Annotated in this window: 79 protein-coding genes; 26 read left to right on the top strand and 53 right to left on the bottom strand. The window is 36.5% G+C overall.

All coding sequences use genetic code 11. From position 1 onward, the window contains the following. Positions 1–470 precede the first annotated feature (470 nt). From M2444_RS30280 to M2444_RS30265, 4 genes are all read right to left on the bottom strand, one after another. Entirely contained in the window at positions 471–731 is a 261-nt protein-coding gene (locus tag M2444_RS30280) for a hypothetical protein (protein ID WP_076179599.1), read from the bottom strand. A 518-nt stretch (positions 732–1,249) separates the two neighbouring features. Further along, positions 1,250–5,356 carry an NACHT domain-containing protein gene (locus M2444_RS30275; protein ID WP_280788876.1) on the bottom strand — a complete coding sequence of 1,369 codons (4,107 nt, stop codon included), beginning with the start codon at positions 5,354–5,356 and terminating at the stop codon, positions 1,250–1,252. A 68-nt stretch (positions 5,357–5,424) separates the two neighbouring features. After that, on the bottom strand, positions 5,425–6,570 hold the full coding sequence (locus M2444_RS30270; RefSeq protein WP_280788875.1) for a hypothetical protein: 1,146 nt from the start codon (positions 6,568–6,570) through the stop codon (positions 5,425–5,427). A 106-nt stretch (positions 6,571–6,676) separates the two neighbouring features. Continuing rightward, entirely contained in the window at positions 6,677–7,408 is a 732-nt protein-coding gene (locus M2444_RS30265; RefSeq protein WP_280788874.1) for a hypothetical protein, read from the bottom strand. Between the two features lie 411 nt (positions 7,409–7,819). Between M2444_RS30265 and M2444_RS30260 the strand changes: the two genes are divergently transcribed. Continuing rightward, the gene (locus M2444_RS30260; protein ID WP_280788873.1) at positions 7,820–10,393 is read left to right on the top strand and encodes an AAA family ATPase; all 2,574 of its coding nucleotides are present in this window, start codon (positions 7,820–7,822) and stop codon (positions 10,391–10,393) included. A 280-nt stretch (positions 10,394–10,673) separates the two neighbouring features. Here the strand turns inward: M2444_RS30260 and M2444_RS30255 are convergent, their stop codons facing one another. From M2444_RS30255 to M2444_RS30180, 16 genes are all read right to left on the bottom strand, one after another. Further along, a complete protein-coding gene (locus M2444_RS30255; protein WP_280788872.1) occupies positions 10,674–12,413 on the bottom strand; it encodes a TniQ family protein in 1,740 nt (579 codons plus the stop codon). A gap of 300 nt (positions 12,414–12,713) precedes the next feature. Beyond that, positions 12,714–13,730, bottom strand: a complete 1,017-nt coding sequence (locus M2444_RS30250; RefSeq protein WP_280788871.1) for a TniB family NTP-binding protein — start codon at positions 13,728–13,730, stop codon at positions 12,714–12,716. Positions 13,731–13,747: 17 nt separating this feature from the next. Further along, positions 13,748–15,847 carry a Mu transposase C-terminal domain-containing protein gene (locus M2444_RS30245; protein WP_280788870.1) on the bottom strand — a complete coding sequence of 700 codons (2,100 nt, stop codon included), beginning with the start codon at positions 15,845–15,847 and terminating at the stop codon, positions 13,748–13,750. A 4-nt stretch (positions 15,848–15,851) separates the two neighbouring features. Then, positions 15,852–16,502 (bottom strand): TnsA endonuclease N-terminal domain-containing protein, encoded by a 651-nt coding sequence (locus tag M2444_RS30240; protein ID WP_280788877.1) that lies wholly within the window; start codon positions 16,500–16,502, stop codon positions 15,852–15,854. Between the two features lie 1,057 nt (positions 16,503–17,559). Then, entirely contained in the window at positions 17,560–18,813 is a 1,254-nt protein-coding gene (locus M2444_RS30235; RefSeq protein WP_280788869.1) for a hypothetical protein, read from the bottom strand. Positions 18,814–18,968: 155 nt separating this feature from the next. Further along, positions 18,969–20,804 (bottom strand): TniQ family protein, encoded by a 1,836-nt coding sequence (locus tag M2444_RS30230; protein ID WP_280788868.1) that lies wholly within the window; start codon positions 20,802–20,804, stop codon positions 18,969–18,971. A 177-nt stretch (positions 20,805–20,981) separates the two neighbouring features. Continuing rightward, positions 20,982–21,740 (bottom strand): DNA methyltransferase family protein, encoded by a 759-nt coding sequence (locus M2444_RS30225; RefSeq protein WP_280788867.1) that lies wholly within the window; start codon positions 21,738–21,740, stop codon positions 20,982–20,984. Between the two features lie 370 nt (positions 21,741–22,110). Further along, positions 22,111–22,791: a hypothetical protein gene (locus tag M2444_RS30220; protein WP_280788866.1), complete on the bottom strand. Its 681-nt coding sequence runs from the start codon at positions 22,789–22,791 to the stop codon at positions 22,111–22,113. A gap of 74 nt (positions 22,792–22,865) precedes the next feature. Then, positions 22,866–23,852: a DNA cytosine methyltransferase gene (locus M2444_RS30215; RefSeq protein WP_280788865.1), complete on the bottom strand. Its 987-nt coding sequence runs from the start codon at positions 23,850–23,852 to the stop codon at positions 22,866–22,868. A 205-nt stretch (positions 23,853–24,057) separates the two neighbouring features. Beyond that, a complete protein-coding gene (locus tag M2444_RS30210) occupies positions 24,058–24,546 on the bottom strand; it encodes a hypothetical protein (protein ID WP_280788864.1) in 489 nt (162 codons plus the stop codon). Between the two features lie 436 nt (positions 24,547–24,982). Then, the gene (locus M2444_RS30205; RefSeq protein ID WP_280788863.1) at positions 24,983–25,420 is read right to left on the bottom strand and encodes an Imm26 family immunity protein; all 438 of its coding nucleotides are present in this window, start codon (positions 25,418–25,420) and stop codon (positions 24,983–24,985) included. Next, on the bottom strand, positions 25,417–25,812 hold the full coding sequence (locus M2444_RS30200) for a hypothetical protein (RefSeq protein ID WP_280788862.1): 396 nt from the start codon (positions 25,810–25,812) through the stop codon (positions 25,417–25,419). Before M2444_RS30200 ends, M2444_RS30205 begins: the two co-directional genes overlap by 4 nt. A gap of 65 nt (positions 25,813–25,877) precedes the next feature. Further along, complete coding sequence (locus M2444_RS30195; RefSeq protein WP_280788861.1) at positions 25,878–26,027, bottom strand: hypothetical protein; 150 nt, start codon at positions 26,025–26,027, stop codon at positions 25,878–25,880. 14 nt (positions 26,028–26,041) lie between these two features. Beyond that, positions 26,042–26,470, bottom strand: coding sequence for a hypothetical protein (locus tag M2444_RS30190; protein WP_280788860.1), 429 nt, complete (start codon positions 26,468–26,470; stop codon positions 26,042–26,044). Positions 26,471–26,630: 160 nt separating this feature from the next. Further along, entirely contained in the window at positions 26,631–26,885 is a 255-nt protein-coding gene (locus M2444_RS30185; RefSeq protein WP_280788859.1) for a hypothetical protein, read from the bottom strand. Next, entirely contained in the window at positions 26,878–27,123 is a 246-nt protein-coding gene (locus tag M2444_RS30180; RefSeq protein ID WP_280788858.1) for a hypothetical protein, read from the bottom strand. The genes M2444_RS30185 and M2444_RS30180 overlap by 8 nt, the downstream gene beginning before the upstream one ends. Before the next feature lie 387 nt (positions 27,124–27,510). Here M2444_RS30180 and M2444_RS30175 point away from each other — a divergent pair, with 387 nt between their 5' ends. Then, on the top strand, positions 27,511–27,906 hold the full coding sequence (locus tag M2444_RS30175; protein WP_280788857.1) for a hypothetical protein: 396 nt from the start codon (positions 27,511–27,513) through the stop codon (positions 27,904–27,906). A 111-nt stretch (positions 27,907–28,017) separates the two neighbouring features. On the opposite strand, the gene M2444_RS30170 is transcribed toward M2444_RS30175, so the two are convergent. The 9 genes from M2444_RS30170 to M2444_RS30130 all read right to left on the bottom strand — a co-directional run bounded on the left by M2444_RS30170 (position 28,018) and on the right by M2444_RS30130 (position 33,973). Continuing rightward, on the bottom strand, positions 28,018–28,155 hold the full coding sequence (locus M2444_RS30170) for a hypothetical protein (RefSeq protein WP_280788856.1): 138 nt from the start codon (positions 28,153–28,155) through the stop codon (positions 28,018–28,020). Between the two features lie 112 nt (positions 28,156–28,267). After that, positions 28,268–28,420, bottom strand: coding sequence for a hypothetical protein (locus tag M2444_RS30165; RefSeq protein WP_280788855.1), 153 nt, complete (start codon positions 28,418–28,420; stop codon positions 28,268–28,270). After that, complete coding sequence (locus M2444_RS30160) at positions 28,398–29,528, bottom strand: hypothetical protein (protein WP_280788854.1); 1,131 nt, start codon at positions 29,526–29,528, stop codon at positions 28,398–28,400. Before M2444_RS30160 ends, M2444_RS30165 begins: the two co-directional genes overlap by 23 nt. A gap of 70 nt (positions 29,529–29,598) precedes the next feature. After that, a complete protein-coding gene (locus M2444_RS30155; protein WP_280788853.1) occupies positions 29,599–30,450 on the bottom strand; it encodes a DNA adenine methylase in 852 nt (283 codons plus the stop codon). Positions 30,451–30,686: 236 nt separating this feature from the next. Continuing rightward, complete coding sequence (locus M2444_RS30150) at positions 30,687–31,574, bottom strand: hypothetical protein (protein ID WP_280788852.1); 888 nt, start codon at positions 31,572–31,574, stop codon at positions 30,687–30,689. Positions 31,575–31,635: 61 nt separating this feature from the next. Further along, a complete protein-coding gene (locus M2444_RS30145) occupies positions 31,636–31,884 on the bottom strand; it encodes a hypothetical protein (protein ID WP_280788851.1) in 249 nt (82 codons plus the stop codon). A gap of 1,030 nt (positions 31,885–32,914) precedes the next feature. Continuing rightward, positions 32,915–33,157, bottom strand: coding sequence for a helix-turn-helix domain-containing protein (locus tag M2444_RS30140; RefSeq protein ID WP_280788850.1), 243 nt, complete (start codon positions 33,155–33,157; stop codon positions 32,915–32,917). Further along, a complete protein-coding gene (locus M2444_RS30135; RefSeq protein WP_280788849.1) occupies positions 33,154–33,327 on the bottom strand; it encodes a YvrJ family protein in 174 nt (57 codons plus the stop codon). Before M2444_RS30135 ends, M2444_RS30140 begins: the two co-directional genes overlap by 4 nt. Before the next feature lies 1 nt (position 33,328). Next, complete coding sequence (locus M2444_RS30130) at positions 33,329–33,973, bottom strand: sigma-70 RNA polymerase sigma factor region 4 domain-containing protein (RefSeq protein WP_280788848.1); 645 nt, start codon at positions 33,971–33,973, stop codon at positions 33,329–33,331. A gap of 279 nt (positions 33,974–34,252) precedes the next feature. On the opposite strand from M2444_RS30130, the gene M2444_RS30125 reads away from it, so the two are divergent. Next, the gene (locus tag M2444_RS30125) at positions 34,253–34,663 is read left to right on the top strand and encodes a hypothetical protein (protein WP_280788847.1); all 411 of its coding nucleotides are present in this window, start codon (positions 34,253–34,255) and stop codon (positions 34,661–34,663) included. Between the two features lie 60 nt (positions 34,664–34,723). Here the strand turns inward: M2444_RS30125 and M2444_RS30120 are convergent, their stop codons facing one another. The 22 genes from M2444_RS30120 to M2444_RS30015 form a co-directional block, all read right to left on the bottom strand. After that, the gene (locus M2444_RS30120) at positions 34,724–35,413 is read right to left on the bottom strand and encodes a phosphodiester glycosidase family protein (protein ID WP_280788846.1); all 690 of its coding nucleotides are present in this window, start codon (positions 35,411–35,413) and stop codon (positions 34,724–34,726) included. Positions 35,414–35,804: 391 nt separating this feature from the next. Then, positions 35,805–36,269, bottom strand: coding sequence for a BC1872 family protein (locus tag M2444_RS30115; protein ID WP_280788845.1), 465 nt, complete (start codon positions 36,267–36,269; stop codon positions 35,805–35,807). A gap of 102 nt (positions 36,270–36,371) precedes the next feature. Next, a complete protein-coding gene (locus M2444_RS30110) occupies positions 36,372–37,457 on the bottom strand; it encodes a hypothetical protein (RefSeq protein ID WP_280788844.1) in 1,086 nt (361 codons plus the stop codon). Between the two features lie 2 nt (positions 37,458–37,459). Then, positions 37,460–37,849, bottom strand: a complete 390-nt coding sequence (locus M2444_RS30105; protein WP_280788843.1) for a DUF6573 family protein — start codon at positions 37,847–37,849, stop codon at positions 37,460–37,462. Positions 37,850–37,896: 47 nt separating this feature from the next. Beyond that, positions 37,897–38,421, bottom strand: coding sequence for a hypothetical protein (locus M2444_RS30100; RefSeq protein WP_280788842.1), 525 nt, complete (start codon positions 38,419–38,421; stop codon positions 37,897–37,899). Between the two features lie 77 nt (positions 38,422–38,498). Then, positions 38,499–40,013 carry an AAA family ATPase gene (locus M2444_RS30095; protein WP_280788841.1) on the bottom strand — a complete coding sequence of 505 codons (1,515 nt, stop codon included), beginning with the start codon at positions 40,011–40,013 and terminating at the stop codon, positions 38,499–38,501. Between the two features lie 15 nt (positions 40,014–40,028). After that, on the bottom strand, positions 40,029–40,703 hold the full coding sequence (gene radC, locus M2444_RS30090; RefSeq protein WP_280788840.1) for a RadC family protein: 675 nt from the start codon (positions 40,701–40,703) through the stop codon (positions 40,029–40,031). A gap of 322 nt (positions 40,704–41,025) precedes the next feature. Then, positions 41,026–41,277, bottom strand: coding sequence for a hypothetical protein (locus M2444_RS30085; protein ID WP_280788839.1), 252 nt, complete (start codon positions 41,275–41,277; stop codon positions 41,026–41,028). Between the two features lie 39 nt (positions 41,278–41,316). Continuing rightward, positions 41,317–41,874 (bottom strand): hypothetical protein, encoded by a 558-nt coding sequence (locus tag M2444_RS30080; protein ID WP_280788838.1) that lies wholly within the window; start codon positions 41,872–41,874, stop codon positions 41,317–41,319. A gap of 7 nt (positions 41,875–41,881) precedes the next feature. Further along, a complete protein-coding gene (locus M2444_RS30075) occupies positions 41,882–42,508 on the bottom strand; it encodes a hypothetical protein (protein WP_280788837.1) in 627 nt (208 codons plus the stop codon). Positions 42,509–42,767: 259 nt separating this feature from the next. Next, complete coding sequence (locus tag M2444_RS30070) at positions 42,768–43,004, bottom strand: hypothetical protein (RefSeq protein ID WP_229696535.1); 237 nt, start codon at positions 43,002–43,004, stop codon at positions 42,768–42,770. Between the two features lie 223 nt (positions 43,005–43,227). Continuing rightward, positions 43,228–43,599: a DUF4258 domain-containing protein gene (locus M2444_RS30065; RefSeq protein ID WP_280788836.1), complete on the bottom strand. Its 372-nt coding sequence runs from the start codon at positions 43,597–43,599 to the stop codon at positions 43,228–43,230. Positions 43,600–43,934: 335 nt separating this feature from the next. Next, a complete protein-coding gene (locus M2444_RS30060; protein WP_280788835.1) occupies positions 43,935–45,452 on the bottom strand; it encodes an S-layer homology domain-containing protein in 1,518 nt (505 codons plus the stop codon). A gap of 470 nt (positions 45,453–45,922) precedes the next feature. Then, positions 45,923–46,363 (bottom strand): hypothetical protein, encoded by a 441-nt coding sequence (locus M2444_RS30055; protein ID WP_280788834.1) that lies wholly within the window; start codon positions 46,361–46,363, stop codon positions 45,923–45,925. After that, positions 46,363–48,180, bottom strand: coding sequence for a glucosaminidase domain-containing protein (locus tag M2444_RS30050; protein WP_280788833.1), 1,818 nt, complete (start codon positions 48,178–48,180; stop codon positions 46,363–46,365). The genes M2444_RS30055 and M2444_RS30050 overlap by 1 nt, the downstream gene beginning before the upstream one ends. 21 nt (positions 48,181–48,201) lie before the next feature. Beyond that, positions 48,202–52,551: a CD3337/EF1877 family mobilome membrane protein gene (locus M2444_RS30045; RefSeq protein WP_280788832.1), complete on the bottom strand. Its 4,350-nt coding sequence runs from the start codon at positions 52,549–52,551 to the stop codon at positions 48,202–48,204. Between the two features lie 3 nt (positions 52,552–52,554). Further along, complete coding sequence (locus M2444_RS30040) at positions 52,555–55,191, bottom strand: ATP-binding protein (protein WP_280788831.1); 2,637 nt, start codon at positions 55,189–55,191, stop codon at positions 52,555–52,557. A 31-nt stretch (positions 55,192–55,222) separates the two neighbouring features. After that, a complete protein-coding gene (locus M2444_RS30035) occupies positions 55,223–55,624 on the bottom strand; it encodes a TcpE family conjugal transfer membrane protein (RefSeq protein ID WP_076179056.1) in 402 nt (133 codons plus the stop codon). A 6-nt stretch (positions 55,625–55,630) separates the two neighbouring features. Next, positions 55,631–55,942 carry a hypothetical protein gene (locus M2444_RS30030; protein WP_076179055.1) on the bottom strand — a complete coding sequence of 104 codons (312 nt, stop codon included), beginning with the start codon at positions 55,940–55,942 and terminating at the stop codon, positions 55,631–55,633. 29 nt (positions 55,943–55,971) lie between these two features. Next, positions 55,972–57,123: a conjugal transfer protein gene (locus M2444_RS30025; protein ID WP_280788830.1), complete on the bottom strand. Its 1,152-nt coding sequence runs from the start codon at positions 57,121–57,123 to the stop codon at positions 55,972–55,974. 15 nt (positions 57,124–57,138) lie between these two features. Continuing rightward, positions 57,139–57,522 carry a hypothetical protein gene (locus M2444_RS30020; RefSeq protein WP_280788829.1) on the bottom strand — a complete coding sequence of 128 codons (384 nt, stop codon included), beginning with the start codon at positions 57,520–57,522 and terminating at the stop codon, positions 57,139–57,141. 213 nt (positions 57,523–57,735) lie between these two features. Continuing rightward, positions 57,736–58,713 carry a replication-relaxation family protein gene (locus M2444_RS30015; RefSeq protein ID WP_280788828.1) on the bottom strand — a complete coding sequence of 326 codons (978 nt, stop codon included), beginning with the start codon at positions 58,711–58,713 and terminating at the stop codon, positions 57,736–57,738. Between the two features lie 786 nt (positions 58,714–59,499). Between M2444_RS30015 and M2444_RS30010 the strand changes: the two genes are divergently transcribed. The 4 genes from M2444_RS30010 (at position 59,500) to M2444_RS29995 (ending at position 66,285) form a co-directional block, all read left to right on the top strand. Continuing rightward, positions 59,500–60,813, top strand: coding sequence for a ParM/StbA family protein (locus tag M2444_RS30010; protein WP_280788827.1), 1,314 nt, complete (start codon positions 59,500–59,502; stop codon positions 60,811–60,813). A 55-nt stretch (positions 60,814–60,868) separates the two neighbouring features. Next, entirely contained in the window at positions 60,869–61,333 is a 465-nt protein-coding gene (locus M2444_RS30005; RefSeq protein ID WP_280788826.1) for a hypothetical protein, read from the top strand. A 1,402-nt stretch (positions 61,334–62,735) separates the two neighbouring features. After that, on the top strand, positions 62,736–63,746 hold the full coding sequence (locus M2444_RS30000; protein ID WP_280788825.1) for a hypothetical protein: 1,011 nt from the start codon (positions 62,736–62,738) through the stop codon (positions 63,744–63,746). Positions 63,747–63,858: 112 nt separating this feature from the next. Next, entirely contained in the window at positions 63,859–66,285 is a 2,427-nt protein-coding gene (locus tag M2444_RS29995; protein WP_280788824.1) for a type IV secretory system conjugative DNA transfer family protein, read from the top strand. Between the two features lie 130 nt (positions 66,286–66,415). Here M2444_RS29995 and M2444_RS29990 read toward each other — a convergent pair whose 3' ends face one another. Both M2444_RS29990 and M2444_RS29985 read right to left on the bottom strand, forming a co-directional pair. Further along, positions 66,416–66,751: a hypothetical protein gene (locus M2444_RS29990; protein ID WP_256715909.1), complete on the bottom strand. Its 336-nt coding sequence runs from the start codon at positions 66,749–66,751 to the stop codon at positions 66,416–66,418. A 119-nt stretch (positions 66,752–66,870) separates the two neighbouring features. After that, positions 66,871–67,515: a helix-turn-helix domain-containing protein gene (locus tag M2444_RS29985; protein WP_280788823.1), complete on the bottom strand. Its 645-nt coding sequence runs from the start codon at positions 67,513–67,515 to the stop codon at positions 66,871–66,873. Between the two features lie 424 nt (positions 67,516–67,939). On the opposite strand from M2444_RS29985, the gene M2444_RS29980 reads away from it, so the two are divergent. The 19 genes from M2444_RS29980 (at position 67,940) to M2444_RS29890 (ending at position 84,611) form a co-directional block, all read left to right on the top strand. Then, complete coding sequence (locus tag M2444_RS29980; RefSeq protein WP_280788822.1) at positions 67,940–68,560, top strand: hypothetical protein; 621 nt, start codon at positions 67,940–67,942, stop codon at positions 68,558–68,560. Positions 68,561–68,657: 97 nt separating this feature from the next. Continuing rightward, a complete protein-coding gene (locus tag M2444_RS29975) occupies positions 68,658–69,143 on the top strand; it encodes a hypothetical protein (protein ID WP_280788821.1) in 486 nt (161 codons plus the stop codon). Further along, a complete protein-coding gene (locus M2444_RS29970; RefSeq protein WP_280788820.1) occupies positions 69,140–69,985 on the top strand; it encodes a S1 RNA-binding domain-containing protein in 846 nt (281 codons plus the stop codon). Before M2444_RS29975 ends, M2444_RS29970 begins: the two co-directional genes overlap by 4 nt. A gap of 11 nt (positions 69,986–69,996) precedes the next feature. Continuing rightward, positions 69,997–70,902, top strand: coding sequence for a replication-relaxation family protein (locus tag M2444_RS29965; protein ID WP_280788819.1), 906 nt, complete (start codon positions 69,997–69,999; stop codon positions 70,900–70,902). Between the two features lie 19 nt (positions 70,903–70,921). After that, positions 70,922–72,451: a hypothetical protein gene (locus tag M2444_RS29960; protein ID WP_280788818.1), complete on the top strand. Its 1,530-nt coding sequence runs from the start codon at positions 70,922–70,924 to the stop codon at positions 72,449–72,451. A 45-nt stretch (positions 72,452–72,496) separates the two neighbouring features. After that, positions 72,497–73,186: a CpaB family protein gene (locus M2444_RS29955; RefSeq protein WP_280788817.1), complete on the top strand. Its 690-nt coding sequence runs from the start codon at positions 72,497–72,499 to the stop codon at positions 73,184–73,186. Between the two features lie 9 nt (positions 73,187–73,195). After that, positions 73,196–74,263 (top strand): CpaE/TadZ family protein, encoded by a 1,068-nt coding sequence (locus M2444_RS29950; RefSeq protein ID WP_280788816.1) that lies wholly within the window; start codon positions 73,196–73,198, stop codon positions 74,261–74,263. Next, complete coding sequence (locus M2444_RS29945) at positions 74,260–75,723, top strand: ATPase, T2SS/T4P/T4SS family (protein WP_280788815.1); 1,464 nt, start codon at positions 74,260–74,262, stop codon at positions 75,721–75,723. The genes M2444_RS29950 and M2444_RS29945 overlap by 4 nt, the downstream gene beginning before the upstream one ends. Before the next feature lie 10 nt (positions 75,724–75,733). Continuing rightward, positions 75,734–76,774, top strand: coding sequence for a hypothetical protein (locus tag M2444_RS29940; protein WP_280788814.1), 1,041 nt, complete (start codon positions 75,734–75,736; stop codon positions 76,772–76,774). 15 nt (positions 76,775–76,789) lie between these two features. Beyond that, entirely contained in the window at positions 76,790–77,659 is an 870-nt protein-coding gene (locus M2444_RS29935) for a hypothetical protein (RefSeq protein WP_280788813.1), read from the top strand. An 89-nt stretch (positions 77,660–77,748) separates the two neighbouring features. Next, positions 77,749–77,961, top strand: coding sequence for a hypothetical protein (locus M2444_RS29930; RefSeq protein ID WP_280788812.1), 213 nt, complete (start codon positions 77,749–77,751; stop codon positions 77,959–77,961). Further along, entirely contained in the window at positions 77,958–78,101 is a 144-nt protein-coding gene (locus M2444_RS29925; protein ID WP_280788811.1) for a hypothetical protein, read from the top strand. The genes M2444_RS29930 and M2444_RS29925 overlap by 4 nt, the downstream gene beginning before the upstream one ends. 24 nt (positions 78,102–78,125) lie before the next feature. Next, positions 78,126–78,506, top strand: a complete 381-nt coding sequence (locus tag M2444_RS29920) for a hypothetical protein (RefSeq protein ID WP_076315929.1) — start codon at positions 78,126–78,128, stop codon at positions 78,504–78,506. 14 nt (positions 78,507–78,520) lie between these two features. Then, positions 78,521–79,018, top strand: a complete 498-nt coding sequence (locus tag M2444_RS29915) for a hypothetical protein (RefSeq protein WP_280788810.1) — start codon at positions 78,521–78,523, stop codon at positions 79,016–79,018. A 20-nt stretch (positions 79,019–79,038) separates the two neighbouring features. After that, positions 79,039–79,362 carry a hypothetical protein gene (locus tag M2444_RS29910; protein ID WP_280788809.1) on the top strand — a complete coding sequence of 108 codons (324 nt, stop codon included), beginning with the start codon at positions 79,039–79,041 and terminating at the stop codon, positions 79,360–79,362. An 89-nt stretch (positions 79,363–79,451) separates the two neighbouring features. Beyond that, complete coding sequence (locus tag M2444_RS29905; RefSeq protein WP_280788808.1) at positions 79,452–80,018, top strand: AbrB/MazE/SpoVT family DNA-binding domain-containing protein; 567 nt, start codon at positions 79,452–79,454, stop codon at positions 80,016–80,018. Between the two features lie 30 nt (positions 80,019–80,048). Beyond that, complete coding sequence (locus tag M2444_RS29900) at positions 80,049–80,699, top strand: hypothetical protein (RefSeq protein WP_280788807.1); 651 nt, start codon at positions 80,049–80,051, stop codon at positions 80,697–80,699. Between the two features lie 9 nt (positions 80,700–80,708). Next, on the top strand, positions 80,709–82,964 hold the full coding sequence (locus tag M2444_RS29895) for a PKD domain-containing protein (protein ID WP_280788806.1): 2,256 nt from the start codon (positions 80,709–80,711) through the stop codon (positions 82,962–82,964). Positions 82,965–82,976: 12 nt separating this feature from the next. Next, positions 82,977–84,611, top strand: a complete 1,635-nt coding sequence (locus M2444_RS29890; protein WP_280788805.1) for a hypothetical protein — start codon at positions 82,977–82,979, stop codon at positions 84,609–84,611. Positions 84,612–84,699 lie beyond the last annotated feature (88 nt).

Below are 84,699 nucleotides of genomic sequence, written 5' to 3'. Positions count from 1 at the left end.
TCACTATATCTTGGCATTGTCGCTCCACCTCAGTCTCTCTTTTATTCTACTTTACATTCTATTGAGAGGTACGACAACTAGTATGACACAGGGGGATGATACACTGACTTCATGAATATTGTCAGATTCCTCAAAGACTCGATTCTGAATGACAATCATTTTCTCAGTCTCATTGATGCGGACAAATAAATCCATACCTGGCTCTAGCCCCGCGCTTTCACAAATAAAATTTTGTAGGAATAATCGCGGTGAATTATGTTTTTTACTCACTGTATAAACTTTTTGTAATAACAGATTAGCTTTATTCATAGGGATGCCCACAAACCGTGATGAGGGAAGCCCACACCACAATAAGGGACTTCCTCCTCTCCGGTTTTGAATTATTATTCTGTTTCTACACATTATGGATATATGGATCTTTATCGAGAGAGCCAGATTATGCTAACATTCTTAATTCCATATATAAATTTTTATACTTCTTTCCAAGTCTGGTCCTCCAAATCTTGCGCTTGTGCTTCAGTATAGAGCAGTGGAATATCTTCCAAGCGATAGAGTACGTCAACAACTCGATACTCTGGTTTGTTAGGTGTTCCAGTCACTTCTATCAGAAAAAGCGGCGTAAGAAAGTCTTCGTTCTCCATGATGGTATATGGGACGTTGTGTTGATTAAGAAAAGACTCAGTAATTTTGGTAACGCTGGACCAAGAAGGCGTGTCATTTTGTTTCTCCATATGTTTTTATTTCTCCTTTTTGAAAGTCTTTATTTATAAAGTTCATATCTCTAGAGATGAATATCTATCTTCAGCAGTTTTAATTATTGTTTTTTAAACAATAGGTTAAAAATAATCTTATTTACCCAGCTAACTCTTAAAATGAAAAAGCAAGCTGACCTTCAGAAATCTTTCGTCCTGACTCCGCTAACACTAGTTGAATAGGTTGACTAATAAGATCATAACCCTCAACATTTCCTGGTCGAGCATACCAAGGGTGTGATTTTTCATTTTAAATGAGAATTCACAGTTAGAAACCCCTTATAGAATAAGGGGCACTGTTTCATTTCAGATGAGAAAAATCAGTCCAACTAGCCGGAACCCCTCTGATGTTTCATTTTAAACGAGAAAAAGCACTTTTATGGTTTATGCATCATTTATGAATACTATGCATCATTCTAAATACAAACCACTAAGGTGGATTTGAGCCTTATATTTAATCATCATTTTTGAACGATTAGGAATCTAATTCAAAAAAATTATTCAACAATTAAACCACATCTTTTAATATATCCATGCAAGTTTTTTTCATCGTTAAATAACAGGCTTATCCGATACTTGTTTCGGGGGATTATATTTGTTCCATTTTTCGGTATTGGTATTAAAGCTCGATAACCATCAACATGAACTAATGAAAAACTTTCTATTGGTATTCCATTAAGCAAAATGTTGTAATCAACTCTATATGCCTTGGAATCAGGATGACTGGTTGCCCAAGTATCAACAAATGGGTAGTCTCTATCAGTATCAAACCAAACAATTTTTATATCTTGGTTCTTTAGATAAATCAACTCTTGTTTATCCTCATTACGTACCCATTCATTTTGAGTGCTTTTGTAAACTAAATTAATTGCTTTTTTAATTTTATTTTCCTGATGTTGATTGTCAAAATAATATTTTTTATTTGGATATACTAATGCTTTGGTTAATGCAAACAACTGATCAATATAATTTCTCGCTAGTTCATCTTTTCCTATAACTGAAAATGTTGAAATCATGTTCATTAAACCGTTTCTTCCACCTTGTTCTAAAACAAAATTAATTGCCTGTTCTTTAGTCTTTACATCATCTAATATTATGGATGTAATAATGTGAAAATATTTATTTGGATTACCGTAATGAGGCTCAGGGAAATGGGATTCCTTTAATGTCTGAAATAGCTGTGGCAGTTCGCTATTCATTTCTTTCTCAGCATTTATAAGTGTTCTCCATGTATCTATTTTCGTGTAATCAATACCTTTAACTTCACAATTATAGTACTGTTTAAATTCATCTTTTGGCATAACATGTAAAACCTTTGCATTGGGATCTGTTACTTTATTACTGAATACATCTACCTCTGATACATTATAAATATCATCAAGTATTGGCGAATCAGGGACACATAGTTTTAAAACGTATTTAAAGTAATCTAAACTTCCACCTTGATCGGTTGTAGAACTCATAATATTCAACATTGCATAAATATCATTTAAGAATATTTCAAGATCACTTTCATCAAACCAATTGTTTTGATAAGCCAAAAAAACACATCTCGGTAATATATAAGATACCAAATCATCTTTTCTAAAAGCTGGTCTATAAATGCTGTTATTGAGTGCTGTTAATAGAAGTTTGTCGCTTGTAGCCACATTGAAACAAGACATCATTGTTGCAAAGAGATAAGAATTATCAGTATTATAATCGTAATATGATAATTTTTTGGATTCTGCATTATTAATAACACTTAACATTTTGCTGTTCGTTATACTTTTAAATAAATTCTTATTTTTTAAATAAACAGTATACAAAACTGTTGTTATAGAAATTACGCTATCATAATTCATTAAATTCTTAATGAATTTTTTTCTTTGATCTTCTTCGAATTCAAATCTAGCAATCAACTCCCCAATTAATTTTGAATTGTTATAAGAAAACCAATTATCATATATTAGATTATATTTTTTTATACTTTCCATGATTAATTCTAGTACTTCGGATTTAGTAGTTTCATAATTATAAATAATCTTTCTAATCTCAACACCTAATGTGTAATCTCTGGAATATAATTCTTTTTCTTTATTCAACAATAAGGTGATGTAACTATTAGCCTCAATGTTCTGATCCCAAGTTCCGTAATGATTTATGTTTACCTTGTTAAATCGGTCTATCAAAATTCCATTTTCCACAATACTCCTTGTCAATAAATTAAATATTACTTGTGTATTAAGTTTATAAGGCTGCTTTTTAAAGAATTGTATAGCCTTTTTTAAGGTATATCTTAGTTTTTGATATAACTCATTTTCACCAAATAGATAATAAATGCTTTCTGTTTTTAATAATGTAAAACATAGCGCTTCTAAATGATCTGTTCCCAATGTAGGGATAATTCCCTCCAGTTTATCTACATATAATTCCAGACCAATCTCGAAAAAACCTACAACTAATGATATATTATTATGCTTATGTGAATACATGAAGTCTAACTCAGAATCAAGCCCATCTAAGTTCATTAACGAAATAACATATATATATATATCCTCATATAAAACGTTATCTATAACACATTTACAGTACCAATATGCGCAAGGATTTTTATTTATTGCCTTATTCTCAAAATCAACTTTTAAATCATACTCTTCATGTAACGTAGGGCGAATATCTGTTTTTTGATGAATAAAGTGTTTTTTTACAAATTCCCAATAATTATCTAATGTAAGATATCCCTTGATTGAAATACCTTGATTATTTAATAAAGAAATCAAATCTTTTTCATTTTTTGTAGAGAGAAAATCCAATAATTTTTCAGACTGCAAATAAGTCTCACTACCAACCCCATAATCAACTCGTCGACCAATTAAGGCATTATTATATCCATTCCAGTAATCGCTGCCTAGATAAGCTTCAAAAAAACGTAATGATAAATTTTTAATGATGTCTTTATTTTTCTTACTTTCTTTCAGTTCTTGATGTAAAAAAATGTTTAGTACAAAATCTTTATCCGGCAAGAGCCCCAATTCTCTAAGTATAAACGGATCCGAGTAAAATACTTGCTTTATTTTTTTATATAAGAAGTACTCATGATAACGTCTATGCTTGTAGGAATATCTATTTAGATGATTTTCCCCGTGTGACGTATCAAAAAACATCTCCGATAAAGATGCAATGACTAAATCAGTTTCTATGTATGTTATTTTGGCATACTTGGAATTAATGATATTCTGTAGATTTTCAATTCCTATATTAAGGCTGTTGTTTATTTGTAAAAATAGCGAAACCTCTTGAAGTATTTCTTCAATACTCGCTAACTTGCCTTCAGGTAAATTTAAGTTCGCCATTTTCCTATAATTCTTAATCAATTGACTAGAAGTCATAGAAATCAGTTCGATTTTTGTAGTTGAATTATCGATGCTTTCAATTGATTTCCAAAGCAAACTAACAGAAAAGATATCTTCTATATCTATTAATAAATTCTTTATATCATCCTTAATCATCTCATATTTTTCTAGTTTTGATTCTTCCGCTTTTGAAGTAAAATACTCATCTATAATATTTCGCTTTAATGCATCAATTTGATAAATTCTTAGATTCATTTCTCGATACAAAAATGTTAAGTTAGGTGAGTTTAGCCTTGAGGAAAATATTATTGAACGTGTATTTACCTGTTTATTTAAAATATTTATTGTCGATAAAACCTTATCCACATCAGATATATTAACTTCATCTAGTCCATCGAAGAAATATAAATATTCTTGCTCAGTATCCCCATAAGTAATAGAGAAATCTTTCAATCTGTTCCTAATTAGAGACTCCAAATCGCCTAGTATACACTCTCGTAACTTTACAAAAATAGGTAGAGGCTCTTTTGTATTACTATTTGAATTCAAATGATTCTCCATAAATTTATCTGCAGTGTATATGTACATTTTCTTTAGAATTTCTGTCTTCCCAGTTCCTGCATGCCCTAAAAGAATACTTAATTTATTACTAAGAATTTCGTTTTTTATTTTTTCTTGTTCAATCCCATTAATTGATAATTCTAAAAATGCATTTGATTTTAAAAAGGTCTTCTCTTCAATCGATATACTTGAATCAATAAAGGCGATTTCATTTTGCTCAGAAAAATATAAACGATATATATCAAGATTATCAATTTCATTAAGTATGTGTGAAAAATTTTCTTTCTTTATCCATCTTAAAGTTATTTTATTTTTAATAGCTTCTCTTTGAAGCTTGACTTTATAAGTTTTTATTTTCTTATCGGACAATTCTTCTTGCGTACATTCTGGTTTAATATCTAAATTAGTGTAAATGTATATTTCATCTAATCTTCCCTCATAAATATTGAAGGCACTCATTAAAGAATCATATACTTGCTTATAAAAAGATGCTGAGTTGTGACTGGAAGAATACTTACATTGAAAACCATAGTGTTTCTCCCCAAATTGAACAGGTTCAGTTTCTAAACCAGCTTGATTGTAATTTGCAGAAAAATCATATCCATTAATTTTAAATTTTCGCATGAATAGATGTCTACTCATTCTTTCAAAAGCATCCTCTTTATCTGCATTTTTCAAATTAAATCTGTCCCACTTCACTTCAAACATAAGATCACTTCCTCATTTTTTCACTTTAAACATTTGAGTATTTGAGAGCCCTTTCAAACAATTATCTATTATTCGAAACAAAACTGCTTAATAACCAAATCAGCCAAACTTTTTAACACCTCAGTCCAATATAATTCCTTGGCTTCCGGGTGTAAAACTTCAATTGTTGGTATATTCAAGGTGAACTTTGTATCACCTTTTCCGTGGACAATACTGTTTCTAAAGATATATAAGGAAGTTGAGAACGCTGATATATCAGTATTATCAACAAGTCCGTTATTCTTAGCGTATTGAATAACTTCTTCAACACCATTAAGATTACTGAGTAGATTCTTAAGGAGTTCAACCTCTTTTGTACTATACAGGTTGGTTAATTCTTTGATTAATTTATCCATATCCTGTGATTCATTATAAGTTTCAACACTCTGTTTAATATTTGATTTTTTATTTATTATGAAAAAAAATTCAATCGCACGATAATAATACATCGGATCATTTACTTTTCTTGCCCTATTAAAAAATGCAATCGGCTCTAAATATTTTAGAGGTTCCGTAAAAATTCCATCAAAATCTTCACGTTCGCCAGGATCGTTCCACATCATACCTTCCCCATGGTATTGGTAAGGAATAATACTTGGATAATCACCAATCCTCTCAAATTCAGGGGCATCATATTTAGCAACTATAAACAGTACTTGCTGCAAATAATTTTCCAGCTTATCAATGGGGAAATTAGTGATTTTTATTGTTTTTAAAGTATTCCAAGAAATAAAACTCTTATCGTCTCCAAAAGAGTTAAATAACAACTTATACAATGAACTCGGCTCTGAAATCTCCACTTCACATTCGCCAATATCAAAATTATCATAATAACCTGGATGCTCATAAAATAAAGAATCGTAAGTCAAAAGAAGCTCTGCATAACAATTTCTTTTTAATACAAAACCACAATCCTCATGAATTTCGATAAACTTGTTTTCATGCTCGATACTTTTTTTATTAAATGAATAGAGTATCTCGCGAGATGCCGAAAAAGCAACTCTTGCCTTATCTTGTCTTAAATAATTTATTTTCAGAGTAGTACCTGATTTCTTATGGGTAAACACAAACCTTTCTCCATCCAAACGTAACACTATGAAATCATCTCCGAAATCAGGAATATAACGGCGTTCCAATTCTTTCTCTAATTCGGTCAGTAATAATTCATTTATCATAAAGCTCCTTTCAAAACGTAATCATGATGATCGTTCATGCTCAACTAGATGGTTTATGAACACATTTGTTCTTCAACCTTTAATCCATAAAGTCTCTTACCACAATTTATTCTTTTAAATGTTTACTTTCTGTAACATTAAAACTTGTAATAAGTTTATTTTTAAAATAAATTAACAAATTATTTATTTTTGAGTACCATGTTTGAAGATTTCCTCTTTTTTTCATCAAAACTAACCAATCTGTTAAAATCTTAAATATAGAAGAAGATATTACAAACGGCAAAGAAATAGATTGACTCATTAACTGAAATATCTTTTTTAAATCATCGACGTTCTTATTTTCATAATCTACTATAATTTTTTCAAAAAAAGAAAAATCATTATGTGACAATGAATATATAGTAATAAAACCAAGTGAAATAGCAAACATGGTTCTAATAATATCAAAAGAAATTTTTAAGTTATCAAGTAAAACATCACATATCTTATAACGAATTAGTAGAATTAGATACATTAATGTGGACGTACCACATATTGAAATGAGTAATAGTTGAATGGTTACAACCTGAAATACAAACACTGCAATTACAGTTATAAATATCGGAACAGAAAGAAAGCTGATTGTAGACAAACAAGCAATGTTGTTACTAAAGATTAACTTTGGTTGTACTAGTAAAAAAAGTGGAGCGAAAAAAAGAAAGACAAAAACCAGCTCTAGAAAGGAATGGCCCTCATGATTAAAAATGATCACACAGGCCCAAAAGATCAAGCCTAAAACACCTCGTCTAGACTGAATAAAGTCAAGCAATGAAAATAATCGTTGGATTAATATATTCATTTCCCCTCCACATTTTAGTATCAGATACTTATTTGCAATAATCATAACATTTACTTGTTTGTAGAAATATATGAAATATTACAAGTTTATAGGCGATGGAATGAGTTCCTTATTTAAAGGCTTTGAAATCTTTGTCTTAGTAATTCATTGTTCGAACTCACGTCTCGGGTTGGAGCCATAAACAAAGGGGTTCTTGCATTCCGCAAGAACCTCTTTGAGGCGAGTCATTTTTTTACAATTTTCTACTTCTTAACCAAAACAGATAAGTCTCCCTTAAAGAATGTTTCAACAAATATGATTACTCTTGTAGCTTAACTATACGTAAAATGTAAACCATTTCTCCTGTAGGAATAAGATGGGATATGGTACAATCCGATTATACACTTAAAATCTATTTCATGGAGGACTCATATGAGTGAGCTGTTAAGAGAAGTTGAACAATGGCTAAGTCAACGGCCACGTTGGCTGCAAGATGCTGCATCCCGCCTTGTTAATAACAATACTTTGACTGATACAGACCATCAGGAGTTGATAGAGTTATGCAAGGTAGAAGCGCAGCTTCTAGATTTTGAAAAGGTATTTAATAGTGTCGTATCTAAAAGTCTTTCATCAAAGGATTCATCAATGCATCTAAGACTTGATGCAATACAAAATGTCAGAGGGATCAGTGCTCTTGGTGCGAGAAACCCTTTAAGCTTCGGGAGTTCACTATCAATTATTTATGGTCAAAATGGTTCAGGAAAATCAAGTTATGTACGCTTATTGAAACATATCTCTGGAGCTAAAAAAAACGGAAAGTTAATGGGTAATGTTTATGTCCAAGAACAACAACCCCAAGAGTGCTCAGTAAAAATCACCTCATATGATAAATCAAGCGAAGTCAATTGGACTCCTGATATTGGAGCACTTAATGAATTAAGTGCTATAAAATTGTACGATACTGACTGCGCCAATGTGTATGTTAATGATGAAAACGAAGTTGCCTATGAACCTTGGTTACTTCAATTTTTTAGTCAATTGACAAATGCATGCATTAAAGTTGGACAAGCTATAAAGAAGGAAATGGAAAGCATTTCTCCTACTAAACTGTCCCACCCTGAAGGGAGTATAAAAACAAAATCTATTTTGTGGTTAAACAAGCTTAGTAATATAACCACTACCGAAGATATTGATGCCCACTGTTCATGGGTTGAAGTGGATGAAGTTACTCTTAACAGTAAAAGACAGCAAGTTGCTGAGACAGATCCTGTTGAAAAAATGAAGCAATTTAAGCATATTGCACAGAGCATCAAAAAACTACATACACTTCTTAACGATGTGAAGAACTCTTTAAGCGATGACGCATGTGCTGAGATAATTAACGCTAGGTCAGATTATATGAAGAAAAAGAAAGCTGCAGACGAAGATGCCAAGAAGGTTTTCGAAGGTCTCCCACTCGACGGTGTTGGTACTGAGAGTTGGAAATTACTTTGGGAGCATGCGAGGTCATTCTCTGAACAACAGGCATATCCAAAAGAAGCATTTCCATACACTTCAACTGACTCGAACTGTGTACTCTGCCATCAACCCCTTTCGCTGGAAGCTCAGAGTAGACTAAACTCTTTCGAATCTTATGTAAAAGATTCCCTTAGCAAACAAGCTAAAACTGCCGAAGAACATCTTGCTGCGTTACTAAAAGCAGTCAAAGAAATACCAAATGAGTCAACCTTGGCGCTACATTTTAATTCTATGGGTATTACATCTGAGGAAGAAAAGCAGATTGTAATCCAATTTTGCACTGCCTTGCAAAGGCGGAGTGAGAGTGTAAAGAAAGCTACAACACTTCACCAAATCACATCCTTACCTTCCGAAGACGTATTATCAGCCTTTAATGAAGCTGCCATTGCTAAAGAACAACAAGCTTCTGACTACGAAAAGTTATCTAAAATGGATAATAGAGATGAAATAAAAAGCAATATCCTTGAACTTGAAGCTCGTAAATGGCTTCATCAAAACAAAGCTATTATTATTGAAAATGTTAGCAAGTTAAAACAAATTGCTAAATTCAAGAAAGCCCAAACACTGACAAATACTCAAGCATTATCTACAAAGAAATCATCTTTGTCGGACGAGCTTATTACAGGAGAATATATTAAGAGATTTCAAAAAGAACTAAAAGATCTTGGCGGTTCAAGGATTAATGTTGATCTAACTAAGACTAGGGCTGAACGGGGTCATATTTATCATCAAATACGCCTTAAAAATTGCCCAACAAATGTCCGGACTTCCGAAGTACTAAGTGAAGGAGAATTTAGAATAGTATCCCTTGCAGGATTCCTTGCAGATGTTGAAGGTGGTTCAGGTAATACTCCATTCGTATTTGATGACCCAATATCATCCCTTGATCAATTATTTGAAGAAGCAACTGTTGTAAGAATCGCAAAACTAAGTATGTCCCGGCAAGTTATAGTATTCACTCACAGACTTTCGTTCTTAACACTACTTCAAGAAGCTGCAAAAAATCTAAAAATTAAATATGATGTAACATGGCTTAGAGCGGAGTCTTGGGGAACAGGGGAACCTGGTCAGCCCCCAATTTTCGCAAATAAACCTGAAAGTGCTTTGAACTTATTACTAAACGACAGGCTCTCTAGAGCTCGTAAAGTTTTAGATGAGCATGGAAGAATAGAATATGATCTTCTGGCAAAAGGCATCTGTAGCGACTTTAGAATTTTAATTGAACGCTTTATTGAAAATGATCTTTTAGGGGATGTGGTTCAACGATTTAGACGATCAGTAAATACTATGGGAAAACTACATAAACTGGCATATATCTCAGTAGATGATTGTAAGTTATTCGAAGAATACATGACTAAATACTCAGCATATGAACATTCTCAATCTTATGAAACGCCTGTGATGTTACCAGAACCGGATGAATTAAAATCAGACATGGAACGTATTAAGTCTTGGTTAGGTGAATTCAAGAAACGAACTTCTGCGTAAAGCGCCAAAGTTACTTCTTTGAGATTCCTTTCTCACACTCCATGTTGCTATTTACTAACTTTCTCTTGTTTTTTTAAAAAATAGATTAATGGCCGTACAGACTTGGTAAACGAGTTCTGTACGGCCATTCTTTCCCCTTTGTCAAACTCACTTTATTGCCACTGCCCTTCATTATGGACGGAAACTGAAATAGAAAAAGAGTCCTTCCGTTGACCCCAGGCTTATTTAAATCTTCTTCCGACAGTGAATAGACTTACAAGAATCACTCTCTTCCAAATCTTCATTCAGCGATATCCATAAATCTCCTTCTTCTATTTGCGTTTGCCTCCATTATTTCTTGTATTATTTGGACTTGTATCTGACTGAATAGATATCTTTTTCGTCCATCCTTCAATAAAATCGTTTTGTCTGGCACGATCGCCTTTTCTTTCAATAAGGACTTCAGTTTTTTCTCTCCTATATGTAGCATTTTCAGCAAGTCAGTCAAATAATAACCATTTTTATTGTGAAATTCATTTTTCAAAAGACCAAGACACGTGTCTAACTCTGATTTGGAGTACAACACATCGGCTAATGTACCACCGATTTCCCTTGTTCGTGGATGGATAACACCTTCCTTAGTAAAATGAATCAAATCTATTATTTTCAGACCATTTACGGAGTATTTAATCAATGCATCGTGGAACTTTATCCCTTTAAAAAAAAGATCATAGTGGCCGCAGCAATCATTAAGAATATCTTCCACCTCTATTTTCTTTAGCAATTTGTATGAAGAATACGGTGTAGCATATTCCTTTAAAATCCCCCCATTGACCAAATTAAGCACAGATTCACGTTGAAGTCCAAGCAAGGAAGCAGCTTCTTTTTTATGAATGTAACCTTCCCTGTCTTTTAACAATTGGGTCAGGGAGGTTCGATTGACGATATACTTCTGATGTTCCTCCGTCGGGTTGGATTCCATATCAAGACTACCCACCTTTTGGAGTTGAATGAGTTTGTCATAACTCATCCCGGTCTCCTTTTTCACTTCTTCTCTCCGTAAAGATTCTCGCAACTGAAGCAATTTCTCATTCTGTTTAAAAATCGAAAAATCTCTGCGTATCATCCCTTCATTCAGTTGTTGAATCCAAAACTTATCATAAGCACTTTTGATTATTGTGAATTCTTTGATAGTCAAGCCTAGTTCATATCTTATTTTTTGCTCATACATTGTTTTTTTATTTTTCCTTGAGAACTCGCTCAGCACTATATAATAATGATTTGGAAAATCTTGATACATCCAAATCACATTCCCCCAGGACACTAAATGCCTTATGTTATCTAAACTCCCTTTTCGTTTATTCTGAAATGAACCTATTTTAATAGGTTCATTATCGATGAAGCTCTGTAACCCCTCTAAAATATGAAAAGAGAATTCAGCCAATCTGAAGAAATGCTCAACATCCAGTCCTCCAATTTCATTCAAGACAGGAACCTCATCGAATAATAATTGTTGGATTTTTATTTGAGAATCAACATACATGGAGTCTGATTCAATCCAGTGTTCATTTGTCGATGTAAATGTAAACCCGCAACCTTTACATGCTCCCCTTTGTAATAGATCGTAAAGGTTTATTTTCTCACGACAATTCGAACAATGATCAATAAGGATTTGATGATGATCCAGGCAAATACATACAGGATGAAATCCCCATTTGTACTTATGGATGCCTTTTTGCTTTAGACAAAGGGGACAAAATTTGATTTTGTTTCTTAATAGATGCTTACTACCATATTCTTGATCCTCCAGCCAGTTCCTATAGCTTCTAGAGATTAAGCGTCCAAAGTCGTTATTCGTTAGACGAGCTAAAAAAACCGTGCTTTTCTCACTTAAAAGATTATTATGAATATCAATATGCGATGATTTTAGGAGTTTGCACAAACCAAAGCTGGTTTTATATTGGTTAAGACGAACAACCCGTTGGATATAACCCGATAAGCTCTCCTCATCACATAATTCAGGTCGTAAAAGAAACTGCATCTAGTTCACCCCTATTCTTATTCTGTTTACTCTACTATTATTTCCAAAGCAATAGATACGTAGTCTTTTAAGAACAACTACAAAAGCCCTACTAAGTTGTAGGGCTCGCGTCAAGAAACCGTAAGGATCAGTGTAATACGAAATGACAAGTGGTATTTAAGTCAGCAGAGCTCGCCAAGTTCGGCATAAATCTGATATTGTACCGAATACTTAATCATGATTCTTACATTCATTTCCACAAGCATCAAAACTAGCACTATAAATACTACGTCTAGAGTAGGAATTCTTTCGAACTTGTGATTATCTTTTGCGTGAGCGTCTGTTTGGGGTGCTTGTCTTAAACAGATTTCCTTGAAGTTTTCTTTCCTTCTCGATCTCATCCATCAGATCAAAATTCTTCTGTTCAAAGGGATTTATTGCGTAGGGACGAATGGAGCGAGTGATTTTGTCAAAGGAATCCCTTAACTCGATCTGAGTTATTTGATCATTCCCTTTCTTAAGTGCATATTTAGTTGCTTGTTTAAGTAAGTCCATGATGTAACGAGGAACTCCGAAGGAAAAATAATATATTTTGGCCGCAATGTCAGGATCGGATAAATGAGAAAGCTTGTAAAAGGGTAATTGCTTATCTATTGATACTATGAATTTTCTAAACTCAATTATCTCTTCATTGGTCGAGAAAGCAAAAGGGGGGAGTAATATCCGATTGGGGTAGCGGCCATCAAGTTGCTCATTATGCTCAAATATACGCTCTGAAACTGGTAACCCACAGAGTACAACGGGAATATTAACCTCTTCAATAAATGTCTTAAGCCAATCGGAGGCATTGGCAAGAACGTGATCCGTTTCGCGATCAATTAAATGTTGAAATTCATCTAAAATAATCATCTGAATATCACAAGCTTTGACAAAATATTGTATCCGATTCGTCATATTCTCTTCTGTACCAGCGTTAAACATTGGATCTTGCATGACTCTAAGAATTTTTGAAGCCAATACTTTTGGTGACCTCGCTCTGGGAGGGACCTTCACATTCAGAATTGGAATAACAGTTCTCTCCCTTTCCAGTATCCTCGGAAATTTGGAAGCATACTGTTCAACCATAGTAGTCTTCCCAGCTCCAGTGGGGCCAAGAATACATAATTGATCCGTCATCACACTGTGTTTTGAAAGTTCATGAATTTCTTCCAACTCTGAAAGAGCTTCAGCAAACTTAGGATGCATGACCAAAATGGATTTAACATGAGCTACTCTTTGAACATAATCCGAAAATGAAGCTGGTTTTCCATTCAGAGATTCGAACTTTATTTCATCCATAGCCAATACAACTCCTCTCATTCGATTCTCTGACGAAAAACTGTATCGTAACCTTCTAGTTCAATCTCGTAATCCTGTGATTCTTCTTTGTTTACCGTGGGAATTTCGTAAACTTTTTTCTCTTCTGATGATTTCTTATCATTGCTTTTTTTCTTTTTAGTAAACTTATCCGATTTCGTTTGTGAATGACCTATCCTTTCATCGACTAAACGCAATGATTCCAGATCACTTGGAGCCAATTGCGCATCATAGGCTACCTGGATCGTAGCGAGATCCTCCGCCATTATTTGCGCACGAGCTTCCAATGGAAATTGCTCTAGTTTCTTCAAGCGGTATTTACTCTCCTCAATCAACCTGTTAATCTCTCGATTTGCATTTGCCATATCTGATGTATCGAATCCTCGGTAAGCCTGCTCGTTATTGTAGGAAATGGCATGTAATTGTTCATAATGTACAGGATATTGATCGTCGATTTTCTTTTTCTTTAGACTGTTTCTAGTTGGGTATGCTTCAATATATTGTTGGTTTTCCTCGTCGTAGATGTATATAGTTCTCATGTCCGCCATATCAAAACGGACTCTGACATATTGATCATCTTTTTTTCTTTTTTTTCGATCAGCCAATTGCATAAGCTCCGGACTTTGAAAAAATTGTGATTGAATTTCTACCCCTTTATTTGTAATAGTTCGAAAATCAACCCCGGAAGCCAACAATAATTTTAAATCGTCTTTTTTGTATGGCAACTTCCGATGAACGACCGTGTTCTTCAGACCTTGATTCCATATAAATTCAGGAGTTCCACCAACTGCAATACTATAGTCATTTGCGATCAAGTCTATAAATATGACATGAATGATATGAAACAATGTGCGTAAATCAACACAAGCATTTTTAGCGGAGTTATATTGTGATTTTTCTTGGGGATTAGAGAAAGTCGTGCCAGGAATCTGGTGAATTTTGTGATTGACCCTTTTTAATGCTCTTTCAATCGTTCCTTTATGGTGACCCGTCATGACTGGACAGTATTGCACTTCTATGCCTATTAAGGAACATACTTCTTCAAGATCTTTAGATTCATTGACTTTAGCATTGTCCAAAACAATGACTTCCGGAACACCAAATGCTGTCCAGTCATGTTTTAATTGGGGATATAGTTTGCGTAGATGTACTTTAGGAAGCATGGAATGAAGTAGACATTGCTTAATTGCTTTCGTATCGGGCTCATTCGGACAGATATAAAAACCAAGAGGATAATCGGAAAAGACATCAATAGCATAAATCAGATAATAACGTACACGCTTCAACGTTTTGAAGTCAACGATAAGTAAATCAATAGGAGTCCAGTCAATTTCAACTCGTTGCAGTGGGCGTTCAACATCGACTTCTGTAGTTGAACCTCTTTTATTCAACGAAGCTTGAACGGCGCCATGTCTTGAACGATCCTTTCCATAACTATCTGTCTTATCTTGTACAATCCGAAACACGGTGGTTAAGCTACACGGTTTTATTTTCTGATCATCACCACGCATTTCGTTGTATTCTTTTACTTGCAACTTCATTTCGATCCATTTTTCTCGAATCGTCGATTGAAGCCCACTTTTTTCTTCTTCTCTAAGCATTTTCTCGATCATCGAAACAACGATTGGATCGGTATGATAGCCACGTTTCTTGAATCGTTCACCAGAAACTAGAGATCGTTTATCACCGGTGATTTCGTATCGTTTTTTCCAACGATAAAGGGATGCTAACGAACCGATACTTTTTCTCATTTCATCTGACAACGACGCAACATATATTTTAAAGTCAGCAGGTTTAATTTCACCCGAGATAACTGGCTTTAAAATCTTGTAACGTTTCTCCATGATTTGGCGTTCTTCCTCTGTTAGCAGGTTAGGATCATACATGCGATGTATCATTTGACTTCTATTTTCTTTTTTTGGAATCAAGCGTTTTTCAAACCACGCCAGTAAAAGTTCATTCATCGAATACGTTTCGATTTGATTATCATAGGATAAATTAGAAAGCTCCAGTTCTCCATTCTTTATACACTTTCGAACAAGGTATTTCTGGTCATTCATGAGAAATTGTACACCAGGCACAAAGGAGAAACCCTCCATCCGCTCACATCCTTTCTCCAACGCTGACAACTGCCTCGCCATCCAGCCTTTTACTGATTAAATCGACATAAATATTCTTGTGATAAATAAGTGCATAAATTGCTTTGTAGAAAACTTCGTCTTCCAACTCGTTACAATATCCTCTTAACATGTTAATACTGCATGTATCATATTGCTTCAGTTTCTGAAAAACGATCGAAAGATACTTGATTTCTACAAGTTGGCTCCCCAGAGCTCGAAGAATGGCTAGGTTTTCTTGAAAATAACCAGGTCTAATTAATTTATCAGTCACAATCCGATATTCCCAACCAAATTGATTACAATATAATCGTCCAACAACATATTTAATCAGATTATCTTCATTTCTTAGTTTTTCTTCTGGTTTTATTTCAACGATCCACACATCTCCCTTCTTTGTAAGAACTTTAAAATCAGGATAGTAATTACGAATTTTCTCCCTATAGATATAAGGTATTTGTAATGGCTGATAGATGATATCCACGATGTTCGGCTCAAAATCGAGAATTTTCACATAATCGCGTTCAATACTGCTCTCACAATGAATCATTTTTTTCGTTTTTAAGAAGGGAACTTTATACCGATGATGCTTTCCTCTACTGGCTTTAATTTTGCGTGCATGATTTTCTATAATCATCACCTCCCTACATTTCTCCCGCTTTGTTAACGTCATTTTATCTATTCTACTATTTATGATGTCCATTCTAGCAATCTATAAACCTAGTTAACTTATAGCTAAGATGTTTCAAATAGAGATATTCATAGCCACTATTAACAATCGAACATTCAAAAATCGAATAGTGTTTGACTTAAAAATCTACCGCTGGTACCTATGTTAATTAATATATATAATAAATAATAAGAGCAGCCAATAATTTGGCTGCTCTTATTATTTATTATATTATGTGGATTTGTTATTTCAATCTTTTGCAAAATCATAACATTTCACTCCAATTTATTATTTATAATTTTTCCTTCTACTGTACCATTTTCAATTAACCAAGCTAACTTTTCAAAGTTATATTTAATGTAACTAGTCGCCTCAGATCCTGACAGAATGATGGTTTAATACTTATTCACCACTCTCGTTAAATCTGAACCAATATAATTCATAGCACTAAGAAATATAATTATTTTCAAATCATTACCTTTGCTATGGAAAATTAAAGAATAGTCATCAATCACTCTTAAAATAAATATTGATAAAAGGAACTGCATTATGAACACTGAACTGTGACCCTATCTGTGGACAGTATATGATTAAGGTCCTTTGAGGCTTAGGTTAATTCATCTGTAATAAGAAAAGAAGTTGCTGTTGTTTTGATCAAACATTATTACAAACTATCAATCTTTATTTCAAAATATCATACTATGTTTTAAAACTACATCAGGCATCCTTTCGAATGCAAATACAACTGTATTACACATCGAACTAAAGGTACTATCACAGCATTTAGTAATAGCTGTCCGAGGAAAATATAGTTTTAGACTAAATTTATTTACCCTACGCCGATTACTGGATTAGTAATCGGCAGGCTCCAAATAAAAGTAGTAAACTGACTCCAATATAAAACCAGCGGCAGTCTTGGAATGGAAAATTAAGTCTTAGTCTGCCGCTGGTTTATTGAACTAATGTTCCCCGTTAGTTAAACGACTTATTGAAGAGTCCTTGTGAGTCGGAAACTCTAACTCTACTAAAAACCTAGTAACGTCGGTAAAATATACCCCTTCTCTTGAGAAATCATAACAAATGAATCTTTAAGTACTGGATCTTCATTAAATACTTCTTTTAATGCATCTCTCAGATGCCATGGATGGTCTCCTCTAAAAGTATTTGTCAAAGCCCACACAATAATTTCATCAACACCATATTTTTTAATATACCAAATTACTAGCCATCTCTTTGCATGATTGGCCCATTCAAATGAAGATATACGAGACTCTACAAATGCGATCCGTTTAAAGATTGTTGGAAGCCCCCTTGCAATTAACACGTTCATATCTTCTTCCTGAATGATTTCAGGGTATACACGTTGGTAAGAAATGACTATACTTTCTATCGCTTCTTCTTGTTGATCAAATGGTATCAGGTCATTTCTAAATAACGCTGCTAATATGCTAGGCTCAATTTTACCATCAAACCAAAGTTTTCGAATGAACTGAGGATGTTCTCTATAATACACCACCTTACTAGAATCACTTTTCAATATTGCGTTATTTAAGTTTTCATTCACCATAAGATACTCTATCAAGGTTTTATCGAAAGCATCATTTAATCCAAATAGTTTTAACCAAAAGCTAATTTTACGTTCAGATCCATATAAACTATCAAAAAACGTATCCTCTCCTACTAACTGGTTAAGTTCTACAATAAATTCTTCATAATCATACTCATAAATCGAATGAATAATCTCATTAGTTATATACATAAAGTCTGTATTAGGTGCTGTAAGAGTAATATCAAAATGCACTCTGACTTTTTCTAATAGCGCAGCTTTTCCTCCATTAACTACAAACTTAGGTAAGTTATATTGAATGAATGACCATAAAGACTCTACGTGTGATGCATGAATGCCATTTGTTTTAGCATGTGCACAATCATTTCGTCTATTCTTCCAGTATGTAACCTGCTGCCTTAAATCATCAGTAAGATTAAATATGACCCATGATCCAGGGCCTCTCTTTACTGCTTCATAAACTTCCTCGTCCCACTTATCATCGTTTCGTAAATTTTGTATTATTGCATTCCATTTTGCGACCGGGATATCATCCGGTTTTTTAGCAGATAAAATTCGTTCTTTTAATACAGTCTGAAAAAACAGATATGAAAACAAAATACCAGCTCTATATGCAGAAGCTTTATAACAAACAATTGATTCCTTGAGAAGATTCCCAGCCTCTTCGGAAACAATTTGACTAGTTAACCATTCTTCAATCTTTAGTCTCATTTAATATCCTCCTATGAATCTTTAGTCCACATCTCTCAAACGTAGTCTTGTCGAACTTTTTTGTGGATTGGAAGCCTATTTAGCAGCTAAAAACAAGTTTTGGATCTCCAACTCAATTACAAAGGGCATAAAAGAAATCAGATTAATTATTATTTTTAATATCGTTTTATATCACTAACATTAAATAAATATGTTCTTCTACTTGCACCAACAACTGGAATAATATTCAATGATAATAAAATGTTCAAACACTCTTTTGTATTCTCTCCATTAAGTCTGTAACCTGCTACACTAAGTTCTTTAATCACTTCATCATATGTGAGAAACATATCATTAAATTTTTTGAAATTGTCCTTGGTGATTCTATATATAGTTAAATCACATTTTTCCGCAGGTAATATTGCTTCTTCAATCCAATACTTTATTGAATGTATCTGAACATTTTTCGCTAATGCAACATCAGTAGTTAGTAAATAATCGTTTGAGTATAAACTCTTTATACTTGCTTTTGAATACCCATATGATCTCAAACCCTCTGATACATTAGTAGAACAGAAACCTACTTCTATTTTTCCACATATAACATTTTTAATAATATCTATAGCACTAATTTTACTCCCATATAGATTTGCAATCATTGATGCTTCTTTTAGCGTTATTAACTCCATATTCTCACTATTCTTAAGTGCTATTCTTTTAAAAGTATCTAGTAAACTCTCAATACTTTTTAATAAGATCTTGTATTCTCTTACTCTCGTTCTATTAGGACGCCTCAGTGTTTCTAAAATACCTTCCTCCACTAACTTCTTTACTATCACTCTGTGAATTTTCAAATAATCCTCAGTTTGAATCAATGACATAGAATCTTTACTATTCTCAATAAACGATTCCACACTCTCTCTACTAACAAACTGCTCAGAACCATCATTTTCTATCTTGCAAATTATTTTACGTTCCTCAATTAATCTCCGCAGCGTTCCAATATGACAGCCAATTAAGCGACGTGCTTGAGAACAAGTTATAAACTCTACTTTGATTTGATCTCTAATCTTACATTTATAGAGTTGACCTGACCAGTTTTTTGAAAGATAGATGTTTAACTCATCAATGAGTATTTTATACTTAGTATCATATATCATGCCTTTATAAAAATACCCGAATTTTTTTACGATCCCCTTATCTGTGGCCTCCTTACTAGAGTGAAATCCACTTAAAAACTCATAATAACTTTCTGGCCATTTAGAGAAAAGATTAGCAACCATCAAAATATTTTGATGAACTATTCTGTTATCAATTCTTGAGGAATTGATAACGCGATATTTATTATTTTGCTTACATAAAAAGAAAGTTGTCAGATATAAAATATAACTGATCATAGAAGAGAATTTCATGTAATACAAAGGACTATTACTCAAATCATTATCTAATTCGATTTCATACCCTGATGCGTGATAAATCAGTCTTGTCATTGAGGTTTGATCACTACTAACCTCTTCAATAGGGGAATTCGTCAAGTTGAAACCGCAATTACAAAATAACAATTTTTTAGAATAGACACTTAAAATTTTTTTGCATTTAAAACAAGTATCTATTAATAAACAATTATGAATTGGGCAAATGGTAACTAAAGATATGCCCCAAATTTTTTTATGATATCCATTTTCATGCAAACACTTTGGGCACACCTTAATTTTATTTTTAGGAATCACAAATTTTAGCTGGATTAAATCTATTATTGAGAGAGGCGGATTTAAGATCGGAGAGATACTATTAATTAATAAGTGGATATCTAAATTTAGAAAATCAGCAATTTTGTTTAACTGGTCTTCTTTTAGATTATAAAGACAAAGTCTATTTCTCTTATCTTGTATTGAAATTTTATTTAAAAAAGTAGACATAGAATCATAATGATTAATCTCAAATAGTCGGGTTATATAACCGGAAAAACTTTCGTCTTCAAATGGCTTAGGGCGAATAAGTAATTTTGACATTACAACACCATCCCTCTAGTGCTATTTTCGCTATTTAAAGAAAAGAGTGGTCACGTAAACGTCACCACTCTTTATCATGAATATTTATCCGAAAAATATGAATATAACTTATTTTCTCAACGATGATGAAAGATTTTTGTCACACCAAATGAAAAAATTCTTAATCTAAATGAAAAATCACAAAGGGGCATAAAAGTAAAACTGAATGGTACATAGTTTCACGGCAATCCCCGATATATCCTGACCGTAGCCCCGTAAAAAATAATTAGAAGCCGGTAGCAATGTTGCACCGCAGCCTACACATGAATCTAGTACTGACTGCCTTTTCATATGTTCTGGGTCCCCATCACCGTGGCATATCTCAACCATCATCCGAGTTATATTAAACGGTGTTGGATAATATCCAAGACCTGATTTATATCCTTTGCCCGTCTCATCACAGAGAACATGGGATAAATAATCCGTGGGATTATCGAGAACCAGGAATAAATCAAACTCCTTGTAATAATGCTCGTTTAAGCTTTCTGAGATCCTCGGTGCTTCTATGCTCCCTGCCATCCCCCACAGTAGCCAATCTGCAAAAGTATCGATATTAGAGTCATAATGCTGAAGACACTTAGCAAACATCTTTTTAGTTGCCTCTGCTTGATGGGAGGATGTATCTTTCCACTCTATTTGAGGGATCGGACCACTACCTTCAATTGTTCCTTTTTCCAAAATATCTGTCCAGTATCTCCATCTGCCCCATAGAAGGTCATCGTACGCGAATAAAAATGGCAATAGCCATCCTCTCTTCTCAAACACTTCGGAATGATGCTGTGGTAGCCCTCCAATCGCCTGTGCATATCCAGCTATTTCATGAGGTAAACGAGCGAGCTGCTCAACTGAAAAGCGATCGATCCGATATAAATGTTTTTTATCTTGTGGTTTAGACATAGTGTCTTTTCTCCTTAGAATCCTCCCCTTCTGCACAGGAGGAAGTGTTGATCCCTGTGCAGAGGGTAGAACATATAAGGTTGGAAATAAATCAAACCACGTTTCTTAGTTGAGGTGTATACGTTTTGTATATCGCCGCTTTTTTTAGCTGGATTTCTTTGTAGATCAGTACCGATCCACATTTGACCATTCCATTTGGATCAATACCGGTTCGTAAGATTTTTGCGTAACGACCCCTTTCTGGACCGTCAGCTAAACTCTTTACAATATCGGATGCTTGTATCCGCGCTCTTCTTTTACATATGAATCAAATATCCCCTTTAAGCTTTGTTGATAAGTAGCGGCAGTATTCTTGATCAATTGAATAATGTTAATTGGCTGATAAGGCGTCGCTCATAAACTGTTCAAAGGTTTTATCTGCTTCAAACAAAACTTGTAGAATTGTGTGGCCATCTACTAGTTCGAATTTACGGAGTGCCCACATCAGCGTTACCTGTTTTGATCGAATCTCTTCCGTTACAAAGCGCAGAAGCCTCTCATAGGAATTATCCTTTATATTTGTAGGAGCGGGATCACTGAAGACATATGTACTAAGCGATGTACCATTTTTTTGGTCATGGTCGCGAAGACAGTTGCAGAACACGGCATTATAGATCCCAATGGAAATTTGATTGGCTATCATATCCAGGTCGTATTGCTCAATATTAGGATATTTACGTAGATGCTTAATCAAATCGTTTATTTCTGGATAATGGGAATGCATTCTTCTTAACTCTTCAAATATTTCTATTCGAAAGGTTAACAATTGTAGCTCGGATTTTTCGGACACTTCACCATGTTCATCTAAAAAAAACAAAATGCAGGTGAGATGTCTGTTATCCATTTTTTTGAGTATGCATTTACCTATATCACTCTCATTGATTTTTACAATGTACATGATGCCTATTTCCATCTCTGAGTAGGAGATATTCTCTATCGGGACAATACAAGTCCCTTCCTGTAAGTTCTTAATAAACATATATTTACTGGTAATCATTTTTACAGCCTCCATTAGAACTCCCCCTATCTGCACGGGAAGAGTTGATTTAACCCCGTGCAGTGGGGATGTTCGTATAGAGAAATCTATTAGCCTGTTTCCTGAATACTCCCAAACTGAATTTGCTGGTACATTGCTTTCGCGAGTGCTGAAGCAACTGGAAAAGCAACGCAGTTACCAACACATCGATACTGTGCAGAAAGTGGAACGTCTGCAGGGAGTGTAAAACTGTCCAGAAATCCGGATAGCCGCAGCGCTTCACGTACTGTGATACGGCGATTTTCAGAAGGGTGCAAAAACTCCCTTCCGTCTTTAGCAATATGTGCCGTAATCGTTGGGCTTGGCTTATCCCATTCTAGTCTTCGCATCCCGCGGTGCTGATTTCGTGGATGCTGAATTACGTCAAATAACCGCTCAGGTGTCGGACTTTCCCATGTGGCCGTATGATTGGGAGTAATCCCTAGAACTCGTTCTCTCGCCCCTATAGTTTCTGCAGTAGGCAGATCACCAATCGCTTGTCGAACAGTTCTCTTCACGTATGAAGGAGTTGGAAAACTAAAATGGAACCCCAAATCCTTTCTAATACCAGCGATAAACACGCGGTTTCTCTCTTGCGCTACACCGAAATGCGCAGCATTTAGGAGCGCCCAGGTAACGTTAAATCCCATGTCCTTATAATTATCGATTAGATGGTAAAAGGATTGTGAGTGTCTTGTCAGTAAGCCCTCTACATTTTCAAATAGAAAAAAATCGGGCATCATTCTCCGGATTATTTCTTGATAAACTATTGCTAGTTTTCCGTGATCCCCTTCAATTCCACGATTGACTCCAGCAGAGCTGAAATCGATGCAACTGGGTCCTCCAATAAATCCGTTGGACTTCGGAATACTTCTTAGTGGCACCTTTGTAATATCTCCTACTCGGATATGCCTACCAATGTTTTCTTCGTAACAGTGTGCAGCGTGTGGATTGAATTCATTCGCCCATTGAATGTCGAACAATTCTTTAAATCCTAAATCAAGTCCACCCATACCAGAGAAAAACGAAGTAATTGTCGGTTTTCTAGAACATTGCATTTGTTAGCCCTCAATTCGCTGTGAAGCTCACAGCTACGAGAGGACAACCGATATGAGAAATGCTGGGCCATTATCTCCTCACTTGCAAGAAGGGGTTCCTTAGCCCTCCCCCTTCGCTTGAGACGGTTTTATGAGGTACATTAAAGAGCCGGTAACGCCCAAGTTTACTTACTGTGGCAGGGGCGTAGCGTATCCCTCAACCCTTTTAGGGAAATGCAATACGTTTTCGTTCCTTTTTAGCTTCTCTCTGCAAAGAAAACCAGGAATCCTCACGGTATTTATCACGATCATCTTCCGCACATTGAAATTCATTACGAAAGCAATCAGGAGTACCGTAATATTCGCAATCCTGGCAAACCGATTTGGTGAATCGTTCTACTTCACGACAGAAAAGAAGAAATGTGTGGTTTAGCGGTATGTTGCCTATCAGCTCTCGGTTGTTAATTTTGTGAGAAAACTCAGTTGACGAGAAGGCAAGCACCTCCGTTACTCCAGAGCAGTCCTCATAGGATTGCTCTAGTGCCACTGATAATTTTCTACCATCTACATATCCCTTGTTAAATAGGTCTGTTTTTAACCTTCCATTCAAAGGAATAAAAACATACCCTGCAGAACTATGAATCAGTTCCTGCATCTTGTATTTCTTTTTTCCTGTACTGTTTACATGAACAGGAACGGGCTTGGGTTTTGACACTAATTTTATCCCTCCTATTTTGGGTACAAAAAAAGGAGACGCAAAAAAGATATACATTAACTTGTATATCTCTATGGTCTCCATGATTTGAACCTTATGTATGAGCTGCAGTTGCAGCATACTCCTTCCCTGCAAAATAAAAAGATCGCAAGGGAAAATTAATTAAATCGTATTGGAATAATTATATCGTTATCTCAATCATCTGGGAAGTACATTGAGGACAGAGGCTACAATAACTATTTGAATCCTATCACCAGAATAAGATTTTAACTGCTGGCTGTGCCATTGAAACCAAAAGTATGTGATGGATGTTAAAAGAAATATTTTAGTGGTGTTACAGCTAAGTATGTTGATGGTTGAGGTAATTGTATTCGTTCATTCTGACAGGAAAGAAAAAACCTTGAAAGGCATGAAGCCAATCAAGGTTTTATAATAATTATTTAAGCGGGTCACTATGCCATCTATCGTCTCCCATGATTCTATCAATAATATGCTCCGCTTCCCAGACAGCAGCAATTTCTAAACCTACGCATTCTAGTTTAGTAGCCTTCCTCATCTCCCCCTTATAATAAGTTGAATATTCATCAGTTAATTTATCTATTACACACGCAGGAGGTGGCCAAGCTTCTTCTTCATTCGAAAATGGTCGATTCTCAATAACCGGCCATTGACCGGATTTTAATACATCATCGTAGACACCTACAATAAATTGATAATCTTCATCTTGAGGTATATCCTCGATATAACTACCAATATACCTATAGATTGCAATACTAGCGTCTTTAAATCTCCTTCCGAAACCAAACCTACCATCAGGCAAAGGGATTGCAAACACATCTCCAAGTTTTATTCGCTTACGTTTCGTGCTCGTCAAGGTTTACCAAACTCCTTATTTGCAGTATCTAATTTTCCATTCTTTAATTTGATATTTATGGAACCCCCATCTTTTCCATGAACCGTAGCGATACTCATTACTTCATTTATTCGGTCCATATGAATTTCCGAAATATCTAACCCATTATTTTTTGTATACTTCATAATACTGTTAATCTCACGTGATGCCTTAAACGATCCTCTAATTTTTAGATAACGTAGGATCATCGTAAAAATACAAAGGGCAGGTACAATAATAAGAAGAATCCCGTCACCCAATAAGAATTGAACTGCTGTATTTTTTCCTTGAAGCTCAAAAAATGTAATGGATAATACGAGAAGGATTATACATGCATATACCCCTACCTTGAACTCTATAATTTCATCATACATGATAAAGTCCCCCCTCCGCTAGTACAATTAATATCTTGCTAATGTTATATAAAAGTAATAAATCATCAATTGCTGAAGTCAACTATTCTGCTATACATAAGAACTGCAAAAGCAAAGGCAGCAACTAACACTAACAAATGAATAGCATATTTTCGCTTCTTATTTTTAACGATGAATATGATAAATTCATTAAACTCTATAAGTTGTTGTTTCATAAGAGTAAACCCCTCTAAATAAGATTTGAACTGCTAGCAATCATATGTACATAGCCACAATTAGCACAACAGAGAAGGCGTAACCGACGAGTATCGGAGTATAAGCGTGTGGTATTAGTAATAGGTAAAAAACTATGAAGGTGATTTTCACCATCGTGAATCTCACCTTCTGTAAAATGTCTTCCAGAGCAAAGTGGGCAAATAAGTTTTTGCTTAGTTTTAGTAATTACCGTACGATATGATTTATTCGGCATTCTTATCTCTTTTCCTTCAAATAAAGCTACGAAGACTCCAGGACTTTCAGTATAAAGATATTCGACTACTCTTTCATCGAATAACAATAACAAAGTCCCACGTTCCAAACTATTTATAAAATCATTCAAGGGTCCATTAAGTCTATTTTCTTTACTTCTTTGGATTATCATTTTTAACGTTTTAAACATTTACAATACATCCTCCCTTTCATTGAAACTTTGTATTCTTGCAACATAGTCACTCTGTCTTCCAACTATCCCGATAGGTAGTATCTTTTATAAATGAACATGCCAGAACTTTCATGTTACTGTAAAATCTCTACTACCGTTTCGGTATGACTAAGTTCATTCACTTTTTCAAGGTGAATATACCTAGAAAAGCCATCTTTTTCAAAGCGGTTCTTGCATGGAATCTCGATCGTTCACTCGTACTGAGTATTTCTATTGACGACAATGATTGTACCGCTATGTTTAGGGCTTTTTCTTTTTCTTCTAAGAGTGTTAAACAGCAGCCTATGATATGAGTACTTTCATCATATACTCTGCGTTTTTCACATAACTTTAGGTGTTTTTTTGCTATTTCAATCTCGCTTAGTTCATTCATGAGATTTCTCCTTAAGGTTGCCACTATCGCTAGTTGATTCGGTCGAATCGATGGATCCAACCCCCTTAGCCCACTTAGCAAAATCCATCACCCATACACCGGTTGTTGATTTGCTGGACGGCTTGTTTTTGTACATCACCATCCCTCCAACTCCGACAACGTAGCGGCTTCTTTTACTACCATTGTTGAACCACTTTTCTCCGTTTGCGATGTGTAATAAGAACTCTTCGATCTTCATTCTCTTCATCCTCTCACTTTTATGTGTTCTTTAGTTTGCAAAACTATTTCGGGCAAAACTACTTTCTATGTCCCTGCAGCACCTATCCACAAATAGACCTACAATTAAGCTTCAGATATCAATAGTAGTATATTAATATTGTAATATATTAATATACTACTATTGATATCTGATTTAGAAAATACAATATTTATAGATTTATAGAAGCTTCCTAAGGTTTTTAGTAATAAACTTACGCATAGAAAAACTCAACCGAGAGGTTGTAATTCGTTCTCTAATATTGCCTGCACAAGTGAGGGGACAAAGTCCAAGGTTCGCAATAAATGATCGCAACTTTCTATCGATATGGTAGAATATAGATAAAGTGTTTTAGGAGGAAGTGATGAAATGGGCTTTTTTAAGAAGAATGATTCCAAAAAGAATCAGTCTATAACAGCCAGCTTATATCATGTAGATGGTCTACCTTTACCTGAGAAGAACCTATGTAAGATTGAATTGAATACAACCCATCTAAATATTGATGGTGGAGGAAGTGATTTCTCTATTGATATTATGCGTATAAAAGAAGCTCAGTTTAAAACTGAAAGTGTTCCGGCGCCAAACGGTGGTATATGGGTGACGTGCTATCTTTTAATTAGCTATATCAATAAATCAGAGAAATTGAGTTCTATTTCTCTTAAAATAGATATTGCCACAGGCAAAACAAAAGATGTCAAAAATGCCCGGAAAATTGCAGATGAGTTGACTTTAAAAACAAAGAATTCCGATGTAGTTGAACTATAAATTTAAATGAATTGAAGACACTCCTAGTGGAGTGCAAAGAAGCCCCCATAAGAAGGGCTTTTTTGTTCTGTTTATTATTACAATGGTCAGATGCTTGTGAGTATCTCTCTCTTATTTTTTGTTTTTTTTCAGATTATTTAATAGTTCATTTCTTTTTTCTTTTCTCTCATTCATTATCTCTGCTTGTGTACGATCGATAATTTTGGTTGCTTTTTTTTGGAATGTAATAAGCTTCCCCTTTTTAACCATACTATTGCTTCCCTTCTATTAGAGATTCATAGTATGTATTCTTCTCAAGTTTCATAGTTATAAACCTATGCGCAAAAAAACCCCCGGGAATTCCCGAGAGTTTTTCTTATAGTTATGCTCTAAGCAATACCTTCTCAGCTTTCTCTTCCGTAACGGCTACTCTTTCACCAAGTTGCTTTAACATTTCGTTACGCAGCTGACGCCGTTTATTCAAAATTTCTTCCTGAGATTTATCCTCTACCTTAATTGGCTTGTTCTGCAGCATCTTGGGTAGCCTCCTTTTTTGAGATCATGTTTTTGTGTAATATCAAACAAAAAGCATGAATAAGTCTTCTAATTTGCCTTGACTCTATTATATCATTGGAAATTACTAGAGACAAGGCGCGTTTGTCTGACTCATCAAAGTGGAAGCACCACACCCAACGCTCATTATTCAGCATTTTCATTGAGAAAGCGACGACTACTCTTCCTGGATATGGGTAGCTAATGAATGAATCGTTAGATTTTTCTTTCGCTGCAGACACAGCTGCATATTCGAATTCCTGGGTGACAGATAAATCTATCTCACTCATACTTCCTCCAGATGTGCCTACGTCGTATATCTTTGTGAGTATATTTTCCTTTACGGCATAAATAGTAAATGGAGAGACGAATCTTAGATCATCAAAATCAAGAATGCCATTGGTTAATCGATATATGTTGGTGTTGACTGCTTTAAGTAAATTAACCAAATAGGAAATACTATTTTCTGAATTATCTATATCTTCAGCAAGCCCATCTACTGATCTTTCTAACTCTTCTATTCGATCTCTCAACTCCTGGATGGTCTCCTCCAATACTTCCTCCCTACCGATAGAGTATTGCAGTACAGATTCAATACTGCCGTCTTTAATAGGGACGAGCAATGTATTGAAAGCATCGTATAGACCATTAAAAGTGAAGTGATCCTTTTGAATGAAAGTACTCCAAACAGCATATTCTGCAGGACGTCTGGCCTTCAAAGCTTCAACGTGAAATTCAGGCGTTCCCAGGGTTGCCATCTTGTCTATGTATCGTTTTACATAAAAAAAGTAATAGATAACAAATAACAAGACTACACTGCCCAGAATAATAGACCATAATGGTAAATGCTTATACCAACCTGTTAAAATGACTATTGCTTGTCCTAAAAGAGGTAGTGAGCTCCATTTTATCGCTGAAACTATTTTAGCGTGTTTAAAATATCCTAACACTTGCTTAATGGGGCCTTTCCAAGCAAGACTTACCCATTTTTCGTTTTTCTGCTGTCTCATCTTTTTTATGATTGGATCGTAAGTTCCTTTTAATTCGTCAATATAGCTATGATAGTTTCTCATTATTTCAGATTGGTCCATGAAATATTACCCTCCCCTTTCATTACTATTCCACAATAGTGGCGGAGATCCTTCCTTTAACAACTTTCTTTCAAATGTCATTAACTACAGGGAAATCAAATGACAACTGACCCTTGGTTTCAGGTTTATAATTCATAAAAACATATTCTTTCTCTATTCTTCGGGTTTGTCCTAGTTCAGCCTTGGCTACTGTGCCTACCTTTGCTTCGAATGTCTCACAATGCCAATCCTTATAAAGATCTAGAATTAACGGATCACCATAATACGTGACCATACATTTGCCTTGAATATTATGAAGCATTGTAGCAAGTTCAACATGTTCATCAAAAGCAAATTTGTAATAGTGCTCACGGTGAACATATGGAGGATCAACAAATAGGAAAGTACCCGGAGAATCATATCGCTGTATCATATTTTTATAGTCAAGACATTCAATCATGACACGACTGAACCGCTCTTCAAAAGCTTCGAGCTTTGCCAAAGAGTTTTGAAAATCACTAGCGGTGTTCTTAATCTTTCCGGATCGCCATCCACTTTTAATACCGTTAGCGGGTATTATGCAGTTTCGGAGTAAATAGTACCACCTTACTGCACGTTCAAGAGGATCCTTAGGAAGTTCCTCGCGTTGCCATTTTTCGAAAAGGTATCGGCTTGTCGGTAAAGTAGATAATGAACTTATCAACTCATCTCTTCTCTCTCTAAGAGTTAGAAGGAAATTGATTAGATCATGATCCTTATCATTAAAAACCTCTACCTTACTTCTTCTTTTAGCCACAGTCATGTGCCCTCCGCCTCCAAAAACATCCACCCAGCAGTGGTGTTCAGGAATTAAAGGAACCAGGTCACGAGACAGAAAATGCTTTCCTCCAAACCACCGAATTACACTACCTACGCTATTTTCATCAACATAATTTGTCGCCATATCCATCTCTCCTGTTTCCGATATCGTATTTAGTCGATATGGAAATAGGCAGGACTCTATCTGTCCTCTCACGCATTCTCGAACGATCTGCGTAAGTGCTACATATCCCAATTGGGAGCTCGCTGAAGGGGGCTACAATGAACCTCAATACGGATTATTCCGTACCTTCGTCGCACCTGATACTAGAGAGTATGGAATCGCATCTTTAACATTTCATTCATATGAAGTACCATTCCTTATTTGATAAGTGCGATTTGTGTACGGAGTAGCGCTGCGCTAATTTTAGATTCACTCTGCAGTACATAGCTCTGCTTGATCAGACACAATGTAAATTTTGCTAGGCACTTACCATATTTGTTTTTAATACTCTCAAAGTTGGAATCTGCATGCAGTTCTGCAAGTGAACCTTTTGCCTGTAGAAAGTATGCGAGTTCACCGGTTTGATCTTCTTCTTGAAGCAATTGCTCCATTTCTCCTAAAGCATTTTTAACGTCTTTCCGCTTCTGGTTGTAATTTCCGAGGAGCTCCTTTAGCTCTTCTAGATTCCGCTCGATGCCATAAAGATGTGCGCTATTACTAAAACTAGTAACAACCTCACTAGCTTCTTGGGGAGTCTGCAACCGAATCATTGAAGTGATCTGCCACTTCTCACGTTGAATTTCCTTGAGTTTTCGCTTGTTCAGCTCCTCCTCAATTAAATCAGCGTAATAATTTGGTTTGCTTCCTAACGGTATTCCAGATCCATATACGCGATATAAAACGTTATGCTCATCAAGCAGTTGCTTAAGCGGATCTGAGAAGGTTCGACCTGCATGAATTTCTACAAAAGGCAATGATTCCATACGGAGAATCAGATTTACGACCTTATGGGCTAACTCAATCGCCTCATTTTTTCGTGGATGATATTTTTGCTTAGGATACGGCTCGACTAAATCCTTATAGCCAATAACTCGCTGCTCATAATGACTCAAAAAGAAGATGTCTTCATGAGGAAAGTCACGGACTTCCATGTACTCGATAACTTTATTAACCCATCGACTTTGCGTTCCTTGAAAGAACTGGTGTGCCGGCATCGGTTCATTTGGTCTTGCTGAAGACTCTGTTATAAAAGCAATTCTTCGCATTATTCCACCTCGAGTTTAATTATTATTTCTCCTAATTAATGCTTAATGGTCATGTATAGACTCATTGCTCCAGATTTAAATCCTTGGGATACAGCCTAATACATTGACCGCACCATTCACCTAATCGTGTCTCCTGTAAAACCCCTTCATTCCCGCAGCAATCACATACTTGAATCATCGCAGGATGTTCATCACCACAGCTTGAGCAAACTGGTTCTTTGCAAGCTATTGAGTAGTGATCATTTAAAGGCTTTTCACTGGTATGACGCCAAGTTTGTTCTTTTTTACAGCAAGATGTTAAAAGGCTCATCGTAATTCCTCCTCTTTTTTTGGGCATAAAAAAAGGAGACAAAAAAAGAATATACGTATCCCGTATACCTTTTTGTCTCCATAATTTAAGCCCTATTTTTTTCTGCTGTGCAGAATTCCCCTTCTCTGCATGAATTATAGTTCTGCAGAGAAAATAAATGTGTTTCGTAATAGATCTAGTATATGATCTCTTAGGTGATTTGGAAAGAGAATCCTACTCTTTAACAGTAAATATCCCCTTAATTGAACTGCATCATATTAGAAGATGTTCTTAAACCTATTGTTTGGAAAGAAGATGAACTGATGTAATACTTCCTCTTAGCCTCTATATATTTCATTCGATTGCAAAATACCCCGAAGAATGATTAAATAATCAGTAAGTAGCCTACCACAATCAAATATGCTAATTAATCGGAAGCACCGATAAATTCTTAAACTATGAGTAAATACATTCATGGTTGTGAATCTATCGGTGCTTTTTTCTATAAATCAATAAGGAGGTACGTATCAAGGGGTTCTGCTTGTTGTCTGAAATTATACGAAAATAACCGAAGATAAAAGGGAGAGATTTAATAAATGATAGATACTACACTAATATCATTAATATTGAGAATATCATTTGGTGGTGTAATGATGTTTTTAAACCAGCGCTTGTACCACTTATATGCTCATGATTTATTACACAATTCACCTTGGCAAATTCTTCACTATGTCATATTTTTTATACTCATGTGGTTCTGTCGTCCCTTATCCCTTATACAGCTAGGAAAGGAAGTAGTGCAAGATCTATATAGAGTCTGGAAAAGAAAATAATTAATCTTAGTCTGTGAATATAGACAAACTGGCTGCGTAATCTCACGGTCATTTGTTAAAACTGACGTGATAAAGGTTACTTATAAAGATTACGATTGGTCGATGAGTGTCACTGGTCCGCAGGTACGCTATCTATGTTCTCTTTGGTTGGTCAGCAACAGAAGAAAGCCACCTATGTAAGGGGGCTTTCTTCTGTTTAAGAGGATTGGAAATGTAGATTAGAGGTTGTTTTCCATGTGAATAAAAGTTTCAAAATCCGGGAGAGAGTCAAGATCGTAATTATGAACAGCCCTTACAATTTTTTCAATGGTAGATTGCTCAAAGTCTTTAGCGGAAAGTGAAGATAGAGTTCTTGATGTTTTACGAATTAAAGGATAATAAGCATCTATAATTTTGCGCATGGCCTCTCGGTCACCGAATTGTGCTTTACGCGCACATTCAAATAATTCAGAGTTCTTCACTTCTTTTTATCCTCCTCCCCAAGCAATGCCAGTTTGAAATCTTGAATCGTAGTAATGAGGTTATCTATTTTTTTTTCGAAACGTAATAATAAATAACCTGTTAACACTATAGGAAAGCCGAAATTACCGATTGTTGTTGATATTACAGTAATTAACTGAGCCTGATCCATGCTAGCTTCCCTCCTTTATTGCCGATTCAATATTCAATGGGGGAATATACCGTTTCAACTTCTGTAAAGATGTTTTTCGTGTTTTAGAGATAGACTGCTGGGTTACATGTAAGAGTAACGCTATCTCACTATCTCGACTACAGGAGGAATAGGCAAGGGTTATCACAAATTTTTGTTTAGGTGTTAATTTGGAGAATCCATGATATAACCATTCATTATTAAGCTGTGATTGGAATACATCAGGATCAACTGTTACTTGAGGAATATCCTCCCCGTGGTAAACATTCGATAAAATCTCTCCTAAAGCTACATCCTCATCTGCTGACAATGGTTTATCAAAGATTAGCAACTCTCGCTCCTCATCTTTTTTTACTTTCCTTAGATAATCGATTCGGCTATTTGTAATGAGAGAACTAAGATACTTTGTAAATCGGATGGCAAAAATATAAATTTTAAAGGCTTGATTTAACTTTTCATGGTTGGATTCAGTTGGATTGTTAATAAATTTTTCTACTAATATCGCATTCTCTGGGTGTGAGGAGAACCCAAGTACAATAGGATGCTGCAAAGATAATTCAAATTCATATCCGGTAATGTTTGTAACAGCCCTTGAATTTTTACTATTCATATTATAGATTTCTTCCATGAAGGATCTTCCTTTCTTGAATTAGACTGTTCGCCCTATACTATATAAAGTGAAGTGAACGAGTAAAATCACAACCAATACAAGAACAAATGTTCCTATTTATTATACTTTATTTGGTTAATTATTTGAATCACTAGATAATTTTTACTGTCAGACATTAATAACAAGGATAGCTATCCTTTAAATATTTAATTGTAACTTTTAGAAACAATTACATCCTTAAAGCGTTTAAATTGTATAAGAAAGGAAATCAAAATTAACCGAAGGAGGAATCACCCCATGAGGAAGATACAATTGATGAGTTTAATCCTGGTTTTATTTTTCTTGTCTGCTTGTTCATCAAAAGAAGAGGTTAAAACTACTTACATTGATGCAACTGCCTATCAAGGAGCACAGCAAGATGTGCTTTCAGTGGTAAACCAACGAGTGGAGTATTTTAATAAACGGGATAAGGATCTATATGCTTCAGTATTTACTAAGGATAGTTCACAATCTGATATAGAGGCTTATGAAAAAGATAAAACGAGAATTATGAAATTAAGTGCTCCCAAATTTATGTCCGAAAGTGAAAATCAAATAACAGTTTCGATTCATGAGGAGTACAAAGATTCTCCTTATGGTTCTGTTGGCGATACGATGTATACCTTAATGAAAGTGGATGGAGCGTGGAAAATAAATGGTATAGATTAAATAGTACAAACAAAAAAAGAAAGCCAGTTAAATTTAACTGACTTTCTTTTTTTGTTTGCATTACTTGTTAATGATTCCAACCATAAACCCAAGTTTACGATTTGGATCGGTGCCGGTAAACGTATATTCTTTACAGAGCATCTCTGTTGAACCACCGCCATCGAGAAGTACACCATCACGAACATTTGGGATTTTGTTTAGGATAGCTGCCCGGAATGCAGTGATGCTAGTTTTACTTTCCGTAATAACTAAATGAATATTGTTGGAGCTATCATAGACAATTGCTGTTCTAGCAGCACTTGAACTTACACCACCAATGCCTTCAACGTGCTCAGTAGTCATTTGCGAGGACCAATTGGTGTTTTGCAATCCTAAGCTAATTCCTCCGATAGCCCAGTACATATCCGGACGCACATAACCTGATTGTGAGGCATTATCGATTACCTTAACACTTAAACTGTTAATATAGGCATCGTATACCAATGTTCCGCGAGTGTAGTATTCATTGAACCAGCCGGTATTGTGAACACCCTTTGCTCCCTTTACGGGAACGTCATTGTATACACCGATGCTAAAGCATTCGTTATAGTTACTGTTATTCGCGAATCCTGCATTAACTCCGTATACGCTTCCCGAGGTAACAGGGGCGAGTGGAGTGATACCTACTGGCTTAATGTTGCCTGGAGTGGTTTTAATAACCTTGAGCGTAATTCCATTAGAAGCAGTGAGAGAAGAGAATGTATATGCCATAATATTTGATCTCCTTTATTTGTGGTTTTTTTGGTGAAGTTCATTCAGGATACTATTGTCTTTGGTGTATCCCTCACCTCGTACAATAGGAACGATTCTTCTGATTCAGTCCGAGCTAGCAGTTGGAGCTGCTATATTTACTTGGGCTGATGTTCTATACAGTGTAACGATGATCGAAAATCACAACCGTATAAAAAAATTCTAATTGTTAACACAGAAAACTTATTGCTGCATTAAACGAAAGTACAAAAAGAGGCTAGATCAAGATGTGACCCAGCCTCTATTTTTATATAAATAACAGAAATAAGACCGATCAAAAGATCGGTCTTATTTAGTTCTTTCGTACTCAATGTCTTAACAGTATCGCTATATTTGTGGCCTGTCTCAACTATTATGCCGCATTTATTTTATACAGCAGCACATCATTAATAATGAGTGCATATTTACAAATAGCCATCTGTGGTGTTTTTCCAACCCCAATATAAATATCATCATAGTAGATACTCCAAAAGAGGCCAGCGCCAGAACCGCAAGGAACAAGCCTAGTTTTATCTGCGATAAGGGTGTACTCAAACACTTGCAGGGCATGATTCATGTCCTGGGATGGCTTAAATGAACCTCTACAATAATCCTTGTGAGATAAAAACGCCGGCACCTCAAACGTATGTGGCTCCCATCCCATTACTTCTGTAGTAATGACATGATCTCGCTCTTCTGAAGTCATCCCATCAAATCTTAGGATCTGCGGCTCACAGAGAAGTCTGGAATTCCGCAAGTCATCCTTTGTTATTTTTTTTAGATACTTGGAGCGGGCTAACTCATATGCTAATATTTGTTTTTGAATCTCAGTGTCCATAATTATTGACCTAACAAAGACCAGAGAATTAACCCAGGCGTTTGTCAGGTCACCTCCTCTATTTCTATTTTTTTCTTCGTAGGTTATTATTCGTTTCCAACACTACGTAAAAGATGGTTCCGTATTTATGATCTCTTGTTTTTGTTTCGATTTTTCCCCGCTTCCACCGCATAAAAAACAGATGCCGTTCTTAATATGAAGGTATCGAGTTCTACCCGAACCTTTGCATCGTTCACACGGCTCTTCATCAAGAGAAGCAGTACGCACCATTTGAATACTATTCTTCTTCTGGCTAATAGAGCTGAAAGTACTCGAAGTAGGTTTCATGATAGGAAACGGCGTAGACCGCACTATGTTTTTCTGAGTTTTTGATCTCAGTTTCACGGCACTCTCCACCACGATCTCTGGATCATAAGCTGGTTTCTCAGCGTACTGAAGTGCAGCTCTTCTTCTCTCAATTCTCACAACCACTTCTTGTCCGGCTGCTTCTTTACAGAGCAACCCCCATGCTAACCCTTCATAAGTTCTAAGAAACATTGCTTCCGTTACCTCAGCGTCCCAAAGCCAAACTTGCTGGCTTTTTACGCAAGTATACTGGCGATAGTACCATCCACCATCTTCGGATCCTCCAAATGCCCGAGTGACAGTATAGACGTTCACCCAAGGGATAAGTCCGAAAAAGGTAGGTGGGCGGAGCATAGGTAACGACTGTCCTGAAGATGCCTCCTGATAGGACTCTGGGTTCTGCTCTATGCGTTTTTCGCTAGATTTGCAGACTGCTACATCTTTAGTCATTAATCTCTGCTGAAAGAGGTTCTGCAGGTTTTTTATGCCCTTTTGAATACGTAATGCATTCTGAGAACCCCACCGCTTTACAGCTGGAATGGTTTTGTTTATTCGTGCACTAGATAAACAAATGCCGGCTTCCTCTGACTTCATATTTTTAAGGTCTGCAGATGGATCGGCTGGTTTAATTGGATAATGAACAGTAAGGTTAGAGAAGATGAATGACTGCAAACGATTTAGGGAGCGGGAGCAGAACTTAATTAACCGCTCCTTTTCCGAAAATGTTCGTCTCACGATCACTCTCAAAAGTCCTTCTGACTTCGCTATGTCCGCTTCTACAGCAGCCATCGCTTCCATATCTTCTATATAGCTAAGAAGATCCATTTGTTCGTATTGAGGCATATCTAATCCTCCTCGGGCTCCATAATAGTAATAACCGCTTCCAAGTTATCTCCAGGGCCAATGATCGCTTTGAGCTGAACATTCTCAATATTCCCCTGCTTATCAGCCAAAGGGACGGTGAATAGCAGCTTGTGATCATTAGTTGTGGAGTTTCTTGCTACAGAAGCAAGCATACTTAAACATCTCCACAAAGCTCCACGTGTTTTAATATCGAATGGCTTATCTCCATCGATCTCTTGTATGGCTCCGATCCATACCGCACTACTAATGGCAACAGGATAGACTATACCAATTTGTCTAGCTGGCTCTGAAACGTCAATTAAGCCGCCATCCTGGATCTTATCTGCTCTTGAGTAGGCATGAATTAGAGTCGTACCGCAAAGTTCATTCATCTGGACCATCCTTTTATATTTTTTATTGATTGAACAGAAGATTCAAATCATTCTCTCGTGTCATCATGTTTTTGTGCTTCATTTAAACTGAGTATTACATACTGCATTGGAGTACTCACTCTGACCCGCCGCATGAGATGAATGAATTGCCATTCTTGCTGATTGCGTTTACGGTAATTTGCTAGATTCATCAAAATGAGAAAGTAGTTCATTCCAATACCGATTACTCGCTCTACTCTATTTTGCTGTACCGGTGTTCCACTCAGACCTAATTTTGCATAATAGCCTTGTAAGGTCGAAGTTTCAGAGTGTAACTCGATATCCGGATACCCTGCTTTAAACTTTCGTATAGCATCTTCCTGCAGCCTTGAATACTTCTCCCGATGTGCATAGTAAAAGCCAAAAGCGGGGTTATGATGAAGGGTGTAAGCACCTTTTCCATTACGACTAACTACGAAGTATCGGTTTAAATAACGTCCGAATACTATTGATTTTGCCGTAAATAACATAGATCCAAGGAGAATAGCGAAAATGAATACGAGTACAAACGTTTCTATAAGAATAATAATCATTTTTAAATACCTCCCCATAACAAATGAAGAGGATTAACGGTTATATTACACCCGTAATCCTCCTTGTTTTTTTCTTTCTATGCAACAATGATTTCGTGAGACAATTCGGCTTGGGGAAGGTAAGAGGTCACAAAGAACTGAGTGCGCTCTCCGATGACTTCTTCAATTGATTCACCGTTATCAATAAAGACAGGAATCGTCATCCCTAGCGTCATGGCCACTAAATCTGCAAGCTCAAATGAAACTCGATTTTTATCAGCACTGGATAGTAAATAATACTCTTTCTCTTCATACCGTAGGCGGTAATGGAAGGTATAGTCCCCTTCTTTCCCACGTCTTGGAATAAACAAGATCTCAGTATGAGTCAACGTACGATTTGATGCAATCACTTGCATCTCAGCATACCGGAGCATGAATTCTTGTACGGAATCGACCTCTAGCAAAAGATAGTCCCTTTGTATTTTCGCATCAGTTAAATGTTTCTGATGTAGCGGGGTTTCTTTGATAGAGTCGCCGTTCTTTTGTCTTAGCAATATTTTCGCCTCGAGCATCTGAAGATCAATATGAAGTTGCTGCAGCTCCTGCTCAGTACGTGCTATAAATTCAGCTTTCTCTTCCTCGTAAAGAGCACGATTCGTTTCTATATCCTTCCGTAGGGCAAACCCCTCATTTAGGACATCGTTACAGCGATTTGCGATTTGATCTAGCTCAAATTTTCTATTATTACGTTCTCTCTCTCCACCATTAATCGTTGTATTGTTTAACGTTACCCAACTTGCAACTTCTGCATCATATCGCTTTCGCAGTTCTTTAGATTCCAGTTCCCATACATTGATGTGCTCCGGAAATGCAGGTCCCGCATCCTGCTCAAGATTCTCAATTTGTTGACGTAGATCCGTCATTTTACGCTCATCATCCTCGATGACTGTAGAAGACCCTCGTAGCGCATTCTTGAGAAGCAGTTGAGCTATTTCTTTTTCTGTATCATGAATATAGTCGTTCCATTCACTCAGTTCACTTTTTAAGGACTGCAGATATTGGAGTGGATCTCTCAATCCGTCTAGATTCAGACGTGCCTGAGTCTCCGCTGGAAGACTATTTATGACTTGAGCGACATCTTGTGCTGGAAGCATGGAGAGAACTACATTGTTCGTCCTAGCCGCTCCGATTCCACCGATATACCCCGGAAGAAAGATACTAAGTAATGTATCTGTTTCTCCAAACCATTCATCAAAATCATCTTGGCTAACCTTTTCATCATCCAAAAATAGACGCATGGAGCGGGCAGTACTAATACGGCAGAACGAATGCTTAACAAGAAGACCCTCAAGGGTATGAAACTCCCAAGTAGTAACGACTTTCATTTCTTTAGTATTGGGATTAGCCAAACGTTTCTTGACTCCCTTTACATTCCCCGTTAAATCGCACCCTTTCAGGCACCATATGATGGCTTCGCAAAGGGCAGTTTTCCCCTGTCCGCGATCACCGGTAATATGATTACCCATTCCAAAAGAAAAGGAGTGCTCCGTTTCATAGAGTTTGAAACCAGTGACCTGAGTAAGTACCAGTTTCATCTTATATTCCTGATACATTTTTATATTCCCCTCTCACATGAGGCCTCTTAGTTTCATGCTCATATTGGATTGACTAGCGATGATCACATGATCTTGTAGCTCAATACCAATAAGTTTGCTAGCCTCCACTAATCGATTGGTTAGTTCAATATCCTCTTCAGAAGGAGTGCTATCTCCGGATGGGTGATTATGCGCTGCAATAATAGAAACTGCACCACGCCGGATGGCTGCTTTAAACACTTCTCTGGGATGAACAAGACCACTGTTCACCGTACCTATGGAGATCGTTTCTCTTCCTATCACTTTGTTTCTTGAGTCTAAGAAGAGCAGAACAAAATGTTCTTTGTCGAGAAATTTGAGATCATTCAGGAATTCGTAACAATCGTCTGGATAACGAATCACCGTGATTTCCTCTTTCTTAACTGCATGTACCCTGCGGGAAAATTCAAACAAGGCAACGATCGGAAGACTTTGTTTCTCGTTAATACCAAACAGTACCGAAAGCTCGAATTCGGAAAGAGAAGCTAAGTAGTTGAGTCCCTTTTCCAAAATTTGATCCACCAAGACTGATACACTTCTGTCTCTCACTAAAGGCTCTAAGATTAGAATGAGTAGATCTCTAGTGGATAGAGAGTTGGTATTACATGTTTGATAAAAAGAACTCCGAACTTCACGCACCGCATATTGATTGGTCTCTGTAATAGACATATTTTTCGCCCATGCCAATTGAAGGGGCAAAAGCCCCAATGCACAATGGCAGCGGGGCTTTCCTCCTCACAAATTGGTTTTTATAGGCATCCTAAAGGCATGGAATCTAGCTTCTAGACAGCAATTTTCCGATTACTGTGCATTCTTTCAGCTTTTTCCGTCTTTCTGCCTCGAATTGTAGTTTCATCAGTTGTACCTTAGTCATGTTTTTTTGCCCATATGTATGTACTGGGGCGAAGCCCCTAATTACAACATAGCGGGGCTTCCTCCTTTAAATTAAATTATTTTTATGGTCTCCAGCTTCTTGCTTAACTAAAACTAATTACACTGCCACTGCTAGGTGAAGATGTCTTTTTAGCAGCTGCAGATTCAAGGCTTGTTGAACGCTTAGAAAAGGTTGACGCTCATTACTAGCTTGGATATTCGCACAAACTTGCGCTGGATGCGGATACCCATGAGCGGTCTCCCCTTTCAACCATTTTTCTGTACAAACAGAAATGTTCCCTTGAATATCCAGTGGCATGGATTGTAAATAGGTTTCAATATTGATCTCCTGCAGAGGAGTTAGTGTCATAATATAAGTCATCCTCTCAAGCGCCACAGCGGGCGATATTTATACAACTAGATCGAAGCTGATTTGATCATCAGGCTTCTGCTGGCCTTTCAAATTATGTTTCAATTCATCAAGCCAATGCGAAAAGCGCTGATGCGGGATCGAATTCCGAATATCCTCATTCCGGACTTCAAAATAATAGTGGTCAAGAATGGGATAAAACGAGAAATACAGTTGTTTCTCCGCTTTTGACCAAATCCTTGGATTGCTCTCGACAAATCCGTAGATTGGGCGAAACTGTTCAATATCAAGAGCAACCTGCATCCAATTAACTGAAGTCACAAAGTGCTGACTCATTGTAAAGTACCAATCGGATAGCACTCGAGCTAGTAACTCCTTATCAGTTGGCCCATGCTCATTAACGAAACGAATCCAAAAGTAGGAACGTTCGGGTGAACACATATTTACCCTGGGCTCCACGGTGAGTGAATGCGTACCTATGGAGCGGGTCCAGCGTTGTTCTTTACCAGGAGTCAGCTTGACTTGCTTCAGGACAGTTACAACCGCATCTAACGGTGCTTCTACGTGCCATTTAAAAGCAATATATCGAAGCTTCATTCCGTACTCACGCCCCAATCCGTACATTGTTCCCGATGTTCATGCCAAGTGGAAGAGTACCGCGATAATTGCGGCCAGCCGCCAGCATGATGGTGTTATCAGGATCAAAACCCGCTTCTATTAGCTGATCGTTGATCATAGAAGACCAGACTTGCAGCTCAGCCGGTGTAAGCGCCGTTATATTCACGGGAACGAGTTGAGCTTTATTTATATCGACGAGACCATCACCAGTAAGGGAGTAAACGAATTCACCATAGGTTTTAGCAATAAGTAGGTTTTCAGACATCCGCTTTTCAAATCCTCCCAAATTGACCAAGAGACAAACTCGTTTTGTCGTCAGCTGTTTCATTTCTATTTCCACCCTCCGGTTTGATTGGTTGATTTCCTCTGAAATGGCATAGGTGCCGATCTTTAGCGGTATGTTATGAAAGGTGAAGAGTTCGAACAATTCTCTTTCAAATTGATCCGCATCTTTCATAGAGATTCGCTTCTTTCGACCGCCAACAATCACATTCGTCTGAGGAGGTTTTACAACGTCAAAGTCAATGCAGACGTCGCTTCCATCCAGATCAACAATTGCAAGCCCACTACAAAGGATACCTAAGTCGTCTTGAATCATTACCTTTTTAATCATCTGGAGATCCTCCCTTTTTTAGGCACAAAAAAAAGGACACCGCAGTAGCAGCCTCCTTTATGCCATCCATATTTGATTTTTTACACACGAGTTACACCAATAAGGTATATATCATGTCTCCATCCCTAAAGGGATTACAGAAGTCGTGGACGTCCGTTAGTTATGATCCTAAATGATGTACTCCTAAAGGAATCATCTAGAAAAACAACATCTTTGTTCCTCAATAACATCTGTACTATTTATAACTCCTAGGAAAAAATTAATGTTGTTGAGCTTCTTTAGGCAGGAAATCTTGGATTGTAAATTTCTGCTTTAGATCCTGCATGGATACAGTAATCTCTCCAATAATACTGCGATCCACGAGCAATCTTACATAACCCGCAATCAGAGCACTATCATTAAGAAGCATTTGTTCGTCACATTCGCACTTTTGAACTGGAACATCAGTTACTACTAACGTTCCTCCATCAAATTGACGTTTATTAGTAATCAACATAGTATTGATCTCCTTTTTGCACCGGCCACATTGAGACATAAAGCATCCCTCCTATGGCCTTATTTTATCATGGTTTACTAAATTCAACAAAAAATAGATGCACTATTTTTATCCAAAAACTGCTCGACTAATCAAGACAAGTGTTCCTACGATGTAGGTAAGGATAAGCAAGGCATGTACTTTGTTTGCATCTTTAGCAGGCATCATTTCTATTCCTCTTCTCTCATGATTTAGGGATATATTTGCTGTAACGCTCCCTATCCACAGGAAATACTGTTTTTACGATGAACTGATTACCAGTCTTCATCAAGATAATCACGACAGCCCAATTACCGGATACTGCAGGACCGATAATGGTCCGCTCCGGTTCAGGATTTCTTCCTCTCTCTCCACTATCGTATCCTTCGACAATCTCACCATTAGCAATTGCCCATACGATATCAAGTTCGTCGAACACACGATCCGGATAATCCGAATTATGATAACGATCTTGCATGTAATGTGGACTAATCGTAGTGACGTAACCATCAAGATGATTTACGCCTTTCCTTATGCATTCCAGCTCTTTAGGCCAGTGTTTCTTCATATGGTCCATCTCTATCTCCCCCTTTTCATGTTTTTGGACATAAAAAAAAGCCTTGAAATGAAAAAAAAGGCATAACCAAAAAAATGGCCATACTTTTTCAACCTCAAGGCATATTTTATAAGTTGTCAATTAAGACAACAGCTCCTTCTCCAGCTGAATATTAGACAGCGGAGAAAATGAATGTGTTTCGTAATGAGGTAATTATATCCTAATCATTGTAAAGGGGCAATAGAGTAGGCAGATTCTTTCGTATGCCGTCTATTACCCCTAGTCTTATATAGTTTGTCCCTTTTCCCTTATTTATTACGTGTTAAATCAAGGTGACCCTTTTTATTGATATATTTTTAATCTGTAATTTCAAGTAAACGGTATGTCATTATTACAGCTTCTTCAATTGTCGTTTTGGCTTTTGGATTAAAGAAATTATTTTCACCTTTAACAACACCCAGCGAACGTAAATATTTTATCGGTTCTTGAGCATATGAGGCAAACTTACTTTCATCTTCAAAACGCTTATATGAATAGTTATATTCAAAATTCGGACGAGCTTTATCGAGTGCTCGTTTCAACATCACCGTTATTTCTTCTCTAGTAATTGATTTGCTCGGTTCAAAGTGATCCGAAGAAACTCCATTAACGATACCTAAATTATATGCTTTGATTACTTGTTTGTTTTTTGTATCTAGGAAAGGATTCTTCGCCTGTTCGGAAACGCTTTTTCCTATCATAGCCTCATAGTACTTTACTACCACTTCTGAAAATTGCTCTCTAGTAATTGGCTTATTAAGATTAAGCTGAATCACAGGAGCCAGTAATCCTCTTGCTTCAGCTTTTGGTAACTCAGTTTGTGCCCATGAACTTGACATCTTATAGTTCCCTGTCACTGGGTATACTGGGATTGGTTGAGCATTTAAGATTTTGATTGGGGTTTTGATATAAGTATCAGATGACTTCGCATCTAAACCTTCTTTATATCCCCATCCCCAAATTTCTCCACTTTCTCTTACAGCAATAGTTGCTTTACTTGAAACATCTACGTGTTTAACCTTGTCCATTATCATTGTTGGTACTTCTAAATTTTCTTCTGTGTCATTACCGAGTTGTCCATATAAACCATTACCCCACATATATAATTCATTATTGTTTGTAATAGCTGCAATAGTCTGTGTTAATGAAACGTCTTTTACATTGTCTAATACTTTTAGTGGAGTCTGATCCCACCCAAGACCCTTATCAAAGTGAATTGTACCCCATAAATAAAGTTCGCCACTCTTGCTTATTGCAGCTGCATTGTGTCCATTCGCGGCTATTTTAGATATATTTTGTAAAACTATTTCAGGCGTATCATTATTATCTTTTGATCCATTACCCAACTGACCACCATTATCATTTCCCCAACTCCACAGAGAACCATCATTAGTTAGTGCCATAACAAACTGATCACCCGATACTGCCTCACTAACATTATCAAGAAGCTTTGTTTCCTTTTCTGTATCCCATAATTCTTCTTTTTGATTTACAACATATTTAATTTCGACCACTTGTTTAACTTTTCCTATTTTCTCTGACAGTTTGATCGTTTTGTATGTATCACGAGATAGCTCTATAAGATTTCCGTTCTCTCTTACTGCCATAGCTTCCCCATCTTCTGATATGGATGTTATATGTCCAGCAACTTTTTTCAGTTCGCTTCCATCCCAAAACATTAAGTCCTCGTTACTTTTCAAAATGTAAGATCCATTATCAAAGACTTCCACTTGCTTCACCCAAGAAGCATCTGCTGCTTCAACTGATGGAGCGTATGTAAATAAAGATGAAACCAAGAGTGCTACAGTAGTACATGTAGCTATAGTTTTAAACATTGAAAGGCCCCCAAAAAAGTTTTTCTTTTTAGATTCGACAAAAAATCACATAAATCCTGCTAATTAAACATTGTGATTTAAAATTTCAATATTAGTAAATGGTTTGCATTTCTGGAGAACAAAAAAACCGCCAAGCAATAGTTTGGCGGGTACAAAGTAAGTTAAACTACAAACTCTGTAAATATCTGACTTCAAGCATGCCAATCATGAGGATGGGTATCGGCCTAACCCTTATGCTCGGAAAGGCATTCAGATGAATATTCCACCTTGAGCACACTCGTGATGGTTTAGCCAAAGGACGCTGAACTGCTTCCTAACAACGTCCTTTGCTTATTCTAGAAGCAACCGGACATTAATACATGCCTAAAAGTCTCTTTTAAATTACCTATCTAACTTTAGGGGATCACTTTTTCCAAAGGAGATTTTAACTTTCTCCTAAGGAAGGATACAGCACTATTTAAATTGCTGCACTACGCGGAAGCGGAGTTACCCCACTTCACATCAAACAGATGTTGTAGCGTAGGATATAACGGTGTATCAGCTTGACGGTCTTGCTGCAAGAGTAAGTAAAGGTCCAGCTTCGTATTATCTTCACCATTAAGTGTGCGGCTGTTCATCATACGAAGCAATAACTGATGCACGGTGTTCGTTGTTGCTGGATGTTCCGGATCCGTCCAGTTGCGATTAGTTTGGAAGAAAACATCCTCGTATCTGTGTAGGATAATCCAGCACAACTCGGTCTGTTGATCCGAATCCAGTGATTCTGGGAATAACAGAGCTCGAAAAAGGGATGCATCATCCATGTTGTGGCCGGCCATAGACAACCAGGATTGAATTTCTTGGAAAGTAATCTCAAAATTGACCATGAGGTAAGTATCACTGAACTGCAGATTAACCAATTGTGTATTCATTAATAAGTCCCCTTTATATAATCTACATTCATCACATAAAATTCTCGTTCATTGGGTGCATAAATGGTTACTCTAATGGCTTCTGGAATGTCTTTTATTTCAATAACAGGAGCTTGCGCTTGAGAAGAGTGTACCACACGATCGTAATTTTCAAAATTAATTATTGGGTTTCCGGTTGTGGGATCGTTAATGGCTTTATAAACGGTATGATACTTACCGTTCATATACTGTTCCTCATGGGTTTCAAATGCCGGTCCTCCATAATATTGACTAATTCCAAAGGTTACAGTAATTAAACTACCAGCCCCACCGTCCCCACCGTCCCCACCGCCTCCTCCAACAAAACCGATATCAGTAAAGGGTTGGCCCGTTGTGGGGTCAATCCCTTGATTCATATCTAGCGAAGCTAAGTTTTGTTTTCGGATAATCGATTTCAGTTTGTTGGCATACTGACTATCCGTCGCATAACCAGCTCTTTGGAGTTCGTTAGCAAACTCATAAGGATTTTCTTTGGATAATGCGAAACGATAACGGCTGTTTTTAAGTAGGAAATCCGAATGGTCAGCAAAAGATCCTGCTACGCTAGAGTAGCTCCGGAATTTTGAAGTCGTGGGCACACGTACGCCATCCACTTCTTCATGTGTTCTTGCCAAGCAATAATCACCTTTATATGATTTATTCGCTTTAATACCAAACATATTATAATTGCATACCGCGTTCTTTCCTCTTCCAGATTCAAGTGCAGCTTGAGCAAGGGTGATACTTGCGGGCACCCCGCTCCTACGCTCCTCATACTGAGCCATTACAGCGTACTGGATGAAAAAGGGGTCGGTCAGTGATCCAAGATTTGGTGGGATGTATATCTCTTCTTTTTCCTCTTCTTCGCTTGGGTCTGGAACAGTAGGAACGTTACCGTTACTATAAAAGTTTGAAGAAGCCCCCCATCCCCCTCTAAGTAAGGGCCTAGTATAACCAACTCCATTTTCGTTGAATGGTGCTATTGAAGAACCATCGAAATTAATATTACTTAGATATAACATTTTCTTAGACAAATACATTGGGTGATCCCCAGTAAGGTACGAAGATACCGGTGTATCCCACTTTACTTTTTGAAAAGCTTTAAAGGCTTCCTCACTTGCCACATCCGTAAGTTTCGAGATCAGCATAACGTAGGGCTTAGGATCCGTTGCTTCTTCTCCATCAGGGATTAGTTCGTAATGTAAATGAGCACCAGTTGATCGTCCCGTATTCCCCGATAAACCGATAATCTCTCCTTTTCTCACAACTTGTCCAGTGTTAACAAAGACTTGGCTAAGATGCAAGTAACGGCTGCTCATAGCGATTTCCGGATCGCTGCTTTGTACGACCACATAAATTCCCGCATTTTGGGTGGATTCAGCATCGGAATTTGTTGGAAAACTTACAGTTCTTACGACTCCTTCAAAGGAACTAGCGACAGGAGTACCCTCTGGGACACCAATATCAATCCCAGAGTGAAACGACGATACTTCTCCTGTCACGGGATGCACCCGCTTCCCATAGTCACTCGTGATTAAGTCCTCCATATCGGATGCATATATCTGTGGTGGGAGGATCTTATCACTAATGACGTTTGAACTGATCACAGCATTTGCGGAAGATACTGCGCTAGCGATGATGAAGAAAAAAAGGAAAATCGCGATACCTAAAGCTAATGCACCTAAGACATATGGATTAGTTAGCAGTTGTAGGGCCTGCTTTTTTAGCATGTCCGTACCTTTTTTTTTGAGCTTCTCTAATGCCTGGCGCTTAGCTATTTCTGCAAGACTATTACTCATGATTCGCTCCTTTAGAACCTATCAACTAGGTTTTCCGGGTTTTTGTTGTGGTGTTTGTCTAGCGATTCTAGCTTTTTGTTGAACGGATTGACTGAGACTTTCGGCCGCTTGGGTAACTGGAGCGGTTTTACGAGCACGTTGCATTGTTTTTAAATGTCTGAGCTCGTCCTCTAATCCACTTGAAATATTTGGAGATATTTTTTGTTTAACCTCCATAGCCACTTTTTGAACTTGTTCGGTATTGATCTGGATCTTCAGATCTTCTACAGGTCCGGAACGATTTAATGCGGTTTTAGCCTCTTCCATTTTTGTTTTTAGAGTAGAATTTTTGATGTTAACAGTCTTAATATCAAGTTTTGGCGTTACTTTCCGGTTTACTCTCACATTCTGAACGACCTCTTGCTCAACTGTTCGAGTAGAAGAGTTAACTTTAGGTAACGTAACGGACTCTGAAACCTTAGTGTTCGCATGTTGTTCTTGTTTCTTGATTTCGACATGAACACCACTACGTTGATCAATCCTCACCTTGTGCATCCTACGCTGACGAAGGGATTGCTCAGATACATTACTTGTAGACTGGAGCGGTAATATAGTCGATTTCGCCTGTTCCAGCGTTGCCTTCAGGTCTGGATTTTTGATTTTGACTTGTTTCATATCCACTTGAACATCTTTACTGCGCTTAATGTTCACTTTATTCAGTGAACGTTGTTGAACGGACTGCTGAGATACATTGTTTGTCGATTGGATTGGTATGGAAGTACGCTTACTAGGTTCCATTCCAGTTCCCGATTGTCGAACATTCACAGTTTCTGCATGTACTTGTGTGCCTTTATAGCGCTTGATGTTCACTTTATTCAGTGAGCGCTGTTGAACGGACTGCTGGGCCACATCATTCGTGGATTGGAGCGGCAATATAGTCGTTCTAGCTTGTTGCATTCTAGCTTTCAGATCGGATTGTTGAACATTTACGCGTCCAACTTCCACCTTAGTGCCTGAATTACGGTTAAGGTTAACCTTATGCAGCATATTCTGTTGAACGGACTGCAGGGATGTCTTTCTTGTGGATCGGAATGGTGCTAATGCTTCCGCTCCCTGCTCCATCTTCGCCTTCAACTCTGGATTTTTGATGTTAACTTGTTGCATATCTATCTGAGTACCAGATCTGCGCTTGATGTTCACTTTGTTGAGGAGTGTTTGTTGTACAGACTGGCTAGCTACACTGCTTATTGCTTGAAGCGGCAATACAGCAGATTTTGCTTGCTGTAGATTGGCTACAAGATCCGCAGGTCTGACGTTCATTCGTCCCACTTCCACTTGCGTCCCAAACTTTCTTTGTACCCGCACCTTATGAAGCTGGCTAAGCTGGGCTGAAGTAGTCGTAGTCATGTTCGCAAGCGCTGCAGGAGTCTTCCCTACGTTACCTTCCACGGAAGAGCTAACGTTAACCCGATACTTTGCTCGTAATCGAGAAGGCATGATAGAGTAGGTATCTTCTGATAGTTTTGAATCCGCTTGGATTCTTCCAGTAAATAACCGTTTAATCTCCATTTGCTGAGTAACTTGTCTCCGCTTAAGGGTAATCGGTTTAGACTGTTCCTTTTGATCCAAACCACCAATCAACGTCTGGTCTACAATTGTGCGACGTACTTCTTGCTTCTTAGCAAGGTTACTACTCACGGAACTGTCTGGAAGCTTCGGTAATTTTGTGAGAACAGAAGCCTGACTTACCGGACCTACGATATAAGAAGGCGGAGGAATAATGACCTTATCCTGTTTAGCTTTAATATGAGTCACATTACTATCGAGCGATTGTTTAATATTTTGGTGTAGCTGTCCTTTACGCTCCTTCATTTGCGATGCGATAGCACTTCCTGGGATTTGAGGAACGCTAGAACGGAATGATTCGGTACTGATAGGAGCGGACTTATACAATGGAGTAACTTTGGTTTGACGGTCAACCGCATTTTTTTGATGTTTCTGTTTAGATAGGTAACTCTCTGGTAAAGCCACTACTTTCGTATTTTTGTTTGTGATTGGATCAATCTTTTGGCCAAGAGCGACTTTACGATCGTTCATCTGACTCGTTATATTGCCAGTCGGAAGCTTCGGCATCTGCGAAACAAGGAAATCTGTGCTCACGGGTGCGGCAAAATGAACAACCGGTTCAGGAATATAAATGCCTGCTGCAGGAGGAGCAATTTTACGTAAAGCTTCGTTTGCCTGAAGGAGTTTCATTTTATACTCGTTAAATTCAGGCATTTCATCAAATACCGGAGCGATAGAAGTCCTGCTATTCCGGTGCATCATGGTCTCATTTACCTTTTGAGTGGTATTCAGCCCAGCAACTTTAAACCGTGAGTCCATGTTTTTAACGAAGTCAGTGTGTTCGACTGGATTGCCTGTTACTTGTGAAGTATCGATTGCTCGCTTGTACTCCACTTTATAACGCTCAAAAAGTTGGATCATACAGAAGTCGTTCACTGAAGTCTGTAGCTTATGGTTCTTATTAAGGGACTTCACTCGAGCCATTTGATTAACGGCTTCTTTCGGACGATTAACCATATGGGAAGCAGCCTGGCGGATCGCATTCTCGTTTCCGTATACGGTAGCGGCTACTTCTTGGTCGTTCATACTTTCTTGAACGCCTTGTGTTAAGACAGCCTGTTTCATATCTCCACCATCGTCTTTAATTTCTTTGAGGCGGTTCTTTTCTTCCTTCCATTCTTTGTCCATGCCACGGAATGGATTCTTTGTGCCGTTACGTAGGTTCTCATTCACTCGTTGTACATAAGGGGTGTATTGAACTTCTTCCCCTGACTCGGTGGCAATACTCTCTGCTGCTTGCTTCTCCCGCTGATAACGGAGCATCATACTAGAGCTTGTAGCGTCATTAAGGACTGTGGAAGCTTTTGAAAGTGAGCTTGGATTAAAGGTACTAGGTACACCTTCCCGCTCCTTGCTGTTAAAGATTCCACTGACTTTGTTAGCGGCAGTGTTATAAAGAGTTCTGGTTACGTTACGCTGAAAGGCATCAACAACCGTTGACTTTGCTTTAGGTATTTGTGGGATAACACCTGTAGCTTTAGAGAACACACTATTAATCTCTTCTCGGTATTTAAAAATAACAAAGATTATCACGGATTCTAGTAGGAGGCCAGTGAACCAGCCCTTTCCCCCCTTAACCGCGACCACATCATAGGTTACGTGACCCATAACGAGAGATAGATCTAAGAAAAACATAGTCATGGCGGTCGTTACTGCATAGCCGATCAGTTTAATAAATTGAGAACGAATGACGGCAATACCGGCTTCTCTACCAGGAAGTAATGAAGCTAACAAAGTGACGGACATAACAGCTGCGTGAACAATTAACTTCAGACGCATAAATATGGTCATCACTGCCCAGAAACAGAAGAAACCTAATATAAAGAGAGAAAAGATAAAATATACAAGGATAATAATCATTTGCTCCGCTGATCGAGCAGCCCCCACGCCGGGATACTTATCGGCTGCTTCAGCTAAAGCCATATCTCTTTCTCCCGAGAATGGTTTTGAAGTCAGCACCTTATCAAATAGGACGGGATCTTTTGTTGAAATTTCAGTGTTATCGAACTGTAACATCGAATAAGGACGAATGACGAGTTCATTCCAAACTTGCTCGGAGATCACAGTAACTCTGTTCTCAGCGTTTGTATTCAATCCAGTGGCTTTTGCTAAGCCCTTGTACATCGTAGTTCCAACAGAACTGACCATTTGGTTGGCCGTTTTTAAGAATGCACCGGACTGTGAAAAGAATGCTATACAAATAACCAGTGCGATAAAGAAGGATAAGGATTGTTGTAATCCGTCCAGGAAGCGGGTACGCACCATTAACCAGAGGATGTAGGAAACGGTAATCATAACAGCAATACCGCCTAAGCCATCGAATAGTCCTCCAGAGGTAATGACGGCTCCATTTACACCCGTAATATTTCGGATAATGTCAGATACACTGTCTATCAGAGAGTCCATGAAAGAGAATGTAAATGCTTCACGGGCTAGAAAGTTAAAGAAGCGGGTCAATTGTACGGATACTAGAAAACACATGGACAACATTTGGTCAAAGGCATTGACTAGACTATCCTTCGCGGCGGCACTTACTTGCCAAAAGTGATGGTCTTCAGAGACCGTTTGAAACGAATAATGAGAAACGCCATATCTGTTATACAGTGCATCTTTGTTAGTATCGCTTGGTACCATCGTATCAAGGGAATTTGCGTAAATTATGCTAGCAGGGATAGAGGCTACGATAAAAAATACTAGAACTAGACCAAGGATGATCGACAGCCGCTTACTTTTTTTGAAATCGAGCGTCGAAGCCTTTATTTTCATTGACTAGTCCTCCTCTTCCTCTGAAGATGCTGCTTCATCCATATACTGCTGGAACTGTTCCAACACTGTGAAATCAGACTCCTCAGTATCAGTTCTTGGTTCAGCAGCAACTACAGGTGGACGTGTATCGAAGCAATCAAAGAGATGCTGGAAGACAACATCGATTTGTACAAGCCCAATACGACCATAGAGATCCTGCATTAAACACTGACCATTCGCTAGATTCTTGATCATATCGATATTCTCTTGTGTATCTTCCAGTCCAAAGTAGGATAAGGTATTCTTTATCTTCTTCGTATCCTGGTCACGGAAGGCGAACTTAACGCCAATATTCCCTGCTAGATCCCCGGCAACGTCAGTTGCGTTTTGTGTGACTATGATGGCTCCGCCTTTTAAGCTTCGTCCCGTACGAACAACCATATCTGCTAGCGCCTTACCCGCTTGTGTAGAGAGTAGTGCCCATGCTTCATCCATGAGTACGAATTTAAAGATGGATCGATCATGATAGATGAATTTAGTAGCGAAGCGGGCTATAGCAAACATTAAAGCTACGCTCATCTTCTCTTCCAGTGAGTAGTTTTCAGGCAGTTTTTCTGGAGAAGGCATCTTCAGATTTTGAACTTGTAATATATTAATGGCATAGTCCATTTTGATTGTTCGTTCTCCACCTGTACCAAACAAGAGTTTTGCAAAGGAGAGGGAGTGAAAACTTTCTAGTATTTCACCCAAGATTAAGGCGTCTTCACGTGTTTTTCCCATTTCAAATAAAACCGTAATACATTTCGCGAGATAAGGCTCAGGTTCATTTGCAACTTTGTTTACTGCTTGTGAAATATAACTGTAACCACGTTCATTTGTTTTCGTGGAAGAGAGATACGCTAAAATCTCAACAGCCGCTTCTTTTGCTGTTTCAATATCGTCAAAAAACATGACAAAAGGATCAAGTTTTCCCATATCTTCTTTCGAAGAGGATAGAGTGGCGACCTGAATCTGTCCAGCCAGTTCAGGTAAATCCTCTGGCCAATTGGAACGTTCCCCTTTCGGGTCAAATATTAAAGTCTTTCCTCCCAGTATGGCTGCATTCTGATATGCAAGAAGGTTAGCTAGGACGGATTTACCCCCGCCCAGTGTTCCAGTTACTGTCATACTTGGACTGCGGTTTTCTTGACTCGCAAGTGCGGGGTCGAAAAATACAGGGTGATCTAGTGTACCGGTAGTTCCGATATATAGTCCCTTACCATCACCCAGTACTTGGGTAGCACCTATCATTCCTGAAGCTAGTTTTTCAGGTGGTATACGCTGTATATAGTCCGAAACATAGCGCGGTGAACCGGGAATAAAGTCATTAAACAAAAGCCATTGATCACCTGCAGGTAGTTCTACTTGTACGTTACCAAAATCTCGGTAATGGTCCTGAAGGATTTTACAATTGCTCTTCAGGATGTTTAAGTCTGTATGATAAAGGCCATAGGTAACATGTGTGATAAATGTAGGGTTTTTACGCTTCTTGTACTCATCCTCTAAATATAGCGCCCGCTCTTGCTTTTCTTGCAAATCGATCGGTATATTAGCGCCTGCTTCGTGGATATTTTTGACTTGATTATCGATATCCATTTTCTTCTTACTGAGCTTTTTAATTGCCTCAACCGACTCCATGACCTCAACCTTGATACTCATTTCTACTGGGAACGGTAATGTGGCTGCACTGTAGAGCCACTCACTACCTGGCATCTCTGCACTTTCCGGTAGATCAGAAAGGACCATATATGCATGATAGATATACTGATCTTTTCCGTCACAAAGTTGCTGTATTTTAATGCGTCGTGGGTGAGAACAATCCATTTCCCCTTCTGTGAGTGTGATAACCTGTCTTGAATCATAGAAGAAGGTATTTAAGCCACTGCGTATACCCTTGGTTTTTTTCGGAGACCAATGCTGCTCTTCTGTTGACCGCAAACTAGGGTCCGCAATTCCCCACCAAAAGTTTCGTTTTATGAGCCACTCCGTTGTCATTGGTGTACCTCGTGTGATTTTAAGACGGCGGGATAGACGATCAAAAATTTGTCGTTCTTTTACGAGATAACTCTGAAACTCATGCTCGAAAATTTCAGGTTCATTCATTCCTGAAATATTCTCAATGGTCCGCATGGGATGGCGTATGAGTTTTTTGAGTTCTACTGCGATACTACCCACTTGTTCTAATAAATCTTTATCTTCACTTTTAGGGAGATACACGGCGATATACGGACGATAGTCTGCATTATTGGCCCCATTCTCAGTATTGTAGTTCCCTTGTAGATACTCATCCATTTCACTTACTATTTGAGTCGCACGTTTTTTCAAGGGGCCAGAAAGTCTTTTTTCTTTTAGTAGTTCATGATGTCGATGGATATCATGTGTTTTTGGCAACCATAGGATATGAAATTGATGTGTTAATAAGGATAAAAAAGAGGTTTGGCTAATTAATCTATCAATTTTCTGCTGGTCACTTAGATGGTCGTAAATAAATGAACTGATTTCATAAATTGCCCATACCTCTTTATTGCGGTTGAAAATCAAGTTTTCTTCAAAATATGCGATTGGAAATTCAATGCTGACTTTACTAGGTTTCTTCTTCGCTGGTGTTAAGAGTGATGACAAATTTTAGCCTCCTTTGAAAAAGAGAGCGTGACTATCCACGCTCTCGTTTAGTTCGAAACACAACTTTGCTTCGGTACACGTATTTTTTGTTGTGCTCTATCTTACGGTACCTATGTAGATGCTTAGGACGTATTGAGAAGAGGATCATACTATATAGCCATTTATGGGGCGCTTTCCCATCTAGTTTTTGTTTTGTGATTATCCAAGTGGATAACAATGGGAGAAAAACATAGATGTACGCTCCTGGTATGAAGAATAGTATTTTACCGAGGATAATCCAAACCACTTCAATAGCACAAAAGGTAAGAACAACACGTAGATTTGCGGGAACGGGTAACTTTTTTCCTTCTAACGCATAGATAACCCAATCCAAATTCCAAATCTTTGTGTAGTTAGATACGGTGATCCGTGGTGGATCTTGTTTTTCATTCATGCTGCATTACCCAAAGAACATAGTGAAGAATTTCCCACCCAAAGTCTTCATGGATTCCCAGTTCATGATCATCGCAAGTACAAGGGTCATAGCAAAAAAGCTAAGCATTTTCATCCAATCTCTAACGAACATAAAATAAGCTCCTACACACAACAAAATGCCAGGGATAACAGCACCAACATTTTTTGTTAGCCAGTTCCCTATGTTTACACCTGGATCAGTAGCAGCAAAGGCTGGCATAGCAGCAAACATGGATACTACCAATAGAAGAGAAACTCGGAAAGCTATTCTATGACTCGCTTTATTCTTTTGAAGCATTAATAAAAACCCCTCTCAGCGCTAATTTATTAATTTTGTGTTAAAGTCGAACTTGTTTCAGGAGCGGGACTTGCAGATGATATCGGTAAATTATTTGGTGTCTGATCTTCATTCAATTGATGGGTTCCTACTGACAACACGTAAAATTTTCCATTTGTATCAGTGGCGTTTAATGTCCATGTATTAACAAATAATTCGCTTAGATCGTTTTTAACAATGACAGAAGCCTTAATACGATAGTAATCAGGCATGCCATCTTGTTCTGTAACCTTATACATTGCTATAGATTCAACGGTATCTAAGGTGAAGTCAGATGGAATTAAGGTATCTGGTGATGAAGCATTATCTGAGTAATAGTACTTAAGCTGGCTAACATTTCCCTCTAAATAAGTTTTAAGAAAGCTTTCTGATAGTTCCTTCCCTCTAGAAAGCAAGGTCTTATCAGAAACAATATTACTGTCGTCACCATCGATTGAGGCTCCCTTTTGCTGATTGCCAATAAAACGTGGGTACGTTTCAATTAGAGGACCATCATCCGTCAGAGTAACTGGAACGACCATGTATGTTTTTTTGATAATGGTCTTTCCATTTGTTGAATTAGTCGGTGCAACTGCACTATTAGGGATATTTGAATCCGTCCCTATTTCCAAAGGAGCTTTAGTGTTGCTTATTTCTACTTCTCTTCTAACCAAAGTAGTAATATCAAAATGTGTAGGATCGATCATTTTGGAATCATAGATCTCTGCTGAGAGTACTCGTGACTCGCCTTTAACTTCAAAAAACTTTAAGCCGGCATCTTGATCGATGTTAATTATGAATTTGCTGATACGATCGATGCGGTCATTTGCATTAGTGGTATTCCAGGTAAAATACTCTGTGGCAAAATCTGTTGCGAAGCCTTTTACTGAATCAGAGATTGTGGGTGAATTGCTTTCAACGTTGGTCACTTTTTCTATGATTTGTGGTCCTCGTGCGAAAGATACCACTCCCCTAATCAGTATAAAAAAACAAAAAGTCCAAAAGAGAATTCGTAAAGCCCTCTTAGGTGCCATGGTTTTTGGTGCACGTGGTTTAATTGACTTGTCTGATTTCAATTTCTTTTTTTTCTCTTCTTTTGAGGCTTCATGAATCTCAGCCTCATCAGACTCTGCTTTTTTTTTGTTTTTTGAGAACAATCCCAAAACGAGATCACCTGCCTAAGAGGATTTTTTGTTTTTTTTACCAAAACATAAAGAAATAATAAATATCACTACAAACACAAGGATTAAAGCATGTTTTGTATCTAAGACCATCAACCAGCGCCAACTATCTTGAATTCTCGCCCACAACCCTGGAATTTCATTTACGATTGCGTTTGAGGAATAATCAATGATCTCGGCTACTTTTTCATGAGAATCACTTGGGGTCGTTGGATGCTCAGTAACAGTTGGAGTTGGTAACGGCTTAGTTTTTGTAGAAATAGCGGGTGGATCAGAAGCAGAATTATCCAATTTGCTAGGACTACGAATTAGTAGTACTGCAGCTATCAGAATGAAAAGTACACTCACACAGGTAATAGCAACTTTTTTGTTTTTTGTCATTCATTCACCTCCGATTCTAGTATATATATTAATTAACTAATATGATATCTAATATATATACTAACATAATAGTATATTGTGTTGTACATGGTAAATATAAAAAAGACGAGTTTGTCAACTGTGGACAATTCTCGTCTTTTTATGTTTACTCATTTTCAAATGATTTAAAAATAATCAATTAAATTATAAAATGCTTGTTTTAAATATTATTCCCTACTCAGTTGGAATTAATTTTTCGTAAGAAGAAATTATGTCACCAATATCTCTACCTGTTAAAACTCGTTGCTTTTCTCCAAATACTTTTTTTGCAGCTTTCTCAATGTTATTGAGCCGGGTGTTATAGATGGCATCAGGAACAACAAATGCAATGATCCCTTCTCTTATTATCTTATTGCTGGAGATTTTCAGTACGTTATTATATCTTGCAAGCTTGTTTTCAATTGAAACTTGATCTGAAAAAAAAGGAGATCGTTGAACTGGCTCAGTAGATCTGTCTAACTCTACATAGAATAATTGCTCCCCTATTCTCAACACTGCATCTGGACGAACTGTAATTGTCTCATCATCATCTTGAACGGCCAATGATGGGTACCAGTCCCAGTCATGAAACTGTTTTAAATCACTTTCTTCATTCATCCATTTATATCGGAGGTCTAGATAGACCTTTGCTAATTCCCAGAAGTGTTGCTTTTTCGCTCTCTCCATATCTAATTCATGCTTAGAAAGTCTATTCTCTTCTAATATCCCTCTTTTCAGTTCAACAACTTTTAAACCACGGGAACTAAGATAATACCAGGATTCTCCGAGAATTTCGTTCTTTCTTTGATGCACAGGTAGATTAGAAGAATCAGGGTTGAAATTTGAAGATTCTATTAATCCTCTATCTTTCAACCGTTTGATTGTTCTTCTAGTAGCTATGAGTGCTCTTTTTTGATTTTTTATATCCAACTCATTCCTTACTTCATTTGTAGCTATAGTGTATTCAGGATAATGAAATTGAGTTGTGTCCAGAAAATATATATTTACTGCTGTTGATTGGGGCATACATCTGCAAAAGTAAAGATCAGTTAAGAGATTCCATTCACGTATTGTTATTAGATCGATTACCTCTCCTATTGATAGATCCCCCTTCGGAGTTCTTTTATTTTTCTGTTCATCTTTTGTTCCTGAGGAATCATTATTAGCTACCAAAATCATCTCTCCTTTATTTATCCATGAGTGGGTTGGGGTTGAAATTCATAAGGCTGCTTAACCCGTATTAGTCGCGTTTTCGAAATGGAGTTAAACCCCTATATGAAAAGGAATATTTGGAAATTCCCTTAATTTAACTAGCCAACATATTAATTAACATACAACACAACATAAAGCTTTACAAAAACGAATTTTAAAAACACCTAAAGTCATTACATGTGGTATTTGAAAAATCATACATAAAGCATTACATACGACACTTATTCAATTTTTTTTAAAAATTAGAATTGGTGTCTGTTAGAGCCTATCAAGTTAACACAAAAATAATTGAAATCGACTACTACGTATTGAGATCTATTAAGACAAATCAGTATGAATTACTCGAAATTACTAGCCCAAGTCTTGGATTATTAATAACTAGATTTCATAGTAGTTTCTCATTTTAGTTATCTATATCCACTAATAGGGGTTTAATGCAAAGTACTGAAAAAGATTCGAAATTGAATATAACTTACTAATCAGATTATTAAATAATTATTATGATATTCGTATTGTTAAGCGGATTCATTAATATTTAACTGAATTTAACCAAATTAAATCATTTTATGGTGGGAATATCGTTCATTTATTATTATGTAATTAATATAAGATTAGTATCTTATTATGATAAGATTCTTCCAATATGTATACAATGGTATGACAACATCGTTATTTAATTTGACTAAAGGTGAACTTACTACTATAATTTTCTTTAGAGACTATGAAAATTATGGGAGGAATAATTATATGAAATTTCAGTTCAATGTGGGTAATGATCTAGGTAATAGCGAACAAGATATTTATGTAGACGGAAAGCTAGTACAGCAGCCAAACGTTTTTTCTATAGCAGGACAAATCCCTTGGGTAGATGACGATACTGATGTTGTAAAAAATTTGAAGAATATCTATGATAATCTAGCTGTTTCTATTGTTGCTACTGCGGGTGTTCCTACTGGCCTTTACCTAATTGGGAAACATGCTTTAAAAACAAATGGAGAAAATGTAACTAATCTCTACGTAAAAGGAAATAATTCCAAAGCAAATCAAACCGTGCCTTACGTTAATACGTTAGGTGTTATTGCTGCTCGTGCTGTAGAAAAAGCAAATGAACAAGGTGAGCTACCTAATGAGATTAGTGTGGATGTTGACATGGCAACAGCCCTTCCCGTTAAACAACACACACCAGCGAATATTCAAACTCTTCAGAGTAATTTTTTAAATGGTACGCACAATATTACAGTTCACTTAGGCCTTACAAAAAAAGTTCTTGTAAAGATTAATTTTATCTATGTTCATGTATTACAAGAGGGATCACCTGCGGTGTTTTCACTTCAGATGAATTCGAGTGGAGCTTGGCGCACAGCTGGATATGAAGGTAATAATAATGAGACAACCCCTATTTTTTTAGAATTCGGAAATACATATAGCATTGAAAATATAGATGGCAGTTACTTTGATGGGAAAAACATCCTCCATCTTGATTGTGGTGATGGTACTACTGATACACCATTTACTAGAGGTGATTCTGTAGATAAAGATTTTGGGAGTGGTGTGAATCATGGAGTAGGACATGCAATCGATCCTGCAACTAACGATTTATTAGCTTTAGCACCCCATGCATTTAATTCTGTATCAAGACAGCAATATAGTGAGATATTGAAATCTCAATTCACATCAAGAAAACATAAGTTCTTAAATGAAGCCCTTCAAGCATTCGGGCCACATATAGATAATCAAGTTGCGCAGATCATGAAGCACGTAAGTGATCAAACTTTAATAATTGGAACAAATGATATCGATATTATTGTCGTTTATGGTGGCGGTAGCATATTAATGAAGGATAAACTTTATCCTAAACTTAAGGAACTCGCTGATAGATTGAGAATTCAGCTACTATATGTACCGAAAGAATATGCAATTACATTAAATGCTGAAGGTTTAGACTTTTTCGTAAAGAGCCCTATTTATGCAGCTTTAAAAGAAGCAAATATGAATACAGTTAAAGGCATTAAAACAAACACAAAGAATTCTAACAAGGAAGTTGCGGCTACAAACGAATAGTTTGGGGTCCTCCCTACTTATAACATTGATTACTTCTTGAGGGGGTGAACCAGAGATGAGGAAAACAGATGCACAAAGAGGAAAAGCTGCTGCATTTAAGCTCAGAGAAGACGAAGAAGAATTGGTTCTTCAATGGATTAATGCGCAATCAGTATATGGAGATTCGATGCGGTATCTTATTCAGAAAGATATAGCCGAAAATGGAATCAGAAATCTCCAGCAGTTCGTTCCTCGTTCAAGAGATATTGAATCAATTAAAAGGCAGTTGATGGAAAACAATACGAATCAATCCGGTTTAAAACCTATTGAAGTACCTTCCATTGAGAATGAAAATAACAATAATAATTTCACTAAAGATAGTGAAATGAATAAGAATAAAGTTAATGATTCTTTTTCAAAGGATGCCAATTTGATTGAATCTGCTGAACCTGCAATCACACACTCTGCTAATGCTGAGATAGAAAATCGTCCTGCAGGAAAAACTTTCAGCAACGATGTAATAAGCTCATATCAGAGTTAGTCTTTTTGAAAAAAAAGCCCTTCATCATATTGATGAAGGGCTTTTACTTTTCTGAAAATAGAAACCTGGGATTAATTCTTAAGATGCGTATACTTGGCCTGTAGTAAAAAGGGTTGTTCCATCGTAACTGATCATACATCTGCCGTTTTCCTAATAAGTATTTTATAGAGAAATCAATATCATTTTTTGACTAAGCACATCAGACATGCAAGTTTATCTATTGAAAGCAGATTTTTAAGCAAGTGATCAATTGAACTTTAACGGATTAATCTGCAGTTTGATCTAAATTTGTTTCTGACTTAGAAAAACTTCTGTTATTGAGAGAAAATAAAGTTATAGATTACCGCTCCGGTGTTAACTTACTCTCTCTGTTAGCGGAGGTCCATGGAAGTGGGACATCGTAGTCAGCCTTCGAATGTAGCTGCCGGAGCTTGACTATCTGCTAATGACCTTATGGATTCTCGGTATTTACTACTCACGTAACTTTTCGAACTTCTCAGTTGACAAAAGATCGCTCCTTATTCTGCTCCTGGCTGATCTTATAAAATTTCGTCGTTATGATATCTCCTATTCCATCAACAGTTTTTGATTTCTTTATTATCTGGTTCACCTGTCGATGTTCGATACGTCTCCCTATCTCCTCTTTGATATGGAGTACTTTGTTTCTTTCTTTTCTATTATTTCGTCTGTCTAGCCTTCCCACTACTCTAAAACATTTCAACTATCCTTTCGTAACGGCTACTAAGTTACAACAGTCCTCTCCTTTTTGTTCTCCTACCATATAATGCTTCATTCTTAGTGAAATTCTTTGTTTTTCAGACTAACACTTAATTTACATTAGAAAACTTAACAACAAGCGTATTTTGTGGAAAAAGTTCAGAAAACTGAGTACTATTCTTAACTGAATAAATCCAAACAAATAGTCTCCTGTTAAAATAGAATGTGCATTTTTTATTACAATAGTATACTAATTTGATTATTATATTGTTGTTACTGAATTATGATAAAGTGTAATCAAGTGTTTATCGTATATTTGAGTTGGTTGTTTTTTAAGGTGGTAACCCAATTACGCTGAATTACTCTGAATTCTTCTTGTAATTCAGAGTAATTCAGTGAAATAACAATTCCTATTAAAATGTCTTAAAGTGAATTGAAATGAATTAAAATGGATTGATATGACTTGAAGCATTTTTTCGTAATAAAAAGCTGAATTAAAGTAATGATTCAGAGTAATTTAGAAAATCGTTGATTTGGATCAATGCAAATTAATACGAATTAGACTGAATAAGAATAAATTGAAACATGCTGATTCGCGTTGAAATCTATTGGATTTTACTATTTATTTATTAATGGATATTGTAAAATGAAGTTATGAGAATCTTGGGGAAGGAGTGTTGTGTGAATGGAGTACGAATATAGTGATATCCGGACAAAGGAAGAAGTAGAAGAAGCCAACAAAGAAGAAATGAGAGAGCTATTAATTGAAACATTTGATAATGTATCAGTCCTCTATGAAATTTATAAAAGAAGATCATGGTTAGATAAATTATTTACAGATAATATCTTAAGTATGGATAAGGATGCGCTCTATGTATCCAATCAAGTAGCAGCTATTTGTGAAACTCAAACTTATATGATTAATAACAGACGACGAGAACTGTTAGATTATATCAATCCCATCCCTATGGGAGAAGGTAGTAGTAAAACCTTTAAGCATAATTATATATCCGTGTTTAAGATGAAAATGATTATCGGTCTTACAGGTGAAGGTTCTGAATATACGGTCCCACAATTAAAAGAAATTATCTATAGTGGGGGGAAACCAACAACTACGACTAATAAGTCTGAAGATACAGCGAGTAGTGATCAAATGTTTCAAATGATGCAGAAAATGATGAGGTTTGAGAAGTTTCTAGATATGATTGAGTCAGATGAATTTTTCAAAGAGATAGATAAAAGAGTTCAAGTTACTACTGACAAATTATTAAAAGAATCATCGAGTGATGATGAAGTGCATGAAAAGATAATCAAACTATTTGATAAAATTGCATATGGGAACGAATCTCTACCAATTAAAGAAGAGCTTTTTAAAGAGTTTGACTCTCTTTTGGAATTATATCCGAAGCAATCGTACTCAATAAATATGTATAAAACCGCTGCAGATGAAAAAATTACGAGATTTAAGCAAGATGAACGAGAATTATATGTGCAAAAAGTTAAAGGGACTATTGCTGATTTAATCGAAAAATATTCAGTATCGAATAGTGATAACGAAAGAGATGCTATAAAGGATCAATTATCAAGACTATCAGAACAAAATCCAGACATGAGTTTTGACATTAGATTGTGGTTGTCTACACTTTCAAAAGAAAAAGCAAAAAAAGGCTTGCTGAGCCGGTTCTTCTCTAACTAAAACAGCACCAATCCAACTTCTTTACTTGAAATTGGATTGGTGCTGTTTTTTTTATTATATAAATTAATATTATATTTATGTATTATATATACTAATAAAGGGGGAATATATATTGAAGTTTTTTGGAATGATCCTCGGAGGGATATTATCAGCGTTTGGTCATATGTTTGGGTTTATATTCAAAAATGTTTACATTGAGATAAGAAGATTCAGTATGGATCCTGCGAACAAAAATACTTTATGGAACATCCAGGCGTTTTTATTACTTGGATTCTTGATGATCAACTTCTTTTGGTTAATTGGTAAGTACCAAGATCAATTTTATGGACTATCGGATCCCATATTTTACAGAGCAATCCCACTTTTAATCCCTTGTTTCTTGGGACATATCATTTACTCGTGTCCAATTTTATTTAAGAATAATTACTCTAAACCAATCATTCAAACATTCCTTAATGGTTTAAGCAGCTTGGCTTTAGGACAAATATTAATGAGATTTCTCCCCTATACAATGGGTCTTATAATAGCTGTGGCAATTTTTGTTGCTGTAATCATTTTTACTTTATACTACACATTGCATTTGAACGTGAAATCTACAACTTTTCATAAATTAACTGCTGCGGTTGAACAATCTGAATTAAGCTCCTTCAAAAATAACAATAATAAATCAGTGTTGAACATGGTGAAAAGGAGAGACGGTATTACAGAAGAAGAATTATATGAATTTGACGGAATTGATCTTAATAAGGAAGGTTGTCTATCTCACTTTAGATATTATTCTGAAGAATGTCGTTTGGATTTATTTCATACAATTCCTACGAAAGAGCGACAGAGTCAGCTGATGTCCCTTAATAGGAATGATCGAGCACAACATGAGCAAATATTAGGGGGAACTGGTGCTGGTAAAACGGTATTAGCAACAAATCTAATCGTACAAGATTTGTTGAATGATTATATTGGTAGTACGATTATTGAACCAAAAGGATCTCTTATCAATCGTCTGGCACACTTTTTAACACGTGTTGGAAGACCATTTCGTAGGTTAGACCCACAATGCGAGACTACAGATTGTCTGAATCCACTCTTTGTTCCAGAAGGAGAAGATATCGAACCAATGATAGAAGCAAATGTATCAGCTTTTCATGGTTATCTCGGACCAGATGCAGAAATATTTTTCAAAAATAGATCAACTAATCTAATGAGGGTTTGTATAAAAGCGCTTAAGTTAGCTTATGGTAATAATTGTGGATACAATGAATTAGATCGTTTAGTACAACCTATGAACGATGATTATAGAGCAGAGGTCTTATCTGTAATTATTGAAAAGGGTTTTGAGAAACAAGTAGGTTTATTAAGAGAATACACTCGTAATATGGCTGCTAATGAAAAGACTAGAGAATACACAGAAAAAACCAACTCAAATCTTTATGATTATCTTACGATGTTAACTAGTAACAGGCATATACAAAAAATTCTTTGTGGACCGTCTACTTTTAATATTGACGATGCAATAAAAAACGGTGAGATAATTTTGGTTAATGGAGCTTATGGAACCTTACAAACTTTGACATATACGGTTGGGCGATTGTTTATAAATCTCGTAAGAGCAAGTACCTTCAGACGTGATATTAAGGGTGAAATTCGACCACATCAAATAACGATCGATGAGATTGAAATGTTTGCCGACGAAGAATTCTCAACATTCTTAGAAATGGCAAGAGAATTCGAAGTTTTTGTTCGAGTAATTCATCAAGGGAATGAACAGTTAAATGATGTAAGCAAAAGACTAGGTGCAATGGTAAAACAAAATGCAGTGCAGAAATATCTTCTAGCAGGATTAGAGAATGAAGACGCGGATTACTACGCTAGTATGATTGGTGAATTTTATGAGATAGGACAAAGTAGTGGGACTGATGAAATGTCTACAACAGGGTTTAAAACACAAATAAAGGAGGAAAAGCGTTTTAAAGTACTACCGTCTGAAATATTACAACTAAAAGGATATAATCCAGAAACAGGTGAATCAGGCGAGTGTCTCTTCCGTCAGGTACATAACAATGTACGGTTAGAACCGGTTAAAGGATTATTCAAACCACTTCCCAGGGTATTATTTAGCCCTTTAGTTTCTGAAAAGATCGAGGATAATAATAAATTGGGAGATGAAGAACATATAACAAACGATGAAATTGAGGATTTGAATGATATTGAAACGTCAAATGTAGAAAATGAACAACTAATTATTTTAGAAAAACTTAAGAAGAAGGCAAGTGAAAAGAGAAGGAATGAAAGAGAAAGTGTAAAAATAAATGATAACTTAAATATTGATGGTTCTGAAACGATGGAAAAGAACGTAATTAGAAATCCTTTATGGGATAGTGAAGAAGATGTCGCCGAATCAATAAGTGAAGAAACGGTAGTTGAAAGTACTACTAAAATAAATGTGACATATAAACCTGCTGGTATTGATGACAAAACTCTGTTAGTAGCACAGAAAATCAGAATGTTATCTGAAGAGGCTAGGAATAAAAAAAATGAATAATAACCAGAAATACGTTAGAGGATATTTCTTAATATCCATATGTTAACTGAAGATTGGATCGATTGGTTCTTAAGATTTAATTAGTATTTACTATAATAAAAAAAGCAAAGCGGAGTATTACTCCGTTTTGCTAATCTCTAGTTTCCTCTTTTAATGTTGTAAACAAGTCATTGAACTTATTATATGCTTTTACACCAAGAGGTGTTAATTGGTAAAGTTTTTGTCGGCCACTAGTTGAGTATCCTACGAGACCAAGCGATTCGATCCAGTTAAGAGCAGTATTCAAATCACCACGTCTAACTTTTGCTTGGAGTGATAAATCCTCTTTATTAAAGCTTTTGTTGGCCAGCGTTTGCATTACTAATCTTGAAGCATTTGGTATTTGTGCAATCATACGACTCAAATAGTCTTCAAGTGGAGAGTCAAGTTCGAAGTCGATAGTCGTATTATGTTCCGTATTATACACGAGAGTATCACCACCTATATTATATGATTAATCAGTATATATATATATTAACACACAAAACACAAATATATCTCTAGAATTTAATTGAAGAACAAGAAATTTGAAGGTGATAGGTGTACTTAATGAATTATTAAATTTCGAATAGTTCGAATAAAGGGTTTGTATGAATTGTTAAAATTATGGAGGTTGTTTTGCTTAATGGCTTTTGAGATTTCTTTTTGAACTGAGATTGCGAGAATTTTAGGGATTCTGATGTTATTATTTTCAAAATCCTCACAAAATGACAGTTCTCCAGTGAACTCATCATATCTCTTTACCATTTTAAGATTAACATACCAACCACTTTTAATACGTAAATATCCATTTTTTTCTAATGAGTGTTCGAACAAGGAAAATTCAAATAAAGATTTAAATTCAAAAAAGGTTTGTGTGGATGAGTGATATGTAACAGTATCATTGATGTCAATCCGAATATAAAGAACTTTATTAAAATCAAGTTCTATAAATTCAAATTCATTTGTTGGTTTTGTGACTATGTGGCCAGCTATCCGCATCAATTCACTAAATGATGCCCTATATCCTACCGCGAACTTTTTTAATGTATCAGGTTTAGGGATGATTTCGAAATTAGTGAAATTCTTTCTTCCAAGTTCTACATCTCGAATATAGCCATGACTTAAAGAAGTTTTTTTTGCAGCAAGCCTTAAGCTGTATCCGCATGAATGTCTTAACTTTTCTAGATATCCCCCAATAGTTTCATCCATATACAATATAATTCTCCTTATGTCATAATCTTCTGATTTACAATGTTTAGTGCTCAAGTTTTTAAGTATTGAATGAGAACTTAATGAAGACGTTATTAGTAACAAAAAAATGTAATACAAATCCAAACACAAAAGTAATTTTACACGTTTGTAATTTTTTTTTAAAGATACGAGTTGTATCATTATAAGGTAAAATTAATATCAATTAGTACAAAAGGGTTTTTTTGTTATGGTTATGAAGATATTGATTAAGAAGAATATGAGAATACTTCTTTAAAAATCAAAAACATGTCAATAAAACTTGAATAAATATAGAAAAGTATTACAATCTAATTAAGATAAGATAATAATTTAATTAGTATAAAATACTAATTGATTACTTATTTATTGTAAGCCCATTTCTCAAATTTAGAGAGGTGATAGAATGTATCAATTTTACGATCCATCAATTAAGCCTATATTAACAACTGATTTAGATGGTAGGTTTATCAAAGTTCAGACATATGGGCTTTTTAATTATGGGTATCCAGACATAGTACTTAATGAATATATTGAAAATTATGAAGAATTATTTTTATCGATAATTGACAGAATTTTTAGAGTTGAATTCGATATTAACGCTACCTGGAGTCATAACGGGGAATTATTCAACTTAGAATATGTGAAGGATAATTTAGCAGCTTTAGTCCTTGCACCAAAGAATGACTTTGTGAAAATTATTACGATTAATAATCCACTTAATGAAGAGCCAGCAAAATATATAACAAAAGGACTAACAAACATTTATGATCACCCTGAATTAGAAATTCAAGCATCAATAGTGTTTTCAAGGGAAATTTTGGCTTTTTCAGTTGAAGAAATTGAAAAAGAGGGAGCAATAAACGAGGACTATAGTATTGAGTATGAGAACCATCTGTATACATTTCATCTAACATCAGATCGGTATGGGAAAAGATTGTTTCAGATAATGCATAAAGATTGTGGGTTAACTCCCATACTAAATACAAACAATAAAAATAGAAGCCACTTATATCGTATAAAATAGTGGCTTCTATTTTTTTAATATATATAGTAATATACTAATATATTAATTAGATAGTATTATATATAGATATGATTCGGAAGTAGAAGGGAGCATTAGTTTGCATCATGACAATTTTATTAAAGAATTAGATTTTGTCTTAACTCATCCGTCGTGCAGCGTAGAAAATATAGAATCTTTTTATAACCAATGCTTATATATTTACGAAACAGTACCGCTATTTGTAATTATCAATCATATGAAGGAAACAAAGCCTAAACTCTTAAAGAATTGGTCGAATTCAAACAAAACGGTAAGTAAGCTGCTTGAAGATATGGAAATACAGAAAGATGATCTCGATAAGAAAAGAAAAGTTGAAATCCTTGTTGAAGTTGAAGATAGCTCATTACAAATTAGTCAGAATGGTTATTACATATTATTTTGGAATACAGAAATTGAAAAATCCAAAATTGAAAGCTGCTTTAAAAGGAAGACTTTAAAAGTGATTTCTAAGAGCTTCAAAAATCTAGAATTAATTGGTTATAAACTCGAAAAACTGAATCAATATGTTCTATATCTAAAAAATAAAGGAGAATTGATCATATGAATATGTCCATCTTAGGAAACAATATGCTTGAATATAAAACCTCGCTTCGTCGAAAGATGATTCATCAAGGAGTTGTGAAAAGTATTGAAACGCATAGTCCATTTGGTGAACCTATGCAATGTGCAATCATTGAACTGAAGAATGGTCTTAAGGGTATGATTCACGAGAATCAGTTTGATAAACATAAATTTCGATCTCTTGTTGGTTTTTTGGATCATAAAATTGACTACATGGTTTTAGATGTTACGAAACAAGGACTGGATCCTAAGATTGTAAATGTATTTGATGAAGAAAAAGGGATAATCTTACTTTCACGAATACAAGCACTTGAAGAACTGCAAGAGGATTTTTGGGAAAACGTTGAAGTAAATCATGTATGTCCTGCAGTGGTATCCGGTTTTGAGGAAGAACGGTTTTATGTAATGATCAAAGGGGTTTCATGTGTACTCCCGATCAGAGACTATGAATACGACTGGACGCCTTCTGCACGTAACGTAATTCCACTAGGTAGTGAGATTACTGTAAAAATAAAAGAGATCGACCATGAAAAAAAACGTGTTATTGTATCACGAAAAGAACTGATGGAAGATCCTTGGACTCATGTTCATGAAAATTTTAGAGTTAACGATTTCCACACCGGTGTGATAACTAGTGTTGTAGAGAATATAGGTATTTTTGTGAAATTAGCACCTGGTATTGAAAGTCTGGCTTGGTTTCCGAACCGCGTCCCGAGTCATGGGGATTTGGTGGGGATGACCGTTTCAGTCATGATTAAAAATGTTCAAGCCAGCGGAAAAAGAATTCGAAGTAAAATAATTAAATTCCCACATCACTTATATTAGGAGGAGATTATATGGAATCCCAAGTATCTCCTCTAATAATTACGAATCAACCAGGGATTCGAATGCAACCTACTTGGGACGATCCCTTTGCTTTCGTAGTTTCTTTGGATCCACTCACTAGGCATGAGTTTTTCTATATTAACGGAAAGATAAAAGACGGGTGGATCACAGATAGAGATATAGAAATCATTCGATTTCTTGCGGTACATCGCTGGATTACATTGTCTCAATTGACTCGGTTGTTCTTTTCAGGTAGCGATAATACTACGGTTCGAAATAGATTGAAAAAACTAATGAAACTAGGATTGCTGAGAAGGATTCAGTGGAAAACCTACTGTAATCCACTTCAAAATCGTCCAACAATTTATGAAATGGGTTCAAGTGCAGCTGACATTTTGAAGTTTAGGTTTGGTGCTTTTTTAGGAAATAGAGATCCACGGAGACCAAAGGAAGTCTCTATGCTGTTCCGACAAAAGTATATTATTACTAACGAATTTTTCATATTACTAAGAAAATCATTTAATGTTATGCATTTTGAATTTCATCCAGTTTTAAAGCATAAAGAGGATCAGGTAGTACCAACTGCGCACTTCATTTTGGGAACACCAAAAGGGAAAAAGCTTGATTTTCATTTACTTTGCCATCGTGAAGAAGAAAACTGGCTTAAAACCATTCGCTACCAAGCAAAATTTTGTAAGGAGTACTTTGATGCAAACGGCATAAGATCAACTCTTGTTGTACTTGTGTCATCCGATGAAAAGGCAGAATTAGCTAGTAAAATATGCGAACAAGAGGGAACCAGTGACTACACATGGTTCATAACTGATCAAGAATTAGAAGAATGTGTAGACGTTGGATTAACAAATAGTTTTTTTGTTTTTAAAAACGGAGACAAGAATTATTACGACCTTAGATGATGAAAAATGAGGTGATCAGTTGCATCGTCTATTTTTAGTATCGGATGATGAAGATTTTGCACAGTGGGTTGAAAAAGAACTTTCTGATTATGGACGTTTTGTTAGGAAAATAGATGATTTTGAGTTTTTTATACAACAGTGGAGTACTTCAGAAGCTGAGATCATAATCGCGACAGAATATGCAATAGAATCTGAAGATTCATTTTTCAAGATACTTAATCAAGTTGAAATTCAAGATCCATTTATTACAATAATGCTAATTTACTTTCGTGAAGAAGATACATTTATACAAAACTTAAAGGATAGAAATGTAGTTTGCATTTCATGGAATGATCTGGACTTTGGGCTAATGGAGAAACGAATAGAACAATCACGATCAATTAAAGAATTGCAAACAAGAGCTGAGTCTTATCCTCAAATGCATTCTAGTAATAAAAGTGAGTATGTAAATGACGATACAGACGAAACAGATGTAGAAATCAAGATTGAACAACCTGAACTAACTATACAGTTCGGATTGGAGATAGTTGATAAAGAATCTCCTTTGGAAAATTCAATAACCGACAATATAGAAAAGCATTATGTAAATTCATATTCAACCATTGAAAGTAAGGACTTATTTAATGAAGACTTCGAAAAAAAAGTTGAATTTATTGAGAAAACTTATGTCGAATCACACCAAGAATCCTCAGATGAAAAAGATCAAGAAGACTCCCCACAATTAAAAGTAAGTGCAGATAAACAGAGTGAAGAAGAAGTAGTTTTATCAAGAAGAAATCAAACGAAGAAACGTTATCCCAAACTTCCTAGTCTCCCTAAACATGAAAATCAGATTATTTATAAAGATAGAGTGATTATAAAAGAAAAGATAATTGGAACTGTTCTAATTGCTGTAGCTAGCACTAACCGTAGAGCAGGATCATCACATAATGCAATACAGATTGCACGTTATTTAAGCGGAAACTCCTTCGAAGTTGCATGTGTTGAGTTACTAGACATTAACGTGAATCCTTCGGTATTTAAATTTCTGGATGATGGAACAAAAAAGTCTAAAAAAATGGACGATGGTTTTCAATCAGAAGGAATTGATTTTTATCCAGCAGCTAACTATGAGAAGTACATAAAAATTTTAAATGCAGAGTACCAATATGTTGTTGTTGATTTAGGTCAGATAGTTACGAATCAAGGAAGGAAAAGCAAAGAAGGCCGTTTTTTCAAAGAATTCTTCAGAGCGAATATTTCAATAATCAGCACCTTTCCAGCAATATGGGACTTTCAGTTCTTAGTTAACCTAGTTGATAAACTGTTAAACAATTCCTGGAACAAACCATTTAATGTGTTGGTGAATTTTACAGATGACAAGAGATATAAGAAATTTACAGATACATTTACTAGTAGAGAAAAAAGAAATCTTCAGCTTCAGTTTTTTCAAAACAACTTTCTACCTGATCCCTTGAATCTAGAAGATGAGACAGTATCTATTATTCCTGAGATTTTGAGCTCAGTTATTCCTTCTAGCAAAAAGAAAAAGAGGTTTTATTTTTTTTAAGCATTCTTTTTAAGTTATTACCTAATACTTTAGGAGGTTTTTTATTTGAAATTTAAATTGCATTATTTTCTTTCAATTTTAGTTCTATTAATTGGATTTGGAGGGCTTTTTGGATATGACCTATATATAAAACCTTATGTGCTCTCACAGAAAGTCGTTAAAGTGAAGGTCGCATCTGGAGGGTATCTCCCTAAAAATTATGAATTATCTACAAAAGATGTCTATCTTGAAGCTGTCCAAACAAAAGATGTACCTATAAATGCAATACATAGCATCAAAGATGTTGAAAATAAGATACTCAATGTGAATTTAACAGATGGAGTTATATTAACTGAATCTTTGGTTGATGTAGATGATTTGGAGCCAGGTCCAAATGAAGGGATCTATCCAATACCAAAAGAAGCAATTTACGCAATTAATGGTTCGTTGCGAAGTCGCGATAAAGTTGACATTTACTTAGTGAAGGATCGTACGAAAGAACAAAAGAGCGCATCATCTGATGCAATAGATGTTCCAAGTGTAGATTCAGCTTTTCTAACAGCAGTCACAGTAAATTATGTAAGAACTGAGGACAATAATGATGTTAAAGACACTGAAAACGGTAATATCACAAACCGTACAACATCAACTGGCAAGGTTTCGGTACCTGAACTTAAAATACCTAACGAGGACGCAAAGCAACTTAAACAATATCTTGAACAAGGAGATAAACTTTGGATTGTCAGAGTTGAGTAGGAGGAGAAAATGAAAACGATATTTACAAACGGGTTAGATCAAATAACGGTTAACACGTTACGAAACATAGGCTATACAGTGATTCCGCAAAACATAATACCATCTTCAGAACAACTACAAGATAACATATTAATACTTACTAGCGAAGTAGTTGATATTCAAAACCTCTCAACTATCAAGAGCGAAAATAAGGAAGCAGAAGTAATTTACTGGTATTTAAAAAAGGGAGTAAGAGGTTATCAAGCAATTCATGCTATCTGTGAACTGAATGGAGTTTATTTTGTACCACCACGAGCAACAACTGCTAATTTAATCGAAAAAATTAAATACATTCTAGAAGAAGATAATGAACTAAATGGAAATCTAATAGGTTTCTTTGGATCAGCTCCGGGAGTGGGTTGTACTAGTAACGCCAAAATTTTCTCGAAAAGAATCGCAGCCAAAGGAAAAAAAGTTATACTTCTCGGTCTTGATCTCTATGATCCGGGAAATGAACGTCAAACAAGCATTAGTTTGGATTTATTACGCCCACGTATAACTGGGAAGTTACTCCAAGCAGAAGATATTAACCTACTACTTAAACAAGATGGATATCTTTACTTACCTGGTAATCATGACACGCTCAGTGCACTAGATTACCATGAGGATGAAATTGAATATTTACTATCATGGTGTAAAGAACACGCCGATGTAGTTGTTGCTGATTTTGGATCAATCGCAGAGAGCGCAGCTTGGTACGTGGGTATACAAATATCAAGTTTAAGAATGATTGTTACACATTTGCGACACGAGTATCGCTTAAAACAATTCATGGAATTGGCAAAACAACTAAGTATATACCCACACGAGTTCTCATTAATAATTAATCGGTCGAATGTTGTAGATGTTGTTACTCCTAAAGCGCTTGCTATGCAAATAGGGTCTGAAGTATTAATTGAAATCCCTCAGTATCCGAATTATCCAGAAAATCTACCTCTTGGGAAGAAAGAGACAATTAGAATTGATGAAATAGTAGATGGATTTCTAATTGCTCTTGGTTTGGCAGAAAACAAGCAAAAGAAAGGATTCTTTTCATGATTCTTGATAAGACAATTTCAACTTCTTCGTCAACCGTACCGTTCTCTCTTAAAGAACGAATGATGAAAAATCGCATAACAAGTACTGAAGACTTCTATTCATATCTAAATAAAATGAAAAAAGATATTACTCCGGAATTGCGGCGGGAGGATGAAGACTATTATGTACTCAATGCAAAAGCATTAATGGGAGACTTGCAAGCTATATCGTACTTCATGAATGAGATTGAGAAATATGTTCGGAAAAATCCATATGGTGGAAAAATACCGGATGCATACAGTAGCATTACTGAAGCATTGTACCATGAATGGAAGGGCTATGGACCAGCTTTCAAATGGATCACTGATCGCTCCTATAGCGATTCAACAGGGCTGCAAATCATTGGTGAACAGATCTTCTACAATAATAAAGGCGTGTTTAGTAAGTATCCTTATAAGATGCCCTCGTTAGACCGGGTAGAGCAGCTTAAGCGTACATTGATGAAGGGTGCGCCAAGTGCAAAATTGAATAAAGACAAGCCTTCTGCAGAGTTTAAAATGGATGATCCCCTGTGGCCAGGGCGATTCATCCGTATAGCGATATGGGTTTCTCCACGTGTCTGGGATGGCTTTACTACTATTACTATGCGGCGGCAAGTTGTTGAGTATATGAATTTTGATGAACAAGCTGGTACTAGCTCTATCCCTGCGGAAAGCATAGACCTACTAAGAGATCTAAGTTATCTATTTAGAAACACTGTAGTAGCCGGTCCTGTTGGATCAGGGAAATCAACATTTGCCAATACAATCGTAGGTGAACAATTACAAGGATCATCCTCTTGCATGGGGGTAGTCATGATTGAAAAACATCCAGAATCAATATTGCCTTATCAAATTAAAGGACATCGTATTATTCCGATTCAGGCTGAAAATGATGAACTAATGGAAGTTGGAATTGAGTCACTTCGTCATGATCCTAATATTCTTTTTATGACAGAAATGAGATTCCATGAGTGGGAATTTTACTTTTTCAGCGGAGAAAAGGGGTACAACGGTATAATCGGCACTTTCCATACAGTTGATTCTGAAGATATTCCATATCAAGGTGCGTTCGCTGTATTTACTCGTTTGGGAGGTAGTCTGAAGGGCCATTTAATCTCTGCGATGAAATCCTGTGAGATAGTTTTCATTATGGAACCTACAGATGCAGGTGAGAAAAAGTTAACCCGGATTTCAGAGGTCTTCTATGATGAAGCGAAAAATTCCGTATTTGCCAGTGATATCATGCGTTACGAACAAGCTACCAATGAATGGACTTATAGTGATCAACTTACAGAGAGTATAGTCAAAAGAATGAAAAAAAAGAATCCGGAAGTTACTCAGCGGTTCCTTGAAGAGTTGAAAAGGTTGACTAAACTCAAACCAATGAAAGATCCATTGAAAGAAAGCTTAAAGGCAAAAATTGTACTCAACAGTCAGTGAGGAGGACTTTATGAACAATATAAGCGATTATGCTATTCGTCTATTTTTTCACTTTTTAGTTGTTCTGGGTATCTGGAAACTAGTAAAGCCCCTCATTGATGAACAACTTCGTTATATAGCGAAGAAACGAGAATACAGGAAGAATGCAAAACATTTTAATGAAGCATCTAAAAGGAATAAACGATTTATCTATCGACATTTAGATAATCTATTGTATCTAACTCAGGATAAGTATGAACCTTTTGTTAGTGTAACAAAATTCATACTTCAAAGCGGATTTCTACTGGTAGGTATATTTATTATTACTCTATTAACAATGCAGGAGCTCCCATCGCTGTTCAGTTCAGATCCCTTTTTCGATGGAAATCTGCAAACCAGTAATATAGATACAATTAAGTCTGTTTGGAAGTTACCGATGTTATTGGCAATATTAGCAGGAAGTATTCCATATATAGTTATGCGCTATAAATATACTAAACGACAAACAGAAGGTAGTTATGACTTATTAGATGTTGTGAAAATATACGCCAAATATACTTACTTATCTGTGGACGCTGCTCTGTATGCAACGTCAGACTTCCTTATGGATAACAATGTACTTAAACGGCCTTTGAGAATACTTGCAGATGAGTTTTCAAATTATAGCAATGAAACGATGCTGCAAGGCGAAGCTCAAAGATTCGCTAGTACTGTCTCAACGACCTTTGCTCGTATATTCATCAGCGATTTATTAGATGCTGAGAAAGAAGGTAATGTTAATCTCAATCTTTCATTACTTGAATTAAACGATTCAATGGAGCAACAAAGAGAAACAATTTTAACTGTAAAAGCAAACAATAGTGATGCTATTAAACTAGGTCTATACGGAAATCTCCTTGTATTTGTATTATCCATCGGTACATTCATGTTTATGCTAAAACCAGGATTGTATTTTAAATTACAATTTCAAACTCCGATTGGAGTCACATTTTTTATGATTATTGTTATTAGTTTTGTTATAGCATTTCTATTCAGTATCCTTCTTTCGAGACCAAAACTAGATTACCAGTAAGTGAGGTGAGAAACATTGGATAAATTATTTACTATAGTTTCAACAATTGGAATAGCGTACTTCGCATTATTGGTATTTCTAAGTACAAGCAAGAGCCACGAACGAGATCTATTTCGCAAACAAATCAATGTTAGAGCTGTAATGATGAAATTTCAGAGTGATCAATTCCAAGAGAAATTAGACAATTCTGGATATCCGGTAAAAGCCCAAAATGTTAACTTTATTCGTTACGCAACGGCCCTGATATTTTTCTTATTCATGTTCCTCAGTTCATATGTTAGAGAAATAACGCTGTCTTATAAAGAGGTTTTAATTCCAATTCTCATTCTATTAATTAGCAGTCCAATGAAATATTTACCGTTGGGATGGATTTTGAATAGGAAGTTTCAGCAAAATATCCTCCATAAGGATGGGGAGATCGTTTCATTTTTAAAACAATATCAGAATAATCGACTTAGAAATAGAGGCTATATTGAGTTTGGAGCTTTTTGCGCACAAGTTGCTCCAACATTTGAATATCTTAAAGATGATTTAAATGAACTAGCAGAAAAGTCTACAGATGATGGTGTAGAAGAAGCTATAAAACATTTTTGCGATAAGTTTCCTGCGAATCATCATTTCATGTCCAATGTTCGTTCGATCCTACTTGCAACAGAAGGCATGGCTGATAATAATGAGGCAATTGAATATCTAAAAAAACAAAATACTGCAATTTCAAAGATCTCCAGTGATCACTATCAAAAAAAATGGACAAGGATAGGGGACTGGGCTGGCATCATTAATGTAACCCCATCTATTAGTACATTCTTGATGATCGTAGTGTTGTCCTTGCAATATATCATGTTACTAAGAGGGAATTTTAATGGAGTTAGTCTCTTCCGTTAAAAATAAATATTTATATTACGATTAGGAGGGATCGAAAAAAGTTTTTGCGGGATCTTAAACAACTCAAATTAAAAGGAGAGAATTTAAAAATGAAAGATCAAACTATGGGACATGGACTTTTTATTGCAGTAGGTTTTGTATGTGTAGGGTTGTTGATTGCATTTCTTTTTCCAATTGTACGTGATGTAATAACGGATGCAACAAGTAAAAAGCCTACTGTACCTACCTCGATGATAGTTTCTCCGGCTAAGCAAACAAATTTGATTATTACTCTACCTGATGAAGCTGTTCAAGCAGCATGAAAGATCAGACTATAGGGATAGCGATTTTTCTTGGTTTGGCATTTGTTGTGGCCGCAATGTATCTTGGGGCAGCAACAGGAATGATTGGTGATGGGCAAGATAATATTATCTCTTACACAAAAAAAGTTGAACATTATTGACTATTAGAAAGGAGTTTTTGTTAGTTGAAAGAGACCATCCTCCGGGCATTATTCATGTGGCTTATCCTGTTTGTTATGCTCCAGCCCATTTTTACATATATTGACTACCTGCTGGATCTTCAGGTTAAGGCAAACACTTCTTATATCACTCAGAAGGCTGCAACAGAGGGGATGGTCACTTCATCAATGAAAAGTGAAGTGATCGCTAATCTCACCGCTGTAGGGTTCAGCGCTTCCGCAATTTCTATAAAGAGCACGACTGAAACGGTTCAAGATCGTAAATCAAGACTCGATGTTTACATCACTGCTCCACGGATAAATTTGTTTCCATATAATTTCTCATCGAACATTGCATCGTTAAATTACTATGGTCACGGATCCATTATGAGTGAATACCTCGATTAAGGGATGATACTAAAATGGACTATATTATTAAGCTGGCTTTCGCATTTTTAATCTTTATGTTTACTTGGTTCTTTCAGGTGCAAAATCAAGAATGGGATGTTAATCGATCATTATTAAAGGATGCAAATAATATGGCAGTACATGACGCAGCACAAGAGATTAATGAAGATCAGCGTTCTCACGGACTTCTTATTATAAATCCAACTGAAGCATATGCCACATTTAAAGAGACACTACAGAAGAATCTTGGACTAGACAGCGAGCTCTCTCCACTAGAAGGGAGCCGCTTCCATGATAAAGTGAATATATTAGAGTTTGTAGTCATTGATGAATCCTCAAGTGTGAGCTTCCCGTTTCTCTACGAGGATCAACGGTATGGGATCACTAAATACATACAAGGACCATCTGTGATCGCAGTAATTGAGACTAAGCATCCTCAACTGTTAGCTACTGGTAAGTTGCAGGAGCCTATACAGGTACCTGCTGTGCAGGAGTATAAATTCAATGAATAATATGCGGGGAGTTGAATCAGTTGGGCATAATGTGCCAAGAAGATGCCACTTTTGCAAAGACCATGACAAAGGATGTTTTAGTGCGTGTGGTATTCTCTAGCGAAATCGCATTGTCTATAGAAAGGGATAATGAGGGAGTTGTAAAAAGACTCGTTATAATGATGGGGAATACTAGTCAGTTCCTTGATTTACTAGATCATGATAAATCAGAAAATGAAATTATACAATTTATTGAGACGCAATATATAGAACTGAAAAGATCATTTGAATCTTCTGTCTTCGAGAAAAAATTCAATATAATGTTGGATTTATCATGGAAAATTAAATCTTATATAGAAAACTAAGTAAAGTTATTTATTTGAAAATATTTCTTTAATTAACTTACAATTCGTCTTACAATATATATATAAGATGAAATGTAAGGAGGTAAAACGTGAGAAACTACTCTGCGACAGTATCATCCAAAGGGCAAATTGTTATTCCGATAAAAATAAGGAATGAGTTAAAAGTCAAAACAGGAGATACGATTGACTTCATTCTTCAAGGCGATGTCATCACCATTCAAAAGGGAATTCGTTTTACTTGCCCCGCTTGTAAGGGCAAGAAAGATCACAATGATGAGATATGCTTTGTTTGTGATGGTAGTAGTGAGATTAACCCAAATGTATCACTTTTCCATGAAATTGAAAGAGTAGTTAGTTACTCTATCTCGGTAAATGTGAACAATGATAGTAGTGACGATGAAAATTTATCAAGCTCTTTTCCAAAGATTCAGGTACATACAAAACGATATCCAAAGAATGTAATCGGTTGGTACCAAGATTACTTGCAAGCGAAAGCTGTGGAACAATTTGTTGATCGCGGTGATATCGAGAACAACACTCTTGATATCACCGATATTGTTGATAGTTTTAATTTAAAAGAGGTCAAAGCTGCTATTATCAAACATTTGCCTTCTGTTAAGAGGTTATCTGAACTCGTAATCACAATTAATGACTAAAAACTACTATAAAAAAGGGAGATGTAATTAATGAATAAAACAATGATGAAATCAATTTTGACAGCAACAATGTTATTTAGTGTGGTTTTGGGTAATGGGGCCATTACAAGCGCAGCGACTGTTAAACCGGCTGCTACTGCCAAACCGGCTGCTACTGCCAAACCGGCTGCTACTGCCAAACCAACAGCTACACCATTACCTATCATGAGGGATAACCTTAGTAAATACGGGCTGAAAAAGGATATTGAACTACCGGTGACTGTGACAGCTGGAGGACTTAGCTACACTTTGGAAAAGATCATGATTTATGATTTTAATTCCAAAGATGCACAGGGGTTAATTAAGAAATACGACTACCAAGGAACAGGAAAATATTTTATTTGGACAAAGATTACGGTTGAGAATAAGAGCAAGGACACGATTCGGCAGAATGTAACGGACTTAAGCGAAAAGTGGAGATTACTTTTTGGTGATGAACCGACGGCTCCTGCAATGCCTAAATCCAGTTATTACAAACCAAATAGTAAAGAAGCTGTATGGGATTGGAGTCTAGCACCTGGGCAAAAGTTAAGTACGTATCAAGCTTATATTTATAGTGGGAATTTCAACTGGTTCTACATTAAAGCGAAATATAAAGGTGCTTCTGAGTCGAAATACATCGTTAATCGTCCAGTAGAGTAGGTAAATACAATGAAAAATATCTATGCTTTTGCTCTTTGCTTGTTCTTAATTTTCCCTTTCTTTATTTATCCTGCAGAGGCAGCCGACACGAAATCTATAACATTGAGCGTACCAATTACAACGGGCTTGACGGGATCGAACAACAGCGCGAAGACATTTTATTTAGACCTTCCTAGTGGGGTATCTAGCGCCTCGATCAAGACAGGTACGCTTAAATATAACGGCAATAACAGTACTATCGGTGCAATTACACTTGAAAATGGTAAGGTGAAAGTTACTTTGAAGGGGAATGAAAAGTCTGAAACATTTTCGGTAGAAGGATACGATGGGGATTATAAAGAACAATTCATCACCCAACCTGGTAATTCCATCTGGCGTTATGCGGATGGTAGAAGGTGGCAGATCAATAACTACAAATATGAACTGGGAAAGAACGAAAGCTATAACGTCAATGCTGCAGATTCGCTCATGCCATCAGGTGAACCGCCCAAAAGGGATGTAGTTACAAAATCAGATATTTCTAATAGGGGATTAGTATGGTTTGGTAAGGGAGGAACAGAAATAATATCTGCTAGTAGTGTCATTCAGTCTAGTATCAGAGTTGAAATGTCAAATCTTATTGGAGCGAATGGTAAAAGCGAAATCAAGGATGGCAATAAGTTTATTATTACCTACACAGTGCCTTCGGCGAATGTCCGGCCAGAACAAGTTTCAGATGGTTTTGATAAGGGACAATGGGTAGAAGGACGCTTGTATTTTGTGTTGCTTCCTTATTATTTCACAGCCAGTGCCAAAGTAACTTCTTACAGCTACGCTGGCACTGTGAACTTCGACTACACCCTCCCTACAGAACCCACACTTACTGGCACCGTAACCCTAAATAAACCTAACCCTAATCCTACAAAATTGGGGGATAAAGATGAACCTGTACAAATTTCATTAATGGGGCAGCTGCAAGGATACAATGATGCTTCAAACATTGATGAGTGGGTGTTCTATGCTAAAGAGAAAGATAGGAACAACACACTCAAAACGAAAAAGGAGTCCGCAAAGACATTTAACGTAAGCACGTTATTTGACTTTGAAATTAAAAAGTCGAGTGTGACGGGCGAACATTTTACTCAGGAATATGCTTTAACCGTTCTCGTCCGCTTTAAAAAGCCGATCGTCACAAAGAATGGAACCATCACCTCTCTGGAACAGCCTCTACAGATTTCAGCAGGTGTTTATAAAAACCAACCCCTGGTTACTTTTCCTCCACCTCCGACCGAGCCAGCAGAACCGGAAGGAAAGCCGCCTATTGCAAGAATATCAACAGCTAGATACATAAAAGCAGGGGATGATATGCTCGTTAGCGGAAATGCTTCCTATGATCCGGATGGATATATCACTGATTATGCTTGGAGCACATCTGGAGCGCAGGGAGAAATAGGAAATGTCCCAAGGGGGTATGTATGGTATACCAGAGAGCAAGTTGGAGAGACATTTCCTATAGCGCTCACAGTCGTTGACAATGATGGACAAATAGGTAGTACAAGTACAGAAGTTACCGTCATTGAGCCGAAACCAGCAGCAATTATAGGTATCGAAGGAATACTTAAACAAAATCGTAAAACGACATTGTTTAATAGAAGCCAGAGTCCAACACGCTTTCCGTTAATCGCATCGAAAACACGAGTTACCATCACTGCTGTATCTGGCGGTACGAATGCAGATATTAAATATAGTGGTACATTATCTGAACTTGAAAGCAAAGACATCTTATTTAAGAAACCTGGTAAATATAAGGCTTCGATTTATGTGGAAAATACGCTCGGGTATTCTGATAGTGATGAGATTACTTTTGATATTGTGCCAGATGAAGCGCCGTACAACTACTTTACTCTGCCTGGAGTGGTATATCGAAGTCCTGATTACGGTAATAAAGCGGTGGTTTCATTGGATGATATCTCCTATTCGCCTGATAAAGATGTAGTGGGTCGGAGACTCTGGGAGTATCGCTATGATTCTAATAATGATGGCAGCTTTGAAGGAGAAAAATGGGTGATTTTTAGTAATGAAAATGCGGATCGTTTGAATTTAGAGCTGAGTGAGGTAGGGAAATATGAAGTCCGACTTACTGTCTTTGAAGAATTTGGTCAACCAACCATTGATGAGTTTGTGACAGAAGCTGATCGGAAATCTACAAATTCAGATGGCCAAAAGCTAAGCTCAAGAGTAGTAGAAGTGAAAAATCGAGCGCCAGAAGTGGATTGGTCCTGGTAGAAAGGTGCTTAAATGAAAAAAATAAAAGATATGCTCTCTCTAGTCCTTATAATCACTTTATTATTCGGATTAATGCCGAGCCAGAGCGTGTATATTCAAACCGTAGAAGCTGCGACTGGTGATCCGAATATCGTCAATTATAAGGATGTTAACATTCCTGCTTACTCCGAGTACCATGATGCAGGATGGAACTACGGAGATTCAAATATAACTATAAATAATCAAAAGCTTACTAACATTAAATACAATAAAACAACCAAACAATTAACATTTGACATTAGTCCAGATGCATTATTTACTTCAAAAGCAACTATCGCTCGTCATAAAGAAAGTGGTTCGTCGAGTATAGTCCAAAGTACTACTATGTGTGTTGGCGCAATAAGTGAGGGGGCAATGTCTCAAAATCTTCCGACTTACGCGTATGGTTGTCCATCTGGACCATATGGTCAATATGTCATGTTTAAACCACTTGAAAAACTGTTTTTCAAAGCATACGATACTGAACCAAATGTCGTTGATACTAAAATTAATTTTGCAACAGATACCCCTTATTCAAATTGGATTGGTTCAAATGTTTTTGATGGTATACCCAAAGGGATATCTATAGAATACTCGCTACAGATAGGCTATCAAAGGAACTCGGGAGGTTTGGCACCAGATAAAGGTTATGATTTAATATCTTTTGGTCATACCATTCGATTTGTATACCCCTTAATACCGAACAGTCCACCTACCATTTCGTTAAATACACCTAATAATCAAGTCCTGCAGAACGAGCCTGGACGCAATACACTTAACATCGAGGGATATGTCCACGATCCAGATAATGATGATCTTATCGTAAGTGCGGAGATACCCAATGTATTTTATAGGAAGACGGTAGTATCTCAAACGAAAGGATATCAGTATTTCTCTATTCCTGTAGATGCTATAGGTGACTCTATTCCTCCAGGGGATTATACGATGACTGTAAAAGTAGCTGATCCTGCGAATTTGTCGGAATCTGTGAATATGACTTTTAAAGTTACCAATAGACTTAAGCGAAACGCTTTTGTCCTCGTGAATAGTCCTATCGAGAATAGCGGTACCACCTATGAAGACTATGAAGGAGATGCTAAATACGCTGATCGAGTGAGATATGATCATGATCCGAATTACTTTGATAACTCAATGGGTATTTTAGGGGATTCTGGATTATGGAGGACAAGCCTTTACACTTCATTTCCATATACCGGACAATATGTAGTGAGTTATCAAGCTAAGGACATACCGAAACAGGATGCTCGATTTGCTGAGTATCAGATGTGGAGTAGAGATGCTGCATCTACGATGAGTTTTAAAGTTCACCGAAAGCCAATAGCGCTTTTTTCTGCAAAGCTTATCAATGGAAATGTACAGTTAATAGACTCATCTTACGATTTAGATCACATTACCAGTAGCGATAAAGGAATTATGCAATGGCAGTGGCAATATAAAAAGAGTTTTGATGAAATGTGGATCGACGGGCAGCCGCCTGGGGGAGTTTATGAAAAGGACAGTTACGACATACGTTTAAGAGTCCGTGATGTGGATGGAGATAACGGAATCGGTGCATGGAGTGATTGGTGTCAACGTATTGTGGGAAATGCGTCTGTTAATCTACGGTAATTGTCAAGACAGTTGTCGCGATTTCATAGAATATATGTAGTCAGTTTAATTGTTCTTCATCGGTGTCCATAACTCCGTCTTTTTCGGG

Source organism: Paenibacillus sp. PastF-3, from assembly GCF_029893135.1.
Classification (GTDB): domain Bacteria; phylum Bacillota; class Bacilli; order Paenibacillales; family Paenibacillaceae; genus Paenibacillus_AQ; species Paenibacillus_AQ nitricinens.
This window is presented reverse-complemented; position numbering and strand designations above follow the sequence as displayed.

Bases quoted from the DNA above. Each gene is read 5' to 3' on its own strand.
- M2444_RS30050 (WP_280788833.1), bottom strand. From the start codon at position 48,180: ATGAGTAATAGTCTTGCAGAAATAGCTAAGCGCCAGGCATTAGAGAAG.
- M2444_RS30035 (WP_076179056.1), bottom strand. From the start codon at position 55,624: ATGAATGAAAAACAAGATCCACCACGGATCACCGTATCTAACTACACA.
- M2444_RS30000 (WP_280788825.1), top strand. From the start codon at position 62,736: ATGGAGTACGAATATAGTGATATCCGGACAAAGGAAGAAGTAGAAGAA.
- M2444_RS30225 (WP_280788867.1), bottom strand. From the start codon at position 21,740: ATGTCTAAACCACAAGATAAAAAACATTTATATCGGATCGATCGCTTT.
- M2444_RS30215 (WP_280788865.1), bottom strand. From the start codon at position 23,852: ATGCAATGTTCTAGAAAACCGACAATTACTTCGTTTTTCTCTGGTATG.
- M2444_RS30240 (WP_280788877.1), bottom strand. From the start codon at position 16,502: ATGATTATAGAAAATCATGCACGCAAAATTAAAGCCAGTAGAGGAAAG.
- M2444_RS29915 (WP_280788810.1), top strand. From the start codon at position 78,521: ATGGACTATATTATTAAGCTGGCTTTCGCATTTTTAATCTTTATGTTT.
- M2444_RS30060 (WP_280788835.1), bottom strand. From the start codon at position 45,452: ATGTTTAAAACTATAGCTACATGTACTACTGTAGCACTCTTGGTTTCA.
- M2444_RS30190 (WP_280788860.1), bottom strand. From the start codon at position 26,470: ATGTTTAAAACGTTAAAAATGATAATCCAAAGAAGTAAAGAAAATAGA.
- M2444_RS30270 (WP_280788875.1), bottom strand. From the start codon at position 6,570: ATGATAAATGAATTATTACTGACCGAATTAGAGAAAGAATTGGAACGC.
- M2444_RS29945 (WP_280788815.1), top strand. From the start codon at position 74,260: ATGATTCTTGATAAGACAATTTCAACTTCTTCGTCAACCGTACCGTTC.
- M2444_RS29925 (WP_280788811.1), top strand. From the start codon at position 77,958: ATGAAAGATCAGACTATAGGGATAGCGATTTTTCTTGGTTTGGCATTT.
- M2444_RS30080 (WP_280788838.1), bottom strand. From the start codon at position 41,874: ATGAAGCTTCGATATATTGCTTTTAAATGGCACGTAGAAGCACCGTTA.
- M2444_RS29950 (WP_280788816.1), top strand. From the start codon at position 73,196: ATGAAAACGATATTTACAAACGGGTTAGATCAAATAACGGTTAACACG.
- M2444_RS30150 (WP_280788852.1), bottom strand. From the start codon at position 31,574: ATGCGAAGAATTGCTTTTATAACAGAGTCTTCAGCAAGACCAAATGAA.
- M2444_RS30230 (WP_280788868.1), bottom strand. From the start codon at position 20,804: ATGTCAAAATTACTTATTCGCCCTAAGCCATTTGAAGACGAAAGTTTT.
- M2444_RS30255 (WP_280788872.1), bottom strand. From the start codon at position 12,413: ATGCAGTTTCTTTTACGACCTGAATTATGTGATGAGGAGAGCTTATCG.
- radC (WP_280788840.1), bottom strand. From the start codon at position 40,703: ATGTCTATTACAGAGACCAATCAATATGCGGTGCGTGAAGTTCGGAGT.
- M2444_RS30030 (WP_076179055.1), bottom strand. From the start codon at position 55,942: ATGCTTCAAAAGAATAAAGCGAGTCATAGAATAGCTTTCCGAGTTTCT.
- M2444_RS30155 (WP_280788853.1), bottom strand. From the start codon at position 30,450: ATGGCGACAAATTATGTTGATGAAAATAGCGTAGGTAGTGTAATTCGG.
- M2444_RS30250 (WP_280788871.1), bottom strand. From the start codon at position 13,730: ATGGATGAAATAAAGTTCGAATCTCTGAATGGAAAACCAGCTTCATTT.
- M2444_RS29890 (WP_280788805.1), top strand. From the start codon at position 82,977: ATGAAAAAAATAAAAGATATGCTCTCTCTAGTCCTTATAATCACTTTA.
- M2444_RS30110 (WP_280788844.1), bottom strand. From the start codon at position 37,457: ATGCCTCAATACGAACAAATGGATCTTCTTAGCTATATAGAAGATATG.
- M2444_RS30055 (WP_280788834.1), bottom strand. From the start codon at position 46,363: ATGAATACACAATTGGTTAATCTGCAGTTCAGTGATACTTACCTCATG.
- M2444_RS30135 (WP_280788849.1), bottom strand. From the start codon at position 33,327: ATGGATCAGGCTCAGTTAATTACTGTAATATCAACAACAATCGGTAAT.
- M2444_RS30260 (WP_280788873.1), top strand. From the start codon at position 7,820: ATGAGTGAGCTGTTAAGAGAAGTTGAACAATGGCTAAGTCAACGGCCA.
- M2444_RS30165 (WP_280788855.1), bottom strand. From the start codon at position 28,420: ATGCTGCAGAACAAGCCAATTAAGGTAGAGGATAAATCTCAGGAAGAA.
- M2444_RS29970 (WP_280788820.1), top strand. From the start codon at position 69,140: ATGAATATGTCCATCTTAGGAAACAATATGCTTGAATATAAAACCTCG.
- M2444_RS30220 (WP_280788866.1), bottom strand. From the start codon at position 22,791: ATGGAGGCTGTAAAAATGATTACCAGTAAATATATGTTTATTAAGAAC.
- M2444_RS29895 (WP_280788806.1), top strand. From the start codon at position 80,709: ATGAAAAATATCTATGCTTTTGCTCTTTGCTTGTTCTTAATTTTCCCT.
- M2444_RS30075 (WP_280788837.1), bottom strand. From the start codon at position 42,508: ATGATTAAAAAGGTAATGATTCAAGACGACTTAGGTATCCTTTGTAGT.
- M2444_RS30120 (WP_280788846.1), bottom strand. From the start codon at position 35,413: ATGGCATATACATTCTCTTCTCTCACTGCTTCTAATGGAATTACGCTC.
- M2444_RS30085 (WP_280788839.1), bottom strand. From the start codon at position 41,277: ATGACACTAACTCCTCTGCAGGAGATCAATATTGAAACCTATTTACAA.
- M2444_RS30185 (WP_280788859.1), bottom strand. From the start codon at position 26,885: ATGAATGAACTAAGCGAGATTGAAATAGCAAAAAAACACCTAAAGTTA.
- M2444_RS30045 (WP_280788832.1), bottom strand. From the start codon at position 52,551: ATGAAAATAAAGGCTTCGACGCTCGATTTCAAAAAAAGTAAGCGGCTG.
- M2444_RS30070 (WP_229696535.1), bottom strand. From the start codon at position 43,004: ATGTTGATTACTAATAAACGTCAATTTGATGGAGGAACGTTAGTAGTA.
- M2444_RS29965 (WP_280788819.1), top strand. From the start codon at position 69,997: ATGGAATCCCAAGTATCTCCTCTAATAATTACGAATCAACCAGGGATT.
- M2444_RS30020 (WP_280788829.1), bottom strand. From the start codon at position 57,522: ATGACAAAAAACAAAAAAGTTGCTATTACCTGTGTGAGTGTACTTTTC.
- M2444_RS30245 (WP_280788870.1), bottom strand. From the start codon at position 15,847: ATGGAGGGTTTCTCCTTTGTGCCTGGTGTACAATTTCTCATGAATGAC.
- M2444_RS29930 (WP_280788812.1), top strand. From the start codon at position 77,749: ATGAAAGATCAAACTATGGGACATGGACTTTTTATTGCAGTAGGTTTT.
- M2444_RS30065 (WP_280788836.1), bottom strand. From the start codon at position 43,599: ATGGACCATATGAAGAAACACTGGCCTAAAGAGCTGGAATGCATAAGG.
- M2444_RS30265 (WP_280788874.1), bottom strand. From the start codon at position 7,408: ATGAATATATTAATCCAACGATTATTTTCATTGCTTGACTTTATTCAG.
- M2444_RS30160 (WP_280788854.1), bottom strand. From the start codon at position 29,528: ATGGACCAATCTGAAATAATGAGAAACTATCATAGCTATATTGACGAA.
- M2444_RS30115 (WP_280788845.1), bottom strand. From the start codon at position 36,269: ATGGACACTGAGATTCAAAAACAAATATTAGCATATGAGTTAGCCCGC.
- M2444_RS30235 (WP_280788869.1), bottom strand. From the start codon at position 18,813: ATGAGACTAAAGATTGAAGAATGGTTAACTAGTCAAATTGTTTCCGAA.
- M2444_RS30180 (WP_280788858.1), bottom strand. From the start codon at position 27,123: ATGAAGATCGAAGAGTTCTTATTACACATCGCAAACGGAGAAAAGTGG.
- M2444_RS30125 (WP_280788847.1), top strand. From the start codon at position 34,253: ATGAGGAAGATACAATTGATGAGTTTAATCCTGGTTTTATTTTTCTTG.
- M2444_RS30130 (WP_280788848.1), bottom strand. From the start codon at position 33,973: ATGGAAGAAATCTATAATATGAATAGTAAAAATTCAAGGGCTGTTACA.
- M2444_RS30170 (WP_280788856.1), bottom strand. From the start codon at position 28,155: ATGGTTAAAAAGGGGAAGCTTATTACATTCCAAAAAAAAGCAACCAAA.
- M2444_RS29985 (WP_280788823.1), bottom strand. From the start codon at position 67,515: ATGGATGAAACTATTGGGGGATATCTAGAAAAGTTAAGACATTCATGC.
- M2444_RS30200 (WP_280788862.1), bottom strand. From the start codon at position 25,812: ATGTATGATGAAATTATAGAGTTCAAGGTAGGGGTATATGCATGTATA.
- M2444_RS30175 (WP_280788857.1), top strand. From the start codon at position 27,511: ATGGGCTTTTTTAAGAAGAATGATTCCAAAAAGAATCAGTCTATAACA.
- M2444_RS29900 (WP_280788807.1), top strand. From the start codon at position 80,049: ATGAATAAAACAATGATGAAATCAATTTTGACAGCAACAATGTTATTT.
- M2444_RS30100 (WP_280788842.1), bottom strand. From the start codon at position 38,421: ATGATTATTATTCTTATAGAAACGTTTGTACTCGTATTCATTTTCGCT.
- M2444_RS30195 (WP_280788861.1), bottom strand. From the start codon at position 26,027: ATGAAACAACAACTTATAGAGTTTAATGAATTTATCATATTCATCGTT.
- M2444_RS30105 (WP_280788843.1), bottom strand. From the start codon at position 37,849: ATGAATGAACTTTGCGGTACGACTCTAATTCATGCCTACTCAAGAGCA.
- M2444_RS30005 (WP_280788826.1), top strand. From the start codon at position 60,869: ATGAGGAAAACAGATGCACAAAGAGGAAAAGCTGCTGCATTTAAGCTC.
- M2444_RS29980 (WP_280788822.1), top strand. From the start codon at position 67,940: ATGTATCAATTTTACGATCCATCAATTAAGCCTATATTAACAACTGAT.
- M2444_RS30275 (WP_280788876.1), bottom strand. From the start codon at position 5,356: ATGTTTGAAGTGAAGTGGGACAGATTTAATTTGAAAAATGCAGATAAA.
- M2444_RS30010 (WP_280788827.1), top strand. From the start codon at position 59,500: ATGAAATTTCAGTTCAATGTGGGTAATGATCTAGGTAATAGCGAACAA.
- M2444_RS30145 (WP_280788851.1), bottom strand. From the start codon at position 31,884: ATGAGCCTTTTAACATCTTGCTGTAAAAAAGAACAAACTTGGCGTCAT.
- M2444_RS30280 (WP_076179599.1), bottom strand. From the start codon at position 731: ATGGAGAAACAAAATGACACGCCTTCTTGGTCCAGCGTTACCAAAATT.
- M2444_RS29940 (WP_280788814.1), top strand. From the start codon at position 75,734: ATGAACAATATAAGCGATTATGCTATTCGTCTATTTTTTCACTTTTTA.
- M2444_RS30095 (WP_280788841.1), bottom strand. From the start codon at position 40,013: ATGTATCAGGAATATAAGATGAAACTGGTACTTACTCAGGTCACTGGT.